The 115,343-nt window shown below is 62.2% G+C and carries 88 protein-coding genes, 1 pseudogene and 1 CRISPR repeat array; of the genes and pseudogenes, 59 read left to right on the top strand and 30 right to left on the bottom strand.

The window, feature by feature from the left end; all coding sequences use genetic code 11:
• Positions 1 to 136: 136 nt before the first annotated feature.
• Together KTAU_RS07320 and KTAU_RS07315 are read left to right on the top strand one after the other, a co-directional pair.
• Entirely contained in the window at positions 137 to 3,211 is a 3,075-nt protein-coding gene (locus KTAU_RS07320) for an ATP-binding protein (RefSeq protein ID WP_151727767.1), read from the top strand.
• Positions 3,212 to 3,233: 22 nt separating this feature from the next.
• Positions 3,234 to 3,935 (top strand): HD domain-containing protein, encoded by a 702-nt coding sequence (locus KTAU_RS07315; RefSeq protein ID WP_151727766.1) that lies wholly within the window; start codon positions 3,234 to 3,236, stop codon positions 3,933 to 3,935.
• A gap of 70 nt (positions 3,936 to 4,005) precedes the next feature.
• On the opposite strand, the gene KTAU_RS07310 is transcribed toward KTAU_RS07315, so the two are convergent.
• On the bottom strand, positions 4,006 to 5,301 hold the full coding sequence (locus KTAU_RS07310; protein WP_151727765.1) for a hypothetical protein: 1,296 nt from the start codon (positions 5,299 to 5,301) through the stop codon (positions 4,006 to 4,008).
• A 337-nt stretch (positions 5,302 to 5,638) separates the two neighbouring features.
• Between KTAU_RS07310 and KTAU_RS07305 the strand changes: the two genes are divergently transcribed.
• From KTAU_RS07305 to KTAU_RS07250, 12 genes are all read left to right on the top strand, one after another.
• Positions 5,639 to 6,076, top strand: a complete 438-nt coding sequence (locus KTAU_RS07305) for an SRPBCC family protein (RefSeq protein ID WP_151727764.1) — start codon at positions 5,639 to 5,641, stop codon at positions 6,074 to 6,076.
• Between the two features lie 587 nt (positions 6,077 to 6,663).
• Complete coding sequence (gene hemA, locus KTAU_RS07300) at positions 6,664 to 8,049, top strand: glutamyl-tRNA reductase (protein WP_151727763.1); 1,386 nt, start codon at positions 6,664 to 6,666, stop codon at positions 8,047 to 8,049.
• A complete protein-coding gene (hemC, locus tag KTAU_RS07295; protein ID WP_151727762.1) occupies positions 7,940 to 8,896 on the top strand; it encodes a hydroxymethylbilane synthase in 957 nt (318 codons plus the stop codon). Before hemA ends, hemC begins: the two co-directional genes overlap by 110 nt.
• Before the next feature lie 42 nt (positions 8,897 to 8,938).
• Positions 8,939 to 9,856 (top strand): uroporphyrinogen-III synthase, encoded by a 918-nt coding sequence (locus KTAU_RS07290; protein WP_151727761.1) that lies wholly within the window; start codon positions 8,939 to 8,941, stop codon positions 9,854 to 9,856.
• Between the two features lie 146 nt (positions 9,857 to 10,002).
• Positions 10,003 to 10,767, top strand: a complete 765-nt coding sequence (locus tag KTAU_RS07285) for a chlorite dismutase family protein (protein WP_151727760.1) — start codon at positions 10,003 to 10,005, stop codon at positions 10,765 to 10,767.
• Positions 10,768 to 10,904: 137 nt separating this feature from the next.
• The gene (gene hemL, locus KTAU_RS07280) at positions 10,905 to 12,254 is read left to right on the top strand and encodes a glutamate-1-semialdehyde 2,1-aminomutase (RefSeq protein ID WP_151727759.1); all 1,350 of its coding nucleotides are present in this window, start codon (positions 10,905 to 10,907) and stop codon (positions 12,252 to 12,254) included.
• Between the two features lie 141 nt (positions 12,255 to 12,395).
• Positions 12,396 to 13,376 (top strand): porphobilinogen synthase, encoded by a 981-nt coding sequence (gene hemB, locus KTAU_RS07275; RefSeq protein WP_151727758.1) that lies wholly within the window; start codon positions 12,396 to 12,398, stop codon positions 13,374 to 13,376.
• Between the two features lie 1,049 nt (positions 13,377 to 14,425).
• Positions 14,426 to 16,438: a glycoside hydrolase family 15 protein gene (locus tag KTAU_RS07270; RefSeq protein WP_151727757.1), complete on the top strand. Its 2,013-nt coding sequence runs from the start codon at positions 14,426 to 14,428 to the stop codon at positions 16,436 to 16,438.
• A gap of 542 nt (positions 16,439 to 16,980) precedes the next feature.
• Positions 16,981 to 18,762, top strand: coding sequence for an NADPH-dependent assimilatory sulfite reductase hemoprotein subunit (locus tag KTAU_RS07265; RefSeq protein ID WP_151727756.1), 1,782 nt, complete (start codon positions 16,981 to 16,983; stop codon positions 18,760 to 18,762).
• 158 nt (positions 18,763 to 18,920) lie between these two features.
• The gene (locus KTAU_RS07260) at positions 18,921 to 19,631 is read left to right on the top strand and encodes a precorrin-2 dehydrogenase/sirohydrochlorin ferrochelatase family protein (RefSeq protein WP_151727755.1); all 711 of its coding nucleotides are present in this window, start codon (positions 18,921 to 18,923) and stop codon (positions 19,629 to 19,631) included.
• Between the two features lie 16 nt (positions 19,632 to 19,647).
• Complete coding sequence (gene cobA, locus KTAU_RS07255) at positions 19,648 to 20,484, top strand: uroporphyrinogen-III C-methyltransferase (RefSeq protein ID WP_151727754.1); 837 nt, start codon at positions 19,648 to 19,650, stop codon at positions 20,482 to 20,484.
• 70 nt (positions 20,485 to 20,554) lie between these two features.
• Positions 20,555 to 21,790 (top strand): class I SAM-dependent rRNA methyltransferase, encoded by a 1,236-nt coding sequence (locus KTAU_RS07250; protein ID WP_170293134.1) that lies wholly within the window; start codon positions 20,555 to 20,557, stop codon positions 21,788 to 21,790.
• A gap of 390 nt (positions 21,791 to 22,180) precedes the next feature.
• On the opposite strand, the gene KTAU_RS07245 is transcribed toward KTAU_RS07250, so the two are convergent.
• The 4 genes and pseudogenes from KTAU_RS07245 to KTAU_RS07235 all read right to left on the bottom strand — a co-directional run bounded on the left by KTAU_RS07245 (position 22,181) and on the right by KTAU_RS07235 (position 27,360).
• Complete coding sequence (locus KTAU_RS07245; protein WP_228026386.1) at positions 22,181 to 23,416, bottom strand: hypothetical protein; 1,236 nt, start codon at positions 23,414 to 23,416, stop codon at positions 22,181 to 22,183.
• An 87-nt stretch (positions 23,417 to 23,503) separates the two neighbouring features.
• A pseudogene (locus tag KTAU_RS22330) lies at positions 23,504 to 23,584 on the bottom strand (zinc-ribbon domain-containing protein); the annotation flags it as partial.
• 256 nt (positions 23,585 to 23,840) lie between these two features.
• A complete protein-coding gene (locus tag KTAU_RS07240; protein WP_151727751.1) occupies positions 23,841 to 26,561 on the bottom strand; it encodes an ABC transporter permease in 2,721 nt (906 codons plus the stop codon).
• Positions 26,562 to 26,610: 49 nt separating this feature from the next.
• Positions 26,611 to 27,360: an ABC transporter ATP-binding protein gene (locus KTAU_RS07235; RefSeq protein ID WP_151727750.1), complete on the bottom strand. Its 750-nt coding sequence runs from the start codon at positions 27,358 to 27,360 to the stop codon at positions 26,611 to 26,613.
• Between the two features lie 449 nt (positions 27,361 to 27,809).
• On the opposite strand from KTAU_RS07235, the gene KTAU_RS07230 reads away from it, so the two are divergent.
• From KTAU_RS07230 to KTAU_RS07175, 12 genes are all read left to right on the top strand, one after another.
• Complete coding sequence (locus KTAU_RS07230; RefSeq protein ID WP_170293133.1) at positions 27,810 to 29,177, top strand: sensor histidine kinase; 1,368 nt, start codon at positions 27,810 to 27,812, stop codon at positions 29,175 to 29,177.
• On the top strand, positions 29,155 to 29,760 hold the full coding sequence (locus tag KTAU_RS07225) for a response regulator transcription factor (protein WP_151727748.1): 606 nt from the start codon (positions 29,155 to 29,157) through the stop codon (positions 29,758 to 29,760). The genes KTAU_RS07230 and KTAU_RS07225 overlap by 23 nt, the downstream gene beginning before the upstream one ends.
• Before the next feature lie 194 nt (positions 29,761 to 29,954).
• A complete protein-coding gene (locus KTAU_RS07220; RefSeq protein ID WP_151727747.1) occupies positions 29,955 to 31,340 on the top strand; it encodes a GAF domain-containing sensor histidine kinase in 1,386 nt (461 codons plus the stop codon).
• Positions 31,315 to 31,950 carry a response regulator gene (locus KTAU_RS07215; protein WP_151727746.1) on the top strand — a complete coding sequence of 212 codons (636 nt, stop codon included), beginning with the start codon at positions 31,315 to 31,317 and terminating at the stop codon, positions 31,948 to 31,950. The genes KTAU_RS07220 and KTAU_RS07215 overlap by 26 nt, the downstream gene beginning before the upstream one ends.
• A gap of 365 nt (positions 31,951 to 32,315) precedes the next feature.
• On the top strand, positions 32,316 to 33,194 hold the full coding sequence (locus KTAU_RS07210; RefSeq protein WP_151727745.1) for an FAD binding domain-containing protein: 879 nt from the start codon (positions 32,316 to 32,318) through the stop codon (positions 33,192 to 33,194).
• 2 nt (positions 33,195 to 33,196) lie between these two features.
• On the top strand, positions 33,197 to 33,715 hold the full coding sequence (locus KTAU_RS07205) for a (2Fe-2S)-binding protein (RefSeq protein WP_069803178.1): 519 nt from the start codon (positions 33,197 to 33,199) through the stop codon (positions 33,713 to 33,715).
• A 2-nt stretch (positions 33,716 to 33,717) separates the two neighbouring features.
• Positions 33,718 to 36,093, top strand: coding sequence for an aerobic carbon-monoxide dehydrogenase large subunit (locus KTAU_RS07200; RefSeq protein ID WP_151727744.1), 2,376 nt, complete (start codon positions 33,718 to 33,720; stop codon positions 36,091 to 36,093).
• A 148-nt stretch (positions 36,094 to 36,241) separates the two neighbouring features.
• Positions 36,242 to 37,204 (top strand): XdhC family protein, encoded by a 963-nt coding sequence (locus KTAU_RS07195; protein WP_151727743.1) that lies wholly within the window; start codon positions 36,242 to 36,244, stop codon positions 37,202 to 37,204.
• 9 nt (positions 37,205 to 37,213) lie between these two features.
• Positions 37,214 to 37,672: an SRPBCC family protein gene (locus KTAU_RS07190; protein WP_151727742.1), complete on the top strand. Its 459-nt coding sequence runs from the start codon at positions 37,214 to 37,216 to the stop codon at positions 37,670 to 37,672.
• Between the two features lie 68 nt (positions 37,673 to 37,740).
• On the top strand, positions 37,741 to 38,586 hold the full coding sequence (locus KTAU_RS07185; protein ID WP_151727741.1) for a class I SAM-dependent methyltransferase: 846 nt from the start codon (positions 37,741 to 37,743) through the stop codon (positions 38,584 to 38,586).
• 239 nt (positions 38,587 to 38,825) lie between these two features.
• Entirely contained in the window at positions 38,826 to 40,358 is a 1,533-nt protein-coding gene (locus KTAU_RS07180; protein ID WP_151727740.1) for a hypothetical protein, read from the top strand.
• Between the two features lie 88 nt (positions 40,359 to 40,446).
• The gene (locus KTAU_RS07175; RefSeq protein ID WP_151727739.1) at positions 40,447 to 40,947 is read left to right on the top strand and encodes a hypothetical protein; all 501 of its coding nucleotides are present in this window, start codon (positions 40,447 to 40,449) and stop codon (positions 40,945 to 40,947) included.
• A 94-nt stretch (positions 40,948 to 41,041) separates the two neighbouring features.
• On the opposite strand, the gene KTAU_RS07170 is transcribed toward KTAU_RS07175, so the two are convergent.
• A complete protein-coding gene (locus KTAU_RS07170; protein WP_228026353.1) occupies positions 41,042 to 41,710 on the bottom strand; it encodes a type 1 glutamine amidotransferase domain-containing protein in 669 nt (222 codons plus the stop codon).
• A 301-nt stretch (positions 41,711 to 42,011) separates the two neighbouring features.
• On the opposite strand from KTAU_RS07170, the gene KTAU_RS07165 reads away from it, so the two are divergent.
• The gene (locus KTAU_RS07165) at positions 42,012 to 42,185 is read left to right on the top strand and encodes a helix-turn-helix domain-containing protein (RefSeq protein WP_151728207.1); all 174 of its coding nucleotides are present in this window, start codon (positions 42,012 to 42,014) and stop codon (positions 42,183 to 42,185) included.
• A 294-nt stretch (positions 42,186 to 42,479) separates the two neighbouring features.
• Positions 42,480 to 43,416: a CRISPR direct-repeat array (repeat unit 37 nt; unit sequence GTCAGAATGCCTGTTTAGCCCGCTCTGGGATTGAAAC).
• 19 nt (positions 43,417 to 43,435) lie between these two features.
• Here KTAU_RS07165 and KTAU_RS07160 read toward each other — a convergent pair.
• A complete protein-coding gene (locus KTAU_RS07160; protein WP_151727738.1) occupies positions 43,436 to 45,496 on the bottom strand; it encodes a hypothetical protein in 2,061 nt (686 codons plus the stop codon).
• 563 nt (positions 45,497 to 46,059) lie between these two features.
• On the opposite strand from KTAU_RS07160, the gene KTAU_RS07155 reads away from it, so the two are divergent.
• Positions 46,060 to 46,461 (top strand): globin family protein, encoded by a 402-nt coding sequence (locus KTAU_RS07155; protein WP_069803186.1) that lies wholly within the window; start codon positions 46,060 to 46,062, stop codon positions 46,459 to 46,461.
• A gap of 87 nt (positions 46,462 to 46,548) precedes the next feature.
• Here KTAU_RS07155 and KTAU_RS07150 read toward each other — a convergent pair whose 3' ends face one another.
• Both KTAU_RS07150 and KTAU_RS07145 read right to left on the bottom strand, forming a co-directional pair.
• Positions 46,549 to 47,442, bottom strand: a complete 894-nt coding sequence (locus tag KTAU_RS07150; RefSeq protein WP_151727737.1) for a bifunctional 5,10-methylenetetrahydrofolate dehydrogenase/5,10-methenyltetrahydrofolate cyclohydrolase — start codon at positions 47,440 to 47,442, stop codon at positions 46,549 to 46,551.
• Positions 47,439 to 48,062 carry a cyclodeaminase/cyclohydrolase family protein gene (locus KTAU_RS07145; protein WP_170293132.1) on the bottom strand — a complete coding sequence of 208 codons (624 nt, stop codon included), beginning with the start codon at positions 48,060 to 48,062 and terminating at the stop codon, positions 47,439 to 47,441. The genes KTAU_RS07150 and KTAU_RS07145 overlap by 4 nt, the downstream gene beginning before the upstream one ends.
• A gap of 305 nt (positions 48,063 to 48,367) precedes the next feature.
• Between KTAU_RS07145 and KTAU_RS07140 the strand changes: the two genes are divergently transcribed.
• Both KTAU_RS07140 and KTAU_RS07135 read left to right on the top strand, forming a co-directional pair.
• Positions 48,368 to 49,564 carry a WD40 repeat domain-containing protein gene (locus KTAU_RS07140; protein ID WP_151727735.1) on the top strand — a complete coding sequence of 399 codons (1,197 nt, stop codon included), beginning with the start codon at positions 48,368 to 48,370 and terminating at the stop codon, positions 49,562 to 49,564.
• A gap of 100 nt (positions 49,565 to 49,664) precedes the next feature.
• A complete protein-coding gene (locus KTAU_RS07135) occupies positions 49,665 to 50,810 on the top strand; it encodes a WD40 repeat domain-containing protein (protein ID WP_151727734.1) in 1,146 nt (381 codons plus the stop codon).
• Between the two features lie 67 nt (positions 50,811 to 50,877).
• On the opposite strand, the gene KTAU_RS07130 is transcribed toward KTAU_RS07135, so the two are convergent.
• The 3 genes from KTAU_RS07130 to KTAU_RS07120 all read right to left on the bottom strand — a co-directional run bounded on the left by KTAU_RS07130 (position 50,878) and on the right by KTAU_RS07120 (position 55,254).
• Complete coding sequence (locus tag KTAU_RS07130) at positions 50,878 to 53,148, bottom strand: Piwi domain-containing protein (protein WP_151727733.1); 2,271 nt, start codon at positions 53,146 to 53,148, stop codon at positions 50,878 to 50,880.
• A gap of 292 nt (positions 53,149 to 53,440) precedes the next feature.
• Positions 53,441 to 54,106, bottom strand: a complete 666-nt coding sequence (locus KTAU_RS07125) for a hypothetical protein (protein ID WP_228026352.1) — start codon at positions 54,104 to 54,106, stop codon at positions 53,441 to 53,443.
• Positions 54,107 to 54,918: 812 nt separating this feature from the next.
• Positions 54,919 to 55,254: an SHOCT domain-containing protein gene (locus KTAU_RS07120; RefSeq protein WP_151727731.1), complete on the bottom strand. Its 336-nt coding sequence runs from the start codon at positions 55,252 to 55,254 to the stop codon at positions 54,919 to 54,921.
• A gap of 1,073 nt (positions 55,255 to 56,327) precedes the next feature.
• Here KTAU_RS07120 and KTAU_RS07115 point away from each other — a divergent pair.
• Positions 56,328 to 56,528: a hypothetical protein gene (locus KTAU_RS07115; RefSeq protein WP_151727730.1), complete on the top strand. Its 201-nt coding sequence runs from the start codon at positions 56,328 to 56,330 to the stop codon at positions 56,526 to 56,528.
• Between the two features lie 471 nt (positions 56,529 to 56,999).
• Here KTAU_RS07115 and KTAU_RS07110 read toward each other — a convergent pair whose 3' ends face one another.
• Positions 57,000 to 57,494: a winged helix-turn-helix transcriptional regulator gene (locus KTAU_RS07110; RefSeq protein ID WP_228026351.1), complete on the bottom strand. Its 495-nt coding sequence runs from the start codon at positions 57,492 to 57,494 to the stop codon at positions 57,000 to 57,002.
• A gap of 169 nt (positions 57,495 to 57,663) precedes the next feature.
• Between KTAU_RS07110 and KTAU_RS07105 the strand changes: the two genes are divergently transcribed.
• Together KTAU_RS07105 and KTAU_RS07100 are read left to right on the top strand one after the other, a co-directional pair.
• On the top strand, positions 57,664 to 58,182 hold the full coding sequence (locus KTAU_RS07105; RefSeq protein ID WP_151727729.1) for a DoxX family protein: 519 nt from the start codon (positions 57,664 to 57,666) through the stop codon (positions 58,180 to 58,182).
• A gap of 105 nt (positions 58,183 to 58,287) precedes the next feature.
• Positions 58,288 to 59,043 carry a DsbA family oxidoreductase gene (locus tag KTAU_RS07100; protein ID WP_151727728.1) on the top strand — a complete coding sequence of 252 codons (756 nt, stop codon included), beginning with the start codon at positions 58,288 to 58,290 and terminating at the stop codon, positions 59,041 to 59,043.
• Positions 59,044 to 59,114: 71 nt separating this feature from the next.
• Here the strand turns inward: KTAU_RS07100 and KTAU_RS07095 are convergent, their stop codons facing one another.
• Both KTAU_RS07095 and KTAU_RS07090 read right to left on the bottom strand, forming a co-directional pair.
• On the bottom strand, positions 59,115 to 59,306 hold the full coding sequence (locus KTAU_RS07095) for a hypothetical protein (protein ID WP_069803194.1): 192 nt from the start codon (positions 59,304 to 59,306) through the stop codon (positions 59,115 to 59,117).
• Positions 59,275 to 60,096 carry a hypothetical protein gene (locus tag KTAU_RS07090; protein ID WP_151727727.1) on the bottom strand — a complete coding sequence of 274 codons (822 nt, stop codon included), beginning with the start codon at positions 60,094 to 60,096 and terminating at the stop codon, positions 59,275 to 59,277. The genes KTAU_RS07095 and KTAU_RS07090 overlap by 32 nt, the downstream gene beginning before the upstream one ends.
• A gap of 257 nt (positions 60,097 to 60,353) precedes the next feature.
• On the opposite strand from KTAU_RS07090, the gene KTAU_RS07085 reads away from it, so the two are divergent.
• On the top strand, positions 60,354 to 60,962 hold the full coding sequence (locus tag KTAU_RS07085; RefSeq protein ID WP_151727726.1) for a molybdopterin-dependent oxidoreductase: 609 nt from the start codon (positions 60,354 to 60,356) through the stop codon (positions 60,960 to 60,962).
• Here KTAU_RS07085 and KTAU_RS07080 read toward each other — a convergent pair.
• Positions 60,874 to 61,386, bottom strand: a complete 513-nt coding sequence (locus KTAU_RS07080) for a hypothetical protein (RefSeq protein WP_151727725.1) — start codon at positions 61,384 to 61,386, stop codon at positions 60,874 to 60,876. The two genes, KTAU_RS07085 and KTAU_RS07080, sit on opposite strands and share 89 nt — an antisense overlap.
• Positions 61,387 to 61,741: 355 nt before the next feature.
• On the opposite strand from KTAU_RS07080, the gene KTAU_RS07075 reads away from it, so the two are divergent.
• Entirely contained in the window at positions 61,742 to 63,268 is a 1,527-nt protein-coding gene (locus KTAU_RS07075; RefSeq protein WP_170293131.1) for a ribonuclease H-like domain-containing protein, read from the top strand.
• 169 nt (positions 63,269 to 63,437) lie between these two features.
• Here the strand turns inward: KTAU_RS07075 and KTAU_RS07070 are convergent, their stop codons facing one another.
• Positions 63,438 to 64,391 (bottom strand): NAD(P)-dependent oxidoreductase, encoded by a 954-nt coding sequence (locus KTAU_RS07070; protein WP_151727723.1) that lies wholly within the window; start codon positions 64,389 to 64,391, stop codon positions 63,438 to 63,440.
• A gap of 311 nt (positions 64,392 to 64,702) precedes the next feature.
• Here KTAU_RS07070 and KTAU_RS07065 point away from each other — a divergent pair, with 311 nt between their 5' ends.
• The 12 genes from KTAU_RS07065 to KTAU_RS07010 all read left to right on the top strand — a co-directional run bounded on the left by KTAU_RS07065 (position 64,703) and on the right by KTAU_RS07010 (position 78,638).
• Entirely contained in the window at positions 64,703 to 65,401 is a 699-nt protein-coding gene (locus KTAU_RS07065) for a FadR/GntR family transcriptional regulator (protein ID WP_151727722.1), read from the top strand.
• Between the two features lie 291 nt (positions 65,402 to 65,692).
• Complete coding sequence (locus KTAU_RS07060; protein ID WP_151727721.1) at positions 65,693 to 66,718, top strand: thiamine pyrophosphate-dependent dehydrogenase E1 component subunit alpha; 1,026 nt, start codon at positions 65,693 to 65,695, stop codon at positions 66,716 to 66,718.
• Positions 66,705 to 67,739, top strand: a complete 1,035-nt coding sequence (locus tag KTAU_RS07055; protein WP_287266706.1) for an alpha-ketoacid dehydrogenase subunit beta — start codon at positions 66,705 to 66,707, stop codon at positions 67,737 to 67,739. The genes KTAU_RS07060 and KTAU_RS07055 overlap by 14 nt, the downstream gene beginning before the upstream one ends.
• Before the next feature lie 239 nt (positions 67,740 to 67,978).
• A complete protein-coding gene (locus KTAU_RS07050) occupies positions 67,979 to 69,331 on the top strand; it encodes a M24 family metallopeptidase (RefSeq protein ID WP_151727720.1) in 1,353 nt (450 codons plus the stop codon).
• Positions 69,332 to 69,499: 168 nt separating this feature from the next.
• Positions 69,500 to 71,035, top strand: coding sequence for a dihydrolipoamide acetyltransferase family protein (locus KTAU_RS07045; RefSeq protein WP_151727719.1), 1,536 nt, complete (start codon positions 69,500 to 69,502; stop codon positions 71,033 to 71,035).
• Between the two features lie 371 nt (positions 71,036 to 71,406).
• Complete coding sequence (locus KTAU_RS07040; RefSeq protein ID WP_151727718.1) at positions 71,407 to 72,642, top strand: amino acid ABC transporter substrate-binding protein; 1,236 nt, start codon at positions 71,407 to 71,409, stop codon at positions 72,640 to 72,642.
• A 100-nt stretch (positions 72,643 to 72,742) separates the two neighbouring features.
• Positions 72,743 to 73,540: an ABC transporter ATP-binding protein gene (locus KTAU_RS07035; protein WP_151727717.1), complete on the top strand. Its 798-nt coding sequence runs from the start codon at positions 72,743 to 72,745 to the stop codon at positions 73,538 to 73,540.
• On the top strand, positions 73,537 to 74,328 hold the full coding sequence (locus KTAU_RS07030) for an ABC transporter ATP-binding protein (RefSeq protein ID WP_151727716.1): 792 nt from the start codon (positions 73,537 to 73,539) through the stop codon (positions 74,326 to 74,328). The genes KTAU_RS07035 and KTAU_RS07030 overlap by 4 nt, the downstream gene beginning before the upstream one ends.
• Before the next feature lie 32 nt (positions 74,329 to 74,360).
• Positions 74,361 to 75,251 (top strand): branched-chain amino acid ABC transporter permease, encoded by an 891-nt coding sequence (locus KTAU_RS07025; RefSeq protein ID WP_151727715.1) that lies wholly within the window; start codon positions 74,361 to 74,363, stop codon positions 75,249 to 75,251.
• Between the two features lie 86 nt (positions 75,252 to 75,337).
• A complete protein-coding gene (locus KTAU_RS07020) occupies positions 75,338 to 76,351 on the top strand; it encodes a branched-chain amino acid ABC transporter permease (protein WP_170293130.1) in 1,014 nt (337 codons plus the stop codon).
• An 87-nt stretch (positions 76,352 to 76,438) separates the two neighbouring features.
• Positions 76,439 to 77,500 carry an alcohol dehydrogenase catalytic domain-containing protein gene (locus KTAU_RS07015; protein WP_151727713.1) on the top strand — a complete coding sequence of 354 codons (1,062 nt, stop codon included), beginning with the start codon at positions 76,439 to 76,441 and terminating at the stop codon, positions 77,498 to 77,500.
• 253 nt (positions 77,501 to 77,753) lie between these two features.
• Positions 77,754 to 78,638, top strand: a complete 885-nt coding sequence (locus KTAU_RS07010; protein ID WP_151727712.1) for a class I SAM-dependent methyltransferase — start codon at positions 77,754 to 77,756, stop codon at positions 78,636 to 78,638.
• A 14-nt stretch (positions 78,639 to 78,652) separates the two neighbouring features.
• Here the strand turns inward: KTAU_RS07010 and KTAU_RS07005 are convergent, their stop codons facing one another.
• Positions 78,653 to 80,152, bottom strand: coding sequence for a xylulokinase (locus tag KTAU_RS07005; RefSeq protein ID WP_151727711.1), 1,500 nt, complete (start codon positions 80,150 to 80,152; stop codon positions 78,653 to 78,655).
• A 97-nt stretch (positions 80,153 to 80,249) separates the two neighbouring features.
• Positions 80,250 to 81,125 carry a 5-deoxy-glucuronate isomerase gene (gene iolB, locus KTAU_RS07000; protein ID WP_151727710.1) on the bottom strand — a complete coding sequence of 292 codons (876 nt, stop codon included), beginning with the start codon at positions 81,123 to 81,125 and terminating at the stop codon, positions 80,250 to 80,252.
• 752 nt (positions 81,126 to 81,877) lie between these two features.
• Between iolB and KTAU_RS06995 the strand changes: the two genes are divergently transcribed.
• From KTAU_RS06995 to KTAU_RS06955, 9 genes are all read left to right on the top strand, one after another.
• The gene (locus KTAU_RS06995) at positions 81,878 to 85,213 is read left to right on the top strand and encodes a GH92 family glycosyl hydrolase (RefSeq protein ID WP_151727709.1); all 3,336 of its coding nucleotides are present in this window, start codon (positions 81,878 to 81,880) and stop codon (positions 85,211 to 85,213) included.
• Between the two features lie 245 nt (positions 85,214 to 85,458).
• Positions 85,459 to 86,895 carry an ROK family transcriptional regulator gene (locus KTAU_RS06990; protein WP_170293129.1) on the top strand — a complete coding sequence of 479 codons (1,437 nt, stop codon included), beginning with the start codon at positions 85,459 to 85,461 and terminating at the stop codon, positions 86,893 to 86,895.
• A gap of 158 nt (positions 86,896 to 87,053) precedes the next feature.
• Positions 87,054 to 88,097: an ABC transporter substrate-binding protein gene (locus tag KTAU_RS06985; RefSeq protein ID WP_170293128.1), complete on the top strand. Its 1,044-nt coding sequence runs from the start codon at positions 87,054 to 87,056 to the stop codon at positions 88,095 to 88,097.
• A 194-nt stretch (positions 88,098 to 88,291) separates the two neighbouring features.
• On the top strand, positions 88,292 to 89,389 hold the full coding sequence (locus tag KTAU_RS06980; protein WP_228026350.1) for an ABC transporter permease: 1,098 nt from the start codon (positions 88,292 to 88,294) through the stop codon (positions 89,387 to 89,389).
• Between the two features lie 96 nt (positions 89,390 to 89,485).
• Complete coding sequence (locus tag KTAU_RS06975) at positions 89,486 to 90,301, top strand: ATP-binding cassette domain-containing protein (protein ID WP_151727706.1); 816 nt, start codon at positions 89,486 to 89,488, stop codon at positions 90,299 to 90,301.
• 714 nt (positions 90,302 to 91,015) lie between these two features.
• Positions 91,016 to 92,422 carry an ABC transporter substrate-binding protein gene (locus KTAU_RS06970; RefSeq protein WP_151727705.1) on the top strand — a complete coding sequence of 469 codons (1,407 nt, stop codon included), beginning with the start codon at positions 91,016 to 91,018 and terminating at the stop codon, positions 92,420 to 92,422.
• A gap of 420 nt (positions 92,423 to 92,842) precedes the next feature.
• Positions 92,843 to 93,766 carry a carbohydrate ABC transporter permease gene (locus tag KTAU_RS06965; protein WP_228026349.1) on the top strand — a complete coding sequence of 308 codons (924 nt, stop codon included), beginning with the start codon at positions 92,843 to 92,845 and terminating at the stop codon, positions 93,764 to 93,766.
• Positions 93,763 to 94,683: a carbohydrate ABC transporter permease gene (locus KTAU_RS06960; RefSeq protein ID WP_228026348.1), complete on the top strand. Its 921-nt coding sequence runs from the start codon at positions 93,763 to 93,765 to the stop codon at positions 94,681 to 94,683. Before KTAU_RS06965 ends, KTAU_RS06960 begins: the two co-directional genes overlap by 4 nt.
• A 389-nt stretch (positions 94,684 to 95,072) precedes the next feature.
• Entirely contained in the window at positions 95,073 to 95,957 is an 885-nt protein-coding gene (locus KTAU_RS06955) for a TIGR03560 family F420-dependent LLM class oxidoreductase (RefSeq protein ID WP_151727704.1), read from the top strand.
• A gap of 201 nt (positions 95,958 to 96,158) precedes the next feature.
• On the opposite strand, the gene KTAU_RS06950 is transcribed toward KTAU_RS06955, so the two are convergent.
• From KTAU_RS06950 to KTAU_RS06910, 9 genes are all read right to left on the bottom strand, one after another.
• On the bottom strand, positions 96,159 to 97,037 hold the full coding sequence (locus tag KTAU_RS06950) for a class I SAM-dependent methyltransferase (RefSeq protein ID WP_151727703.1): 879 nt from the start codon (positions 97,035 to 97,037) through the stop codon (positions 96,159 to 96,161).
• Positions 97,038 to 97,136: 99 nt separating this feature from the next.
• Positions 97,137 to 98,033 (bottom strand): class I SAM-dependent methyltransferase, encoded by an 897-nt coding sequence (locus KTAU_RS06945; protein ID WP_170293127.1) that lies wholly within the window; start codon positions 98,031 to 98,033, stop codon positions 97,137 to 97,139.
• Positions 98,034 to 98,085: 52 nt separating this feature from the next.
• The gene (locus KTAU_RS06940; RefSeq protein WP_151727701.1) at positions 98,086 to 98,964 is read right to left on the bottom strand and encodes a class I SAM-dependent methyltransferase; all 879 of its coding nucleotides are present in this window, start codon (positions 98,962 to 98,964) and stop codon (positions 98,086 to 98,088) included.
• 47 nt (positions 98,965 to 99,011) lie between these two features.
• Positions 99,012 to 99,911: a class I SAM-dependent methyltransferase gene (locus KTAU_RS06935; protein ID WP_151727700.1), complete on the bottom strand. Its 900-nt coding sequence runs from the start codon at positions 99,909 to 99,911 to the stop codon at positions 99,012 to 99,014.
• Between the two features lie 105 nt (positions 99,912 to 100,016).
• The gene (locus KTAU_RS06930) at positions 100,017 to 100,898 is read right to left on the bottom strand and encodes a class I SAM-dependent methyltransferase (protein ID WP_151727699.1); all 882 of its coding nucleotides are present in this window, start codon (positions 100,896 to 100,898) and stop codon (positions 100,017 to 100,019) included.
• A gap of 213 nt (positions 100,899 to 101,111) precedes the next feature.
• A complete protein-coding gene (locus KTAU_RS06925; RefSeq protein ID WP_151727698.1) occupies positions 101,112 to 104,942 on the bottom strand; it encodes a helicase in 3,831 nt (1,276 codons plus the stop codon).
• Between the two features lie 67 nt (positions 104,943 to 105,009).
• Complete coding sequence (locus KTAU_RS06920) at positions 105,010 to 108,327, bottom strand: hypothetical protein (RefSeq protein ID WP_151727697.1); 3,318 nt, start codon at positions 108,325 to 108,327, stop codon at positions 105,010 to 105,012.
• Between the two features lie 389 nt (positions 108,328 to 108,716).
• On the bottom strand, positions 108,717 to 108,998 hold the full coding sequence (locus KTAU_RS06915) for a response regulator transcription factor (protein WP_151727696.1): 282 nt from the start codon (positions 108,996 to 108,998) through the stop codon (positions 108,717 to 108,719).
• Between the two features lie 88 nt (positions 108,999 to 109,086).
• A complete protein-coding gene (locus KTAU_RS06910) occupies positions 109,087 to 109,608 on the bottom strand; it encodes a response regulator (protein ID WP_151727695.1) in 522 nt (173 codons plus the stop codon).
• Between the two features lie 847 nt (positions 109,609 to 110,455).
• Here KTAU_RS06910 and KTAU_RS06905 point away from each other — a divergent pair.
• A complete protein-coding gene (locus KTAU_RS06905) occupies positions 110,456 to 112,363 on the top strand; it encodes an AfsR/SARP family transcriptional regulator (protein ID WP_170293126.1) in 1,908 nt (635 codons plus the stop codon).
• A gap of 64 nt (positions 112,364 to 112,427) precedes the next feature.
• Here KTAU_RS06905 and KTAU_RS06900 read toward each other — a convergent pair whose 3' ends face one another.
• Positions 112,428 to 112,628: a tautomerase family protein gene (locus tag KTAU_RS06900; protein ID WP_151727693.1), complete on the bottom strand. Its 201-nt coding sequence runs from the start codon at positions 112,626 to 112,628 to the stop codon at positions 112,428 to 112,430.
• 289 nt (positions 112,629 to 112,917) lie between these two features.
• Between KTAU_RS06900 and KTAU_RS06895 the strand changes: the two genes are divergently transcribed.
• On the top strand, positions 112,918 to 113,142 hold the full coding sequence (locus KTAU_RS06895) for a tautomerase family protein (RefSeq protein WP_151727692.1): 225 nt from the start codon (positions 112,918 to 112,920) through the stop codon (positions 113,140 to 113,142).
• A 72-nt stretch (positions 113,143 to 113,214) separates the two neighbouring features.
• On the opposite strand, the gene KTAU_RS06890 is transcribed toward KTAU_RS06895, so the two are convergent.
• Positions 113,215 to 113,922: an HD domain-containing protein gene (locus KTAU_RS06890; RefSeq protein ID WP_151727691.1), complete on the bottom strand. Its 708-nt coding sequence runs from the start codon at positions 113,920 to 113,922 to the stop codon at positions 113,215 to 113,217.
• Positions 113,923 to 114,389: 467 nt separating this feature from the next.
• On the opposite strand from KTAU_RS06890, the gene KTAU_RS06885 reads away from it, so the two are divergent.
• The coding region (locus KTAU_RS06885; protein WP_174844059.1) for a cellulose binding domain-containing protein at positions 114,390 to 115,343 on the top strand (954 nt) is incomplete at its 3' end.

Genomic DNA, 115,343 nt, shown 5'->3' with positions numbered 1-115,343 from the left:
TGCCTTTTTCCTCTGCTTGCTCGCCTTCCCTGCCTGCAGCCCCTGCCTGCGAGGAAGCAGAGCGGTCACTCTCTCAGCGTGACAACGGACGACCAGGTTCTGTCAGTCAGTCTGGAAATAATGCGAGGTCGTGTGCATGCCATCGCAGGAACAGCCTGCCTCTAGCCAGAACAGTGAACACCAGCGCTTGCTAAGCGCTTTACGTGAGAGCGAGATTCTCCGCGAGCTGGCTGGCCTGCTGGCCTCCTCTTTAGATCTGGACCGCGTGCTGCAGGTGCTGGTGCAGCGGACAACCGAGGTTTGCCAGGTTGGGCGCTGCGCCGTCTGGCTTCATGACGAGGAGCGCCAGCTGCTGCGCCCCGTTGTCTACCACCTGGCGCGCGAGCTTGTTGATGCCAAACGTCAGCGCATCGCTGATCAGCTCTGGTATCGCAGTACTATTCCCACAACAAACCCGCTGATGAGCCGCCTGCTCAGCGGACGTGCGATGCTGTACGTCTACGATCTGCGCGATGAGCGCTCGCTGCGGGCTTTGGCCGAGCTCTTCCTCGTCCGTTCAATCCTCTTGGTCGCCCTCGTCCGTGAAGATCGACCGGTGGGCGTGATGTCGCTGGACAACCCGGGGGAGCATGGGAGCTTCTCGGCGGAGCAACAGCAGCTGGCGCGAGCCATCGGCCAACAGGCGGCGGTGGCGATCGATAACGCGCGTCTCTACCAGCGGGCTGAGAGCGAACGTCGGCGGGCTGAGCAGCTGATTGAGCGATCTCAGGCTATCTATCAGGTAGCGATGGCCGTCAACTCCGACGAAGATCTGCCGACGATCCTGGAGATTGCCACCCAGCAGCTGCGACAGGTCTTAGGGGCTGACACAGGCAAGATTCTTCTCCTGGAGGAGGGGCGGCTCTACCTGCCCTGCACCACCGAAGAGATGGATGAGGGGCAAGCGGAAGGGCAGGGGCAGTCTCAAAAGGAGGCCTCCACAGGGGGACGTGAGGGGAGCATCGTTGAGCAGCCGCTCAAAGCCCTAACGCCGTCGCGGGGGCGTATAGCGGCCTCTCTGGACGAGCTACCTTTCTGCCGCCAGGCGGCCACGAGCGGCGTGCCGCTCTTTGTCTCGCTTGATCGCCTGGGCATCAGTGAGCTGCATTGGTTTCAGACGCAGAATCTAGGGCATACGCTGATTACGCCGCTGATGGTGGGGGTACGCTCGCCCTTGCCCACGGATGAACAGAGCCAATCGGGTCAGCGCTGTGTGGGCCTGGCTTTTGTCAGCTTCAGTGATCCCCACTTTCGGCCCTCCAAGGACCACTATACCTTTGCCCTGGACATCGCTGCCCAGTGTGCTCTGGCAGTCCAAAAGACCCAGTTGCTGGAGCAGGCGCGCCGCGCCGCCTCGCTGGCAACCGAGCGAGCTAATACGCTCAATGCCGTCTTCCATGCTATGACCGAGGGCATCTCTGTGCTCGACATGCAGGGGCGGCTCTTGATGGCCAATGCCACCGCGCGCGAGTTCGTTGGGGGGCGTCTGGAAGGGACGGTCACCCTGGAGGAGCTGCTGCGTCGTCAGCCGGTCTACACGCTGCAGGGGCAGCCGCTGCACAGCGAAGATTTTCCCCTGGCCCGCGCCCTGCGCGGCGAGCAGGTGCGAGGTGAACGTTTCATCACGCGCCGCGCCGATGGGAGGGAACGCATCCTGGAAATCAATGTCGCGCCTCTCCTGGCCCCGACCGGCCAGCAGCTTGGCGTCGTCAGTGCCTTCCGCGACATCACTTCCCAGATGCGGATCGAGCAGCATATTCATCAAGCCCTGGAGACCATGCTGCGCATGGCGGAAGCGCTCTCCGGGCTGACCGAGGTGACGGCCATTCTGCGCAGCGTGCTCAGCATGGCGCTGCAGGCTCTGGATTGCCAGCGTGGGCTGGTGGCGCTCTATGACCCAGAGCAAGGCCGACCTGGTGAGCGTCTCCACCTGGAGCGGGAGCTGTACGATAATGATCTGCTGGCCAACCTGCCAGCAGCGAGTGAGCGTCGGAGCCTTGGCCAGGTCGAGGCTCAACAGCTTGACTGGTTGCTCACAGCTCTGCTGGACTACGAAGATTATTTTCTCCAGTTGAGTGCGGGCCATGCGTTCATTCTCACGCCCAGCCAGTTTCTGCACCTGCGCCGCCTTAGCCGTGGCCACAGCCATAGCCGGGGTGGCCAGTTGCCGGCTCTGCCCCCAAACGCCAGCCGCTGGTTAACCTTAGTGGCGCCTATCACCCACGGCGGGCGCTTGCTCGGCGTTATGCTTCTGATGCGTCCCTCGGCCCTCCCGTTTGGAGAAAGCGAGGGCGGCGATGAAGAGAGCGAACCGCAGTACGAGTTTACAATCTGGGAGATGGCGGTTATCGAGGGCGTAGCGCAGCTGGCCGGCCTGGCCATCGAGCAGGCTCGCTGGCAGCAGGAAGCTATCGCGGCCCGCGCCAGCGAGGCCGCGATGCGCGAGGCCAATGCCCTCAAAGATGAGTTCCTGGCCATTACTGCCCATGAGTTCCGCTCGCCGCTCACCGTCATCCTGACCAACGCCCAGTATGCCAGACGCACCCTCAACCGCGGCAGCGGCCCACGCCAGCGCGAGCGCCTGCTCGAACAATTGGGGATGATCGAAGAGCAGACGCGTCTGTTGACCAATATCGTCAACACCTTTCTGGAGGCCACCCAGATCAACCGTGGGCAGCTCGTCATTGACCGCGAGCGGGTAGACCTGGAGGAGCTGGCGCAGCAGGTGGTAGCCCAGCATCGCACGGCCACGGCCCTCCATGATCTGGCCTGTCGTGTTGATGAAAACGGACGCCCCTATCTGGTCAGTGGCGATCGCGAGCGCCTGCTCCAGGTGCTTGTCAACCTCATTCAAAATGCGATAAAATACAGCCCGCAGGGTGGGCCGGTGCTCCTCTCGCTCTGCCGCTGTCCGCAAACGGACGGCAATCTGATCCAGGTAGAGGTAGAGGATCGCGGCATTGGTATCCCGCCAGAGGCCAAGGAACATCTCTTTGAGCGCTTCTATCGTGCCCCCAACACCGGTACCGGCCAGGCGCGAGGCCTGGGCCTGGGTCTCTACTTTGTCGCCGAGATCCTGCGCATGCACGGTGGCTCGATCCGCGTAGAGAGCAGTGGCGTACCTGGCGAGGGGAGTCGCTTTATCCTGACGCTCCCAGCCCTGCAAAGCTAAAGCCTGGAGCAGGAGTGAGCAAGTGCCAGAGGCAAAAGAAGAGCAGGCGGAGCCTGCTGAGCTGCGAGGCTGGTTGCTGGAGCTGGCGCGTGCGACCATGCTGCGTGAGGGAGGCAGCGATGTGGCGCACGATATGGATCATATTCTGCGGGTGATGAACCTGGCCGAGACGATTCAGCGGCGTGAGGGTGGCGAGCTGTCCGTGATTTGGGCGGCGGTGGCTCTGCACGATATCGGCCAGGAACGGGAGCGTCGGCAGGGCGGCGACCACGCGCTGATTGGGGCCCAGATGGCCGCCGAGCTGCTGCGCGGTACAAGCTTTCCCCAGGAGGCGATCCCGGCAGTGCAGGAGGCTATCGCCGATCATCGCCTGATTGCGGGCCGGCGACCGCGCTCTCTGGAGGGCCAGGTGCTCTACGATGCCGATAAACTGGATGCGCTGGGCGCCATTGGGATCGGACGCTTATATATGATCACTGGTCGGCGCGGACAACGAGTCTATGCCCCCCTACCAGAGGACCTGGTATTGCCTCTTCCCCCGCTGCGTGTGCGCGAGCTACGCGATTGCCCGGATTATTCCCCCTCAATAGAATTTCACCTTCTCTTTACAGATCTGCCTGAAAAGCTCTGCACGGTCACAGGACGCCAATTGGCCCGGCAGCGTTACGCCTTCATGTGCGAATTCTTCCGGCGCCTGGAGGCGGAGGCGCGCGGCGAGTGCTAACCAGAGCAGGCCGGGCCGGTCAGAACGGAAGTGGCTTCGCTGGCGTGGAGCGGGGAGCCGTGTGCGGGCGCTAACCATTGCCTGGCTGCGAGCGCTCGACGTCGCTACTGAGCGGTGCACTTTCGAGCACGACATAGTGAAAAGGCGTCTCGCGCTGGGTGGGAGCGCTCAGATGGACCGTGAACCCCCGTCCTGGCTGGAGCGACACGTATTGCACCACCACGGGCCCTGGGTCCCCTGTCAAGGTCACCAACACGACACTGGCCTCGCTGACCGCCGGGCAGTTCACAGCTACTTCGCCCTGTCCGCGTGTAAAGCAGCTTTTCCCAATCTGCCAGCGGAAAGAGGGAAGGGGAGGAGTGCTTGCCACTGCAGGAGCTGGCTGCTCTTGTCGGCCTGGGCGCGCTACGGGAGCGGATGGCGACAGAATGCGCTCCGGTGGCGGTGGTGGAGCAGATGGACCCGGGCGCAGCGCTGCGCCGGCAGGAGGATAGCCGCTACCTGGAGTGGGAAGCGGACGTGTGGTCTGGGGAGGCGCTGTCAGGCCCGGACCAGCCGGTGCAGAGGGAGAGCTAGCGAGCTTGGGGGCTGCCTCCAGGCGCACACGCGTTGTCCGTCCAGCCAGACGTTGAGAGGTGGGGCGCGTCATCTCGCGCGGCTGAGGCTGAGGCAAGGCCGCCGGCGCTCTTGCACCAGTGACTGCCCTGGCCCCGCTCTCATGAGCGCTACCGATCGGTGGAAGAGCTAGATTGGGAGAAGAGGCCTTAGGCGGCTCCTCTGTGGGGGTCTGGGGCGCGGCTCCAGGGACCGAGGGGGTGGTAGCACTGGCGTTTGCGCTGGTCGAAGACGCTCCTGCCTCGCTTCCAGCTGGCAAGGCTGGCAACACAGCCGTGACCGGAGCCGGCGAGCGCTGACCCGGCTGCCGCACCTTGCCCAAAGCGGCAAGAGACGCGGTGACGCGCCGCGCGAAAGCAGCCAGTACACGATTCGCTACCAGCTTCTCCTCTTCTTCCTTGTCGGACTCGTGGGCTGCGCTGTCCTGAGTGGCCGGAGCAGCCGCGGGCCGGAGCGACTCCCGCTCTGTCGTAGCGCCGCCCGCCGCTGATGGAATCGCCAACTCGCGCGACTGCAGGCTCAGGCGCGGCGGAATCTGCCCGGCTGGCCGAGCATCAGCTTGGCGGGCGCGGACCAGCTCTTCTTCCCCAGATTCCTCTTCCTCCAGGGGTTCATTGCTCGTACGCTCGGCGAGCACATCCTCGACGGAGGCCGACAACCGCTTGCGGCCTCGCTCGGCTCGCCTACGCCAGTGAAGCTGCTCTTGTTGCTGCTGTTGCTCGATGTTGATGTCTTCTTCTCTCCGAACCATGATGCTTCCCTTCCAGACGAACACGTACACATTGCGGCGCTGGAGAGATCTGGCCTCTCTACATACGCTGATACTCGATAGCACGTTTTCAGGCAGTATAACACAAAGAGAGACGGTGGGAAGGGGAAGATAGCACATTTAGGCCAGAGGGCTGGGGGGACTCAGTGCATAGGAATATAAGGTATCCTCAATCTTGCGGGCTTGAAAGTGCTCTGGCGAGTGGCTAGAATAAAGCCCGACGTTGCCCAGTAGTCAGGAGCTGCTTCTCAAGCAGACTGGCTGACTGAGGAACGCCGTACATACCAGTTATTTCGCTGATGCAAAAGGATGGATCTGGATGAAGTTCAACGGTACGTATAAGTTTCATGCACCTAGCCAACGTGTCTTTGAAGCTATTTTGAATCCGGCGGTGCTGAAGCAGTGTATTCCTGGTTGCGAGGCTGTCGAATACGCGGACGAGAACCATCTGAAGGTGACGCTGTCGCTGCCAGTCCCGGGGCTGAAGGGGACGTACACGGCCCTGCTTAACATTGTCCAGCGTCAGGTGCCCAATCTGCTCGTACTGCAGCTGCAGCGTCAGGGGCGTGGTGGCTCCATCGATGCCACTGCCCAGATCACCTTGGCCGATGAGCCGGATGGCGCCCTGCTCTCCTACGATGCCAATGCTGAGATGAGTGGCCCGATCGCCGTTGCGAACAATCCTGTGGGGCAGGGTGTGGCCAAGAACTCTCTCAGCACCTTCTTCAAGAACCTGGAAAAGGTGCTGGCTGCCTAGGAGGCTCTGGCCGCTTCGCCGCTGTCCCAGGTTGTCTTCCAGCCAGAGAATACCCTAAAGCGTACGTCGTTTCTCTCCTTACTTCTACTTTTTACCAGGCAGGCACCTGAGAGACCCAGAATTTTTGGCGTCGGAGGTCTCAGTTGCCCGCCTGGTTTCTTTTCTTCTACTGATCCTGCTCAGGTAGTTATTTTGAGAGGCAGCTGTGAGCGAGCGTGAGGTCTGTGAAGAAGAGGCGCGGCTTCTATGCTGCGCGGGGCCAGCCAGGGCCTGGCCAGTGAGCGGCTTCTTCCTCACTGGCGGCCAGGGCCCCCGAGTGGTACTATATTATTACAGCAGCGGAAGAGCGTGGCCCGGGCGAAGGCAGCATGGCGGCTGGTGGGCTGGCGATCTCTGCGGCGTGCGGAGCGGCCCACGCGGTCGCTCTCTTTTTTTTAGCAGATTCCACCTGAGACAAAATACGGTGATTACCTGATAAGATATCCGGGGATTCGGCCTTGACTCTTCAGAGAGAATCGCTAAAATCTCCATAGACCGCCAATGATTTGAGATTTTAGAGATTTCTTCTGTGAGCTGTTGAGGAGAGCATGCAGATTGTCCTGGTAGGCGTTGATCACACTTCGGCGCCGATTCAGTTGCGTGAGCAGCTAGCCTGTGCGCCGCGTCAGGTGGCGGCGCTCTTGCGGGCGGTGCGCCAGGTGGCACAGGAGGCGGTGCTGCTATCAACCTGCAACCGTTTCGAACTCTACGCGGTCTGCTCGGAGGAGGAGCACAGTGGGCGTGAGGCGTTGCTCGGAGTGCTCTGCGAGCAGCGTGGTGTGGAGCGGGCGTCGCTGGAGCAGCACTGCTACACGTATACCGACCTGGAGGCGGCGCGACACCTGTTCGGTGTGGCCTGCGGCTTACATTCACTGATCCCGGGGGAGCCGCAGATTCAGGGGCAGGTGGCCGATGCTCTGGAGTTAGCCCAGGGAGGGAGCTTTGCCGGGCCGGTGCTCTCGGCCCTCTTCCGCGCGGCGCTGGTCACAGGCAAGCGGGCACGTCGCGAAACAGGCATCAGTCGACGGGCGGTCTCGATCAGCCATGCGGCGGTCCAATTGGCGCGCCAGCTCTTCCCGCGTCTCAACGAAGCCTCGGTCCTACTCGTCGGCTCGGGTCAGATGAGCGAGCTGGCGGCGCGTAATTTGTGTGACAACGGAGCGCGCCGCCTCATCATTGTGAATCGCACCGCGGAGCATGCCCGGCAGCTGGTAGAGCAGCTTGGGGAGCGTGCCTCCTTCCGCCCTTTTAGCGAGCTGCCGGAGGTGCTGGTGGAGGCGGATGTCGTCATTACTTCAACCACGGCCCCCCATACGGTGGTCACTGAGGAAATGATGCGGGCGGTTCTGCCGCGGCGGCAGGGGCGCCCGCTGCTTATCATTGATATTGCCTTGCCGCGCGATGTTGATCCGGCGGTGGGAGCGCTGCCCGAGGTGCACCTCTACAATATTGATGATCTGCGCCTGGTGGTCGATGAGGGCATTCGTTTGCGTCTGCAGGAAGTGGCCCAGGTTGAGCGCATCGTCGCTGAGGAGGTCGAGGCTTTTGCGCGCTGGCTCAGCTCGCTGAGCGTGACTGCGACGATCGTCGAGCTGCGCGAGCGCGTGGAGTCCCTCCGTCAGCAGGAGCTGGCGCGTACCTTGCGCCAACTCTCGCCCTCGCTCTCGGAGCGCGAGCTGGCGGCCATCCAGGAGCTGACCACCCGCCTGATGAATAAGGTGCTCCATAAGCCGGTGACGCGCCTCAAGGAGGCCGCCGCTGCCGGGCGTGGCCATGTCTATGCCGAGGCGCTGCGCTATCTCTTTGATCTGGAAGTGGCGACGGATGAACAGACTAGTGATCGGGACACGCGCCAGCAAGCTAGCTCTGGCGCAGACGCAGACAGTGATCGCCAGGCTGCAGCAGCTGTATCGCGAGCTGGAGATCGTCATTGAACCGATTCATACACACGGGGACCGTGTGACGGAGACCCCGCTGGCGCGGATTGGTGGTGATGGGATCTTTGTGACGGAGATCGAGCGTGCCCTGCGTGCGGGCGTGGTCGATCTGGCGGTCCATAGCCTGAAAGATCTGCCAACGGCGCCGCCGGAGGGCCTCCTGGTGATGGTGCCAGGGCCACGCGAGGACGTGCGGGATGTGCTGGTGCGTCGCCGCGACTTTCTAGGCTCACCTGCCGAGCCTGGGGTGCGCATAGGGACCTGCAGTCTGCGCCGCACAGCTCAATTGCGCGCGCTCTATCCGCAGGCGCAGATCCTGCCCTTGCGGGGCAATGTCGATACGCGCCTGCGCAAGTTGGAGGCTGGCGACTACGACCTGATTGTGCTGGCTGCGGCGGGCCTGCGCCGTCTCGGTCTCTCTGAGGGGCTGGCGGACCGCCTGGAGTGCTTGCCGGTAGAGATGCTGCTCCCGGCTCCTGGCCAGGGAGCCTTAGCTTTGGAGCTGCGGGCAGATTCGGAGCTGCTGCCGCTGCTAGCCCCGCTCAACGATGTGGAGGTGCAGGCGGCTACAAGCGCTGAGCGCGCTTTTATGCGCCATTTGGGAGCCGGCTGCTACCTGCCAGTCGCGGCCCATGCCTGGCTGGCCGACGGGCGTCTGCATCTGCGGGCCCTGGTAATCAGTCTGGACGGACGCCGGGTGGTGCGGGTCCAGGGAAGCGTGGCCTGGCATGCCGAGCAGGCTCCGCGCTTGGCGGCTCAGCTGGGGGTGATGCTGGCCGAGCAGGCCCTGGCACAGGGGGCCGAGGAGATTATCGCTGAGATCCGCGCTGCCAGCACGGTATGAGCTGGGAGAGGCTCAGGCTACAACAAGCAAAGAGGAGGTGCGATGATGGGGGCCGTTGAGGATCAGGGGCAGCCGCTGCGCGGGCGGACGATCCTGGTCACGCGTGCTCAGGAGCAGGCCGAGGCGCTCAGCAGCCGTCTGCAGGCCCTTGGGGCAAAAACGCTGTGTTTCCCTGTGATCCGCCTGGTGCCGCCAGACGATTGGGCGCCGCTTGATCGGGCCTTACAGCGTCTGGCAGCTGGTCGCGAGAATGGACACGCTCCCTATGACTGGCTGGTCTTTACCAGTGTCAACGGGGTGCGTTTCTGTGTTGAGCGCCTGCGAACCCTGGGGTTGGAGCCTTCCCTGCTGGGCAGGGGGGCGGCGCGAGTGGCGGCTATTGGACCAGCCACAGCGGCAGCGCTGGCCGAGTATGGCCTGAGGGGGGTCCTGGTCCCCGAGGAGTATGTCGCTGAGCAGGTAGCCGCGGCCTTGCTGGCGGAGTGCCAGCGTCAGGGGGTGGCCCCTGCGGGGCAGCGCGTACTGCTGGCGCGCGCTGCTGAGGCCCGGCGCGTGTTGGCCGAGGCGCTGCGTCAGGCCGGCATGCTGGTTGAGGAGGTGCCAGCCTATCGCACCCTGCCGGCGACTGGCGATGATCCGCGCGGACAGCAGGTGCTGGCCTTGATTGAAGCTGGGCGCCTCTCGCTGGCGACCTTTACCAGCTCATCGACGGTACGCTCTTTTGTGCGCTGGCTGGAGCAGGCCGTGGGAGAACAAGCTGCAGGAACCACTCCAGGTACTCTCTTAGCCCGTCAGGGAGTGGCGATCGCCTGCATTGGTCCCATTACTGCCGCCACGGCGCGTGCGCTGGGCCTGCAGGTGGCTGTCGAAGCCCAGCCCTTTACCATCGAGGGGCTGGTCGCGGCCATTGTGGCCTATTATCGACGCCAGACTCAGGCTCCTCAAGAACAGGCAATTTAGAACGCTGTCTGACGAGAGGAGAATGGGCGGCGTCTCTCTGCCTTGTCCTGGAAGGAAGCCAGAGAGCGAATCAACAAGAAACGGATAGCAACATCAGACAAGGTGTGTTAGAGTAGATAGAGAGAAGCTAAGAAGAGAGAAAGGCCATGTCAGGTCAGATGGAAACAGTTGAGCAGACAGTCACAACTCTGCCTGAGCAGGAACCGGCTCGGGCCAAACCGAAGCAGCCTCGTCAGCTTGTACGCTTCGTCTTTTACAAGCTTGATCCCCAGTGGCTGCGCCTGCCTGCCGAGCAGCGGCGCGCGGGCCGCGAGGAGCTGCTGGCCATTTACGACGAATATGCCCAGTGCTCACTGATTCGCAGCTATGCTCTCTATGGCTTGCGCTCCGACTGCGATTTTATGCTCTGGCAGGCGACCTACGATCTTGGACATCTGCAGGGGTTGAGCAGCAAGATTCGCCGCAGCGCCATCGGACCTTATTTGCCCGAAGTGCGCTCCTTCCTCTCGATGACCAAGCGTTCGGTTTATGTGGGTAAAGGCCCACGTGGGGCGGCCCATGACCCGCGACTGGTCATTACGCTCGAAGACAAGCCCTATCTCTTCGTCTATCCTTTTGTCAAGACGCGTCCCTGGTATGCTCTGTCGCTGCAGGAGCGCAAGCGCATGATGGACGAGCATATTCGCATGGGAGTGGCCTATCCCAACATCAAGATCCATACCACCTACTCGTTTGGGTTGGACGATCAGGAATTTGTCGTCGCCTTTGAATCCGACAGCGTGGCTGATTTTCTTGATCTCGTACAAGAGATGCGCGAGAGCGAGGCCAGCCAGTATACCTTGCGCGACACGCCCATGTTCACCTGCGTTGCGCGCTCCTTGCCGGAGATCCTGGACGACATTGGGGCCTGAGCGCGGGGAGCTGACTGAGGGCCTGGGCGCAGCGCGTTGGGAGCGGTGGTGAAGTCCCTGGCTTGCAGGCAGCGTGAATGGAGCGATAGAGGGGCAAGATGAGTACGGGTGAGTATGGATCTAAGAAGGAGCTGGCGATGCAAACGGAGCGGCAACAGTCAGGCAAAAAGGCGGGACGAGAATGGTCGCGGGCTCTCTACCGCGAGGCTCAGAGCCTTATGCCCGGAGGGGTCAACAGTCCAGTTCGGGCCTTCCGCGCTGTAGGAGGCGAGCCGATCTTTATCGAGCGTGGTGAGGGGGCCCATCTCTATGATGTGGATGGCAACCACTATCTGGATTACGTTGGCTCCTGGGGGCCGTTGATCTTGGGTCATGCCCATCCTGCGGTAGTTGAGGCGGTGACCCGGGCGGCGCGGCGCGGCTTTAGCTTTGGGGCTCCGACCGAGGCCGAGAATGAGCTAGCTCGTCTGGTAGTGGAAAGCGTCCCATCAATTGATCTGGTGCGCTTCGTTAACTCGGGCACGGAAGCCACCATGAGCGCGCTGCGCCTGGCCCGCGCCTATACGGGGCGTTCCAAGGTCATTAAGTTTGATGGCTGCTATCATGGTCATGCCGACCTGCTGCTGGTGCAGGCCGGCTCAGGTGTGGCCACTCTGGGGCTGCCCGGCAGCGCCGGGGTGCCGGCGGAGGCGACGGCTCACACGATCAGCCTGCCCTACAATGACAGCGCTGCCGTTGAGGAAGCCTTTCAGCGCTATCCCGAGGAGATTGCGGCGGTGATCGTAGAGCCGGTGGCGGCCAATATGGGGCTGGTGCTGCCTCAGCCTGGCTTTCTGGAGACCCTGCGGCGTCTGACCACCCAGTACGGGGCTGTCTTGATCTTCGATGAAGTAATTACAGGTTTCCGCGTCGCTCTGGGTGGTATGCAGGCGCGCACTGGGGTTCTGCCTGATCTGACCTGCTTTGGCAAGATCATTGGCGGCGGTTTGCCGGTGGGAGCCTACGGGGGCAAGCGTGCCATCATGGAGCTGGTCGCTCCCCTGGGACCGGTCTACCAGGCAGGTACTCTTTCCGGCAATCCCCTGGCTATGGCCGCGGGCATCGCGACCCTCAAAGAGCTGCAAAAGCCCGGCTGCTACGAGGAGCTGGAGCGCAAGGGAGCGCTGCTGGAGGAGGGCCTGCGCGCAGCGGTGGAGGCCTCCGGGCTGCCGCTGCAGGTGGTGCGCTTTGCCTCGCTCTTCTGCCTCTTCTTCAGCGCAGAGCCGGTGCTCAACTATGCAATGGCCAGGAAAGCCGACACCAGGCGTTATGCGCGCTTCTTCTGGGCCCTCTTGGAGCGTGGCGTCTACTTCCCGCCTTCGCAGTTTGAGACCTGTTTCCTCTCGCTGGCGCACAGCGATGCCATGCTGGAGGAGACCTTGCACGCCATTGCCCAGGCGCTGCGGGTCGTGGCGGGGGGCGATCCCGACCCCAGCTTGCAGCCCTGAACGAGGGTAGCAGGGCCGTAGGACATCTGACGCTGACCTGGGGGGTGGGGGGAGGCCCAAGGAGCGAACGCAGGGGAGGGCGAGAAGAGAAGAAGGGAAGGACGAGAGCAAGAAAGGCAGGAAGGAAAGGAGCGCGATGGCATGAGTCAGTTTCCTGTCACACGCCTGCGGCGCACGCGCCGAACGGAGCGCTTACGCGGGCTAGTGCGCGAGACCCATCTCGCAGTGGAGCAGTTGATCTACCCACTCTTTATCGCCGAGGGCATCAGTGAGCCGCGTCCGATTGCTTCCATGCCAGGGGTGGTGCAGTGGCCGTTAGAGCAGGTAGCGGGCGAGGCCGAGCGGGTGGCGGCCTTGGGCATTCCAGCTGTCTTGCTCTTTGGCATTCCGGCTACCAAAGATGAGCAAGGCTCGCAGGCCTATCATCCCGAGGGGATCATCCAGCGGGCCATCCAGCGCATCAAGGCGGCAGTGCCGGAGCTGCTGGTCGTGACCGACGTTTGTCTCTGCGAATATACCAGTCACGGCCACTGCGGTGTTATTGCCAGCGGCGAGGTGCAGAACGATCCATCGCTAGAGCTGTTAGCGCGCATGGCTCTCTCGCATGTCGAGGCCGGCGCCGATATTGTGGCTCCTTCGGATATGATGGATGGGCGCGTTGGCGCCATCCGACGTCTACTCGACGAGCGGGGCTTTGCGCAGACGCCGATCATGGCCTACTCAGCCAAGTATGCCTCTGGCTTCTACGGTCCTTTCCGCGAGGCTGCGGAGTCAGCCCCCCAATTTGGTGACCGTCGCTCTTATCAAATGGACCCGGCCAACGCGCGCGAGGCTCTGCGCGAGGTCGAGCTGGATATCGCCGAGGGGGCTGATATCGTGATGGTCAAGCCGGCTCTGGCCTATCTTGACGTCATCCGGCGCGTGCGCGAGCATTATGATCTGCCGCTGGCGGCCTACAATGTCAGCGGCGAATATGCCATGATCAAGGCGGCGGCCCAGCAAGGATGGCTGGAAGAGCGTCGCATCGTCATGGAGGTCTTGACAGGCATTCGCCGAGCTGGCGCTGACATCATCATCACCTATTTTGCTCCCGATGTAGCGCGCTGGCTGCGGGAGGGTTGAGCAAGGACGGCAGGCGAGACAGGACAGGACGTTAGATAAGGCAGCAAGGACGGCCTACGGGAGCGGCGAGCGCCCTTGCTTGAATGAATACCCCCCGGAAGTCCTATCTCTGTCCGATTGCTGTTGTGGCCAGCTCCTGGGCGCCTCTTGAAGACGAGGGAGCGGGCGATAGGTGGACCGGGGGAAAGGTGGCCCAGACCATTTGACAGCAAGCTCAGATGCGATTAGAATGATGCCTGTACCGGTCAGTAATGGCGGGATGGATGAGAAACCCATCCATCCCTCCTTTCTTTATTTTGGCACGATGGCGAGAGAAGGAGTGGCTGGCTTGGGGGATAGCTGTGGAGGAGGGCAGCCGCAAGCAGGTGTAGAGTGAAGAAATAAAATGACCGGTTTTTCCTTTCTAATGAATAGGCGGCGTGGGAGACAGTGGCAGGCGGGAGTGAGAGCAGCGAAGGAAGGCAGCGCACAATCGTTTGTAGTCGTTACCTCAGCGCTTTTCTTCCGTTCTCACCACATGTAGGTATAGCCCCCAGCGCTGCCGGGGCGGCGGTCCAACGGGGGATGGAGACGGGAGGCCGGACCAGGCAACGCCAGCCTTGCTGTCTGGAGAGGACGGACCGCCGCCGGAACCGCCGGAAGGATGGAGAAGGAAGTCCGGAAGGAGAGAGGGAGTTCAGGTGGCGAGGGAAGGAAGAGAGCAGGAGCAGATAAGGTGTGGGGCTGTCAGAAAGGAGCGGGGTTAGCGGTCTTTAGAAAGAAAGGGGATAGGGAATCTTTTTTTCTCCTGGCGATCTCTCCTCGGCCAAGGCAGAGGAGGGGAAACCGGCTCTTCCCCCATTTTTAGGGTTGTTCTGATATCTTGTTACCAGAAAGGGTTCTGCTCCGTCCTCTTCACAAAAGGGGCCGGAGAAGGAGCCGGCTTCGATGGGGAAGGGCCCCACACAGGAAGGAACCTGGGAGCCCCGCAGGAGACTCGGCAAGCCCGGTTCTTTCAGAAGGAGCTGTTAAAAGCAAGAGTTTAGCTCACTAAAGGGAAGATTCGTGCTATGGTTGGGTTGAACACCAAAAATCGCTCTTATCAGCCCATCGGATCGTATGGAGTCATCGGAGACTGTCATTCAGCTGTGCTGATAGCGCCGGATGGTTCGGTAGACTGGGCCTGCCTGCCCGATTTTGACAGCCCGGCCATTTTCTGTCGGTTGCTGGATGCGAGGCGTGGCGGCTTTTTCCAGATTGCCCCGACCGATAACACGATTCCTGGAGTTCAGCGCTATCTTCGCGATAGCAATGTGCTACAGACGCGCTTTACAAGCATTGGTGGCGAGATCGTGCTCACTGACTTCATGCCGGTGGAGTCGCTGGAGGCCTGGCCCTACCGCGGCTTGAACAACAACACCTGGTCGTATGAGGACGGCTCGTGCCATAGCCTGGTGCGCATTGTGGAATGCACGCATGGAGAGCTGCCGATTACGGTGACCCTGAAGGCGACGCCCAACTATGCGGCGACGACGAGCCAGATCGAGCTGCTGCCCAACGCAACGGGGGCGGTGATCTCGGATGGCCAGCAGCACATTGGGCTGGCGATCATCGGGGCCTATCGGCTGCCGGGCTTCTCCCTGGAGATCGTACCAGACGAGGGGGAGGAGCCGGAGAAGCTCCATCCCACTCTGGTGGTGCAGGTCACGCTGCGTGAGGGCGAGCGGCTGATCTTTGCTATCGGCATGGGGCGCAGCCTGCGCGCGGCACGGAAGCTGGTGGAGCAGGAGCTGCTCCAGCGCGATTTTACCGCGGAGCTGGCCCATACGCTGCATTGTTGGCGGCGCTGGATCTCGGGGATCAACTACGATGGCCCATATGCAGAATGGGTTCGGCGCAGCGCCCTGGTCCTGAAGATGATGACCTATGCGCCTACCGGCGCCCTGGTGGCCGCGCCCACAACGTCGCTGCCAGAGGAGATCGGGGGGGTGCGCAACTGGGATTATCGCTTTACCTGGCTGCGCGACGCTTCCTTTACGCTCTATGCCCTGCTGGTCCTGGGCTTTACCGATGAAGCCCGCGCCTTTACCTACTGGCTGCGTCGCCTGTCGTATTCCAATGGCGAGGATCTGCAGGTGATGTACGGTATCCGTGGCGAGCGCGAACTGCCGGAGCAGGAGCTACCACACCTGGAGGGCTATTGTGGCTCGCGCCCGGTGCGCATTGGCAACGCCGCTGCCGATCAGAAGCAGATGGATGTCTTCGGCGAGATCCTGGATTGCATCCATCTCTACCGCCGCCGCGGTGGCTTCGAACGCTACGGCGAGAAGTTGGAAGGCCCCTTGTGGGAGATGCTGCGCTCGCTGGTCGACTACGTCTGCGCCCACTGGCATGAGCCGGACCGCGGCATCTGGGAGATGCGCGGCGAGCCTCGCCACTATGTCTATTCCAAGGTCATGTGTTGGGTCGCGCTGGACCGCGGCATCCGCGCCGCTGAGCAGCTCCATCTGGAGGCTGATCTCCTGCGCTGGTATCGCGTGCGCGATCAGATTCGGGCGGATGTGCTGGCCCACGGCTATAATACCGAGATCGGTGCGTTCACCCAATCATACGCGAGCACGGCCCTCGATGCTTCCAATCTGCTCCTGCCGCTGATCGGCTTCATCCCCGCCGACGACCCTCGGATGCGCTCGACGGTCGATCGCATCATGGAGCAGCTCACGGACGAGCATGGCTTTGTCTACCGCTACCTGTCCGAGGATGGCCTGCCCGGCCATGAGGGCACGTTTACGATCTGTACATGCTGGCTGATCGATAATCTGGCGATGCAGGGCCGCCTCGGTGAGGCGCGCTCGCTCTTCGAACGCCTGCTGACCTACGGCGGGAATCTCGGCCTCTTCTCCGAAGAGATCGATTCGCACACTCGCATGGCTTTGGGCAATTATCCCCAGGCCTTTACTCATATCGCTCTTATCAATAGCGCTTATAATCTTTATAAGGCAGAACAGCGCCTGGCTGAGCGCGATCGCTGCACGCAGCCGGTGATCGCCGCCATCCAGTTGCAGAAGAAAACCGATGAGTGAGCGCTCAGCCAGGACAGGCAGGCGCCCGACACCTGGAGGGTAGAGAGAGCTAGAGGAGGGAGCTACAGCGGTCTCCAGCCGCGTCGGTTGACTTCGTGGCTCCCTCGCTTGCTTGGCCGCTCGTTGCCGCTCCCTCGCCAGCCTGCTCGCTCTGCGATTGTATCGTCAGTATCAGTACTCAGCTAGGCAGCTGGCAAGGAGGACAAGGCTGCCTCCTTGCCGCTGCGGCAGGACGCCGTACTGGAGATGGGCTTCCTCTGCACGCGGGTCACTGGGGACCTCCCTCGGTGACCCGCGTGTTGTTTGTGTCGGGCCGTGCCAGGTCCAGCCCGGCCCTCGGGGGAGACGCCCGCCTGGTCTTGTCCGATCCAGTCCCACCTGGCTTCGCTGCCATCGCCGCCAGCTCTCCTCGGGCCGCGCTCTTCTCTGGCCCCCTGCGCCGTCGCTCTGGTGCGCCTATTGACAAACAGTGCTCTGTATCGTATGTTAATTAATAGTTGCTATAGTTGATCCATTATGTCAACTTTGTTGAGGACTGAGGTATGGCGACCGAGCAAGAGCATCAGACCCCTGCTTCCGCTGGCAACAACCTCCTGGGCCTGGGAGTCGGCGGCGGCAGTAAGGTAGAGCGCATCAAGGCTGAGAGCCGCTATCTGCGTGGGGCGATCGCCGAGGAGCTGGCTCAGGACAGCTCGCATTTCAGCGAGGCGCAGGTCCAACTCATCAAATTTCATGGGATTTACCAGCAGGAGAACCGTGACCTGCGTCAGGCACGTAAGGCTGCGGGTGAGGAAAAGGCTTATCAATTCATGGTCCGCTCGCGTATTCCGGGGGGCGCATTGACCGCCGAGCAATATCTGGTCGAAGATGATCTGGCGGGCCGCTATGCCAATGGAACCTTACGCTTCACGACGCGCCAGGGCATTCAGCTGCATGGCGTCTTGAAGCACGACCTGCGCGCGACGATCCGCGCTATCAATGAGGCGCTGCTCTCAACGCTGGCGGCCTGCGGTGATGTGAACCGCAACGTGATGGCCTGTCCGGCGCCGGCGCGCAATCGGGCCCAGGCGCAAGTCCAGGAAGTAGCGCGGCAAATCGCACGTCATCTGGCGCCGCGCAGCCGGGCCTATCATGAGATCTGGATCGATGGGCAGCATGTCCAGACGGTGGGAACGCCGGACGATGAGGTGGTAGAGCCGATCTACGGGCCGACCTATTTACCGCGCAAGTTCAAGATCGGTGTGGCTTTCCCTGGTGATAACTGCATCGATGTCTACACTCAAGACATCGGACTGGTGGCCGAGTTGGACGACGGTGGCGAGCTGGCGGGCTTTACGGTCCTGGTGGGCGGTGGCATGGGGATGACCCACGGCAAGGCCGATACCTATCCGCGTCTGGGAACGCCGCTCTGCTTTGTGCCGGCGGCTGAGGCCCTCTCGGTGGTGGAGACCATTGTGACGATCCAGCGCGACTATGGCGATCGCCAGAATCGCAAACATGCGCGCATGAAATATGTGGTCGAGGAGCGGGGTATCGCGTGGTTCCGCGCTGAGTTAGAGCAGCGCCTGGGCCATGCCGTGGCTGATCCCCATCCGCTGCATTGGGAGGGGGTTGATGATCATCTGGGCTGGCACGAGCAGGGCGATGGACGCTGGTTTTTGGGGGTCTATGTGGAGAACGGGCGCGTGCGCGATACGGATGCCTGCCAGCTGCGCACGGGTCTGCGGAAGGCGATCGAGACTTTCCGCCCGGGTATCCGTTTAACCGGACAGCAGAATATCCTGCTGACCGATCTGACTGCAGAGCAGCGCGAGCCGCTGGAGGCCTTGCTGCGTGCTCATGGCATCGAGACGGACCCCTCGAAGCTGGGAGTGAAGCGCTATGCGATGGCCTGCCCAGCCTTGCCGACCTGTGGTCTGGCGGTGGCTGAGGCCGAGCGCGTTCTGCCCGGCGTGGTGGGCGAGATCGGGCGCCAGATGGAGGAGCTGGGTCTGGCCGGTGAGCGGCTCAGTCTGCGTATGAGCGGCTGCCCCAATGGCTGTGCCCGCCCCTATATGGGGGATATCGGCTTTGTGGGCCGCTCGAAGGATCTCTACAATATCTATGTCGGCGGCGATTGGGAGAATACGCGCCTGACAACGCTCTATGCTGCCTCTGTACCTTTGCGAGAGGTACCCGCCACGATTCGCCCGCTGTTGGTGCTCTGGCGCGATGAACGCACTCCCGGTGAGACTTTCGGCGACTACTGCCATCGCGTCGGTGTGGAGTATCTGCGTCAGCGGGCGCAGACCCTCGACGAACGCCAGTTGAGTGGCTTGCATTGAGCGTGCGCGCCTGCTGCTCTTCCAGGGGAGGCAGGCGCGCTGTGTATGGGGGCTGAACCGAGCGGAGTGAGGGATGGGGGACTGGGCAACAGAGAGAACAGTGTCACTTTGAGCGTGTGAGCGAACGAGAGAGAGCGCAGGGAGGAACGGCAACCGAGATGCCGAACTATTATCCGATTATGCTCGATGTGCGCGGTCGGCGCGTGGTGGTGATCGGGGGCGATCGCATTGCGGCGGAGAAGGTCCAGGCTTTCGCCGCCTGTGGGGCGCAAGTCTGCGTGATTGCTCCTGAGTGGTGCGCGGAGCTGGAGCAGGTGGCTCAGGAGGTGGGGGGACAGCTAGAGATGCGGCGGCGCCCCTATCAATCCGGTGACCTGGAGGGGGCGTTTGTGGTGATCGCCACGACGCGCGAGCCGGAGCTGGTAGAGGCCGTCTGGAGCGAGGCCCAGCAGCGTGAGCAGTTGCTCAATATTGTTGATCTGCCCGAGCGCTGCAATTTCATCACGCCTTCAATTCTGCGCCGCGATCCCCTGACGGTGGCGGTCTCGACGGAAGGGGTCAGCCCGGGCCTGGCGAAGCTGATCCGCCAGGAGCTGGAGCAGCACTTTTCCCGGGCCTATGGGGCCTTCTTACGCCTGGCGGCGGAGGCGCGGGCTTTGCTGCGTACCCAGGGGGTCACCTATGAGCGGCGCGATGCCTTCTTTCAGGAGTTCTACCGCTCGCCGGTGCTGGCTCATCTGGAGGCCGGTGCCGAGGCCGCAGCCCGCGCTCTGACGGCGGAGCTGTTGCGCCAGTATGGCGTGGAGGTGCCTCGCTCGTTCGAGGAGGGTGGCGCCGGCGCCATTGATGAGCGCTCACTGGCTTCATAGGGGAGGAGGGAGATGGATGAGCGAGAAGTTTGAGCAGCCAGGGGCAGCGTTGGAGCGTGGCAAGGTCTATCTGGTGGGTGCTGGTCCCGGGGCGCCCGATTTGATCACTGTGAAGGGCTTGCGCTGCCTGCGCGCCGCCGATGTGGTGATTTATGATCGCCTCGTTGCCCCCGAGCTGTTAGCCGAGGTCCGCCCTGGGGCCGAGCTGATCTTTGCGGGGAAGCGACCAGGTTGCCATCAGCTACCCCAGGCGGAAATCAATCGCCTGTTGATCGAGCAGGCTCGCCGTGGGCGCCTGGTGGTACGTCTGAAGGGTGGCGATCCTTTTGTCTTTGGGCGTGGTGGTGAGGAGGCAGAAGCGCTGGCGCAGGCTGGAATCCCCTTCGAGGTGGTGCCGGGAGTAAGTGCCGCCCTGGCTGTGCCGGCCTACGCGGGGGTGCCGGTCACTCATCGTGGCCTGGCCTCGCTGGTGACCATTGTGACCGGCCACAAGGAGCGTGGCACTGAGGCGAGCGCGGTGGATTGGCGCACGCTGGCGCGTGTCGGGGGGACACTGGTGATTTTGATGGGCGTGAAGACGCTGCCGCAGATTGTGGCTGAGCTGCAGGCCGGGGGACTCGACCCTGCGACTCCGGCCCTGGTGATCGAGTGGGGGACGCTGCCCCAGCAGCGCTCGGTTGAGGACAGACTGGCCGAGATTGCTGGGCGCGCTGCTGAGGCGGGCATACGAGCGCCGGCGGTCATCGTGGTCGGTGAGGTGGTGCGCCTGCGCGAGGTGCTGGCCTGGTTCCGAGGAGAGGGGACGGCTCCCCTTGCCACCGATGATCCGTATGCTATAATGGCCGACGAGTAGGGCCGGTGGTCTGCCTGGCTGAGATGTGATGAGGCGAGGCTGCCGGCAGGCAAGGGGCTGGCCACTGTCGATGTCTACTACTACCGTCTATCCACAGGTACGTTTGAAGCCGCAACGCGAGGAGCCGCTGCTCAACGGGCATCTCTGGGTCTTCTCGGGAGCCTTGCAGCAGGTGCCGCGCGAGGTCGAACCGGGCGGGCTGGTTGAGGTGCGCTCGGCCTCGGGGCAGTTCCTCGGGCGCGGCTATTATCATCCTCACACCGATATCGCGATCCGCCTGCTGACGCGTCGTGAGGAGCCGATCGATGCTGCGTTGCTGCGCCGACGCATCCGCCGCGCTCAGGAGCTACGCCGTGTCTTCGATCCTGCTGTCACCAACATCTATCGGCTGATCCATTCAGAAGGCGACGGCCTGCCCGGTCTGATCGTCGATCGCTATGCTGAGGTTCTGGTGGCTCAGGTGCACACGCTCGGCATGGAGCGCCTTTTGCCCCTGCTGGTGGAGCCTCTGCTCGAAGAGACGGGAGCACGTGGTCTACTTCTGCGGAACGATAGCCAGGCGCGGCGTCGTGAGGGGCTGGCGCTGGAGGAGCCGCGCTTGCTGGCCGGCGAGGTGCCCCCGGAGGTGGAAGGGCGCGAAAACGGTGTGCGCTACCTGATTGATCCCTGGCGTGGTCAAAAAACTGGCTTCTTTCTTGATCAGCGGGACAAGCGAGCAGCGCTGGCCAAGTATGTGCGGGCTGTGGTCGCGGAACTGGCGCCCGAGGGCGTGGCGCGCGTGCTCAATTGCTTCTCCTATACCGGTGGCTTTTCGCTGGTCGCTGCCCTGAGCGATGGGCGGGTGCGGGTCACCAGCGTTGATAGCTCGCAGTCGGCAATGGAGGCGGCCCGGCGCCACTTCGCCCTCAATGGGCTGGATGCTGATCAGCATGCCTTTGTCGTCGCTGATGTCTTTGCCTACCTGGAGGAGGTCCGGGCGCGTGGCGAGCGCTTCGATATCGTGGTACTTGATCCGCCGGCCTTTGCGCGCAACCAGGGAGCGAGGTCGCAGGCCCTGCGGGCCTATCGCCGCTTGAACATGCTGGGCATGAGCGTGCTGCGTCCCGCCGGTATCCTGCTGAGCTGCTCCTGCTCGGGAGTGATCGGCCTGGACGATCTGTCGGGAACGCTCTCGCTGGCGGCTCGCGCCCTTGACCGCGAGGTGCAGGTGTTGGAAGTGCTGACCCACAGCTGCGATCATCCGGTCAGGCTGGCTATGCCCGAGACCCTCTATCTCAAAGCCATCTTCTGTCGTCTGCTCTGGTGAGATGGCTCTTTCCCTCTCTGACGGCCCGAACGGCTACTGTGGCCGGCTTTCAGGCTGCCTGTTCGACCAATTCTGTTCACCTGAGAGAAATACTTGTCGATGATGCCATCTCTCTCGGCTGTTGGCGCTTTTCCCTGGGCTGGTGATGGAGAACTGTCGGCGTCTCTTTCACGTGATCTGCTGCTGGGGGAGGCGGGTGAGAGAGGAAGGGAGGAAGAGAGTCCCACAGGCAAGGAGTAGGATGGGGCGGACGCATCCAGCGCAGGGATAGACAAGACATCCGTTTCAGGATCGCTGGAGCCGGGTAGTCCTGTGTCTGAAACGGATGACGTTGGTCAGAGGGATCGAGAGGCCCGCCGCTTGGGTCAGTGTCTCGCCCGGGCGCTTCAGCTAAGCTGAAGTTTTGTTAGAGCTGAGCTGGAGCGGAATCTGCGCCTCCTGGCTATTGGGAAGAAGATCGCTCTGCATCATAATCACTGTACAAGCCGTTGTTCCTTCCGGTAGAGTGAAGATAACATCGCCAGTCTGGTTAGTGGTTCCTGCCTTAACGATCATGTGGAGGGTATTCGCTGTAGGCGGGAAACGATCGCTGCCGACCTGAAGGCGCATAAAATCATCGGCGTTGAAGCCGACATCCTGGTTGGACAGGTTATCGATGCGGAAGCTTAAGGTCAGGAAGCGTTTTCCGCTATCGGCTTGCTTGCCTTGAGCGCTCCAGCTCACGCTGGTTTCCGTGACCGTCCATTTCAGGCCGGCGTAGGTGGTCTGGGCGTTGGTTGGCCTGGTGGTAGAGGGATCGTATTTCGTGAGATCGGGCTTGTTCTGGAGAGGAATGTCCATAGTCGCTTCGGTAGGGGCTCCCAGGCGCAGAAGCGTATGGCTCACATCCACATTGTTGGGAACGGGGAAATCAAGCCAGTTGGTGCGGGTCGAGCTGGGTTGCGGGGCCCCGCCATATTGTAGGGCGTTTGGGGCAACGCTCGTTTGATCGGGAAGAATCAGGCGAGCAATCTCATTATAGGAATAAGAGGCAAAGTCATTGGTCCCGTTGTTCTCCTTGAGGAGGACGCGCAAGAGAGTCGCACTATTGGTGGCATTGAGGTCGTCGGGGAAGCTGCTGGCCAGTTGAACATTTACGACGGTGATCGTGATGGAGGAGTAGGTCAAGGTGCCGTTCACAGGGAAGGTGCGGGTCGGGATGCTGGTTGGCGTGTTGGAATGGAGCGTAGTGCTCCCGCTGGTGCCGCTGCTGTAAGAAGAGGAGCTGGTGGCGCCGGTGCTCGCGAAGTTGCGCAGGAGGAGGTAACCGCCCAGGCTCAAGGCCCCACAGACAACCACGATCAGCGAGATAATCAATAGCACGCTACAACTGAGACCGGTGATGACGCCGCGACTGGCGTTCCGCTGTGGGCGAGCGTAAGGGGGGGGAACATTGCCTGGCTGAGGTGGAGGCATGGCTCCTTGCTGACCGTAGGAGGGAGTGGGGGGAGGGGGCATATAGCCCGGCTGTCGTTGGCCCAAGGCTGCTTGCTGCGGGCCGGCGTTGGGCGGCTGTTGATTGAGGGGAAGAGCAGGCGGCCAGGTGGGTGGATGGGAGGGAGGAGCTGGTGGGGGCAGCGATGACACAACGGTCCTCTCTATCGACTCGGAAGATCCGGCTGATTCCCCCGCTCCAGAAGAATGGGTAGGTTCGCCAGTTTCCGTACTGAGGACAGCACCGCACATTGAGCAGAAAGCCTGCTGTTCTTGCAATGGGACACCGCAGTTTGGGCAGAAGCGAAAGTTGGATTGCATGGTAGAAGCCTCCTGTCACAAGGAAAGATAGGCAAAGGTGTCTGCTAGCAAGAGAACGTTGGAGGGGAAGAATTCTCTAGGGTGAATGTGAGCAGTACGGAGTGAGGACGGAAGACTGGGGGAGCCTGGCCATCTCCATTGTGCTTGGCTCTTACAGCTAAAGAAGGAAACAGCTGAAAAAACGAGCAAAAGCCACTCCCGCCTTTTCTCTAAAGGGAGAGTGGCTTTTGCTCGCTTGCCCTGGTCCGGGAGGCCCTCATTCGTAGCGCAGCACGATCAACGGGCGTACGCGCACAGCCTGCCAGGCGACCAGGGCCGCCGTGCTGGCGGCCAGGAGTAGCGGCATAACGACCAAGCCAGCCATCACACCTGGCTCCATGCTAAGGATGAGGTTGCTGTTAAAGAGCACTTTGCTGAAGAGGATTACCCCGCCAGCAGCCAGGAGAGCCGCCATAGAGGAGCCAAGACCGCCAGCGACAGCGTACTCGATAGCTATCTGGCCGAGCAGACTTCTGGCCGTATAGCCTACTGCCTTGAGAATCCCTAGCTCGCGCCGCCGTTCCAGCATGGCCAGAGCTACCGCATTGGCGATGATGAGGACCCCGGCCAGCAGCGAGAGCAAAGCCAGAGCCAACAGGACTAGCGTGATCTGCTTCACCACCTGCAGAAAGGCCAGAGCGCCATCGGTCAGATTCTGCGCCGCTGCGTTGGGCGCGATCTGGTTAATGGCCTGCAGAGCAGCCACGATGCCAGTAGTGGGCACCTTCAGGTAGAAGACGGCAGTTCTGTTGGCCTGTTGTGGGCTTAAGGAGGCCACAAAGGAGGCCGGGGCCAGAACTTTCCCCAGGGTCTGGTAGCTGCTGGCGATCGAGAAGACCCCGACGATGTGGGCCGTTCTGATGCTCTGGCCATCGAGGCTAGTGAAGGTAATGGTATCCCCGGGCCGCAGATTCAGCCCGGACCAGCCGGCGCGGGTCAGAATTGTGCTGATGAGGATATTGTTGCTGTTGGCGTCACGGGCGCTGAGGTTACGGCCAGCGATCAGGGTGAGCGTCGGCTGGCTGTGGGTGAGATCGAACCCTTCGAGGCCGCCCAGTATGGCGCGATCTTGCTGGCCATAGTCGCCACCAGGCATCTGCCCTTGTGCTGGACGCCCGTTGATGGCCACGGGCAGTGTCTGGCTGAAGAGGTTCACACGGCTGGCGCTGAGGCCCGGAATACTATGCAAATGGGCGGCAAGGCGTGTACTGTCGCTGCCACTGGTGGTTACCACCAGGTTGTAGGGCTGCTGCTGGCTCAGGACGCTGCTGACGCGCTCCTGGAGATCCTGGCCCAGGCCAATATCGAGGCCGACCCCATAGACGCCGATAAAGAGCGCCAGGACAGTTGCCGTGACACGCGCGCGCCGCCGCCCGATGTTGCGCAGCGCCATCTTGAGGGAGATTTTCCAGGAGGGCGGCAGCCAGGGGAGGGCCAGCCCCAGCAATGCGAGTGCCAGTAGCAAGAAGCTGAACATGGGGAGGAGCGGAAGGATGACCAGAGCGCTCACCAGGCCAGCCAGCGCCAGCAGGATCAGCAGCGGGTGCAGCTTCTCAGGTACCGGCAGCCTGCTGATCAGCCCTAGCAGAGTGCTGAAAAGACCGCCTAGCAAGAGCAGACAGGCAAAGGTGCCGTAAGTCACGCCAACGGCGAGCACGTAGTTGTTCTCCAGGATCACGCTCGCTAGCAAACAGAAGAGCAAGGAGAGTAAAAAGAGCATTGCGAGCGTCAGACCACGACGATGGCGACCCTGCATCTCGCTTTCGCGCAGGACCTGTAGCGGGCGAATGGAGGCCGCCTGGGCGATCGGCAGCAGTCCGAAGATCAGAGCTGTCACGGTGCCAGTGAGCAGACCGGAGGCGATAATGCTATAATTGAGCAGAAATGGCAGGCTGATCCCGAGGCTCTGGAGCAGCTGATGGGTCAGGTAACTCACACCGGTAGCGGCAAGCGCTCCCAGCAGACCGCCACCGAGGCCGAGCAGGCCGGCCTCCAGGCCGAAGAGGAGGTAGAGATCGCGGCGGCGGTAGCCAACTGTCTTGAGCATGGCGATCTCGGTCCGGCGGCGTGAGAGCAGCACCTGCATCGTGTTCACGATGCCCACGCCGCCAATGAGCAGCGCCAGCAGGCCAGCGATTTTCAGGAATTGGCTGATCTGGTCAATTGACGACTGCTGGGCCTTGAAGAGATCGCTGGCTGTCTGCACACTGACCAGCGGGAAACGCCGGTTAATCGCCGCCACGGCGCGCGCCGTTTGGGCCTGTGAGCTGGTAGTGAGGTCGATCAGGGTATAGGTGGCCAGGGCTGCAGATCTGGCAGCCAGGTAGGTTTGTTGCGACAGAAGCACCAGATTGCCGGCCTGGGCGAAGCTCCCGCTGTTGGCGATTACTCCGGCGATCGTCACCGTCAGCGTCTCGCCGGCTCCACTGAGGCTCTTCACGTAGAGAGGGAAGCGCTCGTTGAGCTGCTTATGGTAGAGCGTCAGAAACTGCTCAGTGACGACAACCTGATGACCCTCAAGCGCGCTGTGCAGCGTGGCCCCGCTCGGCGCGCGGAACTGTGGAGGCGAGACCAGGGGGAAGCTTGCAGGATTAACGGCCTCCACTGGAAACGTCTGGGTTATGGCCGTCTGGTTGCTCAGGGACCCGTTGGCGCCGATAACCGCTGTATAGCTGCTGATGAGTCCCTGCTCTTTGAGCTGGTCGAAAAAGCTGAGATCGGTGGGCCTGAGTGGCGCGCCGGAGGCGTTGATGGCGATATCGCCGCCGGTGGCGTCGCGTGCGCTGTCGGCCAGCGAGTGCTGCAGCATAGAGCCGACGAGCTGCAGAGAGACAATGGCCATGACCCCCACTGCGATGCAAAGGATGGCCAGAAAACTGTGCTGACCGCTGCGTAACAGAGACCGTCCGCTATAGTGCAGGTAGAAAGAGGCTTTCATCTCTATTGCTCGCTTCTTAGCTATAGTTACAGTCGAGAGCCGTTAGCGCTTACTGGGTGACTACAGAGTGGGTCGCCTCAATGGCCGCGATCTGGCCGTCGACGATGCGTATCGTGCGGTCGGCCAGAGAAGCGACCAGCGGGTCGTGAGTCGCGATGATAAAGGTCTTACCGATTGTTGAGCGCAGCTGCAGGATCAGCTGAAGAACGTGCTCGCTATTACGAGCATCAAGGTTGCCCGTCGGCTCATCGGCGATGATCAGCGCCGGATCGCAGGCCAGGGCACGAGCCAGAGCGACACGCTGCTGCTCGCCACCAGACAGCTGGTTGGGGCGGTGGTGAAGACGCTGTTCGAGGCCAACGAGCGTGAGCAGCTCGCGGGCGCGCGTCGCTGGCGATCCCCGGTGCTTGCCGGTATAGAGCGGCAGCTCTACGTTCTCCTGAGCTGTCAGGGTGGGAATCAGGTTGAAAGCCTGAAAGACCATGCCCAGGCTGCGATTGCGTACGCTGGCCAGCTGGCTCTCGCGCAGGTGGCTAATATCCATACCGTTGAGCAAGACCCGCCCCGCGCTCGGGCTATCCAGTCCGGCGATGATGCCCAGCAGAGTGCTCTTGCCGGCCCCGGATGGCCCTACGATCGCGACAATCTCGCTCTTGTAAATCTGGAAGCTGATGCCTTTGAGAATCGCAAGCTCTTCATGGCTCAACGGCAACGTTTTGGTAATTTCCTGTACGTCGAGAATGACGGCGCGCTCCGTTGCCTGGGGGTGGGAGCGCGGGACCTCTGGCTGAATGGTCATGAGCAGTGACTCCTTTTTGTTTGGCGTTTCGCCAGTCTCTCGCTTCTTGCTCGTGTTTGCAGGCCTGAACTGCTGCTTGATGGAAGGAACCCTGGCCGGCCTGGCTGTTGTGCTGCGACTGCCTTGGGTCAGAGCGGGCAGGGCTTGCAGCGCTCATATGGGTCGAGTATAGGGAGAGCGAGGCCAGGCCGGTAGTGGAGGTAATCACCAGAATCGCCTGACAGATGTCATACCAGTCTGATGATTGTCTTCACTGGACATGGCCCGCTGGGCCAGCTATACTCACTCCAAGGGGTGGATGAACTGGGAGAATGGCCGCAAGTACCCTCTGGAGCCAGAGAGCAATTCACGCTATTCGCGCTACAATGGCCCAGTCTCAACAAAGCGAAAAGACCATCCAGTCAGTCAGTCAGCCAGCCAGCCTGTCTGCGCTAGAAACGAGCAAAAGTATGTCGCGCCGCCTGCATCTGCCCTGGCCGTTTCGTCGGAAGACGGCCCCCCTTGAGGCTGAGAAAGTGTCACAGTCTCCTCTAGAGGCGGTCCCACCGTGGCCCGTAGAGAGGTTATCGCCTTATCTCATTTGGAGCGTTTGGGTAGCCTGGGTACCTTTGTTCCTGCCCATTATCCTCCAGTTGCTATCATCGCATCCGCAGCCTGTCGATGCCTTTATTTCTCTTTCAGGAGTGATATGCTTTTTTAGCATCTATCTCTGGGCGAGCTGGTGCGATGCCCGTTATCTGGCTTCCACACCACCTATGACCGGCGCTGTTGATCGGCGTCTGTTGCGGGCCTGGCTGATCCTGGGGCTGCTGAGCCTGCTGGCGATCCCCTTGGTGCTGCTCAACGGCGGCAATAACTGGCTCAACCTCTTCTACTACATTAGTGGCTACAGTGGCGGACGTCTCCCTGTACGTCAGACCGTGCTCGCTGTTGCCGGGCTGGCGCTGCTGGCGACCCTTCTCGCTCTGCTGGCCCATAATGCGCTCAACGTGGAGGGCATGACCCTGCTCTTCATCGCAGTCATTGGCGCGCTCATCGCGGCTGTGGGCCATTTTGTCAGAACCAGCCAGCGGCTGCGCAGCGCGCGCGTGGAGATTGCCCGTCTGGCGGCCACGGCAGAGCGGCTGCGCATTGCGCGCGATCTCCACGACCTGCTTGGCCACAGCCTCTCGTTAATCGCGCTGAAGAGCGAGCTGGCTGGCCGTCTGCTTGACCAGGCTCCAGAGAGGGCGGCGCGCGAGATCCGCGACATCGAGCAAGTTGCTCGCTTCACCTTGCAAGAAGTGCGCGAGGCAGTGAGCGCCTACCGCCGGCCTGCGCTGCTTGATGAGCTACGGGCTGCGCGTGAGTTACTGGAGGTAGCCGGGGTGCGCTATCGGCTAGAGGGTGAGCGTACTCTGGAGGCCGTGGCGGTACCGGCGCTAGAGGTTGTCTGTTCCTGGATTGTGCGCGAAGGTGTGACCAACGTTATTCGACATAGTCGGGCGCGCGAGTGTTGCATTCGCTTCAGGCAGGAGGGGCGCCTGCTCTGGATCACGATCAGTAACGACGGGCTCGTGCGACCAGCTCAGGGCGGGGAGGTAGCAGCGGGCAACGGGCTGCGCGGTCTGGCCGAACGGGTGCTAGAGCTGGGTGGTCAATTCGAAGCCGGGCCAGTGGCTGACGGCTTTCGTCTGGAGGTGGCATTACCACTGACAGGGCGCCGCGGCGAAGTCTCAGCCGCTGAGCATGCTGGCCGTGAAGGAGAGCAAGAGAGTGCTGAGAAACAAACTGACGTCACAGGAGGGCGGAGCGATGATACGAGTCCTGCTGGCTGAAGATCAAGCGATGGTGCGCGGTGCTCTGGTGGCGCTACTCAGTCTGGCGGGTGACATCGAGGTCGTTGCCGAAGTTGGACGTGGCGACGAGGTGGTGCCGGCAGCATTAGAGGCCCGGCCCGATGTGGCGCTCCTGGACATCGAGATGCCGGGCGGCGATGGTCTCACGGTAGCGGCGGCGCTCCATCGCCAGCTGCCAGAGTGTCGCATCCTTATTCTGACCACTTTTGGGCGTCCTGGCTATCTCAAGCAAGCTCTGGCCAACGGCGTCGTAGGTTTCCTGCTCAAGGATGCTCCGTCGGCGCAGCTGGCCACCGCCATTCGGCGGGCGCTGGCAGGTGAGCGCATCGTTGATCCCAGCCTGGCAATGGCGGCCCTCAGCGAAGGAGACAATCCTCTGACCGAGCGCGAGCGAGAAGTCTTGCGGGCTGCCCTGCCTGGAGCAAGCATAGCCGAGATCGCGGCTCAGCTCTTTCTCTCCGAGGGAACGGTGCGTAACTATCTCTCAGTTGCCATTCAGAAGATGGGGGCGCGCAATCGCATCGAGGCAGCGCAGCTGGCCCGTCAAAAAGGCTGGCTTTAGGGGCCAGTGGCGTCAAAGGAGCCGTCAATGGCGGGCCGGGGGGCGTAGGTGGTCCCTTTTGCCCGGACCTTGCTCGTGAGCGTGCAAGGGCAGGAGCCAGAGGGAGCTGCTATAATAAATAGCAGTCAACGACGACAGGACAGACGTCTTTGCTCGGGCCCGGGTAGTTGCGCGTCACAGAGAAGAAGCCTGCTATGGTACAGACCAGCGATGACAGCCGGACGAACCTGATTGCCAGCCTGCAGGAGCGTGCCGAAGAGCTGGCCCAGCTCAACCGCATTGCCATTGCGCTCACCTCAGAGTTTGACCTCCAGCGCCTGCTCCAGATGATCACCGACGCCGCGCGCAAGGTGACCGCAGCCGAGTACGCTGCCTTTTTCCTCATTCCCGAACTCACTCATGAATCGCCGGAGCGGCGCAGCAAGAAGGGCCTCTTCCATCTAGCAGCTATCTCTGGTGAGCACGGAGTCGAAGAACACTTCCGTCATGTCGGTCCGGTCGAGGGCATTGGTGTTCTTCATCCCGTCTTCTGGAAAGGTGCCTCCGTGCTGGTGGACGACGTTCTCGCCGACCGGCGCTACGTCGGCATTCCCCGCGGCCATATCCCCGTGCGCAGTTTTCTCGGCGTCCAGCTGCGGACGCGCGAAGGGTCGATCCTGGGGGCCTTCCTCATCGGGCACACGCAACCCAGCCGCTTCAAACCGCGCCACGTCGAGCTGATCGAGGCCCTTAGCGCGCAGGCCGCTGTTGCCATTCACAATGCCCAGCTCATTGCCCGCGAGCGCCACGCCATGGAAGAGCAGGCCGCGCGGCTTGAACGCGAGGTTCGGGAACGCACTGCCGAGCTAGAGCGGCGCAACCAGGAGCTGACGCGAGTGGCCACTGATCTCCAGACCCTGCATCACGAGCTCACCGAAGCGCAGAAGCGCCAGATGCTGGCCGACGAGCGCAGCCGCATCGCTCAGGAGCTACACGACCGCGTCCAGCAGACGCTATTCACCATTGGTCTCAAGGCTGACTGGGCGTTGGAGCAGCTGCCGCCGGGGTCGCCGCTGGAGCGTCCCCTGCGCACCATCAAGCAGCTGGCCTCGTTGGGAACGGCCCAGGTGCGCGACGCCATCTTTGCCCTCTCCTCCAGCGAGCCACAGACGCAGGACGGTGGCCTGATCAGTCGCCTGCATACCCTCATCCACGACCTGCGCGAATCTGCAGCGGGCCTCGACATGGACCTGGTAGTCGCCGAGTGGGCCAGTGCGCCGCCGGTAGCAGTCGAGAACGCCCTTTTCAGCGTGGCGCGCGAGGCGCTTTCCAACGTCCTGCGTCATGCCCAGGCGACCACTGTCGTGGTCACCGTGCAGGTCACGCGCACACAGGCCGTGCTGGTCGTGCAGGATAACGGGGTTGGCCTGGCGCCGGAGATCCTGGAAAGCTACCGTCACAATCCGGCCCATCTGGGACTGCGCGGCATGCAGCAGCGGGTGAACGACTGTGGCGGCCAGCTTCTGCTGGTCAACGGTGAGGAAGGCGGCCTGATCGTGAAGGCGGTGATCCCCCTTGATTCGCTTACTGATCGTCGATGATCACGAGATGGTGCGCGAGGGCCTGAAGGCCATGCTGGTCTCGGAGCCGGATTTCGAGATCGTGGGCGAGGCGGCCAATGCCGAGCAGGCTCTGGGGCTGGTCGAGCGCCTGCATCCCGACATCATTCTGCTCGATGTGCGCCTGCCGGGAGTGAGCGGCGTCGCGCTCTGCCGCCAGGTCTGCGAGCGCTACCCCGAGATCGGGGTCATCATTGTCACCACCTATACCGATGAGAACCTGGTGGCCGAGTGCCTGCAGGCGGGCGCCCGCGGCTATATCGTCAAGGACATCGAGCGTTTCGATCTCAAGCGCTCGATCCGCGCGGTGGCGCGCGGCGAGGCGGCCATTGATCCCAAGGCGGCGGTGGCCGTACTGGCCCACTTGCGCCGGACGCCGGTGCGTCAGGAGCCGGGGCCGGAGCCGCTGAGCGCCCAGCAGCTGGTGATTCTGCGCCTGATCGCCCAGGGCCTTTCCAGCCGCGAGATTGCCGCCAAGCTCTACCTCAGCGAGAATACGGTCAAGAGCTACGTTCAGGAGATCCTGCATCGTCTGGGGGTGAAGAATCGCACCGAGGCCGTCATGGTAGCTGTCAAGCAGGGCTGGCTCTAGGCGGGCAGCGAGTCCAGTAGTTGGTCAATCAGCCAGCCAGTCAGCCGGCGTGTTGCCCGGGTGCAGCTTTTGCTGATCGACCACCCTCCAAAAGCAGGGGAGCAAGACCCTGCATTCGGAGGTAACAGGTGCTTCCCCATCCTGGCTATACTGGAAGCAGCGTAGACAATCAACCACGCCTGCCACGCTCTGCGAAATGCTGAGCTGAGACGAGACGCTCAGCGATCACACCCAAGCCAGCGCCAGACAGGAGCGAGCACGTCACAAAGGCCGACTGGAGCCAGACGCATCCGGCCTGGCCTCGGGTCATGCCCCGCCCTGCCTGCTCAGTAGGCTGCCAGTGACGAAACGGAGGTGATCTCCCCTTGATCCCTGGTCCTTTTGACTATCAGGTGGCCAGCAGCGTTGCTGAGGCCATCGCCTTACTGGACCAGCACGGCGCCGATGCCAAGGTGCTCGCGGGTGGGCACAGCCTTATTCCCCTCCTGCGCTTTCGCCTCGCCTCCCCTGCCGTTCTGGTGGACATCAACCGTCTGCGCGACCTGGAGTACATGCAAGAAGCCGACGGCACCCTGCACATTGGGGCCTTGACGCGCGAAGTCGACCTGGAGGCCTCGGACCTCATTCGCCGGCGCTATCCCATTCTGGCGGATACGGCCCGCGTCATCGCCGATCCCGTGGTGCGCAACTGGGCCACCATCGGCGGCAACCTGGCCCACGCTGATCCTGCCAACGATCACCCGGCGACCATGCTTGCCCTCGGGGCCCAGCTCGTAGCGACCGGTCCCACTGGCCAGCGCCTCATTCCGATCGAGCAGTTCTTTACCGACAGCAGCTTTGAGACGACGCTGCAGCCCAACGAGCTGCTGACCGAGATCCGCATTCCGGCCCCGGCAGAGCGCAGCGGCGGCGCCTATTTGAAGCTAGAGCGCAAGGTCGGTGACTACGCCATCGCCGGCGTGGCCGCCTACGTTGTCCTGGACGGAGCCGGGCACGTCACCTACGCTGGTATCGGGCTGACCAACGTCGGCCCGACCCCCATCAAGGCCCGCGCCGCTGAGCAGCTCCTGCGTGGCAGCACCCTTGACGACGCGGTCATCGCCCAGGCCGCCAGGCAAGCCGCTGCCGAGGCTCAGCCTGTCAGCGACCTGCGCGGTCCCGCTGACTACAAGCGTGCGATGGTTGAGACATTGACCATGCGGGCGCTGCGCCAGGCGCGCAGCCGCGCAACAGGAGGCGCCTAGCCATGAGCATCCACCACATTCGCGTCACCATCAACGGCAAGCTCTACGAAGGCGACGTTGAGGCGCGTACCCTGCTGGTTCACTGGCTGCGCGACAGCCTGCGCCTCACCGGCACTCACATTGGTTGTGACACCTCCTCCTGCGGCGCCTGTACCATCCTGGTCGATGGCAAGGCGGTCAAATCCTGCACCATGCTGGCCGTGCAGGCCGATGGGCGCGAGCTGCTGACCGTCGAGGGCCTGGAGCAAAACGGCAAGCTCCACCCGCTCCAGGAAGGCTTCCACGTCGAGCACGCCTTGCAGTGCGGCTACTGCACGCCGGGCATGATGATGGCCGCCCTGGCTCTGCTCAAGCGCAATCCCGATCCCAGCGAGCAAGAGATCCGCGAAGGCATCTCGGGCAATCTCTGTCGCTGCACGGGCTACGTCAATATTGTCAAGGCCATCCAGTACGCCGCGCAAAAGCTGCGCGAGCCGCAACCCGAGCAGGTACCCGCCGGCAGCGGCGGCGGAGGTGAATAGCCATGACCACCACCAGTGCAGGCCCACACGTCCACGGCCTGGGAGAACCCTACAAGCGCAAGGAAGATGCGCGCTTCATTCGCGGCAAGGGCAATTACGTCGACGATATCCAGCTCCCGGGCATGCTCTATGCCGACATTGTGCGCAGTCCCTACGCCCATGCCCTGATCAAGAGCATCGACATCAGCAAGGCCCTGCAGGTGCCGGGCGTTGTCGCCGTCATTACTGGCAAGGACCTGGAGGCCGCCGGCCTGGCCTGGATGCCGACGCTCTCCGGCGATAGCGAGGCCGTGCTGGCCGTCGATCGCGTCCTCTACCAGATGCAGGAAGTCGCCTTTGTTGTAGCCGAGAGCCGCTACGCCGCCGCCGATGGCGCTGCCGCGGTTGAAGTCGACTACGATCCCCTGCCCGTCGTCGTCGATCCTCACAAAGCGCTGGCGCCCGACGCTCCACTGCTGCGGCCCGACAAGAAGGATCGCCAGCCGACCAACCAGATCTACCACTGGGAGACCGGCGATCGCGCCGCCACCGATGCCGCCTTTGCCGAGGCCGAGCAGAACGGCGTTGTCGTGCGTCAGGACATGTACGTCCCGCGTATCCACCCGGCTCCCATCGAGACCTGTGGCTGTGTGGCTGATTACAACGCGGCCACCGGCAAGCTGACCGTCTGGATGACCTCGCAGGCTCCGCATGCCCATCGCACGCTCTTCGCCATCGTCTCCGGCCTGCCTGAGCACCGCATCCGTGTCATCTCGCCCGACGTCGGTGGTGGCTTCGGCAACAAGGTCCCCATCTATCCCGGCTACGTCTGCGCTGTCGTCGCAGCCCTCAAGACTGGCAGGCCGGTCAAATGGATCGAGGACCGCACCGAAAACCTGACCAGCACCGGCTTTGCGCGCGACTACCACATCCACGCGGAGATCGCCGCTGACAAAGAGGGCACCGTCAAGGCGCTGCGTGTCTACACCCTGGCCGACCACGGCGCCTTTGATGCGGCGGCCCAGCCGACCAAGTTCCCCGCTGGCCTCTTCCACATCTGCACCGGTTCCTACGACTTCAAGCATGCCCACGTTGCCGTCGACGCCGTGCACACTAACAAGGCACCTGGCGGCATCGCCTACCGCTGCTCGTTCCGCGTCACGGAAGCCTCCTATCTCATCGAGCGCATGATGGACACGCTGGCGCGTGAGGTGGGCAAAGATCCCGCGGAGATCCGCCTGCAGAACTTCATCAAGCCCGAAGCCTTTCCCTACCGCTCGGCCCTGGGCTGGACCTACGACAGCGGCAACTATGAACGTGCCCTGCGCCTGGCGATGGAGAAGATCGGCTACGAGGAGCTGCGCCGCGAACAGGCCGAGAAGCGAGCGCGCGGCGAGCTGATGGGCATTGGCATCTCCTCCTTCACCGAAATCGTCGGGGCTGGTCCCGGCAAGCACTTCGACATCGCCGGTATCCAGATGTTCGATAGCTGCGAGATCCGTGTCCATCCCACCGGCAAAGTGCTGGCCCGCATCGGAGTCCAGACCCAGGGCCAGGGCCACGAGACGACCTTTGCCCAAATCATCGCCGCCGAGCTGGGTATCTCGCCCGACGACGTCGACGTCGAGCATGGCGACACCGATACCGCCCCTTACGGCCTGGGTACCTACGCCAGTCGCAGCACTCCCGTCGGCGGGGCCGCCACCGCCGTGGCCGCGCGCAAGATCCGCGACAAGGCGCGCAAGATCGCGGCCTATCTGCTCGAAGTAGGCGAAGAAGACCTCGAATGGGAGCCGGGCCGCTTCTATGTGCGCGGCAGCCCGAGCAAAGGGAAGACCATCCAGGAGATCGCCTTTGCCGCTTACACCAACTGCCCGCCCTATCTGGAGCCGGGCCTGGAGGCCGTCAACTACTACGATCCGCCCAATCTGACCTATCCCTTTGGCAGCTACATCTGCGTTGTCGACATCGACCGTGGCACTGGCGAGGTGCACATTCGCCGCTTCCTGGCCGTCGACGACTGCGGCACGGTTATCAACCCGATGATCGTCGAAGGCCAGATCCACGGTGGCCTGACTCAGGGGCTGGCGCCGGCCCTCTACGAGCAGCTGGCCTACGATGAGGATGGCAATGTCCTGGGAAGCAACTTCCAGGATTACCTGATTCCGACGGCGATGGAAACCCCGCGCTGGGAGACGGCGCGTACAGTGACGCCCTCGCCGCACCATCCCATTGGGGCCAAGGGCGTGGGCGAGTCGCCGACGGTGGGTGCTCCCCAGGCCATCGCCAATGCGGTGGTCGATGCCCTGGCGCACGTTGGTGTACGCCACATCGACATTCCCATCACCCCGTGGAAGGTCTGGGCCATTCTCAAAGAGAAAGGGCTTGCCACAGCGTAGTGTGGCCCTCAGCAACCCAACCAGGTGGATGATGGCAGCCGCCAGACCGGAGGCCGGAGCCAGGCGCAGACAAGCAGGCAGATAGATAGATGCTGCTTGCCGCCTGGCGCAGCCGGTCGCCGGTGCTGGCTGCCCGGAGGGAAACGGTATGCCTGAGAATGTGCTCAAGCTGGCTCAGCGTCTGGAGCAGGCGCGCAAGCCCTTTGTCCTGGCGACCGTGGTCTGGTGCGAGCGGCCCACTTCGGCCAAGCCAGGGGCGCGGGCCTTGATCCAGGCCGATGGCAGCATCAGCGGCTGGATCGGCGGTAGCTGTGCCCAGCCGGTGGTCGTGCGCGAGGCCTTGCGTCTCCTCCACGAAGGGGGCGACCCCTATCTCCTGCGCCTGGGAGCGCCGGAAGCTGGTCTTACGCGCACCGGTTCTGGAGTGCGCGTCTTCCCCATGACCTGTAGCAGCGGAGGAATTCTAGACATTTATATGGAGCCACATCTACCGCCGCCGCGTCTCTTCCTGATTGGTGCCTCTCCGGTCGTAGCGGCTCTCGCGCGCCTGGCGCCCGTCCTCGACTTTGGCGTTGTCCAGATCGACGAGGGCGGCCTGGTCAGCATGCAGCCCGACGAGCGCAGCGCTGTCCTGGTGGCCACACATGGCGAATACGACGACGAGGCCGTTGCCCGCGCCCTACGCAGTCCCGCCTGGTATGTAGGCATGGTTGGCAGCCGCCGGCGGGCCGAGGCCTGTCGCCAGTACCTGCGCGAGGCCGGCCTGGAGGAACACGTCATTGCTCGCCTGCGGGCGCCCGCTGGTCTTGATCTGGGGGCGGTCACACCCGAAGAGATTGCTGCCAGTATCCTGGCCGAGCTGGTTCAGGTGCGCCGGCGCCAATCCGCCCAGGTGCCAGCCGCAGCAGCGTCGCCTACCGCTGTCGAGGCGTCGTCTGCGACCGCCATTGATCCGGTCTGTGGTATGATAGTAGAAGTAGCCGCCGCCAGGCAGCGCAGCACCTATCAAGGGCAGACCTTCTATTTCTGCTGCCCCGCTTGCAGGCGGCTCTTCGAAAGCGATCCGCAGCGCTATCTTGCGCCCAAGGCACACGCAACACACGAAAGGTGACAGGTCGCTATGGATTTCTCTGGTTCGCAGACCATCGCCGCCCCGATCGATAAGGTCTGGGCCTTCCTGCTGGATGTCAACAAAGTCGCTGAATGCGCTCCCGGCTTTCAGAGTCTCGAAGTGCTCGGAGAGGAGCACTGGAAGGCCGTGGTCAGCGTCGGCATTGGGGCCGTGAAGGCCAGGTTTACGCTGGATGTAACGCGGCCCGAGATGCATGAGCCGGATCACATGGTGGTGAAGGCGCGGGGGAAGGCGCCGGGGAGCGCCGTGGAACTCTCGGGCGATATGCACCTGACGGCGGTCGATAGCAATCAGACGCGCATGGACTGGGAGGCCAAAGTGATTGTCAGTGGAACGATCGCCAGCGTGGGGGCGCGCCTCTTGCAAGGGACCGCGGAGAAGCTGACTGGCCAATTCTTTGCCTGTTTGAAGGCAAAGCTGGAGCCAGGCGGGACTTCGCAGAGCTAGGGAGGCCCCGCGCCCCAGGGTCGCGCCTGGCTCTGGCTGGGGATGATAGTTGAGCAGAGAGGGGGGCTATGGAGAGCGCAATTGAGCGTTGGTACGCTATTCATGATGCGCGCGCACAGCAGATGGAAGCGATCTATGCCCGCCTGGGGCGCTCCAGTGCCGGTTATTGGGACCGGCGCGCGCGCTTCTTCCATCGCAGCACGCGCGAGCGTGCTGCGAGTGATCCATTTTTTCAGCGCGTGCGCCAGGAGCTGGAGCCGTCGCTGAGCGTCCTGGACGTGGGAGCCGGAACGGGCCGCTTCGCTCTGGCTGTGGCGCCGCTGGTACGGGTGGTCTACGCGGTCGAACCCAATGCCACTATGCTGAGCTATCTGCGTCAGGAGGCGGGGGAGCGCGGAGTCAATAACATCGTGCCGATTCAGTCGACCTGGGAGGCGGCTCCTGCCGATCTGCGCGCCGATCTGGTGCTCTGCAGTCATGTGCTCTATCCGATCCGCGAGGTGGTCCCCTTCGTCGAAAAGCTGCGCGCTGCGGCCCGGAGAACGTGCTATATTTACATGCGCGCTACCCACTTCGATGACTTTACGGCTCCCGTCTGGCGCCATTTTCATAACACGGAGCGGGCCCGCTCTCCGGCCTATATCCACTTGCTGGATGTCCTCTTTGAGATGGGCATCTATGCCAATGTGGAAATTGTGAAGACGCCGATCTCGCTGCGCTATTCCTCGCTTGATGATGCTGTGGAGGAGATGCTTGAGCAGCAACTTCTGCCTGACGATGAGGCGACGCGCCGCGAATTGCGCAGCTTCCTGGCAAACTGGCTGGTTCCTGACAACGATGAGCTGGTGGTCCCAGGCGGTGAGATGGTGAGCGCCGTTATCTGGTTCCCCGGGGCGGAGAGAGCAGACCCCTGAGTGGTGCTGGCCAGGAGGGCGCGCTGGCTGCCCTCTTTGGCCACGCTGCTGGCTCGCTCGTTCCGTCCGGCAAACCTGCTCGTGGGCTGGTTGGCCGGCTTCTCCTCATCCTCCTCTCGCGTTACTGCTGTAACCGTCTCCTGACCAACTGACTGGCTTCTTTGTAGTCTGACCCTTGTCGCCCTGCCCCCAATGTGCTACTATCCTGGCAGATTGTCCATGAGGAGCTGAGCGTCTGCATGCAAGAATCCGAACATTCTGAGCGCACTGCTGCCGCTCCCCAGGCCCAGGAAGGCGCTGAGGAGAAGCCTGCTGCTTCTGAGCCGGCGGAGCAACAGGCAGGCGAGACGGCTGCGACGGCCACGCCGGAAACTGCTCCCGTTGAAGGGAAGAGCCAGCCTCGGGCAAAAAGTGGACCCGACTGGCTGGCGGTGGAGGTGGTGACCGTAGTGGGCCTGCTCTTCGCTATTATCGCCCGCTTGAATGTCCAGCCCTCAACGGCGCTGGTGCCTGTAGCGGTGCTGGCTGCTCCCGGCTGTGGCCTATTGGTGACGGCCATTCGTAAGCTGCGCACCTTGCAGCGTCCCGGCCTGCTGGAGGCGGCCCTAGCCGGCGCTATTCTGGCTCTGTGTCATCTGGGGGCCGCCCTGACTTATCCCTCGGTGCTGTCGACGCTCTTGGCTCAGGCCGAGCTGCGCCTGGCCTTTTTGAGTACCTGGGGCCTGGTGGCCCTCTTTGCGCTGGTGCTGAGTGTCGTCGGGGCCGCGCTCGGCCATTTGGCCTTCGGCCCCTTACGGCCACTACCGGCCCGCTCGGAGGCTGCCGCGAAGGTGAGGCAAGACCAGGTTTTTGCTCAGGCTGAAGAAGGAGAGACCTCGGAAGAGGAAGAAGGAGGAGCAGGTTCCGGGGAGTCGGCGCTGGCGGTTTCGCTCAGAACTGAGGAGGGCGCAATAGAAGTGCCAGCCCGGGAAACGATGAGCGCTTCCTCTGAGACCGCTCAGGCAGCGGCTCGAATCGTCGACGGGCAGGATGGGGAGGACGAAGCAGAGGGAGAGCAGGCGGGAGAAGCGGAGGAGGCTGCGGATGCTGGCGAGACGATGGCGGATTCAAGGCCGACTCGCCGTCCGTTGCTGAGCTATGCGATCGCCGTTCTGTTCCTGGCGCTCCTGCCGACGGTAGTGGGCTACCTCTTCGCAGCGGCCTACGATGCCATGTTTGTCCTCTATCAGTTTGCGCCCGGTCCTTTCCCAACGCTGCGCCTGTTGTCGGCGCTCTTGCCCTGGCAGGTGCCTATTCATATCGACCTGAGCCGGCCCGACGCCGCCCTGATTATTTTCTCGCTCTTGTGGCGCATCCCGCTCTTCCTCGGCAATGGGACCATGTTCGATGTCCTGGCCCTGGAGCCAGTGGTCTTGAATGGTGCCGCTCTGGCCTTGCTCCTCCTGACCACCTATGGTCAGGAGACGACTGGAACGGCTGCTGCCTCTGGAGGAGAGCCGGCGCTGCCAGGCTGGCCATCCTACCTGCTCTTGGCGGCCTTGCTGGGCCTGGCGCTGGTGCTGGCTCCTGATCTCTGGATCTTTCAAGGTCTGGCGGGCCTGTTGCAGATTCCCCATGCCGATATCGCGCTGCCACTCCGTACGCTGCGCATTCTTGATCCGCTCACGTTCAGTCTGAATCTCGTGACGGGGCCGCTGCTCTCTCTGCTCCTGGCACTGGCCTTGCGCTGGCAGTATGAGCGTGCACATGCCAGCCGGACAGGCCGGTCGTGACGCTGGTCTTCGCCCCACCGGGCTTGCGCAATTGACCAGGCAGCGATTACTCTTACTCTCATTGAGTGATGAGTGAGTATGTATACTTATGAATGATCCACGTATTCTTGTCATCTTTGGCCTCTTCTTTGTGGCTCTGGGGGGGTATAACCTGGTGGTTGGGCGTCGCCGCTTACGCGCCCAGCCAGGGATGCGCCCCCTGCAGCAGGTCAATATTCTCACGGGCAGCGAGTACCTGCTGCTGGCGCTGGTCTTCTTCATCAGCGCTCTGGCCAGAACGACGCTGCTGCCCTCCTCGGTAACGCCCTATCTGTTCGGGGCCTCTTTTGCCTTACTCATCATCTCCCTGGTCCTGGCCGTGATGGTGGTGCGTATGGCCACGCGGGGACGGGCGGTACCCCGCCAGGGTGTGGGAGAGGCTGCTGTGGCCTCCGGTGGTGATCAGGCGAGGAGCGGCAGTCAGGCGTTGGAGACGGTGGAGAGCGATCCAGAGCTGGAAGCGGCCCGGCGCCGGGAGCGCCGTCGTCGCCGTCTGGAGCATCGGCGCAGGATGGCCGAGCAGCGCCGCCGACGGGCAGGCAAAGCCTGAGCGAGATCAGGAAGAATGACGACGAAGAAAAGGGCGCCCCGACTCGCTCGAATGAAGAGCCGGGCGCCCACTGGGTCCTGTAGCCTGGTATAGCCTAGCTCAGGGCCTCGATCACAGCACGCGCGATGCTGGCGCTCGATTGTGGGTTCTGGCCCGTGATCAGCAGCCCATCGCGCTCCACGTGGTCGGACCAATTGGGGCGGGTCACGAAATTGGCCCCCAACTCGCGCAGGCGCGTCTCCAGCAGGAAGGGCATAAACTTATCCAGCCCGGTGGCGCGCTCCTCCTCGTCGGTGAAGGCCGTGATGGTCTTACCCGCCACCAGTGGCTGGCCATCAGCACGCCGGGCCCCGACCAGGCCCGCTGGACCGTGGCAGACAGCGGCGATGACCTTGCCCTGACCCTCGAAGTCGCCAAGCAGACGGTGCAGAGTCGTATCTTCGGCCAGATCGAACATCACGCCATGCCCGCCAGGCAGGAAGATGGCGTCGTAATCGGCGGCATTCAGCCCAGCCAGGGGCCGCGTATTCTGCAGCTGGGCCCGGGCCTCGGCGTACTTCTGGGCCTCTTCCTCCTTGGGTTCGCTGCGCGGGTCAACGGGCACGCTGCCACCGCGCGGGCTGGCGACTGTGATCTGCCAGCCTTGCTCTTTGAAAGCCTGATAGGGAACCGCGAATTCCTCAAACCAGATCCCGGTCCGGTGCTCGTCGTCAATGCGATCGTGACCCGTCACTACCATCAGAATACGACGCGGTTGAGCCACAGAGAACTCACTCCTTTCTTCGGGTCTCGGCTAGTAAGGCAAGCTGTGCTCTGCACAGAGAGAGATGCATCTTACCACGATTGAGCGGCGCCCATTTGCTGGAAACGCTGCGTCTCCTCTTCGGTGCTTTGGCGTGCCGCTCCGCTGACATTCTATATCGTGGCCCGGCTATAAAGCAAATAGTCTTTCTGATGATATATATAAATAAGTTTATGATTAATCTGGAGTGGTACCGCTGCTTTGCTTTGCTGCCATCTACCGCGCCGGAGCTGTCTTCGGGGTGGCGTAGGCCCTCTTGCTGATGCAGCCTGCGGTGACCCAGCAACTGGCGGCGCTGGAGGCCACCGTGGGTGAGCCGCTCTTTCTGCGGCACCGCGGCAACAAGGAACTTTACAACCAGATTGTGCAGGCCAGGAGCGACCGCCCTTGCTACGCTGTGGAGTGCCGCGCGAATACTTTCAAGAACAGCTCCTGATGCTCCTGAACTCACTTCTGTATCGGATCTGGTTCATACTTTCTTCTTGCCATCGATAGTACTCTCACAGTAGATCAATATATAAATACCTCCTATGCATCTCACGCTGTTCGCTTCGAGGATCGCAGTGCCCGGGTTTTCATGCAGCGATCCTCGAATGGCTCCCCAGGCCGTGCCAGGGCCAGAGTGGCTGGCATCATGACCGCATAAAAGCGGTCACTGATGACCGTTTTTTTGGGATGCTCGAAAAGGCTTGACTGAGGCCGCCTGCAATGCTATTTTAGGAAGGGTACCGTCAGAATGCCTGTTTAGCCCGCTCTGGGATTGAAACCTTTATATGAAGTCTACGCCACACTTTTTTCTCGTGTGGCGTGAGTCAGAATGCCTGTTTAGCCCGCTCTGGGATTGAAACCTACCATCCGCGCGCGAATCTCCTCGCGCGTCGGTGTCAGAATGCCTGTTTAGCCCGCTCTGGGATTGAAACCACCGGTTACAATGCCGGGCGCCAAAGCATCAACATGAAGGTCAGAATGCCTGTTTAGCCCGCTCTGGGATTGAAACGGCAAGGGGTCCAACTGCATCAAGAAAGCCTGGTCAGTCAGAATGCCTGTTTAGCCCGCTCTGGGATTGAAACTCGAAGCGTCTCATGGTACTCAGGTGATTGCTCTCGAGTCAGAATGCCTGTTTAGCCCGCTCTGGGATTGAAACCTGGGTTCACCTCCTGGCCAGGCCAGGTCTTGCGTCAGAATGCCTGTTTAGCCCGCTCTGGGATTGAAACTCGACGTAAAGCCAGCGCTGAGAGAGCGAGCACCAGGCAGGTCAGAATGCCTGTTTAGCCCGCTCTGGGATTGAAACGGAAACTCCTTCTTCCAGAAGAAAAGGGATGGAGGAAACCGGGTCAGAATGCCTGTTTAGCCCGCTCTGGGATTGAAACCCTGCCTGGAATGAAAGAGGGGCTGATCCTAAGAATGGTCAGAATGCCTGTTTAGCCCGCTCTGGGATTGAAACGCCTCTGTCCAGACATTGGCTCGTCCCCCCCACCTTGCCGTCAGAATGCCTGTTTAGCCCGCTCTGGGATTGAAACCTAAGTGGTGGTTCTGTCTCTGTCAGCCGGATGACACCGGTCAGAATGCCTGTTTAGCCCGCTCTGGGATTGAAACTTGAGGAGCTGCGTCGGCGCCTGTGCCAGGTCGAGTCAGAATGCCTGTTTAGCCCGCTCTGAGATTGAAAGGGGATTGAAAATTGAAACGCTAAAGACCTTCCAGCTCAAGCTGCATCTCTGCCAGACCCTGCTGAGCGGCGTAGCGGACCGTCAGGCCGCTGATGCGACAGGTCAGATTCTGGCCGCTGCCCGTAGGTGCCAGGCTATCGATCAGCGTCACTGCATCGAAGAGCTGTAGCGCTGGATTCAGCGGCACAGTGATGCGGTGGCGACTGGCGGCGCGCTGCTCCTGAGCCAGCAAGAAGGCCGCCTTCTGAGCGCATTGGCTGGTAGTGGTCAGCTTGTGGTCAATGTGGTAGCGCAGGCGCTCGCAGCCCACCTGCTGTACATGGAGATCGTCGTAGGCCTCGGCGGTCGTCAAAGCTTGAGGCGAACCACTGGCCGGTGGCCTGCCACTGACGATGATATGGTTGGCGCGCTCGTCGCTACTGCCGATACTGAGCAGCTCGATCTCGGGCTGGTAGGACCAGACAGGGGTCTCGCCGCTACTCAGCTCGCGGAAGCGCAGGACCTCATCCTGGTCGAGGAAGTAGACCAGCCCGTATGTATTGCACAGCTCGTCGAGGGCCGCGCGGTAAGGCTGGCCTGCCTGGATGACAAAAGAGGGAATAGTCTGGCTCAGCTGGTCGGTAGCGGGAAGAGCGATGGTAAAGAGGCCAGCCCGGGCGCAGACCTCGCTAATCAGAAAGGCCAGCGTCTGGCCATTGTAGCTGTTCTGGTAGCGGGCGAGCAGATCGAGCTGGCGCGTGCGATCGTTGGCGACGAGCAAGAGGCGATGCTCCTGGGGAGAGCGCAGAAAGTGGAGCTGACTCAGGACATAGCTGCCAGTCTTGATCTGCGTCGGAGAAGGCGGCGTACCTGCGTAGTAGCCTTCGCTCAGGGTCAGCGTGGCTCCCGGGCCGAGTGGACGGTAGCTACCAGCGCTGCTGACCAGCGCGTTATAGCTGCCACCGCTGTTGTCCAGCAGCACCTCTAAGCGAGCGGGACGGCCTGGGCGCTCCAGGCGCCGATAGGCCAGCACAGCGGGCGAGAGATCGAGAGACTGCTGAGGGTTAGTGCTCTGGAAGAGGGGGGCGCTGGCGATCGTTGGCATCGTCAGGACGTAGGAGCGCGGACCTGCGTTTCCACTGGCGGGACTGGCGACGGGCAACACGACGGCCCCATAGGTACAGGACAGCATGTGCAGAATAGTCCCATTTGACCAGTGGACCAGGTCCAGCGACTGGCGCAGTCGTGGGTAGCTGTAGACTGAGCCGGTCAGGTTGCCGCTGTCGGCCTCGACGCAGCTCAGAGTGTAGAGACCATCCGCGAAGGAGAGGCGCGGAGCCAGGCGCATAATAGCGGTAGTCGTAGCCGGGGCGATCGCCACGCCAGAACTCCACTGCCCATTAGCGGCGTTGAAGGTGCAGGTGCTCAGCGAGTAATTATCTGAGTAAATCAGCGTGTAGAGGGAGCCAGAGCAGGCGCTGGCCAGTCCACCACCGGCTCCCAACGGTGGCAGCGACCAGCTCTGCAGACTGGACCAGCCAGTGCCGTTGAAAAAAGAGCAACCCAGGGCTTCGCCACCAACGACATCGTAGAGAAAAAAGACATCGTTGGTGCCAGCGCAGGCAATACCTTTGATCAGAGCGTTGCCCGGTGGAGAAAGCACAGTTGTCGGGCCGCTCCAACTCAGGCCATTGTTGGCTGAGGTCCAGACCCAGAGCTGGTTGCCGCCACTGCCACGCTGAGCGAAAGCCCGCAGCAGCCCCCCACAGTTGGCAACAGCGCAACTGCCGTCCTGATTCATAACGCCAGCCGCGCCCGGTAGCGTCACCCAGGCGCTGGTAGCCCACTGGCTGGCCTGAGCAGGATCAGTGATGCGTTGAACCTGGAATGTCCCGGTAAGAAAAGAGCTGGAGCGCGCCAGATGGACACGCACGATGCTGCCATCGCTGGCGAGACAGGCGTCATGCCAGCTCTCAGGGGTCCCCGGGGTCTGGTAAGGAGCGTAGTGGAGGACATGGTCGGCGACGTTGAGAGTCAGGACTGGGCGGCGCGTAAGGCTGTTGAGAGCGGCGCTCAGGGGATTGGGAAGAGTACGAACCATGAGGGGAAGCTCCTGCTTGGTGGGGGAGTCTCTGGCCTGGGCCTGCTACTGAGGAGAAGAAAGGAGCAGGACAACAAGCACAGGGGATAGGGGAGGAAGACGCTGCTTCACCCGGCGCGGGGGACGCGCCCCAACCTCCTTTTGTCAGTAGTAGTATAGCTGAGTGACAGCGCGAAAGCAAGATGTCCCGCTGAGAGGGCGGGACATCTTCATATAGACATTAGTCTATATAGTTGCCGTGCGCGGCTGGTGCTGATGAGGGGAGCGAGCCGGTCCAGGCGGGGCCTCCGAATATTGTGCACAATGCATAAATATTTGAAGTGAGAATTAGCTATTCTACTCATTTACGGGGGAAATAGAAAATGATACTGTATAACCAGAGAAACGGATTGGGCATAATTAACAATAGCGTCCAGCCTGGCGGCTGATGCAGGGCAGGGCAGCGAGCGGGATCGGCGAGCAAGGGCGCCAGCGATCTGGGGCTGTCTGATCCTGTTGCCGCGCGAGAGGTGAAGGAAGGACGGATAGCAAGAGAGACAAGAAAGGAAGAGAGGCGACGCGCCATGAATGCGCCCTTGCTCAAAGAAAGCTTTGGGCTGATTGCCCCTCAGAAAGAAGCTTTCGCGCGCCAGTTCTACGAACGCCTTTTCGCGACCTATCCGCAAACGCGCCCGCTCTTTGCCAACACCGACATGCGGCGCCAGGAAAGCGCTCTCATGGCCACGCTCGCCGCCGTGGTCGCTGGCGTTGAGCGTGGGGAGAACCTTGTGCCGGTGCTACACAAGCTGGGTGAACGCCATTATCGCTATGGTGTGCAACCGGAGCACTATCCCCTGGTTGGGCAAGCCCTGATTGCCACCTTTGTCGACTTTCTTGGGCCGCGTTTCACGCCGGCCATGCAAGATGCCTGGGTACAGGCTTTTGAGGTCATCAGCTCCCAGATGATTGCTGCTGGTGAACCATAGCACGTTGCGTGGGGGGGCATCGCACTGCTTATTTGCCCTCCTGGGTGCGGATGCCCCTCCCTCCCCCCACCTTGCTGGGTCTTTCCCCTAAGACTGGGGCACGGAAAGGTCCGGCTTCTCCTCCGCCAGCCCGTTGGCCAGCCAGGCGGCGCGGACGCACTGCTTGAGCAGCATCACATTCGTCAACGGGCCGACGCCGCCCGGCGTTGGGGTGATGGCTGCGGCCACCTCGCGCACCGCCTCAAAGTCCACATCGCCCACGATCCCCCCTTCTGGCAAGGCATTGATCCCGACATCGATGACCACCGCCCCCGGGCGCACCATCTCGGCGGTCACCAGGCGTGGGCGTCCGACAGCGGCGATCAGCACATCGGCCTGGCGCGTCAGCGTGGTCAGGTCGCGCGTACGCGAATGGCAGACGCTTACCGTAGCGTTGCGCTGGAGCAGCATCAAGGCCAGTGGCTTACCCACCACATTGCTGCGTCCCAGTATCACCACGCGCTTGCCTGCTAGCGGTATCCGGTAGCGATCGAGAATCTCCATGACGGCGGCGGCGGTCGATGGCAGGAAGCTAGGGAGGCCCAGGAAGAGATTGCCGGCGCTACCTGGACTGATGCCATCGATATCTTTCGCTGGTGCCACCGTATCGGCGACCATCTTCTGCGAGAGATGGGCGGGCAAGGGCATTTGCACGATGATGCCGTGGGTACGCTGGTCCTCATTGAGCTGAAGCAGCAGGGCGCGCAGCTCGTCGGCGCTTGTCAGCGCTGGCAGCTCCTCTAAACGGGCCTGCACGCCGATCTCGCCAGCCAGGCGTAGGATAGCCTTAGTGTAAACGCCGGAAGCTGCGTCGCCGCCCACGCGCACAATCACCAAACCGGGCGGGTATCCTTGCTGCTCACGGAAGCGAGCGACCTCGTCCCGCAGCTCTCCCCGAATCTCGCTGCTGAGGGCGCGCCCGTCGAGAATCGTTGCGCTCACAAGGTCCCTCCTACCAGGCGAACCACGTCGGCATGGCCCGTCTCCACTTGCAGCAGGGCCGTCTCCAGGCGCCCTTGCAGCTGCTCGACCAACTGCTGGTTTCTGAGCGAGCGCAGATTGACGCGCACCATCCAGGCCGCGCCCTGGGCCGCGCTCACCACCAGGGCGGCCCCGGCAGCGATGTCGCTGCGGACGTTCTTGTTGCCAATCTGGGCCAGGCGCACGCAGAAACGCATCAGCTCCGCCGCCCGCTCGGCGACCTCCAGGGGCACCAGGGCCGCCTCATGGAGGCGTACCTGAATGACGCGGCTGCGAGCCTCGTTCTCTTCAGCGTTCCCTTTGGGAAGCCGAAAACTCATGGCCAGTCGCTCGTAGGCGTCACTATCCTCTTGTATGAGTTGCTGGAATCGCTCGCGCAATTCCTCTGTCTTCTGTAGAATGTCTTCGATCTCATCCTGTACATCGGCGTAACCACTCTTGCCAATAGTGAGTCGGGTGACCATGCTGGCAAGGGCCGCACCCATCGCTCCACTCAGCGCCGCAGCGGAGCCGCCCCCGGGTGTTGGTTGAGAGGAAGAGAGGTCATTAAGATACTCCCGTAAGGATTGATCTAGATACATGTACATGTCCTTGCAAAGAGCAGTAGCTATTGGTTGTCTGCAGTATCCCAGAGGGACAGGCGTTTTGTGGGACATTATAGCACAGAACTATTGATGCTGCGCGTGCTCCGCTGAGGCTGCCAGGGCTGTTGCCACTCTGAGTCTGAAGTATGAGCTAAGTCACACTCGCTGTGTGAGCTAAGCTCTAGCGGGGCATGCCTGGCGGGTGCTACCGTCTTCTAGAAGCAGATGGTGGACGGGGTCTCCTTATACCCGAGTCCTCAGCCGGCCACTTTTAAACGCACGGAGAGATCAAAGGTGGCAACATGGATACACCCCTTGCTCCTCAGCCTGTCGGGCGTTTGTCCCGACGGAGTCTCTTGCGGCAAGTGTTGACACTGACGGCTCAGCCGCCGCAGGTGCGAGCTAGCGCCAGTCAGGAGTCGCTTCTGCTGTCACGGCATGTCATGGAGGCGGTTTCCCCGCCCACTCCTGGAACGCTGCTGGTACGTCATCAGATGTCTTTCGTCAAGAAGCCGGCTATACCCTACGGGCTGGAATGGGCGCCTGACAGTGGTCTGCTAGCGGCCCTGGCTGTTCCCAGTCCTGTGCGTGATCTGCCACGGGAGCGTCTGCTCTATCTATGGGAGGCCTCTGGTGCTATCCACTCGGTCTATCAGCCGTTTCCCGGTGACGCTCGCTGGGCAGCTCTGGCCTGGGGGCCGGATGGCCAGCACCTCAGCTCTCTGGAAGGGAGCAGACAGGTAAAGACGGTCTCCCTGGTAATGTGGAACGTGGCCACGGGGTGGATCGATGAGAGTCTGGTAATCGCAGGTGGAGTGGAGAATTACACCTCGTTTCCGGTCTATGCTCTGGCCTGGTCGCCAGATCGGAAGAGCATAGCTATGGCCGCTGATGGCGGCACGGTTGCCTGGGAAGCCATGAGCGGTGACCTCTCCTCGAAGGGGCTGAGTACCTCCTATCCGACAGATGTCTCCTACATAGTGGCTTGGTCGCCAGACAGCAAGACCATTGCCTCGGCGGGGCGCACGCACGCCGTGCAGTTCTGGGAGGCAGCCACCGGTCAACCCCTGCATTACTTTCCCGAACAAACCAAGGCTCTGGCTGCCGCCTGGTCGCCGGATGGCCGGGTCCTGGCCTACCTGGCGGGCACTGTCTCGCTGCAGACCTGGAACCGGCCCCAGTCGCTGACGCTCGTGGTCCGCGAGGTAGACAGTGGACGGCTCCTGCTCTCGCAGCCGGCAGTCTATCCTGCTGTGCCCCCGGGGCTGGCTGGAATCCCTCTCCTGCTACGCAGTCTGGCCTGGTCGCCAACCAGCCGCTGGCTGGCCGCGGCTGGTCAGGGGGCGACGGTGCAGGTCTGGGAAATTGCGCGCCGACGCCTGGCCCTGACCTATCGTGGTCATCGCGCGCCTGTCCTGGCCGTGGCCTGGTCTCCTCAGGGGGACTGGCTGGCTTCAGCCAGCAGCGATGGCGAAGTGCATGTCTGGAAGGCCCCTTGAAGGCGCCTTGAGGGAGACAAGCGAGTCGGAGGTTGCAATGAACCAGCCATTGAAGCTATGGCTTGCGCCTCTGAGCTGATGATAACGGGAGGGTGATTCCATGAACACAAATGATATGCACCTTTCACGGCGCGGTGTCCTCAGTGGTCTGGCAGTGCTAGGGGCGGGGGTCAGCGCCACGCTCATTGGGTGTCAGGAGCTGCCCACTGGCAGTAGCCGGGGGCGAGCAACGGCGACCGTTGCGCCGACGCCCACAGCGGTGCCTCCCGGGATGACGCTGGCGACCTTTCGCACTCCAGGGGGAACCCCCGTTCCCGATGTGGTCTGGTCGCCAGATAGCCAACGGTTGGCCTACTGCACCTGGGAGCAGCTGAGAATCTGCGATATTGCCACCCGACGGACGCTGCTCCTTTACCAGGATGACACACTCGACTGTATCAACGCCTTGAGCTGGTTCTCTACGGGCACGGGGCAACTGAGCTATCTGGGGTGGCGATATGGCCCGCTGCAGGTCTTGGAACCGGCCAGTGGCAACACGCTGGCCTTCTATGACTTTGAGGCAGGCTCGGCGTTCACCACCGTCTACATGTTTGCCTGGTCGCCAGATGGGAAGCGCGTAGCTCTGGCTAGCGATTACAGCGTGACCGTCAGAGATGCTGTGAGTGGTCAGGTGCTGGTGACCTACCCGAGAAATCCTCCACCTGGAGGACAGCCCTCCTACATAGTAGCCTGGTCGCCGGATGGCAAAACAATCGCCTCGGCGGGGCGCACGCACGCCGTGCAGTTCTGGGAAGCAGCCACTGGTCGACCCCTGCACTACTTCCCCGAGCTGGCTCAGGCGATCGCCGCCGCCTGGTCGCCAGATGGCCGCTGCCTGGCCTACATGGTAGAGCAGAACCCGATGGCCTATGAAGATCAGCTACGACCAGTGCAGATCATCGTGCGCGAGGTCAGCACTGCGCGCGAAGTGCTCTCCCTGGCCGGCAGCTTTGGGATTGGCATGGGGCAAGCCTCAACCCTGATCTTTCCCCACAGCCTGGCCTGGTCGCCAGATAGCCGCTATCTGGCAATGGTGGGCCACAATACAGAAGTGCAGGTGTGGGAGGTAGAGCGCCGCCGCCTGGTCCTCAGCTACGGTGGTCATCGCGATCTAGTGCAGGCGGTGGCCTGGTCGCCGAATGGCCGCTGCATTGCCTCGGCAGCGAGGGATGGCATGGTCCTGGTCTGGGGGGCACCGGGACACTGACTGATCACGGCGTCCCTGCCTCTCCTGCGCTCGTCAACGTGGGCGGACACCCCTGCCCGGCTCAGGTTCAAAGCCAGAAAGGCCGGGTGCCCTCGGCACTCTTCGGGCGAATGCCAACCAGCGCCAGCCCGCCCAACTCATCGCTGTAGTGAATGCTGATCGGCAGGCGCGGAGGACGGAGCGAGCCGGCGTGCAGTAAGGTCAAGGCGAGTACCGAATGCAGGGCTTCCCTGATAGAGAAAGGCGGTTCGCTACGGATATGCAGCGGCTCCGGCGTGGCCGCCGACGAGGGGGGCAGCGTTGAAACAAGCAGGGCCTCGTAGTCGCTCAGGAGCATAGCGCTGCCCTTTGGGGGCAGGGTAATGTCCTCCAGTTGCTGAGAAGAAGGCGATGGCCGATAGCTGCCGGATCGGGCCACGGCAGCCGCGACACGCTCCGCTCTCGTGGCGGCGGCTCGGCCTGAAGCCGGTTGGAAGCCATAGAGCCGCGGAGCTCCCTGCTTAATGACCTCGACCAGCAAGAACGTCGCTCCAATGCGTTGAGCCCACTCCTGAAGATCCTGTTTCTCGCGTCCGCGATAGGGACCATCGCGCTGGATCAGCACCCGCTTGCCAGCGAAGAGCGTCTGAGGAAAGAGCTGCTGCAAAACTTCAGTGGGAATGGTCTCGCCATCAATGATAGCATCGGCGATCCGGTACTGAAGCAGCTGGCCATCGCTTTGGAAAATTCTCGTCTGGGCTGTTAAGTTCACGCTGCCCGGCAGCGTCGTTTTGAGGCGTCGAGCAATATCGATGCCAACGATCACGTCGGCGTAGGGGAGCGGCTCGGCAAGCACATAGGGGATGCCACCCATCTTGCTCAAGAGACCCAAAGCGATGTTCGCCGCGGCAAAGTCCAGCCCTTTCAGGGTCGAGAAGAGGACCACCTGGCTGGGGATGTCGTTGCCAACTGTGATGGCCTTGAACTGGTGATAAAGGGTCCAGGGCTTCCGGCTGGCTTCCTCTCGCTGCAAAGGCTGTGCCTCCCGATCAGGCAAGAAAGCAAGCAGCGCATCGACAGCTCGCTCCTTCTCAAGGGTGGCAATGACCTGCTCCAGCGCCTCCCTGCTGTTATGGGGGAGCCGCTTCAGGGAGAATTGCACGGTAGCCCTAAATTTCTGGAAGGCCTCTTTCAGCGTGTGGGCCGCTGCTTTCAGATGAGCTTGCGGGAGATCACCGGCGAGGATCAGACCAATGCGCAGCGCTGCTTTACAGGCGAGTTGAGGCGTGGGGCGGTAAAAGCCATATTGCTCTAAATCTGCTATCAACCCATTTTCGCCCTCAATGATATGATTCTGGCCGACGCGGAGCCGGGGAACAAAACCCAGGTCGGCACCACGCTGGAAGAGCCTCGGCGCTCTCTGTGTGCTATAGGCCCTCGACTTAAGCAGTCTGCGCTTCTGCAGAGGTTGGGCCAGCGAGCGGACCATCGCAGCTCGCTGGGCGGGAGCCAGGTGCAGGTGGCTCTGGACCCGGCAGCCGTCCAGGCCCAGGCGCTTATAATGTCCTGGCTGCACAACGATGCGCAGCCCGCTCAGCGGATATTCGTACCCTTTGCCGCTCGCCGTTTCTACTAAGACCACGGCCTCCTCATCTTGGGCTTGCTCTAGACGCCTTCTGGAACTCTCGCGCGTTGCCAGGGCGAGCAGTCGCTGACGCTCCGTAGCGAGCTGCCCTGTCACGCGAACAATGGAGCCGCAGAGGTCTCCGTCTTTGGCCTTTACTCGCAAATCGCGAAGGTGTTCCTCTAGCTCGGCTAGTGTCTGCCAGGCAAAGCTTTGACAGAATGACCGCAGGTTCTGCTTCAGCACCGGCTGTGAACTGACCGAGAGCGAGATGGCCGGTTCCCCCTGGACCAGCCAGCCGCGCAGGTGATAGAGACGCCAGATCTCAAGCGCCGGCGGCAGTTCCTCGTGAAAGGGCTGCAGCGCCTGTTTTAACTCCTCTGCCAGTTCGTCGGCCAGACCAAGCGCTACATAGTCGGCCTGCTCGCCTGGCCCAGCCTGCCATTGCTCGTCGAGCTGGATCGTACGCAGACCACCAAAAACACCGTTCGGCGCGGACCAGAGGTCTCGACAGAGCTGCTTCAGCTGCTCCACAGTGTAGAGCTGGTCGCCTACCAGGTGCCGGCTGGGGCGACTCCAGAACCAGTGGCCTCCAGTGCGGCGGCGCAGTTCATAGGCAAGCCTCCCGCCAATCCTGGCCGGGTCGTCGTCTGTGGTCAGGTCCAGCAGGTAACCGGCAAGAGGAGGGAGAGCCTCCCTGTTAACAGGAAAGATTTCAGTGATCAATTCGCTCATAAAAATCTAAATACCTGTGATATACATTCTATTGGGTTGATGAGAGAAAGCTGCGCTTCTGCAGCGCAGCCGGAGCCTGCTTTGGGGACAGCGGATGTATCAAAGGGGCATCGCTGTCGTCCTTCCTTCTCTTTTCTCTCTTAAGGTGCTGAAGGCGGAAAAGCTTCCCACAATGATGAGGCTGCCAGGCAAGAGATAGGGGTCTAACAAGCCGACGGCTATTCGGCACGGTCTCAGGGCAAGCGTCCTGCTGGAGTTGCCAGATGGGGTGCCCTGGGACCGCGCCAGCCATTTAGCAAAGCTGCTGCATGATGGCGATATAGGCGTTCCAATCGGTGATAGTATAGATGTCCTCGGTGAGGAGAGCACAGTTATTCACGATGGCGTACTGTGGTGCCGTCCAGGCCTGACTGCTGATCAACTGATCAAGCACTGTTTTGGCATGCGCTCCCGTCTGGAAGACGGCGACGATCATCTCCGTGCCGAAGCCGGGTGCTGCGCCCGAGGTGTCGTAGAATTGATAGGAGCCATGCGCGGGATAGAACTCGCAGCAGGCCAGCCACCAGTTTGGGGAGAGCGGACGGATGCAGCCGGCGTCAGCAGAGCAGGCAATGGGGAGAGAGTTGGCAATGAAGGCGCGCAGGAGGGTGTCAGCAGTCGGTCCGCTGTAGGGCACAGTCGCCGTCGGCGAGGGGCTGATCACAATGACGGTTGACTGCGCTGACACCGTGGCTGTGGGATGAGCGCCGGCCACGACCGTGGCCGAGGGCACGGCAGTGGTAGGAGACGAAGACGTCGCCTGCCGGCTCAAACGTCGGGTGAGGGCGGTAGCTGTGGCCACGCTGGGGGCATTCAGGCGCTTGATGAGAGGGGCAAAGCCACCCGCGCTCGCGTATAAGGCGATGAGGAGGGCGGACATGGTTGAGAGGAGGAAGATGAGCGTGCCAATGATAAGCACGGTGCTCAGACGCACCGTTCTCGGTTCGCGCGCTGAAGGCGGCGGGGGCACGAATAGTGGTTCTGGATAGGGTCCGCTGACCTCGTTGAAAGAAAGGCTCTCCTCTCCACTGTAAGGGTCAGTCGCGCGGGCTGTCTGGGGCAGCCCTGATTGCTCCTCCTGCCTGTCTTGTGGACTTCGCTGTGCGCTGTCTGTTGCCGCTGAGCATTGCTGTGTTGCTGTCTCTGTCTCCTCAGACGGCTTTACCTCTGCCGCGATTGCCTCCGCTGCTTGCCTTCCCTCTGAGTGCTCTGAGGATAAAGCTGGTAAGGGGGAAGCCTGGACTGGCGGCTGAGAAGATGCGCCTGGCGTGAGAGAAGCGTCAGGTTGTGAATCTGGCTGTGGAGCTGTCTCAGGCTTCTCGGCTGCTTCTTCCATCGGGGAACCCTCCATAACGATCTCAGTGCCAATGAAAGATAAATAGTCTGGTCAGACATCAGACATATAGTGCAAGTGCATGCTGAGGTCCCTATAGTGCAAGTATCTGGACCAATCCATGAAAAAGAACGTTGCCAGACACACTTCTCTGCTGCTCTCTCTAATCTAAGGGAGACCTCGGAAGCAGAATAGTCATTGCCACAGAAAAGCGCTCCATACGAGATGGCTGCCTATTAGCGATCAGACAGGCAGCCATCTCGTATGGAGCGCCTCTACTCCCTGGTGAGGGAGAGGAGCAGGCCAGTGAGCTTACTGGCCCGGCTCTTTCTTTCCTTCTGTTCTCCCAGGAGCCTGAGAGCTGCTGGTCTCCTTGATCCGCGGAGGCAGAGGAGGCATCAGTAGCCGCTCAGAATGCGCTGCTTCTCTGCCTCAAACTCGGCTTCTGTCAGGGCGCCCGAGGCGCGCAGTCGCTCCAACAACTGGAGCTGGGCCAGGCGGGCATCCGTCGAAGCACCAGGATTCGGCGTCGGTGCCTGATAGGGTGGATAACCATAGCCCTGCTGATAGTATGGCGGGTAGCCCTGATACGGCTGATTGCGTCCCTGCCAGCGGCCAAGCATATAGCCCAGGCCGCCCGCTAGCAAGTCACCGAACAACCCTCCGCCAAAGCCAAAACCGAAGGGGAAGAAGACGGGGCCGCCCCAGCCCCAGCCATGATGATGATGATGCATACTATTCACCCTCCTCGCTGTGTAAGCGTCTCTTGCCTTTTTGTTCTACCCCGCTCTCTCGGGGTACTCGCGACGGCCATCCTTTCTGTGGCTGTCGTGCGTCTTTCCTCCGACCAGCTAGAGGACGGCAGGCAGACCAGGAGGCAATCAGCTAGCTGAAGACCCACTCGGAGCTGCTACTAGCGCCCGGTGGGCGTTCCTCTGGCTAATCCACTCCTCTCTCCGGCTCACGTAGGTCGTCTGCCTGCCGGCCTTTTTCTCTCCTCCACTCAAGAGATACGCACGAGGAGTCCACAGGTTAAATGCTATGCAGACGGTGTCTGACTCTTGCCTGCAAGCCGTCGTCACTCGCTCCTCATGCTGGCTCCGCTGTCTACCTGGTCTCTTTTCCCCTCCCCTTTTATGAAACATCGTCACCTGGCAATCTATTTCTTCACCGGGGGGAGATGCACGCTGCCCGCTGGGCTATCGCTATCTGCTGTCTGTTGACTATAGAGATGATAGAGCCGTAGAAGCGTTCCCGCTGCTGAGCTGCTCTCAGGGCCAGGTAAGGTTGCTATGCTCGGGCCAGGGGCCACAGTCTGGCTTATGAATTAGTCGTCATACTGGCTTAACCTTGATTACAGTTCGATAGATGTCTTCAATACACAATTTGACTGATAATGATATTGATAGCTTTGCTGTACTATGTTGCAGTTAACAACAGCTGCGGACCCTGACCTCGTGCGCAGCCGGGAGGGGCTGTATTCCAAGTACCTGCTATGGTTCGTGATGGAGGCTAGCGAATTGATGCTTGATCACCACCTTGAGGAGATTCCTGCTCCTGCTGTAGAGTTAGCCAGGCAGGCTGAGGTCTCTCCTCAGACCCAAGCCCGCATGAATGACGATCAGCCGGTCCAGCGCTACACTGCGGTAGCTGTGCCAAAGCGCTCAGTAAGTTTCTGGGGAGAGAAGTTTCTCTTCCTTCGAACAGGTCTGGGATGAGCGGCAGGACCGGCAAGGCCAGCTGCTCGCGGACCAGGACTTCATCGCGGAGCTAGAGCGGAGGGCACTGGCTGGCCTGGACCGCCGGCATGGTGACCTCTACCGCCATCCGCCTGGTCGCAGCCGCCTACCAGAGCGCTCGGAGCAACCGGCACCCACCACAGCGCCCCCTCCAGTTCCGGCGCAGGCGGGCGCTGTTTCTGATCGAGCCACGGGGACGCGATGCCAGTCTGCAAGCCGATGGTACCTTCTCGCTCTGGACCGTCGCCGGACGCAAGCGCCTCCCTTAGACGGTGCCAGCCGCTACCGAAAGACGGCTAGCACAGGTCAAGACCATCGACAGTCTCCACTGTGCTGGAAGGCGATGGTCAACTCATAGGGCGACTCATGGTGACCCTAGAGGTGTCTGATCCCCCAGCAGCAAGAACAACAGCCAGCCCCGTGGTGGGGATTGATCCGATGCTGGACAGCAGCGGACTCAGGAGAAGGGGCTGGGTCTTGTGGACAGCGAGGAACCCGTCGCCGACAGACTTGCATCTGTCCCCTGTGCGGGTATCAGGAGTGTGCCGACCTCAATGCTGCGCGCAGCAGTCTAACGCACCCACTCTTTACTGCCCTGCGGGAGGGTGGGCTATTGACAACCAGCTCGAAAGCCCGCGCCGACGAGGCTACGGGCAAGCCCCTGGTTTGAGCCAGGGGTCATTGATCTGAGCGGTAGATCTCTTTAGTGACTGCTCAAGAGGAGAAAGGCTCTTTCTCGTTCAGTTTTCTGCTTCTTCACTTGCCCCGGCGAAGGCATCGTTCTCGCCACAGGGAGGGGCGGTAACGGACCTGCTGATGGGGGACTGGTCAGAGGATGCCGGGGATGAGGCGGAGCACAGCGTGCCGCAGGACGAGGCTGGCAGAGGATCGGCGAGATTCTTGCGCGCGAACTCCTCAATCGCGGCAATGACCTGGCCAAACTCCTGGCCTGTGGGCGTCAGATGATACTCGACGCGCGGCGGAATCTCCAAGAAGGCGCGCCGCTCGACAAAGCCCAGTTCCTCTAGCAAGCGGAGGCGTTGAGTCAGGGTGCGCGAACTGATGTGGCCTAGCTGCTCCAGCAGCTCGCTGAAGCGCCGCGGCCCGGACAAGAGATTAATGACGATCAGCAGAATGCAGACATCGCCGACCAGGCGAATGGCTCGCCCCATTGGGGTTGTTGCGTTACAGGCCTCCGGCCTCGCCGCCGGCTGTTCTCGCTCAGCTCTCTTCATGGCTACAGTATATCATACTATAAATAAGAAAGCAACATCCTTGACGATAGGAACTTTCTATGATACCCTTACTTTCATAAAGAAAGAAAAGAGAGGCATCGCTGCCGAGGAAGAGAGAAGTCTCTTCCCGGAGCGAGTCGGCAATAGAAAGGAAAGGAGTGGTCTTCTCATGTCAACAACCCTGAGCCTGGGGCTGCTTATCCTGCGTCTCGGGGCTGGTTTAACGCTGACCGGGCATGGACTGCAGAAGCTTTTTGGCTGGTTTGGCGGAGCGGGACTGGCGCGCACGCGCGAGAACTTCGCGCGTCAGGGCCTGCAGCCGGCCTGGCTCTGGGTGACGCTCGCTGTTCTGGGGGAAGTAGGGGGTGGTCTGGCGGTGGCGCTGGGCTTCCTCACCGCTGTAGGAGCAGCTGGTATGGCGGGCGCGATGGCAATGGCGACCTTCAAGAGCCACTGGCGCAACGGCTTCTGGATGCAGCGCGGTGGCTATGAATATAGTCTACTTCTGATGCTGGTGAGCATCGTCATCGGTCTCACGGGGCCGGGCAACTATGCGCTCGATGCCCTGCTTGGCATCGGCCAGCGAGAGACAGTGCTCTTTATTGGGCTGGCCCTGGCTGCACTCATCGTGGTAGCAATTGGGATTGTCATTAGTCGTAGGCCGCAGACAGCCTCGCAGGATGCCTGAGCCTGTCTGCTTAAAAGCTGGCTGGCTCGCGGCGCCCTGTCGGACAGTTCGGTCTGGGACTGGAGCCGGGGGGCCAGCCGGCCAGCGCGGAGCGAGGCGAGTGTCATGGAGATTGAGATCTGGTCGGACCTTGTTTGTCCCTGGTGCTATATCGGCAAGCGGCGTCTGGAGAAGGCGCTGGCGGGCTTTCCCCAGCGCGAGCGCATCAGGCTGGCCTGGCGTAGCTTTCAGCTTGATCCGCAGGCGCCGCATGAGGCGCGTGAGAGCGTCAGTGCGATGCTGGCGCGTAAGTATGGTGTCTCCCTGGCCGAGGCCGAGGCCATGAATGCGCGCGTCAGTGCCCTGGCCGCCCAGGAGGGGCTGACTTTCCATCTGGAGCAGGCGCGCTATGGCAATACTTTCGATGCCCATCGCTTGCTCCATCTGGCCGCCGCCCATGATCTGACTCAGGCGCTGGCGGAACGCTTCTTTCGCGCCTACTTCAGCGAGGGGGCGGCCTTAAGTGAGCCGGAGACGCTCCGGCGCCTGGCTGGCGAGGTGGGCCTGCCGGCGGAAGAGATAGAGCTTGTGCTGCACAGCTCGGCCTACGCTGAGGCGGTGCATGAGGATGAGCGACGCGCCCAGGAGCTGGGCGTGCAGGGTGTGCCTTTCTTCCTCTTCGCAGGTCGCTATGCGGTCTCGGGGGCACAGCCAGTCTCGCTACTGCGTCAGGTATTGGAACGGGCCTGGCGCGAGACCGCTCGCGAGGCAACGCCACAGGTGATGACCGCTGTCAGCTCAGGAAGCGAGCAGGATCAGAACCAGGACGAGGCTTGCACCGATGGGAGCTGTGCCTTGCCAGGCAGCGAGCGCGCTGGCTGAGGCACTGGGGGGACTGGGCCAGTCCATCCACAGTCGCCAGCGCGGCCCAGCTCCTGCCCGGCGCGCAGCGCCTAGCGCAGAATCAGATAACAGGCAAGCACAATCAGGATGAGCAAGATCAGGAGCACCAGGATCAGCAGCGCTATCAAGAGGCGCTGCTGCCTGCTCTCCTCGAAACCGGGCAGAGCACCAGAAAGGCGCCCAAGCTGGCGGCTGATCCTGCCGGCGATCTCAGTCCCCCATGTCGTTGTTGTGCTGGCCACGAAAAGATTCCTCCGGTGGCCACTCGATGATCTCCTTCCCCTTGTGAAAGACCTCCTCGTACCAGCTTGCGTCTGCATCCAATTGCTTGAGCTGCTCTTCGCTGATCTCAGAAGTATCGCGCAGGCCTCGCACTTCGAGCGCGGCCAGAACGGCCAGGGCGTGCCTCATAGAAGCTGAGAGAGGCCCATAGCGCTGGCGATCCGCTCGGGCCTTGGCGGCCAGTTGTTGATCGGCCTCAGTGGCCAGTATGCGGTAGTTGAGGGCCTTCTCTGTGAGTGCCTGCTCCAGCTCTTTAGATGAGTAGGCCAGGCCAGACTCAACGATCTCGTCGACAGCTTTTCTAGTAGGGATGGGCAGGTTGAGCGTGTTGAGTTGGTTTTTAATAAATCGACGCAGTATCCTGTTGAGCCTTTCTTGATGAATGGTGATGAGATCACCTGACCCGGCCATTTCTTGAATCTCGTCAGTAAGAGTGGAGAGCTTGATGTTGAGCTGGCTTCTCAGCGCTGAGGGGATTTCATGGCTCTCGCTGGTTGAAAGCGGGTGCTGCCCAAAGGCCGAGAAGAGCGTCACATTATCAGGCTCGGGATAAAGATCGTTGCCGACCATGATGACGATGATCCTTTCTGTGAGTTGCCAGACACGCACGTTCGCCAGTTGCTGTGACTTGACTGCTGGTAGGGCCGGGCTGGCCTCCCTGGCTGGCGTCGGCGGCGGAGGCCGCCAGTAGCGACGCTGCCAGCGACGTAACCAGGCTCGGGGACCATGCCGCCCGTAGTGGTGCATCATTATTTTTACACTAAAAAATTGACTCGTCCTGACACACTGGAAATCGATGTTTTTCTATAGAAGAGTGTACAATTATCGATGCTTATTGTCAAGAGATATCAACTGGTATCAATGTTTCACTCCATTGAAAAATAATGCCTGGTTGCTAGCTGCCCCAGCCTACTTCTGGCCGGAAGACGAGGATAACCTTGCCCTGCTATCCTGCCGCATGCTATAACTCGTAAGAGCACAGCTCTCCACTGTTCAGGAGCAGAACGATGCCACAAAAAAAAGAGGAACCGCGACAGCTTTCCGCCCTGCCGTCTCACCCGCTGGATGGGGCAGCCAAAGAAATCAAGGGACGGTTGCGCATCTGCGGCTGCGTTGCCTATACCCTGGAACTAGAGGCAGCGGACCTGGCCCATCTCCCCCGCCAGACCTGGCAAGCCCCTTTCTCGTGTGAGGAGGGCTGGACCGTGCCCGCCCTGACCTGGGAAGGCTGGCGTTTGTACAGCCTGCTCGATCTGGCCCGGCCCTTGCCCACGGCGCGCGCAGTGGCCGTCTGCGCCGGCAGCTATGCGGTCTGGCTGACCCTCGAAGAGGCCGGGCGGGCCCTGCTCTGTGATCACCTGAACGGTGTTCCCCTCTCACGCGAGCATGGGGCCCCGTGGCGGCTGCTCGTACCCGGCGGCAAGTGCTATACAAGTGTGAAGTGGGTCGATACCCTGCTTGTCAGCGAGGCGATGGGTGTATCCACTGCCGAGGAGATCGCTCGTCAGCGTTTGGAGGCTCGCAGAGCTAGCTCCCTGGTCCGCGCTGTTGGCCGTCTGCTGTACTGGGGTCTGGCGTGGTCGTCGCCGTTCGCAGGGGAGAGGCTCTCTCAATGAGCAGGATAATACAAATAATGGCCGGTAAAATGAGCATGGTGAGAGACATAGTGGTTTCAAAGCTCATTGCTGCCTGATACCTCAGTAGAAAATTAATTATAATAGCTATAAGAGCAATACAGGTAATGAGAAACAACCGTTGAGCGAAGAAGCGCCAAAGCAGTCGTTCGTTATAGCGGTCTGTAGCCAGGAAGCGGACCTGCCGGCCATAGAGAAGGCGCCAGCTAGTGATCAACCGGCGCAGCATCATAACCATGACCAGCACTAGAGCGAGGCCATAGGTCAGCAGAGCGGTCGTGAGGAAGAGAAGAAAGAGGAAGAAGAGACTCAGTGACCGCTCCGGATTAAAGAGCGAAAGGCCGCCGGCGAGCAGATTCAAGATCAGCCCTGGCACGAGAGCAATAAGGGTGATTCTCCTCAGCATGGCGTCGCATCCTGTTAAACTCTCTACAGGGATTCCCGGCCAGGACGAGGCGACCCTCATCCTTCATGAAGGACCGGCACTGACCGGGACTCACCGCTAGAAGCCTGGTTCTTCCGTGCTGCTAACTATAGCACCTTTCTCTCAGAAAGCCAACGCTCAATGACATCCGGTCCTGCTTGAACGTCCCTCGGCTGGAGGAACACCTCATCATCAAAAATCTGCAGGCTCTTGCGTCTGCTTATGCAGAATGTCCAGTTTGCCAGGGTCGCTCTGCAAGCGGAACAGGGATGGCTCGGATCGCGGGCAGCTGGGCAGAAGCCTATCACCCGGAGAAAGCAGAGCGGAGTTGCATGCTATGCGCATCTTCTTCTTTTCTGATTGGCGTATCCAACGACTGGAGCTGGCCGAGCAACTGCTGCGCTCGGTGGCACCCGTTGATGTGATCGTCTATGGCGGCGATGATGTGCGGCGTTTCCTCGTCTCTTCTGAGCGCAATTACTTCAGTCAGCTGGCCAGCTATGCCCGCTACGGCCTACTTGGCGTCATCGGCAACGATTGCTGGCCGGAAGATCGCCTCGTGCTGCGCGCACCCGGCGTGCATGATCTCCACGCAGAGCCGCTCCTCATTGAAGACGTTGGCTTTATCGGTATCGAAGGAGCCATTTGTGACGGAGAACGCAACAGCATCGGCAGGATACTCCATCCCGAGAGCGAGGTGCGTGCTCATCTGGATCAGGCGCGCCGGCACCTGGGCGAAGCGGCGAGACGCCTGGTTGTAGTCTCGCACACCCCTCCGGCGGGCTGCCGTCTTGACATCGGCATTCGCTTCGGCTTCAGCCGTCTCGGCTCGGAGGCCCTCAAGGACTTTGTCTTCACTCAGCAGCCGGCTCTTGTTCTCTGTGGACATTGCCACTCACGAGGCGGCAAGACGGCCCTGCTCGGCAAGACGCTCGTCGTCAATGGAGCCTCAGACGATGTCAAACCCGAGCTGGCGCGTGCCGCTCTGATCGAGCTAGATGGGACTGAGGCCCTCCCACGTGTTAGTTGGCTGGAACCGCCGGCCCGCCTGCGAGGACCGCAGATCGGTCCCCGGCGCGCCGAGCGGTTAGCGGCTTACGGCATCACGCGCCTGGACGAGCTGCGCACGGCCCCGCCCGCAGTGCTCAAGGCCATCCAGTTTGGCCCCCGGCGTCGCCTCCTCCTGGAAAGCTACCTGCGCGCCTGTGAGGAGAATCGGCCCGTCTGGCTGGGATCGCTGCAGCTCCCCCCATCCCTGCTCTTCTACGATGTTGAGACGGGGCTAGCCTCTGCCGATCCCCTCCAGGGGGGAGAAGCGCCCGAGCCGTGGCTGATCGGCGTCTTCGATGGGCAGGAGCTACGTCAGTGGGCTGTCCCTGAAGAGGACAGGGGCCGCCGCCGCGCTATGTACGAAGAGTTTCTCGCCTATATCGCTGCCCATCCAGGCGCTACGCTCTGCTCCTGGAGCGGTCACCGCTTCGACGAACGCTCCGTTGAAGAGGGGATCGTCCGCTGGGCGCCATCTCTTCTGGCGCGCTGGTGGCCCCTGCCAAAGCTCGACCTGTTGCAGGCGCTCAGAAAGATCCTGGTGCTACCGCTAACGAGCTGGTCGCTCAAAGAGGTCGCGACCTGGTGCGGCTTCCATTTCAGCGGCGACCTCGATGGCTTTGAGGCCGGCCTGCTCTATGAGGAATATCGGGTCTACGGCGAGCCTCTACCAGTTGAGACGCTCATGGGTTACAATGCCGAGGACGTCCTGGCCCTGGCTCATGTCATGCAGTACTTGCTCGGCACTGTGCCGACGACCTCTGGCTCGTCGATCTCGTCACCGTATCCTGGTCGAGGCCAGCCAGCTCCCAGCTAGAGCTGCCCTTCTTCCTCACCTTCGTGACCTTGTAAGCAAGTAACTTGCTATTATGCTGGCAGCTGGTGCAAGCTCTGGCCCAGGTCACGGCGCTTCTTGTCCCGCGCGGGCAGGAGAGCTGGCTATGCCCGTCCTGATTTAGCTGCTCTCGTCCGTGGCTTCAGGCCGTTCAGCCTTGTTCTGGTCTTGTCGCCCCGGCCTCGTCTTGTCCACCCGACGACGGCTGTTGGTCCGCACTGGGAGAGCCAGGTACGCCCGCCATATGGGCCAGCACATCGAAGAGGACTGCAAAATCCTCCCGGCCCAGACCCAATGCCCGCGCCGCTGTCAGCAGCTCATTGGTCAGGGCGACCGACGGCAGAGGCACATCGACCTCGCGCCCCAGCTCCTGAGCCAGCAGCAGGTCTTTCTGCATCATAGTGACCGAAAAGAGTGCCTCCGCTGGACGCTCAAGCACGAACGGACCGCGGTATTGCATGGCCGGCGAGGCCACGACGCTTTCCATCCAGACCCGAAAAGCTGTCTCGCGAGGGATACCCCCCTTCTCGGCCAGCAGCAAGCCCTCGCTGAAGGCCAGGAACTGCACCGGCAGGCTGAGATTGATGGCGATTTTCATTAGCACTGCCTGGCCGTTGGGACCAACATAGTTGACTTTCGGACCGATGTCGAGCAGTACCGGTCGAACCTGTTCGAAAACGGCCTGATCGCCGCCGACCATGATCGCCAGCCGGCCCTGTTCGACCGTCACCGTGCTCCCCGAAACGGGAGCGTCGAGCATGTGGGCACCACGCTCAGCAACGCGAGCCGCCAGAGCGCGGCTGACCGAAGGGCTGACTGTGCTCATATCAACGTAGATCTTGCCAGGACCCAGGCCAGCCAACAGGCCCTGTGGCCCCTCGGTGATGGCCTGCAAGGCCGCTGTGTCTGCCACCATGCTGAAAGTAATGTCGGCGGCCTGCGCGACCGCTGCCGGACTCTCTCCCCAGCGCATGCCGGCCTCCAGCAACCAGCGCGCCTTCTCGCGCGTGCGATTGTAGCCAGTGAGTGTATGCCCGGCTTGCAGCAAACGGTAGGCAATGCGCCCACCCATCGCCCCAAGGCCAACGAAGCCCAGATTCGCCATCGCTGTCAATACCCTCCTCTACGGTAGAGTTGATAGAGCGCGCTCCGCGCCCTGCTGCTAGATAGTTCTACTCCAACTCGGCAACCCGGCGCTACCCTCTGTCGACCAGCCAGCCAGCCAGCCCTCCCTTGCGCGACTTTCGCCAGGCTGTCTCGCCTGCCTTGGTGCGCCGGGGAGTGGCGAACAGGAACGCCGCGCCAAAGAAAGGGTTGTCAAAGGCAGCCGGCCTGATTATACTATAATCATTGGTATGATAAACATACCATCTGGTCTCTGACCAGGTAAAGATCCTGGCAGCAGCGGAGAAGGGATTGTATACACCTATTCAATCCAGCAAGCTGTTCGAACAGATTGCGGAACAGATCGAGGAGCGTATTCTGCGAGGCGAACTGCGCAGCGGCGATCGTCTACCGAGCGAGCGCGAATTAAGCGAGCAATTTGGGGCGAGCCGGACGGCGGTCCGGGAAGCCATGAAGACACTGGCTCAACGGGGGCTGGTCGACATGCGACCGGGACGCGGCACCATCGTCATCAATGCCACCTCGCGCGCCATGCAGCAGACCTTAGAGCTAATGGTGCGTGTTGGGCGCGAGGACGGCTATGCCAACCTTGTCGAGCTACGGGAGCTGCTTGAGCCGGGCATTGCCGCCCTGGCGGCGGCGCGGGCAAGTGAAGAGCATCTTGCGCGCCTGCGCACGGTTGTTGAGCAGATGGATGCCAGTCTCCACGATGTCGAGGCCTACATTGCCGCCGACAACGACTTCCATCGCACGCTCGCCACAGCCTCGGGCAATCGCCTGATCCTGACCTTTGTCGACTCGATCGTCGATCTGCTCAGCGAGCAGCGCAAACATATCTCGCGCATCGGTGGAGCAATGGAGCGGGCCCAATACCATCACAAGCGCATCCTGGAAGCGGTGAGCCGCCGCGACGCCGAAGCTGCCCGCCTTGCTATGCAGGAGCACCTGCACCAGGTCCGTCAGGATCTGGAGACGGCCAACCGCGGCTAGGCGAAGCGATGGATGAGCGCATCTGCTGGGGTGACCCCTTTGGCAGTTTAGCGGGCCAAACGGCTTAGCCTGGCTGTTGAGGAGGGCGGGCCGTTGCTCCTCCGTGCGCTGAGACTGCTTGTCGGCGCTGGAGAGATATACTCATCCTGTCGTCCTCTCATCAGGCTACAATGGCTGGCCGGGCGACAATGCCTGGGGGCAGCGTCGCCGAGCCGAGGAGGCCCACGGACCAGGACCAGCCGAGCCCTGAGTGGGAACGCCGCATCAGTCAGGAGCGGGAGAAACACAACGATGGTCTCAGAGCACATCACCTCATCCGAAGAGCGTCCGCTGACGCGTGACGAAGCCAGCCGGGCGCGGGAGCGCCAATTTTGGCTGAGCCTCTACGAGCAGATGCTCACCATACGCCTCTTTGAAGAGCAAGTGAACGAGCTGTATATGAGCGCCAAAATGCCGGGCCTGGCCCACCTGTACAGCGGCGAAGAGGCGGTAGCTGTCGGGGTCTGCGCGGCCCTGCGCCGCGACGACTACATCACCAGCACCCATCGTGGTCATGGGCACTGTCTCGCCAAGGGCGCCGCCGTCGACCGAATGTTTGCCGAGCTGCTCGGTAAGCAGCCCGGCTACTGTCGAGGCAAGGGTGGCTCGATGCATATCGCCGATCAAGAAAGTGGCAACCTGGGAGCCAATGCCATCGTCGGCGGCAGTGCTGGTATCGCCACCGGGGCCGCCCTCTCCTGCAAGCGGCGGGGCAGCGGTCAGGTTGTGGTCTGCTTCTTCGGCGATGGGGCCTTGGGGCAGGGCCTGCTCTACGAAGCTATGAATATGGCTGCGCTCTGGCAGCTACCAGTCATCTACGTCTGCGAGAACAATCTCTACAACGAGTATACGCCCAACAGCGAGACGACCGCCGGCGACATGCTGGCCCGACCCCGAGCTTTCGGCATCCACACCGAGGAAGTTGATGGACAGGACGTACGCGCTGTCTATGCGGCTGCTGTGCGCCTCGTTGAGCGCGCGCGGCGCGGTGAAGGACCGGCCTATCTCCATTGCAATACCTACCGCTTCTACGGCCATCATGTCGGAGACATCCAGCGCAGCTACTACCGTTCTCGCGAAGAAGAAGAGTGGTGGAAGGCGCAGCGCGATCCCCTGAAGCTCCTCGGCTCCTGGCTGCGCGAGCAGGGGCTGGCCGAGGACAGCCACTTTGCCGAGATCGAGCGCCGCGTGCGCGCCCTGATCGAGGCGGGAGTGCGCTTTGCTCTGGAGGCTCCCTATCCTGATCCGCAAGAGGTGGCCCAGCATGTCTATGCCTAGTGCCTCAAGTACAGCAAGTGCGCCACAAGCGCCAGCGGGCTGGCGCGAGATCACGCTCGGGCAGGCTATTCGTGAGGCGCTCGCAGAGGAGATGCGCCGTGATTCGCGTGTGCTCCTCTTGGGAGAAGATGTCGCCGAGGCTGGCACGCCCTTCAAAGTGCTCAGCGGCCTGGTCGAGGAGTTTGGCGCGGAGCGCGTCATCGATACTCCGATCTCGGAGGCAGGCTTTACGGGCATCGGCGTGGGTCTGGCTATGACAGGCATGCGGCCCGTCGTCGACATCATGTTCGGGGACTTCCTGACGCTGGCGATGGACCAGATCGTCAATCAGGCGGCCAAGGTGCACTATATGTCCGGCGGCAAGCTCAAGGTGCCGCTGGTAGTGCGCACAACGCTCGGAGCCACGCGTCGCTCGGCGGCCCAGCATAGCCAGAGTCTGCACGCCTGGTTTAGCCATATCCCGGGGCTGAAGGTTGTGCTGCCTTCGACGCCCTACGACGCCAAAGGACTGCTGAAGACGGCCATTCGCGACGATAACCCGGTCCTCTTCTTTGAAGACAAAATGATGTACCAGCTCAGGGGGCTGGTACCTGAAGGGGAGTACACTATTCCCTTTGGCGTGGCCGATATCAAGCGTGAGGGAAGCGACCTGACCATTGTGGCCACAAGCAGCATGGTCCAGGTGGCTCTGGCTGCAGCTACTGAGCTGGAGCAGCTCGGCATCAGCGCTGAGGTCATTGATCCGCGCACGACCTCGCCCCTGGATAAGCAGACGCTGATCGAGTCAGCTAAGAAGACCAGCCGCGTGATCGTCGTCGATGAGGGCTATCAGAGCTACGGGGTGACCGCCGAGATCGCCGCGGTCATTAGCGAAGGTGCCTTCTATTATCTTGATGCCCCAGTCAAACGTCTCGGGGCCCTCGATGTGCCAGTACCCTTCTCGCCCGTTCTGGAGGATCTGACCGTGCCGACGCCAGCTGCCGTCGTGGAGATGGCGAAAACCCTCTGCGGAAGAGTCTGAGACTCTGCCAGCCCTCGCTCGTTCGCTCGCTCGCTCCTGCCTGCTCAGTGGGAATAGGCTGGCAGCAGGGTCCGTGGTCAACGACAGGGAAGCGACCAGTCAAAGATGTTCTTCGTCTCGGCATGACCGTTGTCGTTACGGCTTCTTGTCAGCGCGATCGACGTTGATCCGTAGGCGTGCGGCGCCAGCTGGGTAGTACCTGGCGCGACGCTGCGACTCTGAGGGAGGAGAAACTCACTATGGCGATCAAGACGTATGGACCAATGGCCGTTGACTGGGAGGTGCGCGTCGACTACGAGCGGCTGCGCCGCGAGCGACTGGCGCGGGTGCAAAAATTGCTCAAGGAGTCCGAGCTAGGGGCCTTGCTCTGCTTCGACATGAGCAATATTCGCTATATTACCTCGACCCACATCGGCACCTGGGCCATGGACAAGCTCTTCCGCTTTACGCTGCTGCCGCGCGATGACGAGCCGATTCTGTGGACCTTCGGCTCGGCGGCGCGTCATGATCAGCTCTATGCGCCCTGGATGGGGGAGCGCGCGCGAGCGGGCATCTCGACGATGCGCGGGGCGATGGCGCCCGGCTCTGGACGCGCCGAGGATGTGGCGCGCAAGATCCGCAGCGAGCTGGAGGAGCGTGGCCTCCTGCATGAGCCGCTGGGGGTCGATGTCATTGAGCCGCAGGTCCTCTTTGCCCTCCAGAAAGAAGGGATTACCATCGCCGACGGGCAGAATCTCATGCAGACGGCGCGCATGATCAAGACCCAGGATGAGATTACTCTCTTGACCACGGCCTGCATGATGGTCGATGCGGCCTACGAGGAGCTGTATCGCTGGATGCGCCCGGGTGTGCGCGAGAATGAGTGCGTGGCCCTGGTCAGCAAGGTTCTCTACGATCTCGGCTCGGAGCACGTCGAAGGAGTTAACGCCATTTCAGGCGAGCGCTGCAGTCCTCACCCGCATGTCTTTAGCGACCGCGTGCTGCGTCCGGGAGATCCCGCCTATTTTGACATTCTGCACAGCTTCAATGGCTACCGCACCTGTTATTACCGCACCTTTGCTGTTGGCAGTGCCTCGCCAGCGATGGTGGACGCCTACAAGCGTTGCCGCGAGATCCTCGACGTGGCCATCAACGCCATTAAGCCGGGCGTGACCACTGCCGATGTCGTCAAGCTCTGGCCGCGCGCTGAGGAGTTTGGTTTCCCCAATGAAGAGGCAGCTTTCGCGCTGCAGTTCGGCCACGGCGTGGGCCTGACGATCTGGGAGAAGCCGGTTTTCAGCCGCCTGGTCTCCTTTGATCACCCCGAGGTCATCGAGGAGGGCATGGTCTTTGCGCTCGAGACCTTCTGGCCCGCCAGCGACGGCTGGACAGCGGCCCGCATTGAAGAGCAGCTGGTGGTGACGAAGGACGGCTGTGAAGTGATTACGCGCTTCCCCGCCGAAGAGCTGCTCGTGGCTGGTACGCGCTACTACACCGTCAACGGACCGCTCTCTCCCATTCGTGAGGTGCAATCGCATCTGAACACGGCTGCTGGCCGGGGCGGAGCGCAGCTACCGGCCCCAGCGGCGACCTCCGCAGGTCATACACTCTAACTCTGGCCCGCTGGTCCGTTCCGGTCTGGTCTGCCCGCCTGTTCTGCCGGCTCTGGCTGGCTCTGCCAGGTTCCCGGAAGCAGGGCAGGCCAGACCCTGGATCATGGCGTGGAGCCTGAGCTGAATGCCGACTACCAGAGTAAAAAAGAAGAGCAGAGGAGTGCACTGATGGCGATCAGGGTCATCATGCCCGCGTTAGGAATGGCCCAGGAGACAGGGAAGATTCTGCGCTGGCTGAAGCGCGAAGGCGAGCCAGTGAACCAGGGCGAGCCGCTGGCTGAGATTGAGACAGATAAAGCGACCGTCGAACTGGAGGCACCGGCTTCGGGTCTGCTGAGTGCGATCACGGCCAGAGAGGGGGAGGACATTCCTGTGGGGCAGCAGATTGCCCTGATTCTGGCTCCCGGCGAGCAGCCCGTGGCTGGGCCTGCCCCAGCGGCAGCGGCAGCCGCACCGCGACAGCCAGCTGAGCATGAGCAACAGCCTCGGGAGGAGAGGGGCGCCGGCGAGGCTGACAGGCCAGCAGCAGCTTCAAGCTCGACCAGTACTAGCTCGCTTACAGTGGAACCCCCTTCCCCTGCGCTCATGGACGAGCATACACGCGGCCTGGGGAGGCTGGTTTCTCCCCTGGCTGCGCGCATCGCCGCCGAGCATCAGGTTGATCTGCGTCAGCTCCAACCCCAGGGGCGGCGTATTCAAAAGGCGGACGTCCTGGCCTATCTGGCCAGCCGTCGTATGCAGGAGCCGGGCGAGAGCGAGAGGCTGGCTGTCAGCGCTGGCCAGAAGCCGATGGTACACGGGTCCGTTGCTCGCTCCTCCAGACAAAGGCGCCTGTTGGCGGCCTCGCCCAAGGCCAGGCGTCTGGCGGCTGAGCTGGGGCAGGATCTGGCGGCCCTTGCCCGCACTGGTCTCGGCAGTGGTCCCGAGGGGGCGATCCTGGCCGCTGACGTCCTGGCTGCCGCCTCCGTCCAGGCGGAGCGGAGAGCGACCAGCGCCGGCTGGGGGGCGGCGGAAGCAAGCGGAGAGAGAGCGGAGGCGCCGACGCTGAGCCAGGTCTGGCGCCTCATGGCCGAGCGCACTGCCCAGAGTTGGCAGCAGGTGCCGCATTTCTCCCTGCTGCGTGAGGTCCAGGCAGAGCGGCTGCTCGCCTGGCATCAAGCCATGCAGCGGCGCTGCTCACCCGAGATCACTTATACTGATCTGCTCGTGCGTGTAGTGGCCGCGGCTCTGCGGGTCCATCCCCAGATCAACGCCTCCTGGCAAGATGGGCGCCTGGTTCGTCATGGAGAAATCAATATCGGCCTGGCTGTCGCCACCGATGAAGGGCTGGTGGTGCCAGTCATCCACGAGGCTGATCGCTTGAGCCTGTCGGCCCTGGTCGAGGTGCGCAAGGATCTCGTCGAACGGGCGCGCAGCCGGCGCCTGCGTCCCCAGGATCTGCAGGGAGGGACCTTTACCATCAGCAACCTGGGAATGTATGGCGTCGACGCCTTCAATGCCATCATCAATGCTCCCCAGGCCGCCATTCTGGCTGTAGGGCGCATCAGCGAGCGCGTCATCGCCGTCGCCGGTCAGCCGGTGGTCGCGCCCACCATGCTGCTGAGCCTCTCCTGCGACCATCGTGTCATCGATGGTGCCCGCGGGGCTCAGTTCCTGGCTACCCTGGCCGAGCTGCTGGAGGAGCCGCTGGGGCTGCTGGCCTGAAGCTGGTACCTCGTCGGGAGACCGCTCGCTTGGGCCGGGCGATCTCGTTCACACGCGACAACTGCTAAGGGCGGAGGTCGACAGAAAGAAGAACAAACTAAATATCGAGCAGCAGCTGTTTTTGCCTTCACTGGTGCCTTACTGAAGCAGAGCATGGCAGAGCAGCGATAAGAACAGCGTTGTTCTGTGGCAGACCCTCAGTCGGGCAGAGCAGGATCGGGCGATCTATGGCGCGCAATCTATTTCGGGCCGTCCACGCGGACAGACACTATGGAGCGGAGGCGCCCACCTGCCCGGGAGGACGGTGACTTTCCGCCGGAGACAGGCGAGCCCGCCGGTTCTGTCACGAGGCGTCGCGTAAGGAGGACGACATGAAGTCTTTTCGTCTCTTCATCACGACAACCGTGCTACTGGTTCTGATATTGACCGGTTGCAGCGCCGCCCAGAACGCTGGCAGCAGCACCAGCTCATCGAATGGGCTGCCGCCAGCGGGTCAGCCGATCGTCATCGGTGGCACCCTTGGCCTGACCGGGGCCTATGCCGGCCCCTCGGCTGACTACAAGGCCACTTATGATTACTGGCTCCAGCAAGTCAACAGCCACGGCGGCCTGCTGGGCCATCCCGTCAAAATGATTATTTACGACGACGAGAGCAATCCGGCCACCGCTCAGAGCCTCTACCAGCGGCTCATTCACCAGGACAAGGTCAACCTTCTGCTCTCACCCTATACGACGGCCATTGGTGGGGCCGTGCTGCCGATTGCCGCCGCCAACCACATGATCCTCTGGAACGGCGGTTTTGTGGGTATCAAGCTCTTCAAGAGTACCCAGTGGATGATTGGCTCTTATACCTACCAGGAGCCTGACTACAGTCGCGGCGTCTTCGAGATGATCGACTCCCTGCCGGCCAGCGAGCGACCCACGCGCGTGGGTATCGTCACTGAACAGAATCCCTTTACGCTGGTCGTGCGCGATGGCTACCAGGGCCAGGGTGGGGTCATCAACTTCGCCAGGCAGCGCGGGATGCAGATCGTCCTCAATGAGGAGTATCCGCCCACGGCCACCGACGTCAGCGGCCTCATCCAGCGGGCCAAAGCGGCCAAGGTCGATCTCTTCTTCGCCCTCTCGCTGCCCAACCCGGCGGCTCTCATCGCGCGTACCGCCTACTCGCTCGGCTTCAAGCCGAAGATCTACTGCGCCTGCGGCTCGCTGGTGACCTCGCTGCCCTATTGGGCCCAGTTGGGGCCTGCAGGTGAGGGCATTTTCTCCACGGCGATGGCTGTGCCCAGCGACAACTACGACGGCATCAAGGATCTCTTCGCCATGCTGCAGCAGGTGCGGCACGAGACCGTCTTCAGCCAGTACGCCGCCGTGGCCATGACCATTCTACAGGTCATGCAGCAAGCGGTCGAGGGAGCGCGCACACTTGATCAGCAGCAGCTGCGGGCCTATGTCCTGAGCCATCGTTTCAACACCGTCAATGGTCCGCTGACCTTCGATCAGTACGGCATGCCCCACTACAATGCTGTGCTAGTACAGTATCTCAACGGCAAGAACGAGGTAGTCTGGCCGCCCAGTCGGGCTACCGCCAAGCCACAACTGCAGTAGCAACGCCTATGGCGGGAGGGCCTGTCTCCTGGTCTGGCACTAACACCAGGAGGCCGACCCTCCCTCTGGCACGTTGTCGAGTCGAAACGGGAGAGCAACAATGGAACCTGTCCTGCAGGTCGACTCCCTCTCGAAACGCTTCGGGAGCATTGTGGCGCTGGAACGCGTCTCATTTGCGCTGGAGGCTGGCACTATTCTGGGGCTGATTGGACCAAATGGCTCCGGCAAGACCACCTTGCTCAATACGCTGAATGGCCTCTATCGACCCGATAGCGGCGAGATCCGCTATCTGGGCCGTCCAACGCGCAACCTGCGTCCCCATCAACTAGCCTTATTAGGGATCAGCCGCACCTTTCAGAATGCGCGCGTCTTCCACACGCTGACCGTCTCTCAAAATATGCTGGTGCCGCTGGTGCATGCCCGCGTACACGGTGCCGAGGCCCAAGAGCGAGCGCGCCAGCTGCTAACCTTTGTCGGCCTGGAGCGCTATCAGGCTCTGCCGGCCAGCGAGCTGTCGGGCGGTCAGCAGAAGCTGTTAGAGTTCGCGCGGGCCTTGATGACAGAGCCGCGGCTCGTGCTGATGGACGAGCCGTTTGGTGGCGTCCATCCTGAGATCAAGGCTCTGCTGCTGGAGCGCATCCGCGAGGCGCAGCAAGAGCGCCAGGTCTCCTTTATTATTGTCAGCCACGAGATCCCCGACCTGCTGAGCCTGGCCCGGACCATCATCTGCATGAGCTATGGGCGAATCATCGCCCGCGGTAGCCCGCAGGAGGTCAGCGAGCACCCCGATGTGATCGCGGCCTATCTAGGCCATGCCGGGGGACAGGCCCAGACCTCGCCCTCATCGTCAGTTTCGTCTTCTTCCTATTTTGAACAGGCAGGAGGGCATCCGTCATGATGAGGCACGCCGCCGACGTGCCGGCAGGGTCAGGCTCACCGTCGCCCAATGGCTTAACGTCGAGCGCCAACGCTGGCTTGAGCATGCGCGGAGTCACTGCCGGCTACTATAGCCACGACCTGGTCTTAAACAACGTCAGCCTTATTGCGCGTCCAGGGAAAGTGACCGTGCTCCTGGGGCCAAATGGCTCAGGCAAGTCGACGGCTTTGCGCGTTCTCTATGGCCTGCTCAGGCCGCGCAGCGGGCAAATCCTGCTCGACGGACGTGAAATCACTACAGTGCCGCCTCAGCGACGCCTGGCTCTGGGCATGGCCCTGCTGCCGCAGGGGCGCTCGGTCTTTCCTGAGCTGACGGTGCAGGAGAACCTGGAGATCGGCGGCTGGCTCCTGGGGCGCGATCGCCGCCGCCTGGCCGCTGCGCTGGAGGCGGTCTACGCGCGCTATCCTTTGCTCAAGGAGTGGCGCCAGAAGCAGGCTGGCGGCCTGAGTGGTGGCCAGCAACGCCTGGTTGAGATTGGGCGCATGATGGTAGCCGATCCGCGTGTCATCCTGATCGATGAGCCTTCGGTGGGCCTCGCTCCTGTCATCGTCGATCAGGTCTATGAGGAGATTGCCCGCCTCAAGGAAGAGCAGCGCACCATTCTCCTGGTCGATCAGAATGTGCGCGCCGCTGTGGCTCTGGCCGATTATGTCTACACGCTGGAGTATGGTCGCAACAATCTGGAGGGCGAGCGCGGTGCCTTTGAGGACCGACTGGAGGCCCTGATCAAGAGCTGGCTGCGCTTTTAGTGCGGGAAGAGCAGAAGAGAAGGAGAAGCGCTATGCTGACAACGATCAGCCTGTCGCTGCTGGTGCAGGCGCTGGTCAATGGCCTGCTGCTCGGTCTGGTCTATACTCTGATTTCGCTCGGCCTGAGTCTGACGCTGGGCATTATGGGCGTGGTCAATGTCGCTCACAGCACCCTCATCATGCTCGGCTCCTATCTGGCCTTAGAGCTGCTGCAGCGCCTGGGCCTCGACCCCATCATCAGCGCCGTCATTGCTGTGCCAGTCTTTTTCCTGATCGGGGTTCTCTTAGAGCGGCTGCTAATCAGCCATGTGGCGCGCGCCTCGCAGACGACGGGCTTGCTGGTGCTCTTTGGGGTTCTGGTGGTTATCGAGGGGGCGGCGATCCTGCGTTGGACGACCGATACACAGGTGCTCTCGGTGAGCTATATCAATGCCTCCCTGACCCTCGCTGGCATTGCCATCGCCGTGCCACGACTGATTGCCGCCGCCATTGCTCTGGTCCTCGTCTTGCTCCTCGATACCTTTCTGCGCTCAACGCTCTACGGCAAGGCCATCCGCGCCATGGCCCAGAATCGCGATGCGGCTCGCATCTCGGGTATTGATACCGATCGCCTCTCCTTGCTGGTCTTTGGTCTGGCTACGGCGACCGCCGGCGTTGGAGGCGTGGTACTGGCCATGATCTTCCCTTTTGATCCGCAGGATCACTATCGCTGGCTGGCCTGGGCCTTTCTGGTGGTGGTCATCGGCGGGCTGGGTAGCATCCGCAATACGCTGCTGGCTGGCCTGCTGATCGGTCTGATCGAGACGGTGAGCAGTGTCCTCTTCCCTTTCCAGTATGTCTACTTCATTGTCTACCTGCTGCTGGTGGTTACGCTGCTAGTGCGTGGCCAGGGCCTGGCTGGGAGCCAGAGCCGCGCGCTGTGAGGCGGACAGACAGGCAGAGGTGAGGCGTCAGAAAGCGCCCTCTCAGGAGAGAGGATAAAACGAGAGCGAGCGGGAGGATGATTACTATGAGTAGTGTGCTGCTTGAACGGGGGAGAGCGAGGACACGCTGGCGGCGCTGGCTCTATGGCGGGCTGGGTGCCGCGGCGGCAGTGGGTCTGCTGGCGGTGCTGGGCGTCTTGATCCCTTTGGACTGGGTGACGACCCTCTCTGCGGTCTTTATGTATATCTTGCTGGCGGAGGGCTGGAATATTCTGGGAGGCTACGCTGGCTATCTCAATTTCGGGATGGTGACCTTCTTTGGCGTTGGAGCCTATACCGCCGGGGTTCTCTGCACGCAGTACAATGTCCATCCTTTGCTGACCATTCCTTTGGCAGGAATAATGGCGACGGTGGTGGCGCTGCTGGTGGGTGTGCCGGCGCTGCGCTTGCGTGGGGTCTACTTTGCGATCCTGACCCTCATTATCAGCTTCCTGACCCAGGTGCTGGTCACGAACCTGGATATTACGGGCGGCGCCAGCGGGATCTATATGCCATCTTTGCCTTTCGACCCCTTTACCAACGAACAGATTTTCTACTACGCCTTTCTGGGCCTGATGCTGCTGGCGGTGCTGCTGGCCTTCATCATCGAACATTCGCGCTTTGGCTACGCCCTGGTGGCCATCCGTGAAGATGAGGACCCGGCGGAGATCCTGGGAGTGCGTACGACCTGGCTGAAGACGCAGGCCCTGCTGCTGGGGGCCTTTCTGGCCGGCGTGGCCGGGGCAATCTATGCCTTCCATACGAGCTACATTGAGCCGCAAGGGACCTTTAGTCTGGACATTTCCATCGATGTGGTGCTGATGAGTCTGGTCGGAGGTCTGGGCACCTGGCAGGGGCCGGTGATTGGGGTGCCGCTGATGCTGGTGACGGCTCAGGTACTGCGCATTCTGGCCGGGGAACTGCCATTTTTCGGGTCCACCATCCCACCGGAGTTTGACCGTGTGGTCTTTGGAATCATCCTGATTCTGGTGGCCCTCCTGGCCCCCTATGGCGTCATGGGCCTGGTGCGTCGCGTGCGGGGACGCCGCTTGACAGTCTAGGCCTCTCTGCGGGGTTGGTGCTATGAGGTGATAAAAGCAGGAATAAGGATAGGAATAGATAAAGAGCGGGAGAGGAGGTCGGCAGCCATGAAGGCAGCACGCTATTATGGTCGTGGTGATGTGCGCATTGAAGAGGTCCCCGAACCGGGAGCGCCGGGCGAGGGCGAGGTCTTATTGCAGGTGCTGCGTGCAGGAATCTGTGGCACCGATGTGGCAGAGTTCTTACATGGACCACATTTTGCCCCTCTGCAGGAGCGCCATCCCTTCAGCGGCCATCAGGGGCCGCTGATTCTGGGCCATGAGTTCATGGGGCGCGTTGTGGCCCTCGGTCCTGGGGTGGTAGAGCTGGCTGTTGGTCAGCGGGTAGCGGTCGGCGCGGGAATGTGGTGCGGCGTCTGTCGCTGGTGCCAGGCGGGGCGCACCAACCTGTGTGCGCGCTACTATACACTGGGACTGCAGGCCGATGGTGGGCTGGCGGAGCTGGCGCGCGTGCCGGCGCGTATGTGCTATCCGGTGCCGGAGGGCTGTAGCGATGAGGCGGCGGCTCTGGCCCAGCCCCTGGCTATTGCCTTGCATGCCCTGCGGCGCAGCCGCGCTCAGCGTGGTCAGACGATTGCCCTGATCGGCGTGGGAGGCATCGGGGCCTTTCTCCTGGCGGCGGCTCGCGCCCTGGAACCAGCCCTGCTGATCGCTGTCGATGTTGATGCCCGACGACTGGAGCGGGCGGCTGTACTTGGGGCCAGCCATCTGGTCCAGGCCAGTTCTGAGGATGTGCTGCAGGCGCTGAGACAGTTGACCGACGGCGAAGGCCCGGAGCTGGTGATCGAAGCCTCGGGAGCTGCCTCGGCCCCAGCGCTGGCCCTGGCTGCAGCCCAGCGCGGTGGGCGCGTCTTGCTCGTGGGCCTTCAGGCCGAGCCACGGGCCCTGGATCTGCATGCAGCGGTCGTGCGCGAGATAGAGCTGCTCACGACCAACGCCCATGTCTGCCCCGTCGATCTGCCCGAAGCCCTGGTCCTTCTAAGTCGGGGGGAGCTGGCAAAGCAGGTCATCGATCGTGTGATTCCGCTGGAGCGCCTTGTTCCTGATGGCTTGTTGGCTCTGGCGGAAGGGCAGGCCCACGGCAAGATTTTGCTCGATCCCCAGAGCTGAGTGGCAGGCCCGCCGCTTCTGCTTCCCAGCATAAGATCCAGGCCCAGGCCAGACGGGGCTGAGACTTGCCAGACGCGACCTTGCTCTGCTATCCTCAAACAAAGAGGCAAAACAGGCGGGACCGCCCAGCAGGCAGGCTCTGAAGAGATCTTGTGCAGCATAGCACGAAATTGGTGGCGCTGCTACCTCTGCAGAGGGCGGTCTCATCATCTGAGCGAAATGCTGTCATTGCAGCGAAGAGGAGAGCAAAGTCATGGCTTCCCCTGATGAGCATGACGTGGCCGGACAAGAGGCCGGCGCAGGCTCAACCTATCATATTGATACCGAGCAGGCCGCCGAGCTGGCGCGCCTCATGCAGCAGAATCGTCTGGCGATCGAGGCAATGGGGGGCATCTTCCCCGAGGAGCTGGCTCTCCCGCAGGGGGGGCGTGTCCTTGACCTGGCCTGTGGACCTGGGGGCTGGGTCCTGGAGGGGGCCTTTCTCTATCCCCAGGCTGATTTCATCGGCGTCGATATCAGCGCGAGCATGATCGAATACGCGCGCGCCCAGGCTCAATCGCGGCGTCTGGAGAACGCCAGCTTCCTGGTTATGGATGTCATGAAGCCGATGTCTTTCCCCGACGCCTCCTTTGATGTCATCAACGGTCGCCTGCTAAGCAGCTTCATGCTGCCAGCTGCCTGGCCTGAGCTGCTCAAAGAGTGCTGGCGCCTGCTCAAGCCTGGCGGCGTTCTCTGTCTCACAGACACTGAGGGGCCGCTGACCAACAGCGAGGCGACCGAGCGCTTTTTCGCGCTAGGCTTTCAGGCCCTCAAACGTGCCGGCCAGAGCTTTTCCCCGGACGGGCGCCATATTGGCATCACCCCACAACTGGCGCCTTTCCTGCGCCAGGCTGGCTTCGAGCAGGTGCGTCTGCGGGCCAGTGCCCTGGACTGGTCCAGCGAATCGCCGGCTCACTACAGCTTCTTCAAGGACGTCATGATTTTGCTCGAGGTCTCGCGCCCCTTCCTGGTTCAGATGGGCCTGGCTACCGCAGAAGAGCTAGAGCGTCTGGCCCAGCAGGCCCTGGCCGAGATGCAGGCCGACGATTTCCGCGGCCTGGTGGTGGCCGTGGTGGCCTGGGGGCGCAAGCCGGCCTGACCAGACCGGGCCAGTCACGGCCCCACGGGTGTACCCGTCTCACGCCCGCGCGCCAGCAGCTCCAGATAGCGTGCATAGAGCGCAGCACAGCGGGCCTGTTGCTCGCCTGGTGTCGTGACCACACTGCGGGCCGGCGCCAGCCGGGCCAGTTCCTGGCCCTCGCTCCAGACGCCGGCGGCCAGGCCACCCAGGAGAGCCGCCCCCCGAGCGGTAGTCTCTGCCGCCTCTAGCGAGAGCAGAGGGCGACCCAGAAGATCGGCGAGCAGCTGGCGCCAGGCTGGGTGCAGGCTGCCGCCACCAGCAACCAGGAGGCTGCCGACCTCGCCGGCTCCGGGGAGACGCTCCAGGGCCAGACGGATACCGCAGGCTACGCCCTCCAGAGCGGCGCGCAGCAGGTGAGCCCGACTGTGCTCCAGGCGTAGCCCCACAAAGGCCCCTGTCTGCGGCCCGTTGTAGTGGGGGCGCTCGGGGGTCAGCGTGGGCAGAAAGGTCAGGCCCTCGGCCCCTGGTGGAACCTGCTCCAGGCTGGCATAGACCTCCGACCACTCGGCGTGCAGTTGACGCCGTAGCCAGTCGAGGACCAGCCCGGCATTCTGGACTGCCGCCATCCGGTACCAGTGACGTCCGTCGGCAGCGCGATAGAGGTGGGTACGCAGGGTAGGATCGGGCTGCGGCTCCTCGCAGAGCAGCACTAGCTGCGCTCCCGTTCCCAGGCTGAGCAAGAGCGTGCCCGGCGCCAGGACTCCCGCACCCAGCAGCGCGGCGGCCACATCGGCGGCTCCGGTGGCGACCGGGAGGCCGCTGGGCAGCTCCAAAGCCGCTGCCGCCTCTGAAGAGAGGGTACCGGCCTGGGCCGCCGAAGAAAGCAGCGGGGGCAACAGGTCGAAGCGCAAGCCCAGAGCGGCAATGACCTCCTCGGCCCAGCGATCAGCTGGCAGGTCGTAGAGCAGCGTCGCTGAGGCATCGCTGGCCTCCGTTACTAGGCTGCTTGTCACCTCTGTCGTCGAGCGGCGCGCCGTCAGACGCAGGCGCAGCCAGTCTTTAGGTAAGAGCGCCCGCGCAGAACGGGCGTAGCAGGCTGGCTCATGCTCAGCAAGCCAGCAGAGTAGAGGGCCGGCCATGCCCGGCACGAGCGGGTTGGCCAGGCGCTGCCGCAGGGCGCCGGGCAGGGCGCGAAACCGGGCGAGGACCTTCTCGGCGCGACGGTCGGGCCAGAGCATGGCGGCACGCGTTGGCTGCCCATCGGCTGCTACCATGACAACGCCGTGCATCTGGCCGGCCAGGCCCACACCTGCGATCTGGCACTGCGGCGCTCGCTCGCGCGCCTCGCGCACGGCCAGCCGGGTCGCGCGCCACCAGTCGGCGGGGATGCTCTCGGCCCAGCCTGGCCGCCGCGTCAACAGGGCGTACTCAGCCCGACCCTCGCCCAGCAGGCGCCCCTCCAGGTCGAGAATGACCGCTTTGACGGCACTCGTGCCCAGGTCGATCCCAAGTAATGCGGTCGTTGCTCCCATCGTGGCATCCTTTCCTGTCGCTTACTCTTCCGTTCCTACTTTCCAAGCTGGCCCCAGCCTGGCACCTGGTCGCCAGACCCTCTGGACCGACCTCAGCTCAGCTGCTTCGAAGCGAAGCCCCCGAACCCGGGCGCAGCACGGTGCCCATAATCGAGCCAGAGGGAGGCAGCAGACGCCGAAAAGCCTCATCGACCTGGTACTGCCAGGCGCGACGCGGCCCGGCCATGACGTTGAGATAGTACAGGTCACAGCCCGGCACCGCTGCCACTGTATGGTAGCCGCGCGGCACCAGCACCAGCTCGCCATCGTGTACCGTCATGGTCTCGTCCAGCCCGTCGTAGGTGTAGACACGCTGAATGGCGAAGCCGTCCGCCGGCTGGATATGGTGATAGTAGGTCTCCTCAAGATAGGACTCGTGCGGCGGATTCTCGCTATCGTGCTTGTGGGGTGGAAACGATGACCAGTTGCCGCCCGGGGTAATCACCTCGACGGCGATCAGCCGCTCAGCCTCCTGGTCGGTGTCCAGGATATGACGAATGCGGCGCTCGGTCTGACCGGAGCCGCGAATCTCCAGGCTGATATCGGCAGGCCCGATCAGCCGTGCCGGCAGATGCTGCTCGGTTGCAGGCGCCGCGGCAACGGCGATCTCCATCTCCTCGGAGCGACAGATGATCTCGTAATGCCCATCGACAGAGAGATACAGGGCGTAAGGAGAGCGGTCGTCAAAGACGCTCAGGCGCTCGCCTACTTCCCCCAGCGCCTGGCCGTTCAGCCAGGCTTCGCCTACGCCCGTCAGAATCATCACCAGGGTCTCCTGACCCTCTGCTGTCCCACTGAGGCGCTGGCCCGCACGCAGGTGGTAAACCGTAAACGATACATACTGCCAGCCAGCCGAGGCAGGGGTAACGGCTAACCGGGCCTGCGGCTCCTCTGCCTGGGCCAGCCTTGATGTTGGACGAATAAGCAAACCCATACCAGACTCCCTCGTAACTGTTGCCCTGACAGACCTGCAATGCTGCAATGCTGAGAGCGCTTCCCGATCGGCCAGTCTGCCTTTACCGGCCTGCCGGTCGCCGCTCTCTACTGCCCATCCTCCTAACATGATAATCGAGGGCCGTGGCTCTTGAGTAGGGGCAAGATGAGTAGGCAGGAAGCGCTCTCGCCCCGGCTTGGGCTGGAGCTGATACTGCCGACGTGCAAGCAGAGGGGGAGTCAGACGACAACTCCTTGCGCTTGCGCTTCTCTGTACGGCAGCTGTCTGTGCTGCGCCGCAAGCGCTGCAGTTGGTTGGTACACTTGACTATCTTAAAGGGGCGGTGTATCATTACTCCTGTGGGAGTAAGATAGTCAAATGTACCAATTAACTTGGGAAGCGCTAGCCGGGGAAAAAGCGGCCTCAGCGACAAACCTGGCTGGCGGGGTGCCCTTCCCGCAGACAACCGCTGCCATGTCGTCAGGGCCAGCTGGGGGAGCGTGGCCCGGAGACAGCCTTTCACCACCGTTGACCAGGTTCGAAGCATTGCCTGAGCAATTGCTGCTCCGTTGTTGTAGCAGCGTGCGGCTCACGATGCCCGCTCTGTGCTGTTGGGTCATAGCGCTGTAAGCCTGCTTGCTCACAAGGGCAGCGCAGCGCAGCCAGTCAGCCGAAGCCTTGTCTTCTGGTCGGCGGTCTGTCGCAGAATGACATGGCTGCCGCTCGATGAAAGAGATGAGGAGAACGCCACGATGAGGTACGTCACGAGCGAGAGATTCTGGCTCTTTCCTATCGTCATCTTGACCATACTACTCATCGTCCCGTTGACCGGTTTAGCGAGGCCAGCGCTGGCAGCGCAGCGGCTGGCGGCCCCAACGCAGGCGACAGACCTGGCAAGCCTGGTTGATCCCTTCACGGGGACCGGTATCCAGCAAGGGGCGCCTTTCGGCGGCGGTGACACCTTTCCCGGGGCTGATCTCCCCTTCGGCATGGTGCAGTGGAGTCCCGACACCGTCAGCTACGTCCCGGGCGGCTATTGGTACAACGACAACCGCTTGCGCGGCTTCAGCCTGACTCATCTCAGCGGGGCTGGCTGTAGCGCCTATGGCGATATTCCGTTCATGCCCTACCTTGGCACGGTCAGCGACTCGCCAGCGGCTGACCCCATGCGTTACATCGCTACCTTCTCCCACAGCAACGAGCAAGCCAGCGCTGGCTACTATGTCGTCACCCTCGACAGCGGCGTCAATGTAGAGCTGAGCGTTACCCAACGCAGCGGCATTGGCCGCTTCACCTATCCGCGCGGGCAGACAGCGACCATGCTGGTCAACGTCTCCGGCTCGGCCAACGGGGCCTTGGATGCCGAGGCTACCATCGATCCAGTGAGCCGCACCATCTCAGGCTGGGTCAGCAGCGGTCACTTCTGTGGCGCCAGCGACGTCTACCGCCTCTACTTCTGGGCCAACTTCAGCCAGCCCTTCGCCAGCATTGGAACCTGGCATAACAATGCCGTCAGCACAGGTAGCCGCAGCGTGCGCGGTGGCAGTCAGGTGTCTTCCCAGGTTAGCAAGGTTCAAGCAGCTCAAGCCCAGCTGGCGCGTGGGGCCCGACCCACACCCGCCCTTGTCCAGGCGGCTCATCAACACCCGGACGTCACCGTCTCCGGCCCCGGCTCCGGCGCCTTTGTCACCTTTGACACGGCACGCGACAACGTGGTCACTGTGCGTGTCGGCCTCTCCTTCGTCAGCAGTGACAATGCTCGCCTCAATGTCGACAGCGAGGACCCCGATGGCAACTTCGACCAGGTGCGCCAGCAGGCTCAGGCAACCTGGAATCGCTGGCTAGGCGAGGTTCAGGTCAGCGGCGGTACCTCTACCCAGCTCACCACCTTCTACACTGCTCTCTACCATGTCCTGCTGCAGCCCAACGTCTTTTCGGATATCAACGGGCAGTACATCGGCTTCGACGGCCAGGTTCACACGCTGCCGCGCGGTCATGCTTTCTATGCGAACTACTCAGGCTGGGACATCTACCGTTCGGAGATCCAGCTGCTGGCCTTGCTGGCCCCCCAGGAGACCAGCGACATCATTCAGTCGATGGTGCTGGCTTATCAGCAAAGCGGCCAGTTGCCCAAGTGGAGCCTGGCCAATGGCGAGACCTATGTGATGGTTGGTGATCCCGCCGATCCGATCATCGCAGGCGCCTACGCCTTCGGGGCTCACGACTTCGACACGCAGGCCGCCCTGGAGGCCATGATGCAGGAGGCGACGCAGCCGAACGATATTCGGCCTGGCCTGCGCTACCTGGAGGAGCTGGGCTACTTGCCCGAGGACGGCGGCTACGGTTGCTGCAACTTCTACGGGCCGGCGGCCACGCAGCTCGAATATGACAGTGCCGATTTCGCCATTGGGGCTTTTGCCCAGGCCCTGGGCGATCAGACTGATGGGCAGAAGTTCATAGCCCGTGCCCAGGACTGGGAGAACCTGCTCAATCCTGCCGATGGCTACCTGGAGCCGCGCAACGCCGATGGCTCCTTCCCCACAGCCTACAATCCGGCCAGCCAGACGGGCTGGGTCGAAGGCAACGGGGCGCAGTATAACTGGATGGTACCTTTCAACCTGCGTGGTCTCTTCGACGCCCTTGGCGGCAACGCCAAAGTGCTGCCACGGCTAGACACCTTTTTCACCCAGCTCAACGCTGGACCGGACCAGCCCTACGCCTTCCTGGGCAATGAGCCGACGCTTGAAACGCCTTGGGAGTATGACTACGCCGGCGCGCCCTACAAGACGCAGCAGGTGGTGCGCCAGGTGGTCAACACGCTCTACGCGCCCGGACCGGGCGGCCTGGCCGGCAATGACGATCTTGGAGAAATGTCCTCCTGGTACGTCTTTGCGGCTCTGGGTTTCTTCCCCATCGTCCCCGGGACCGCTGATCTGGTGCTGGCCAGCCCCCTCTTCCCCGGCATCAAAGTGACGCGCCCCAGTGGCCAGGTGATTCAGATCAATGCCCCGCAAGCTGCTGCGGACGCCCCCTACGTCCAGAGTTTGCGTGTCAACGGTCAGACCACGACACGGCCCTGGCTGCCGCCCTCCTTCATAGCCCAGGGGGGCACCCTCGACTTTGTGCTGGATACAGCGCCCAATGCCGCCTGGGGCAGCGATCCTGCCGATGCCCCGCCTTCCTATGCCGCCGGTCAGATGGAGGCCCGCATCAGCCTCTCGCCTGCACGGGCCAGCCTCGCTCCCGGGGCCAGCACGCAAGTCAGCCTGGTCGCTCGTGACCTGCTCGGGAAAACGCAGAGCGTCAGCTGGAGCGCCCACCCCTCAGCCGGTCTGAGCGTCTCGCCAACCACAGGCAGTTTCAACGTACCGACCTATGGCTCTGCCAGCCAGACGCTCACCATCAGTGCGGCCTCCGGGCAGCCGGAGGGCTATGCCACCATCACGTTCAGCGTGCAGACCGCCGGCGGCTCGACGCTCCCCACCGTCACCTTGCCGGTGCTGGTCGCTCCTGCGGGCAGCCTGTTGCCACTTGTCAATAACATTGGCATCTCGAACGATAATACGCCAACTATTGCCGACTTCGATGGCTCGCACTTCAGCTACTCGGCTCAGCTCCTGGCCAGTCTGGGCTACAAGCCCGGCGCCACGGTCACCATCGACGGCGTCAGTTACACCTGGCCCAACGTCCCGGTTGAAACGCAGGATAATGTCCAGTGCTCCGGCCAGACTATCCAGGTCGCGCCCAAACCCGGTGCAACCCAGCTGACCTTCCTGGGCAGCGCTACCAATGGTCCATCGGTCGGCACGGTGACCATCACCTATACCGATGGGAGCACACAGACAGCCCAGCTTGGCTTCAGCGATTGGACACTCAATGCCGGCGTCAGCTCGCCCGCCTATGGCAATGTGGTGGCCGCCCAGATGCCCTATCGCAATAGCGGCTCGGGAACGCCGCAAGAAGTCGAGACCTACCTCTTCGCCAGCGCTCCGATTGCTCTGGAGGCTGGTAAGACCGTGGCCAGCATTACTCTGCCTGCGACGGTCAGCCAGGGCCACTTGCATCTCTTTGCCTATGCGCTGAGCTAAGGCGCCCTCTCTGTCGGCTCAGCTTGTGGGGAGACCCTGGCCCACAGGTGCCAGGATCTCCCTGCCTCTCCTGTGCTCCGGTCTGGCTTAGTTGCGACGCTTGACAAACTAAGATGGTGGGTGCTACAATCCTCACCATCATAGCATGGAAGATTCCCTGCTTGCCTGTGGCTGCCACTAGTGGCAGTGGGCGAGTGGGGGAGGGGAGCAAGGGCCAGGAAGGCGCCGACAAGAAGGACGTATCTGTGGAGCGAGCTATTCATTCACTGTTGGCAGACATGCGCGCCCGCGAGGGTCGCCTGGAAGAGGGAGCTGGTACGCCGGCGCTGCGCGGAGCTGATCTGCATCGCATTCGTCAATTCAATCGCCTGCTGGTGCTCAACTATATTCGTGAGCATGGGCCGCTGGCGCGCGTCATGTTGGCGCAGCGTCTTGGGCTGTCGCGCACGACCGTGAGCAGCATTGTCGATGCTCTGCTGCGGGAGGGACTGGTGCGCGAGGGGCATCTGCTCGACGCTACGCCGCGCGGAGGCCGGCGTGCCATTCTGGTGCATTTTAATACGGACGCGGGCCGCATTCTTGGTCTTGACGTGGGCCGTACTCATGTGAAGATGATCCTGACCAACCTGGCCCCCGAGGTGCTGGCCCAGCGCTCGCTGCCTTTCGATACCGAGCGTGGGCCAGAGGAGTGCCTGGCGCTTCTGGTGGCCGAGGTGCGGCGTTTTCTCGAAGAGCAGGGGGTTGGCTGGCAGTCGCTGCTTGGCATTGGACTGGGCATTCCGGGGCCGCTCTCGCCGGACCTGCGTCGCCTCAGCTCGCCGCCCCATATGCCTGGCTGGGATAATCTCGATCTCTGGCAGCGGCTGCAGGCTGAGTTTCCCTGTCCCCTGTATATCGATAATGATGCGAACATGGGGGCGCTCGGCGAGAGCCGCTGCGGGGCCGGGCGCAGCGTTGGCCAGATGGCCTACATCAAGGTTGGCACAGGCATTGGCGGTGGTCTGATCATCGATGGGCGCATCTATCGCGGTCATACGGGTAGTGCTGGAGAGCTAGGCCATCTGAGTATTGATGAGAACGGCCCGCCCTGCGTGTGCGGCAATCGCGGCTGCCTGGAGACATTGGCGGGGGCGCGCGCCATCGTCGCTGATGCCTGTCGTGGGGAGTCGCTGCGGCGCAAGCTGGCGATGGAAGGTCAGGAGATGGCTCTGCCCGAGCCAGCGCTGGCGGCCCGCGCGGCAACTGGGGCCGTCGATATTGCCGATGTGATCGAGGCGGCCCGCCAGGGGGACGCCGCCAGCATCGCCGCCATTGAGCGGGCGGGCGAGCGTCTCGGTTTGGCCCTGGCCGGCCTCGTGAACCTGCTCAATCCCGCAGTCATTGTGCTGGATGGTGGAGTGGCGCGTGCCGGTGAGCTGTTGCTGACGCCGCTGCGTCGGGTGGCCGCGACGGTCAGTCTGCCTGCCGCCTGGAAAGGCACGCAGATTCTGCCGAGCGCGCTCGAGGGCAATGCCATTGCTCTCGGCGCCGTTCTTACTGTGCTGGATGCCGCTTTCTCTCTGCCTGCCTCGGCCTTCTTTGCCTCGCCTGCTGTCGCGCTGCCGGGGCCAGGAGGAAGGGCTGGGGGAGAGGAGGCGCTTCCGTCCTATCCGGCCCAGCCGTCAGACGCAAGCCGGGGATAAGATCTTGCGGTGCCCTCCGCTGAGGGAGCGGGGCGGGCCGGGCTGGGAACTCTGCAAATCGGGCTCGTTCGTTGGACTGTCATCTCCCCTCGCAGTCTTTGAGGGGATAAGGCAACGGAAGCATGCTGACAGTCAGGCCAGCAAAGGAGCGAAACGCTATGCGTATGCGCGACTTCACGGCAGAGCAGTATCGTCTGAGCCGGCGAGCATTCTTGAGCGCTAGCCTGGCCGCGGCTGGCGGGCTGATGCTGGCGGCCTGTGGCGGTAGCGCTGCGACCAGCGGAGGTGCTGGGGGCAGCAGTTATACGCTGGCCCTCATTGTGGGCGTCAAAGGTGACCCCTTCTACATCACCATGCAGAAAGGGGCCGAGGCCAAAGCCAGGGAGCTAGGTGTGACCCTGCTCGTTGATGGCCCTTCGCAATGGAGCGCTACCCTCCAGACTCCTATCGTCAACGCCTACGTGGCGCGCAAAGTTGATGCCATCATTATTGCCCCTTGTGATAAGCAGGCCATGATTGCCCCGCTGCAGCAGGCCAGCAATGCAGGCATCAAGGTCATCACCGTCGACACCTATATCGGTGATGGCGATTATGTGCATGGGCCGGTGACCTTCCCGCTCTCGTACATTGGCTCCGATAACGTCCAGGGTGGCAAGATCGCCGGCGAAGCGCTCATCAAAGCCATCGGCGGCCACGGCAAAGTCTACATCCAGAATACGGTTCCCGGGACAAGCACCACCGACCAGCGTGAGCAGGGCTGCAAGGAGGCCATTGATGCCACCCACGGCGCCGTCACCCTGGTCGGCGTCGATTTCAACGGCGACAGCGCGGCCAAGGCCGCCGAGCAGACAACGGCTATACTGCAGCGCGTGCCCGATCTGGCTGGCATCTTCGGTACCAATATTTATGGCTCGGAGGGCGCAGCCCAGGCGGTCAAAAATGCCCATAAGCAGGGCCAGGTCAAAATCGCCAATTTCGATGCGCCCGAGCAGGCCATCGTCGATCTGAAAAACAACGTTGTCGACATCGTCATTGCCCAAAAGCCTGCCGACATGGGCAGCATCGGCGTCCAGTACGCCGTTGATGCCCTCAAAGGGAACATGGGTGCCATTCAGAAACGTGTCCCCACCGGCTATGTGATCATTACCCGCGATAACGTCGATACGCCCGAGGCCCAGGCAGCTATCTATAAGAGTAGCTAGGCAGCTGAGGGAAAGGCGCGAGGTAGGCGCCGGCCAGGCCTGCAGGTCGACCTGCCAGACCGACCTGCAGGCCCGGGCCAAGCCCTCTCTCGGCGGGCCGGACCTGTCTGGCTTGTGGAGGGAGGCTGAGGCTGAGGCTGAGACCCCTCTGCCCGCTTGCTCAGCCGCACAGTACCGAAAGGAGGGGAACCCTCATGGCGAAGATGGTCCAGCAGCTGGCTCTGCCTGCCGCCAGGGTCAAGAGCCGTCCGTTGGAGATTATCAGCCGCTTCTGGTCCTGGCTGTTTCTGCTGCTGCTCCTCCTCTTTTTCTCGCTGACCGGTCCTGGCTTCTTTAGCTTTCTCAATCTGCAGTCCATTGTCAACGATATGGCGCTGGCGCTGCTGATGTCGCTGGGGCAGACCTTTGTCATCATTGCGGCGGGGATCGATCTCTCGACCGGCTTTACGATGGGCTTTGCGGCAGTCATTGAGGCGGTAGTGCTCAACGCGCTTGTAGGCCGGTTGCCACTGGGTCTGGCGCTGGCGCTGCCACTGAGCATCCTGATCGCTCTCGGCGTTGGGACCCTGCCCGGGCTGGTCAATGGCATTCTGATCGGGCGCCTGCGCGTGCCGCCTTTTATCGCCACCCTGGGCATGTATGGCATCGCGCGTGGCCTGGGCTTCATCTTCTCAGGCGGCGGGCAGCCAGTGAGCGTGCAGATCCCCGGCGTGGGCGATATTGGCAATGGCTACCTGCTCTACTATCATCCGGCGGTGGGCTTCTCCTGGCTCCATACGCCGGTGCTGCCGCCGGGAGCCAGGCCGCGTGATCTCGTCTCTATCCTGCCTTTTCCCTTGATCGTGGCCATTGTGGCCTTTCTTCTCTGCCACTGGCTGCTGAGCCGCACGCGCTTTGGTCGCCATACCTATGCTCTGGGAGGCGCACCGGAGGCCGCGCGCCGCGCTGGTATCCCAGTGGCCCGGCAGACGCTCAAGCTCTATATGCTCTCGGCTTTCCTGGCCTCGGTGGCTGGGGTGCTCTACGTGCTGCGCTTCACCAACGGTGATGCCAACGCCGGCGATCCTCTCCTGCTCGATTCGATCGCGGCGGTCGTTATCGGCGGCGCCTCGCTCTTTGGGGGCGAGGGCACAATGGTAGGGACGCTGATCGGCACGCTGATCATCTATGTGATTCAGAACGGGCTGGTGATCATTGGCATCGATCCCTACTGGCAATTCGTGGCCATTGGCGCCGTCATCATCCTGGCGGTCCTCATGGATCAGGCCAAGGCGCGCGTTCTCAGTCGCTAGGCTGGCCCGGGGCGTCTCGTTTCTGTCTACCCAGGCGATGCTGTTCCGCCTGGCTCTCCCTGTGTTGGTTGCTTCAGAGCGTGAGGAGTGAGTGCCATGCTTGAAGAGAAAGCGCAGCGTCCCAAGGCTGAAAGCGGGCAAGCTGGACTGGGGAGTGCTGCCGACGCGCGGCCCGTGCTGGAGGTACGCGATCTGGTCAAGCGCTTTGGGGGCCTGGTGGCTGTCGATCATGTCAGCCTGGCAGTCTGGCCCGGCGAGGTCGTGGGCCTGCTCGGCGACAATGGCGCGGGAAAGTCAACGCTGATCAAGGTCATTTCCGGCGTCTATCGTCCAGATGGCGGCCAGTTGCTCTTTGAGGGGCAAGAGGTCAGCTTTGCCTCGCCAATGGAGGCGCGTCGACGTGGGATTGAGACCATCTATCAGGATCTGGCTCTCTGTGAGAATCTCGATGCGCCAGCCAATATCTTCCTGGGGCGCGAGCCAGCGCGGCGCCGCTGGGGTTTGCTGAAGGAGCTAGATGAGCGCTATATGCTACAGGAAACGCAGCACGTGCTGGAACAGCTCGACATTCATATTCCCGATCTGCGTCAGCCCATTCGCCAGCTCTCGGGTGGCCAGCGGCAGTCGGTGGCCATTGCGCGGGCCATCTATTGGAATGCGCGCCTGATGATCATGGACGAGCCGACTGCGGCCCTGGGGGTAGCGGAGCAGCAGAAGGTACTGGAGCTGGTGCGCACGCTGCGAGCCCGCGGGGTACCGGTCATCTTGATTAGTCACAACCTGCAGGATGTCTTTGCCGTGGCCGATCGGGTGGTGGTCATGCGCCGCGGCCAGAAGGTGGGTGAGCGCCGTGTGGCCGAGACCACGACCAACGAGCTGGTTGGTCTGATGGTGGGGGCCGAGCGTGTCTGAAATCGGGCGCCAGGGGCTGGCTGATCTTGCGGCTGATCTGGACGGCAAGCAGATAGAGAACGATCGACAGATACGCTGATCTCTCGAAGAAGATGCATCGTCTTAAAAAAGTATAAGTTGTCTGAGACTGGCTCAGTAGATGTGACGGGCAAATCCTCTGGACAACTGGAGCCGGGTATGGTATCCTCATTCTCGTGAAGAGAGGAAAACAAGGGGAGAAGCAGGGCATATCCTGGTTTTAAAGCTATCAGTGGGAGGGGAAGACAGGGCCACGCTCCTGTTTCACGAGATGTGGCCAAGGAGAAGTAAGCGCCCTTCGCAGCTGGTCATCAGTGTCTTGTCTGTCTGACTGTCAGGAAAGACAGCGCCCTGAAACGGAACCCTATCTGCAGGCTGTACCTCCCCTGCTGTTCCTTCACCTCCGGCCAGTTGCTGCACGAGAACTGATCTTTGCACGGCTGTAGGACGGCGAGGGGGGAGCTTTGCGGCTATGGTTCGGGGTGGTCGAGTCAGTTGATCTCTTCTTGCCCGCCATTCGTTGGAGAGTGTACCCTTTGTGGACAGACTGGCGAGCGAGGAGAAACGGCGGGGTCGATGGAAGACCAGCTAGCGGGTGGGTGCAGGGACCTGTCAGACAGCCGACGCCGACAGAGTAGCGGCGGAGCTTCTCTGTGGTTGCGCTATACTCCTGCAGCACGAGGAGGTCGGTGAGTGATGAACATCTATGATCGGCGTGCACGAAAGGAGTTAGACCAGCTCGTCGAGGAGTACCTGACCACCAGCAACATCAATCGGCGCCAGTTTCTGCAGCGGGCGACAGCAGCGGGGCTGAGCCTGAGCGCGGCGACGGCGCTTCTGGCGGCCTGTGGCGGCACGAACACGGGCACTTTGAACACGAGCAGTGGCAGTGTGCCCAAGGTCAGCTCGATCGATGTGCTCACCCAGCTCAGTGGCGCAGAGCTGGCGGCCTTCAATGCCATCAACACGGCCTTCACCCAAAAGACGGGCATCAAGGTCAATGTGGAGCCGACCAGCGATCTGCGGGCCGTGCTCAGCACGCGCGTGCGTGGCAACAATCCCCCCGATGTAGCTGGTATGTCGAGCGTGCCCGAGTTCCAGCAGTACGCCGCTCAGGGCAAGCTGCTCCAGCTTGACAGATTTTTCAACATGAGCCAGATAGAGCAGCAATACGCGCGCATCTGGATCGATACGGCCTCGTACAATGGGCACCTCTACGCAGTCATTCCACGTGTCAACACCAAGAGCACGGTCTGGTACAGTCCCAAGCAATTCAAGGCCAATGGCTACACGCCGCCTAAGACCTGGGATGAAATGATCGCCCTCTCGAACAAGATCGCCAGCAGCGGCAAGTATCCCTGGTCGTTAGGGGTTGAAGGTGGCTCCTCCACTGGCTGGCCGGCGGCGGACTGGGTAGACCAGATCTATCTGAGCCTCAACGGTCCCGAGCTATCGCAGCAGTGGGTCAATCATAAGATCCCCTGGACTCATCCGAGTGTCAAGCAAGCGTTCCAGCTCTTTGGCGAGATCGTCAATGGCAAGCACTATATCAGTGGGGCGCCGCAATCAGTGCTGGCTACCAATTTCCAGGATGCCGCCTATCTGCCCTTTGAAAATCCGCCGAAGGCCTATATGTACTTTCTTGGCGACTTCACGGCGAGCTTCCTCAAGACGCAGTTCCCCGGCATCCAGCCGGGCGTTGACTTCGACTTTTTCCCGTTCCCGACAATTACTCCGCAGTATGCGAACGCAGTGACCGGAATTGTCAATATCTTGTCTGCTTTCCGCGACAACGACGGGACGCGCCAGTATATGGAGTTTCTGGCCTCGCCCGAGGGCCAGAGCATCTGGCCGAAGCAGGGTGGTGCTGTCTCTGTGAACAATCAGGTGCCACTCAGTGTCTACCCTGATCCGGTCTCGCGTCGCACCGCTGAGCTGCTGCTCAACGCGAAGTACTTCAGCGTGGGCCAGGATGACCTGCTGCCCTCGTCGATGGAACAGGAGTATTGGAAGGGGCTGCTAGCCTATATTCAGAATCCCTCGCAGCTCGATAGCATCCTTCGCTCGCTAGAGGATGCTGCAACGCGCCTCTATCCCTCCTGATCGAGTAAGGGGAGGAGGGTGGGGTGTGGTGTGGGGGGCCAGGTGAAGAATGCCGGACGTGGCTGGTTGACTGGCCCTCGTCTTCAGGTAGGGCAGGCAGAGGCCGCTGGAAGGAAAGCGTGCGGCGCTGAAGTCGAGGCAGCAGAGAAGGAGAGGGATCGCTCCCTATGCCGCCACTGCAGGGGATCGGTCCCTCTCGCCGTTGCTGACTGCCTCGTTCGTCTTGCCTGGCGGCTTTGCTCGCGCTGACTCGCTCCGACCCGCTCGGGCGTCACCTTCTCTGAGAGGGAGCAAGAGGGCTGATTGCGCGGGGAAGCCGGGCCCACGCCCCACCTGCCTGGGTTGAGTGACTGTGCTGGGTTGGTTCTCTTGTCGTCTGGTTTTGTTAGCAGCATGGGACGAAGGGAGTGAGCGACTGCTATGGATCTCTCCATTGAGAAAGCTGTTCCGCTGACAATGCGCCCGCGCCGGCGCCGGCTGCGACTGCCGCTGGAGGCGTGGGCCTGGATTGCCCCGGCAGTCTTGCTGTTGCTACTTTTTTTCATCTACCCCTTCATCAACACCGTACAGCTCAGCTTCGAGAACGCCGATTCGACCCGCTTCGTTGGCCTCAAAAACTATCAGGCTATCTTTACCGATCCCGATATGTTGAGTGTGCTCAAGAACAACCTGCTCTGGTTGCTTTTTGGCACCCTCCTGACGGTGGGGCTGGGCCTGGTCATTGCGGTCCTGGTGGATCGGGTCAAGGTCGAGGGGCTGGTCAAATCGGCGCTCTTTATTCCGATGGCCATCTCGATGGTGAGCGCCAGTATCATCTGGCGCCTGGTCTACCTCTATCGTCCCCCCGATCAGACGCAAATTGGCCTGCTGAACGCCATTCTGGTGCTCTTCAAGCTGCCCCCGCAGCCGTGGCTGGTCAATACCAGCGTCAACACCTTTGCCTTGATCGCTGTCTATGTGTGGATGTGGACCGGCTTCTGCGTGGTGGTCTTTTCGGCGGCGCTCAAGGGGCTGCCTGATGAGATCATCGAGGCGGCGCTTATCGATGGGGCCAATCGCTGGGTCCTCTTCTGGCGGGTGATTGTACCGATGATTAGTCCAACCATCGGCGTGGTGACGACCACCATGATCATCAACATTTTAAAGACGTTCGATATTGTCTACGTGATGACGGGTGGCAATTACAACACCGATGTGGTGGCGGTCGAGTTCTATCGCCAGCTCTTTACCTTTGGCGACTATGGGCTGGCCAGTGCCCTGGCGGTTTTGCTGACGCTGGCAATTCTGCCAGTGATGTACCTCAATATTCGCCGTATCCGGCTGGAGGAAGGAGGCCAGGCGTGATCGGAGAGCAGGTACAGCAGCCGTTGATCCCAGCTCTGGCGACAGCCCGGCGTCGCCCGCTGTCCAGGCGCCGGGGCTGGCTGCGCCGCCTGAGCGAGCAGGTCATTACGGTAATCGCCCTGCTGATCGCTGTCGTTTGGTCGCTGCCAACTCTGGGCTTGCTGATTAGCTCGTTCCGCCCTCCCAGCTTGATCTCGACGACGGGCTGGTGGACGGCGCTTCTGCCGCCGTGGCAATTTACACTGCAGAACTATGTCCAGGTGATCACAGCCCAGGGCCTGGGCCGCGCCTTTATCAACAGCGTGATTATCGCGGTGCCGAGTACTATCCTGCCGGCGCTGATTGGCTCCTTGGCCGCCTTCGCTTTCGCCTGGATGCGTTTTCCGGCGCGCAATACCATCTTTTTCTTGATCATCAGTTTGCAGATTATTCCTCTGCAGATTGCTCTGGTGCCGCTGTTACAGATCTTTACCAATATTGGGCTGACGGGGCAATATGCAGCGGTCTGGCTGGCTCATACGGCCTTTGGGCTGCCTTTTGCCATTTTCTTGCTGCGCAATTTCTTCGCTGCTTTGCCGCGGGATCTGTTGGAGGCGGCCTATGTCGACGGAGCCTCGAATTTCCGCCTCTTCTGGACCATTGTCTTACCGCTCTCGCTGCCGGCGCTGGCCTCGCTGGTGATCTTTCAATTCCTGTGGGTCTGGAACGACCTGTTGGTGGCCTTGATTTTCCTGGGAGGCAATCCGCAGAATGCGCCGATGACCCTGACCATAGCCAGCCTGGTTGGCTCCTATGGCGAGAACGACCAGGTGCTAACGGCGGCGGCTTTCCTGTCGATGGCGCTGCCACTGGTGATCTTCTTCGCGCTGCAGCGCTACTTTATCCGTGGCATTCTGGCCGGCTCGGTCAAGGGCTAGTCTGGCCGCCCTGTCTTCCGAAGATCCGAGGAGAGGAAGGGAGCAGGCGAGAGCAGTGGCGGTGGCAGCTCTTGGCCTGCTCCCCTCTCCTGGGTTCTTTCTGGCTGGATGGCTATGCCCGGGTGCATGCTCGCTCTGGCTGGAGGATAGGGCTTTGTCGCCGGGAGCTCCTCTGCTGACGTTGCGGGAAACGCTGGAGAATCCGCCAACAAATGGCCACGATTGGCCTGGCACCTGTGGCCTGGACGGGTGTATAGTGAGAGGCCGGCGGCGGCCAGGATGGCTTGCTTGAGTACAGTGGTGGCTTTCTTGGCCGGTGAGGCGAGGCTGCCTGCGCTGCATCGTGGACTGTTCTCTTGCTAAAGAGAGTAGCTCTGAGGAGGTTTTTTATGTACGTTGGACTGCAGATTCCTTCGTTCAAGTGTCCTGGTGGGACGGCTGCGATCCGACCTCTGTTGAAGGAGGTGGTGACGAGGGCGGAGGAGGCGGGTTTCTATAGCTTCTGGGTCATGGATCATTTCTACCAGATTCAGGGTTTGTTCGGTGAAACGTATACCGATCCCATGATGGAGTGCTATACCACGCTCGGTTATTTAGCCGGGCTGACCGAGCGGGCCTATCTTGGGGTGTTGGTCACGGGGGTAATTTATCGCTATCCCTCGATTTTGCTCAAGACGGTTAATACGCTTGATATTCTCTCTGGTGGACGGGCCTATTTCGGCATCGGGGCGGCCTGGTACGAGCAGGAGGCCCGCGGCTTTGGTGTGCCCTTCCCCGCGCTGGCGGAGCGTTTTGAGTTGCTGGAGGAGACGCTGAAGCTGGCGAAGGCGCTGTGGGCGAGCGATCAGACCGCCTTTGAGGGGAAGCATGTTGTGGCGCCCGCCGTTACAAATAATCCTCGCCCGCTTTCTCAGCCGCATCCGCGCGTGATGGTCGGCGGTTCGGGTCCCAAGAAGACGATGCGTCTGGTGGCTCAGTATGCCGATGCCTGTAATATTAGTGAGCGCTTCGGTCGGGAGAGGATGCAGCAGACTCTCGATGCGCTTAAGGGGCATTGCGAGAGCGTGGGCCGCGACTATGCTACGGTCGAGAAGACGTCTCTGTCGACCGTCCATCTTTCGGGCGGCGATACGGCGGCGAGCGTGCGCGCGCGTTTGAAGGATCTGGCTGCGATGGGGTTCACTCATGCCATTGTCAATCTGCCGGATCTGTACGAGTTGAGGCCGCTGGAAGTCTTTGCGAAGGAGATTATTCCGGCAGTGGCTGAGTTCTAGGCAGGAAGCTGGTGCAGGAGGGCTGGTTCAAGGTCAGGGGGAAGGCAGGGGAGAAGGAGGCCGCCGCGGCTCATTCATGGTATGCCTGCTGGGGACTCCTTCCCCTTCTGTTCGCGGTGCTGTTCCTGGCTGGGGCTGGGTCTGGCTGGGCCCTGACCCGCGCTCTGGCCCGGCTAGTTGTGAACAGCGCTGGCAGCATGCTTAAGCGCTAGCGTTAGGCTTCTGCCCCCAGACGGTGAGCCAGGTCCAGACGGCGCAGAAGTCGTCGGCCTGGGCCTCGGCGATGGCTTGCTGATAGAGCTGGTCAAGCTCCTCGCGGCTGATGACGCCGGTCTTGAGGAGGAACGGCTTGATCAGTTCGAAGCCGACAAACATATCTTTGAAGGAAGCATAGTGCAGTGGGGCATCGCTGGACCAGTCGACGGCGTTGCCGCGCAGGCGTACGTCGCTGAAGCCGGCGCGGCGCAGCAGGCGCGGCAAGACGGGGGTGATGCCGATGTGGCGCCCGTCGGGCGAGAAGCTCTGACCGGCCCGTTTGAGAGCGGCGGCCATCAGGGAGAAATAGCGCTCAACGGCCGGGCTGGTGGTTAATCCCCACTCGCTTTCAGTGAGGCGGATGACGCCCCCGGGCTTGAGGAGGCGGCGGCACTCGGCCAGCAGGCGGGGCCAGGCGTCGGGCGACATGAAGCTGAAGAGCAGTCGCGCGTTGATCAGGTCGAAGGAGGCGTCGGGGAAGGCCAGCGGTTGGCGGACGTCCATGACCAGGAACTGGACGTTGGAGAGGCCGCGGGAGCGAGCAGAGGTGGTAGCGTACTCGACAATGCTGGGGTTGATGTCGACGCCGATGACTTCGACGTGAGGGAACTGGAAGGCGACTTCGCAGGTCCAACCGCCGGGGCCGCAGGCCAGATCGAGCAGGCGCCCGCCCTCGGGAAGGGTCTGGCCTTCGGGGAAGAGGCCGCCCATCGCCTCGGTGAGCAGGCGGTCTTGCTGCACGAGACGAGCCAACTCCTCGACTTGCTCGGGATCAACGGGGTAGGTGCTGGCCTGGGGCTGAGGCTCTGCTTCAGAGTGGGTCATGCGCTGGTGCTCCTTTCTAGACTGATGTGATGGGACGTCTTCGCTACCAGGGGGACTCGGGACAGCCGTGGCTGGCTACCGGACAAGCTGCCAGCATGCTTAAGCGCTAGCGTTAGGCTTCTGCCCCCAGACGGTGAGCCAGGTCCAGACGGCGCAGAAATCGTCGGCTTGCATCTCGGCGATGGCCTGCTGATAGAGCTGGTCTACTTCCTCGGCACTGGCGACTCCTGTTCTGATGGCGAAGGGTTTGCCTAGTTGGAAAGCCACGAGCATGTCTTTGAAGAAGACGTAGTGCATGGGGGCGTCGCTGGACCACTCGGCAGCACTGGCCCGCAGGCGGACGTCCTGGAAACCGGCCTGGCGCAGCAGGCGGGGCAGGACGGGGGTGATGCCGATGTGGCGCCCGTCGGGCGAGAAGCTCAGGCCGGCTCGTTTGAAGGCGGCTGCGGCCAGGGCAAAGCAGCGCTCTGCCGCGGCGCTCGTTGTCAGGCCGCATTCGGTTTCGGTGAGGCGGAGGACGCCGCCGGGCTTGAGGAGGCGGCGGCATTCGGCCAGCAGGCGGGGCCAGGCGTCGGGCGGCATGAAGCTGGAGAGGAAGCGCCCATTGATGAGATCGAAGGAGGCGTCGGGGAAGGCCAGCGGTTGTCGGATGTCCATGACCAGGAACTGGACGTTGGGGAGGCCGCGAGAGCGGGCAGAGGTGTTGGCGTATTCGACGATGCTGGGGCTGATGTCGACGCCGATGACTTCGGCAGAAGGATGCTGGAAGGCGACTTCGCAGGTCCAACCGCCGGGGCCGCAGGCCAGGTCAAGCAGATGCCCGCCCTCGGGAAGGGTCTGGCCTTCGGGGAAGAGACCGCCCATCGCCTCGGTGACCAGGCGATCTTGTTGGACGAGGCGAGCCAATTCCTCGACTTGCTCGGAGTCAAGGGGGTAGGTGCTGCCCTGTGGAAACTGGGAGGACTGGGCTTGAGGCTCCGGCTCGGAATGAGTCATAGCTGGTTCTCCTTTCTTCTCTCCAACTGAGCTGTAGATCTGCAGTACTGGGCTAACTGTCCGCTTTATGTCCCCAGACGGTGAGCCAGGTCCAGATGGCGCAGAAGTCATCAGCCTGGGCCTCGGCGATGGCCTGCTGATAGAGCGGCTCCAGCTCCTCGCGACTGATGACGCCGGTCTTGAGCAGGAAGGGCTGGATCAGTTGGAAGAGGACGAAGAGATCTTTAAAAAAGGCGTAGTGCATGGGGGCCTCACTGGACCACTCGACGGCGCCGGCGCGCAGGTGGACGTCCTGGAAACCGGCCTGGCGCAGCAGACGCGGCAGGACGGGGGTGATGCCGACGTGGCGCCCGTCGGGCGAGAAGCTCTGACCGGCCCGTTTGAGGGCGGCGGCGATCAGGGCGAAATAGCGCTCGGTGGCCGGACTGCTGGTCAGGCCGAATTCGGTTTCGGTGAGGCGGATGATGCCACCGGGTTTGAGGAGACGACGACATTCGGCTAGCAGGTGCCGCCAGTCCTGGGGCCGCATGAAGCTGAAGAGCGAGCGTCCGTTGATGAGGTCGAAGAAGGCGTCTGGAAAGGCCAGGGGCTGGGTGATATCCATGATCTCAAAGGAGATGTTCGGGAGGCCACGGGCCTGGGCCTGGGTGCTGGCGTATTCGACGGTGCTGGGGTTGATGTCGACGCCGATGACTTCGATGTGAGGGTACTGAAAGGCGACTGAGCAGGCCCAGCCGCCGGGTCCACAGGCCAGATCAAGCAGGCGCCCGCCTTCGGGGAGGGTCTGGCCTTCGGGGAAGAGGCCGCCCATCGCTTCGGTGATGAGGCGGTCCTGTTGCAAGAGGCGGGCCAGCTCTTCGGCCTGGCCTGCGTCGATGGGGTAAGCGCTGGCCTGGGGCTGGGGGTGAGGCTCTGGCTCAAACGCTGTCATGGGCCTGGTGCTCCTTTCCTTTCTCCTGACTTGCTGGCTGAGCTTCTTTAAGCGCTGGCGTGGGGCTGCTGGCCCCAGACGGTGAGACCGGTGGCAATGGCGTAGAAGTCGTCAGCTTGCATCTCGGCGATGGTCTGTTGATAGAGCGGCTCCAGCTCCTCGCGACTGATGACGCCGGTCTTGAGCAGGAAGGGCTGGATCAGTTGGAAGAGGACGAAGAGATCTTTAAAAAAGGCGTAGTGCATGGGGGTATGGCTGGACCACTCGACGGCGCCGGCGCGCAGGCGGACATCCTGGAAGCCGGCCTGGCGCAGCAGACGCGGCAGGACGGGGGTGATGCCAACGTGACGCCCGTCGGGTGAGAAGCTCTGACCGGCCCGTTTGAGGGCGGCGGCCATCAGGGCGAAATAGCGCTCGGTGGCCGGGCTGCTCGTTAGAGGGAACTCGCTTTCGGTGAGGCGGATGATGCCACCGGGTTTGAGGAGACGGCGACATTCAGCCAGCAGGTGCCGCCAGTCCTGGGGCTGCATGAAGCTGAAGAGCGCGCGCCCGTTGATGAGGTCGAAGGAGGCGTCGGGGAAGGCCAGCGGCTCCATGACGTTCATCACCTGGAATTGGACGTTGGAGAGGCCGCGCGAGCGGGCGTAAGTGTTGGCGTACTCGACGGTGCTGGGGCTGATGTCGACGCCGATCACTTCGACGGAAGGATGCTGAAAGGCGACTTCGCAGGCCCAGCCGCCAGGACCGCAGGCCAGGTCAAGCAGGCGCCCGCCCTCGGGCAGGGTCTGGCCTTCGGGGAAGAGGCCGCCCATCGCTTCGTTCACAAGACGGTCTTGCTGGATCAGGCGAGCTAATTCGTCAACCTGCTCGGTATCAATAGGATAGGTGAGATCGGTCTGAGACGCTCCGGCTTGCGCAAGCCCCTCGTTTTCTCGTGTGTCGGTCATGGTTTGGTTTCTCCCTCTATTCCTTTCCGCTCTTGTCTTGCTGTCAGACAGGCAAGAAGAAGCACCTGTTGATTGGGGCTGATGACAGGCGCTCGGCCTGATTCTTCATGGCTGACGTCCCCAGGCGGTCACCCAAAACCAGACCGCAAAGAAGTTGTCGGCCTGCATTTCTGCCACCGCCTGCTGATAGAGCGTGTCCACTTCCTGGGCCTGAGCCACGCCCGTCTTCACGAGGAACGGCTTCAGTAGATCGAACATGACAAATATATTTTTGAAGGTGCTGTAGTGGTAGGGGGTCCCGCTGGACCACTCCAGCACGCCGCCACGCAGGCGCACGTCGTGGAAGCCGGCCTGGCGCAGCAGGGGGGCCAGGACGGGGGTGATTCCCAAGAGGTGCCCGTCGGGGGAGAAGCTTTGTCCGGCCCGCTTAAGGGCCGCGGAGCAGAGCGCATAGTAGCGTTGGGTGGCCGGGCTGGTGGTCAGGCCCCACTCGCTTTCGGTGAGGCGGAGGAGGCCGCCGGGCCTGAGGAGGCGACGGCACTCGGTCAGCAGGCGTGGCCAGTCCTGGGGTCGCATGAAGCCAGCCAGGAAGCGGGCGTTGATCAGGTCGAAGGAGGCGTCAGAGAAAGCGAGGGGCTGGGTGATGTTCATCACAGCGAAGTGGGCGTTACTGAGGCCGCGCGAGCGGGCCTGCGCATTGGCGTATTCGACGACGCTCGGGCTGAGATCGACGCCGATGATCTCGGCCTCGGGATAGTGAAAGGCCAGCTCCAAGGCCCAGCCGCCGGGGCCGCAGGCCAGGTCAAGCACCTGGGCGCTGGCTGGTAGCGTCTCCACTTCGGGCAGGAGGCCCCCCATTGCTTCGGTGACCAGGCGATCCTGTTGCATCAGGCGGGCTAGCTCTGCCGCCTCTTCGGCATCGATGAAATAGGTCCCCCCCTCGCTGGCGGGCTGGCTGGGGGTCGCAGGTTCTTCAGCAGCAGACATATGCTAGCAGATCTCCTCTTCTTCTGTTCAACTCATGTGGTGGTGCTTGGGAGAGAAGAGAGCAAGCCAGGGCATGCTCATCCTTCCGTGCCTGCGGCGTCCGCTGCAGTCGTCATCGGCCCGCGGGGGAAGGTGTTGCCTAACTTGCCCTTTCCTGCAAAAAGCATACCAGCCTGTGTCACACTTGGCAAGCGTGTTTCTTTCTTTCTTCGTTTAGGGTTGCTCCTCCTGATCACTCCTGGCCAGCAGCATATTGATGATATTGAGTTCGTGGGACATGAACAGGTAGTGATCCAGGAAGATCTTGCGCCGCGCCTCGGGCAGGTTGTAGCTGCGGAAGATCACAAAGGGAAAATGCTCGTAATGGCGGCCTAGGGGAAGAGTGCTATCGATGGGATAGAGGGCGCGCAGGTAGCTTTCGAGCAGCCGACGAAAGCTGGCTGTCGGCTTGCTTTCCTCCTCGGCCCCGCTCTGAAAGTGGCTGTGAAAGACTTCGCTGACCAGCAGCGTGTGTAATGGAACGGCATAGTGCTGGTCGGCGTGCTGCGTTTCCTGGCTGAAGTGAGGAATGATGGTGTTCTCGCGAGCGATGTGGCGCAGCTCCTTGATCAGAGCGATACCGTCCTTGAGCAGCAGGCGAATCTCGTCGTTGCAGTGCGGATGACGCCGGAGCGCCTCCATACGCTTGAGTAGTTCCTCCCCGTGCCGGTCGGTTTCCAGGAGCTTGAGCAGGCTGATCCAGTATTCTTCCCGCAGGCGCCGCTCACCTAACGGTACAATCAGCAAGCTACCTGCGATGTAGGCCCGCTCCAGGGGAGGCAGCGTCAGCAGATGGTCGAAGCCCTGCATGACGGCCTGCTCAAACTCCTGCGCCAACTGATCCAGGACAGTCAGATAGGGGCGTGGCTGGCCCTTGCTCTTAGCTCGCGAGGAGGCTCCTCTCTGCGGCGCGCGGTGGCGCAGACTCGTTCGGGGGGGCGTCAGCTCGATGTGGACTTGGCTGAGGACGTTGATCAGGTAGGTAGCCACTTCGCGAAAGGCCGGATTCTCTGGATGCTGATAGCGTAGATCATCGAGTTGGTCGACCAGGCGTCCCAGGCGTGAGGTCAGGCTCTCGCCGGCGGAGAGCACGGCCTTGCCGCCTATGGGAATCATCAGGAAGCGCTGATAACCAATCTGGCCCTCGCCCTTGATGCGCGTGAGGAGAGCCGTTTTGAGGATCAGCAGGATATTGAACAGGGCCAGCAGGCTTTCGCGCAGGGCCGAGGCCCGCTCTTCGCTCCGCTCGTAGAAGAAGCGGTCAGAGAGATAGAAGGTAATGCTTTTCTCGGTGTGATCGAAATCGCCGCCGCGCCCGCGGTAGATGACCTGGAGAATCTCCATCAGGTTCTGCTCAATGGCGAAGCGCGGCACGTCAACCAGGATCTCGCGAGCGCGCTCAAAGGAGAGGCCGCGACTGGCTGAGGCGGTCATGAAGATGGCACGCACCCGGTTCTGATAGTCTTTGACTTTCTGTTTCTCTTCCTCGGAGGTGTTGGCGTGGATGGCCAGGTAGTCTTCGTAGAGCTGGAAGCGCCCCAGGCGGCGCTGAAGCTCAGCGATCAGCTCGGCCAGGCGCTGCTTGTCCTGGATGTAGATCAGGACCTGCGGAGCCTCGGGCTGCTGGAGGATAGTGAGCAGGTCCTCTAGCAGGCGCTGCTGCAGGCTGCTTTTCAACTGCTGGCTGCTGGCTCGCAGGGCGGTCTTGTCTTCGTAGGGCTGGATCTCCAGGCCAACGCGGTAGCGCAGGCGCAGGGCGCTGGCCGGGTAGCCGTTGGCGTTGATGCCGACGGCCCGCTGCCGCTTGAAGGAGAATTCGCTGCGGCTGAGGGGTTGCGGTGGCTGTGTGGCGCGCCGGAAATAGATTTTGTCCGGCTCGTAGGCGCTGTCTTCCAGGTGGCGCTGAATGAGCTGGGGGTCGACGATCGAGGCGTCGGCCACAATGACCTTGCAGTGGATGGTCGTCTGGTGGAAGAGCTGGTACTGACTGAGCAGGCTGTGTACGCCCTCAACGAAGGCCGCGCCGCTTTCGTCGCCTGTGACTTCGTCAATCATGAAGAAGATGTATTTGATCCGCTGGCTGAGGTGCTCCAGGGCGGCTTGTTGCAGGCTCCCCTGCTTGAGCAGGCTCTGAAACATGCGCTTGAGGTGCTTCAGGGTGGTCGCCTGCTCGTGGCTGGTGCGCCGGAGCGATTGGACGGCCACGGTGGCGACGATGGTCGGGGAGAGTTGTTCTGTCAGGGCGACGTCGATGGCTGAGCAGAGGCTGTCAAGGACGCCGCTGATGCTCTGGCCGCGGTCGATGAGTAGGCCCTCTTCGACTTCCTCTAGTCGGCGCTCGCGCGGGCGCTGCTGCTGGGCTTCGGGGCCTTCGGCGGGCAGGAAGTCGACGCCGCCCACTGAGAAACGCTCGTGGCGCTGGAACGAGTAGTAGTGCACGGTATGTTTGCCGCCGTTGGCCTGAATGTAGGCGGAGTTGGTCGTCAGGGCCAGCAGCGTTTCGCAACGCGGGTGCTCTGGGTGGTCCTGCTGGAACTTGTGGATGATGTCGATGTTGACCTGCTTGCGGGGGCTGACGTAGATGAAGAGGAAGCCTTCGCCCTGCCTGGCGCGCGCTTTGAGAAAGTTGACGATGGCGGTGGTTTTGCCGATGCCGGGCGTGCCGGTCAGGAAGAGGTAAGGGGTCGGTTGGGCCAGTTCGCGCAGGACAAGGTCGGCGTGGAGGTCGCGCAGGTTGCGCCCGACGCAGGGCGTGTCGGGGAAGAGGGCCTGTAATTCGGGAGTCACCTGCTCGGCGCTGAGGGGGGCATTCATGGCCACGAAGTCGGTGAGCCATTCCTCATGACAGATCCAGTGCAGGCCGTCGTCCCGCCTGGGCTGCTCCAGGAGCTGCCGAATGAAGCGCCCGCCGTCCTGGAAGGCGCGCCGGACGTAGTTGCTGATGACGGTCAGCAGTTGCTCGCGGCTGGCCTCGATCTCCTGGCGCTTGTCGTGCTCGCGGTAGATCTCGGCGCAGGCTGCCAGGACGGCGAGCTGATCGCGGCGCAGGGTCATGCTGTTGCTGCCGCGGTCGGTGTAGCCGATGATGTGAAAGGTGAGGCTTTCCTCGGGGGGGAGAATCTGGTAGGAAGACAGGAACTCATAGAAGCTATGGGCATAGCTGGCCGCCTGGATGAGTTTGTAGCTCTCTTTGTCGCGGCGGCTGAAGGCCTGGAAGTAGTGTTTGAGGCCGCTGGCTAGCAGTCCCTGGCCGCTGAGCAGGGTGGCATCGGTGTCGATGCTCAGGTTAGAGAAAACGCTGCGGGTGCGCATGTAGCCCAGCTCGCGTAGCAGCAATTCGCCGATCTCGTCGGCTGAGGTGAGGCTGCGGGCGTCGCCAAGACTGCGGACGGTGAAGACCGACAGGTCGATGCTGAGCAGGCGCCAGTGTCGGCCCTGTCGCAGGAGGAGCAGGAGGTCGGCCTGGGGAAAGTGGCCGCGCCCACAGTAGCCTTTGTAGATCTGCTCGCTGGGGGGGAGTGTGTAGCCACGCCGGCGCAGCTGTTCTAGCAGTTCGGCGAAGGCCAGGCTTTCTTTTTTATCGTAGGTGCCCAGGCTGTTGGGACCGTGAAAGCGGCATTGCAGGTAGAGGATGTCTGGCGGTGCGCTGCGGAGGGCCGCCAGGGCTTCCAGGAATTCCTGGCAGAAGGTCAGTCCGCCCAGGTAGCCGCGCAGCAGGATGAAGAGCGCCCAGTAGCGGAGCTGCTCGCGGTCCCAGGTGCTGACGACGTGGCTACGCTTGCTGAGCCGGCTGTAGAGCGGCTCAAAGTGAAGCTGGGCCAGCTCCTGGCGGTAGTATTCGTAGGTCGGTTGCTGGAGGCAGCCCTGTTGGCTGAGGGCGGCGAGCAGGCCGCTGGCGAAGCCGATTTCGAAGAGCCGGCCCATGTCTTCGGCGAAGTGCTGGTCGCTGCTCGCTGGCTCAAGGCCCTCAGCGCCCTGGGTAGCGGCTTGTTCTGAGACTGACATGCTGCTTGTGCTCCTCCTTTCTGCCTTTCTGCTTTGCCCGGCTCGGCGTCCTTGTCGCGATGGCTCCTCAATGGGCAGGCGGGTTCTGGTCGGCTGCTGGCTGTTGGCGCTTGGTGTGGCGGGCCTGTTCCAGCTCGCGCGAGCGCAGGACTGAGCGGACGTGCGTCAGAAAGGCCAGCATGTTAAAGCGGCACTGGCCTTTCATGTGGGGAATGATGGCCTGGGCGCCGATGCTGCGGTCGCCGATGATGCGCTTGTAGGGGTCGAGCTTCATCATCGGGTTGGACGGCCTTTCGAAGCGCATGAAGTGCAAGAGGGTAATGGCTTCGATCAGGCTGTGCTTGGTAGTGCCTGGCTGGTCGGGGGCCAGCAGGTCGGACCAGATGTACTGCTCGTAGGTGGGGTCCTGGTCGTAGACGTGGGTGACCGTGGAGTAGGCCATGACGCCGTTGTAGACTCGCTCCTGCGCCTCGGGGGCGCCGGCGGGAATGGAGTAGCCGGTGTAGAGGTTGAGGAACATGACGGTGCGCTTGCTGGGATCGTTGACGACGTCGGCCAGCTCGCGCAGTTCGTCGATGTAGAGCGACTCTTGATCTTGCTTGGCTGAGCTGCGCTCAAGGTCGAGGACGTAGTAGAGGTCGCAGAAGATGGGGTAGACGCGAAAGTCGGCGCCGACTTCGCGCATGGCCTGGATGATGTCCTGGCTCATGAAGAACAGCTCACGGGCGCCGCCTTTGGTGAGGCCCAGGGTACGGCTGTAGGGGGCGTGGGCCACGTAGAGCAGGTGACGGTAGCCCTGTTGGGCGCAGTAGCGGGCCTGTTCGATGATGATGTCGGGCCGCGTGTGCATGCTCTCGGAGGGGTGATTGTCGGCAAAGGTCCTGAGCCGGCGCAGTACGAGGTCGTTTCCCTGCCGCTCCAGGCCCAGCACTTCGCCGTAGATGGTGGCCAGGTAGTCATCGCGCGCCTGCGTGTTGTAGTCACATTTGCGGCTGGAGACGACCAGGATGGCCACTTTGTCCAGGCGCCCCTGTTGGGCCGGGTCGGCGTTGGAGGCGGTGGTCGCGCTCGCCGCTTGCGGCTTGAAGCGGTGCGGCAGGGCCGCGTAGAGCGAACACAGGGCGCTTCTGAGCATGTGGTAGCTGGTCTGGTCGCTGGCCTCCAGGGTCTTCCTATGCAGGCCTTGCGAGCTGGTCAGGTAGTCGGCCCCTAGCAGGTGCTCCAGGACCTTGGTGATGCCGTGCAGGACGCTTTCGTCGTTGTAGTGCTCCTGGCCGGCCTCTTCTTTCTCGACGTGGATGCAGATCAGGGGGATGAAGCGCTGGTCTGGCTCAATGGCAGTGGCGCTGTCGACGACCAGTTTGATGAAGAGGTAGGCGAGCAGGAGGTAGGTGAAGCGGTAGACGAAGGCCGCCTCTGAGTGCACGGCTTGCCCTTTGTAGTGGTAGCCGTAGCCAAGCGCGATATGGCGCAGGTCGCCAAAGCGTCGCCGGATGAGTCCCCTCATGAGGACTGTTTCCTGCTTATCCGCCACGGCGGGGACCAGGATGACGGGGAGAGCCTGCAGTTGGCCAAGGTCGTGGCTCATCTGGTAGCTGCCGATGGTCTCCTCGCTGGCCTCCTCCCCTTTGAGGAAGTAGAGCGGTTCGATCTGCAGGCTGACATCGAGTTTGCAGAGCACATTGCTGCTGAGGCTGGCCCCTTCGATAGTGATGTACTTGAGTAGCTCGCGTCGCCGCTCTTCCTGGAAGGAGAGTTCTGGGCTGAAAAAGTGATGGTGGCAAAAGATCTTTTCGGGATCTCTGGCCAGCACGCCGGTGCTCAGGGAGACGACCAGGTCGGTCCGGTAGGTGCGGGCCTGGTGGGAGGGCTTGGTGAGGGAGGCGATCAGGACGGTGCGCAGTTGCTGCAGGAGGGCCAAGGTGCTCTTGTTGGACCCCTGGTCCTGGGCCTCCGGCGGCTCCAGTTCGGCGGCCAGCCGCTGCAGGGCGGCCTCTTTCTCTTCCTGGCTGCCGGCCCGCAGGATGGGTAATAGCTCTTGTTCAAAGTCGTGCTCGGGCTGGTAGGTCGGGTCTTCCCAGCGCTTGAAGGCGAAGAAGTAGAGGACGGCTACGCGGATGATGCGCGTGTAGAAGGCTTCAAGGGTGCCGTTGCTTTCGGCTTCCTGGCGGCGCCTTGCAAAGGCGGGGTTGCCTGGTTGCAGAAGGGCCAGGTGGAAGGAAAAGGATGGCTCTCCCTCACCGCCGTGGACGTGTACTTTGCCGTTGAGTTTGAGGCGCAAGCCGTGGATGAAGCGTTTGAGGCCCTGCTGCTCGTAGATGATTTCGCCGAGCTGACCGGCGACTTCGCCGAAGATGGGCAGGGGATCGAAGGCGTCGGCCCGTGAGAAGAGGTCGCGCAGGTTAAGGCGCTGCTGGGTTGGTAATGCTCCGTAGGAGACGAGGTAGTGGCTGTCGGGGTGGCGCTGGAGGTAGCTTTCAAGCTGGCGCAGGCGCTCGATCAGGGTCTGGAGCAGACGCGCGGCCTGGAGTTCTTCCTGGCTGGCCTTGGGGTCGCTGATGAGGCTCTCTCTGATGTAGGCCAGGTAGTGAAGGCGCGCGGTGCGCTGGATGCGGGCCAGGACCTCATTGGTGATGGTCTCGCACAGGGTGTTAATCTGGTCGGCGACCGGTCCCTCGGTCTGGCGAAGGATGGCCGCGGCCTCTTTCAGTTCATCTTCTTCGGCTTGCTTGTTCTCGCGGTAGGTTTCAAGGTGGGCCTGGATGCCCGCGATGATGTTCTCTCTGAGGGCGTCGATCCGCTGTACATCGATGGTCAGTTTGTGCCCTTTCAGCCTGGTCCGCTCCTTGGTGCCGGGCTGCTTCTGAAAGTGCAGGCGACGCCGCCGTACCAGGGACGGCTGCCCCAGGGGATAGCGAAGGTTGTTGATGGTCTCCAGCGGTTTCCGCGGATCGAACTTCTCGAAGCGCTTGATGCTAAAGCGGCTGAGGGCTTGAAAGAGGCTGCTGGCGCACTGCTCGGGGGTCTGCCTGTGCAGGCGGCAGAGGTCGTTAAAGGCCTGGCGCAGTGGCTGCAGGATGTATTGCTCCAGATCGCTGCTGAACTTGCTGCGGGCCTTGTCTTCGGCAAAGTAGACGCTGGCGTAGCTGGTGCCGTAGCTGTTCTCGAAGGGATGGGCCAGCTCTTTCACCTGGCTGGCTACTGCCTGGGCGATGTGGTCAATGTTGAAGCTGAGCCGATGCTTTCCAAGCTGCAGGATCGCGCCCTCAGTGCCAACCAGGCGCTTTTCTTGCTGTAGCCGCTGTAACTGCTTGCCGATGGTCGCGAGGAGCTGGCTGTAGTTGACAGAGGCTAGCTGGTGCTGTCGTTCTCTGAGTGTGCTCATGGGTGGTGGTCATCCTCCACTGTGCGGCTCCTGGTTGTCTGTACGGGTCAGAGGGCAATGGCGCCGGGCGCCTTGGGCGGCACAGCGCTGCGCTGGGGTCTGCCCTTTTTCTAGTGAAACGCTGGCTGTATCTCTTTTTTGTAGGGCAGAATGCCGGACAGGTGAATCACTGCGGTGGAAGGTGCCCACCGTGCCGGCTCGGATGCTGCCCCAGGATTCTTCTTTGAGGTGACAGAAGAAGCGGTTACTGCGAGGGAGGTGTCTGCATATGGAGAGGCAGGCCCTGGCGCGCGGGTAGATGAGGCGGTGAGGGCGAGAGGGCCGCGACGCACAACGGGCGGGGTGGGCGCGACATCGCCCGCCCCTCTGTGCGCGTCTATCATCTCTGGCTAGAGGTGGCCCTGGTCCCCGGCCTCGGGAGGCTGTAGCCCGGGCGGACATTGCTCCCAGGGAATACGTCGCAGCAGCTCGGCGCGTGTGTTGGCCCCAAGTCGATCGCGCAGCCGGTAGATGTGACCGCGCACGGTGCTGGCGGTGATCCCCAGGCGTCTGGCGATCTCTTCGTCTTCCAGTCCCTGGCGTAGCAGGAGCAGGACCTCCCATTCGCGGGGCCGCGGCGGCCCTGGCTCGCGCGGCCCCCATTGGCGATGATAGCCTCGGCGCTGGCCCATGTTCTGGCTATGTCCTCCTCTTCTTCTTTCTGGCCTCTGCACTAATGCGACCTGACGGGTCGCGTTCGGCTTGAGGCTTCTCTGCCCGCTAGCTGTATGGCCGGTGACCGCCGTCGGGCATGGGCACAGGGGTGGGTAGGGTCTGACTGCCAACGGTGAAAGGAGCGTGCAGGAGAGGCGAAACCAGCGGCGCTGGTGAGGGCATGGGGGGCGCTGCGGAGCCGCCCGGCGGGGCGCTGGCGGTGGTGAGGCGGCGCACGAGGGCGACCAGGTGCCCAACGTCGAAGGGCTTGGCCAGGAAGGCGCTGGCTCCCACTAGCCGCGCACGCAGGCGCTCGCGCAGGCCGTGGCGCGCGCTCATGAGGACGATGGGGATGGTCGAGAGCCGCGGCTGCTTGCGGATGAGAAGGGTCAGTTCGTAGCCGTCAAGCTTGGGAAGCATGAGGTCGATGAGGAGGAGGGCCGGCGGCTCTTCGGCGCGCGCGATGGCTTGAATGGCGGCCAGGCTGTCGCTGTGGCAGCGTACTTGAAAGCCAGCTCGCCGCAGGGCCAGGGCAATGATGAGACGACAGACGGCTGAGTCATCAATAATGTCTACTGTTCCTGACATGGCAATGCTCCTTTCCAGGCTGTTTCTCTGCTAGCGGGTCCCCTGTCGCGCTGATCGCGTGACCGCCCGATTGCCCGCTTGACCGGCAGCCCGCTCGCTATGGGGCGCGGCCTACCCCCTGGGGTCCGGGTCAGTCAGGCGCTCGGTCGTTCGGTCTGTCAGGTACGGATGGCGCCCGCCAGGCAGCTAATCACCCGGGGAGAGGCGAGGAGCCTGCGGGCCTCCTGCGGGCGAGCGCCTGACCGCTGCTTATTGCTATAGCAGGACGAGCTTGCAGCAAAAGTAGAGGTGGCACTCCTGACGTCGATAGCAGACGATGATGTTCCTTCTTGTCCGACTAAAGCCGCCCGCTCGCTTCTCTTTTGCTCTTGTGTAATTTAGACGACTGATGACGGAAACTACTTTTCGATGTGCAGATGTATCTGCTATAATCAAAGCGCACGGTGTTGAACCTGGCACGTTATGGACTCTACGGCGAAGGTGTCGCGCGATGTGGCGCGTGATGCTTGCCGCGATCTGGCCCTGGGGCGCGCTGGGTTGCCTGCCGCTAACCGTGGGCTGGGGCGTCGGCTGGGACTGAGAAGGCGGTGAGATGACTATGGCCGGAAAAGAGCTGCTTGTGAAGATGGGTGACTCCTTGCCGCTGGTGCGAGTGTGGATGTTGGGGCCGTTTGTGGTGGAGCTGAGGGGGGCCGATGGGGCGTGGCGGGCGCTGCCGGGGAGTGTGTGGCGAACGTATTTTTATGCACGCCCGCTGTTGCAGCGCTTGCTGTGCGCGCATGGGCGAAGGGTGGAGCGGCAGCAGTTGCTGGCGGATTTGTGGCCAAGGGAGGAGCCGAGTGAGGCGATGGAGCGCTATCCGTTGACGGGGGCCGGGCAGGTGCGGAAGCTGTTGGGGCGAAGGGAGTTGTTGCAGACGTGTGGCCAGGGGTATCAGTTGGCCGATCAGGGCTGGATCTGGACGGATGTGGATGAGGCTCTGAGGCTGGTGAGGGAGGCGAGGGGGAGGGGACTGGAGAGCCTGGAGGCCTTGCCGTGCTTGCAGGAGGCGGAGAGGCTGTTTCGGCGGGGTCGGCTGTTGGAGGGGCAGGGGGCGCTGTGGGCGGTGGCGTATCGGGAGTGGGTGGCGGGTGAGCGCTGGAGAGCAGGGCTGGCCCTGGGCAGGCTCTATGAGAGGGTGGGGATGGAGAGCGAGGCGGGGGAGCAGTATCGGCAGTTGTATGAGGAGGAGCCGTATAAGGAGGAGGCGCTGTTAGAGGTGTATGGCTGGTGGATGAGACAGGGAGAGAGGGAGAGGGCGGAGAGAGTATTAGAGGCGGGGCTGAAGAGATTGGAGCAGGAGGGGGTGCCGCTGACGGCAGAGGGGAAGGAGCAGGTGAGAAGGCTGAGGGAGCAGGGCGAGGGAAGGACCTTGGTGGTGGTGCAGGGGGAGGCTGTGGTATACTGGGAGGGAAGTAAGGGAGCGAGCGCGGAGGAGCGGCGAGAGGAGAGATGCAGGAAGGAGGTTCCGCAGGGGGAGCCTGAGCTGCAGGGGAGGCTGCTGCCGTTGGGTAGGGGGCAGGAGGAGGGGGAGTGTGGGGTGAGAGTGCTGGTCTGGCCGCTGGTGTGGGGGAGGGAGCGGCGAGGGAGCCTGCAGGAACTGGAGAGAGAGATCCAGGAGGAGCTGAAGATGAGCGAGCGCAGGGAGCACGAGGCAGAGACGAGGGCTGCGCAGGGGCAGCGGCTGCCGAGGAGGCAAGCGCTGTTGCTGCTGGCGGGGATGCCGCAGGTGCTGTTGGGACTGGGGAGCGTAGGAGGAGGCTGGGGCTGGGAGTGGGAGGGGATGAAGGAGGGGAGGCTGAGAGAGGAGGTGCTGCCGGTAGTGGCGGGGAGCATCACAGCCTGCTGGCATCTGCTCAATGAGGGGGAGTTAGAGGCGGTCGAGCGGACGGTGGGGAGCTATCTGCCGCTGCTGAGGAGGTGGGCGTATGAGCCATCGGGGGTGCAGCAGGAAGCGGCGAACCTGGCGGCGCAGGGGCATTTACTCCTTGGTTTTATTGCCTATCATCGTCTCCAGTTTCAGCAAGACCTGAGCTATGACCAGGAAGGAGTAGCACTTAGCAGAGTGTCTGGTGTGCCGGCCTTACTGGTCAAGGCCCTGACCTGCCTGGGTCTGGATTACTATCATCTGGGAGCGCCGTTGCAGATGCAGCGGGTGCTAGAAGAAGCTAACAGGCTGCTTGGCCATGTTCCCCCGGTACTACATTGGGCTGTATATACAGGTCTGGCGTTAGCCTATGCCAAGCAGGGAAGGGCTGAGGAAGCTGTGGGGTACTTGAGCCAGGCTAGAGAGTGGGGGGATATTTCTAGGCTGGGTGGGGACCAGCTTCCAGTTTACCTGCAAGCAGATGAAGGGCCGTGGAAGCTGATTGTAAGAGAGAGTTTGGTACATATCGAGCTGAGCCGGCACGGGGAGGAGAGGGAGCATGCGCTGGAGGCGGAGCGAGCGCTGGCGCAGATCGAGGGCTGGCGGGGGCGGATAGCGGTGCCGGAGCGGATTCGGTTAGAGATCGTGAACAGGAGGGGGGAAGCGGCGATAGGGAGGGGGGAGCTAGAGGAGTACGTGAGCTACACGGTAGAGGGAGCGGAAGGGGCGAGGAGGCTGGAGAGCGGCAAGAGGAGGCAGGAGCTGGTGAGCAACTGGAGGAGGGCGCTAGAGCGCTGGCCGGGGGAGAAGCGAGTGAGGGAGCTGGGGGAGCTGGTGCTGGAGATGTAGAGGCCGAGGAGAGAGGAGGAGAGGAACGATGAAGGAGGGAGAGCGGGGAGGCAGTCGTGACGCCTCAGCCTCCCCCTTCCTCGCGACTGGCCGCCGAGCGCCCGCCAATGCCCCAATTTCGCTTAGGCACCTCGTAGATAATCACACGCACCTCTTCCACCGGATACCCCAATTCGCGTCCTGCTGCTTCCGATAGCAGACGAATCAAGCGCTCCTTCTGCTCCTCACTACGGCCTTCCATGATGGTCACTTTGAGAACAAGCATTGCCTACTCCTTTCTGCGCTTCACCCATACACGCAGAGGTATAGCATCCAGCTCCCTTCCTTCTCGTCACTTTCGTCGACGCCCATCTTCTCTTAGCCTACCACAGAGCCGGCTCCCTGATCCACAGTCGGCCAGACGTCGTAGCCGGGCTGGCTCCCTCCTTAGTGTCTCTGGCCATCCCTGGCTTGCCAGAGCCATGAGCGGCGGCATACAATAGAGCTACCACCTGGTCGCTGACCTACCCCAGCAGCCAGTGCGCCAGACCAGACAGAAAGGAGCCAGGACACCGATGCCCATGCTCGAAGTACTGCGTGCCGCCGACAGGCCGCTCACCGCAGCCCAGAAGCGCGCCTTTGCCCGCGAAGCCACTCGCATCTTTCACGAGGTCCTTGGCACCCCGCCCGGGCGCCTGCGCCTCTTCTTCCTCGACACCTCGCCCGAGGGCCTGGAGGGCCTGCATGAGCTGCCGCCCCTCGGCGAGAGCGACGAACACAATGCTGGAAGCACCGCCTGATAGTCAGGCGCTTCCCGTCCCTCCCTTCCCTGGCTGAGGTCCGTCCTGACCAGCCAGACCTGTCTCACTCCACTAGCCTGGCAGACCCTCCAGCCGCAACTCACGCCGGAACTCCTCAAGATAGCGCCGCATAAAAGCCAGGCGCTCCTGAGCCAGCGCTCGCCCCGTGGCCGTCCCCATCATCTCCCCTATCCGCAGCAGCTTCGTATAGAAATGATCCAGCAGATAACGCCGGTCGTCGGGCACGTGCTGCTCAGCAAACGGATCAGTCGGATGATATGGGCGTGTCTCTGCCACTGCCCGCAGCGCCCCCGTGATCGCCCAACGCATCACCCCAATCGCTCCCAGACCATCCAGGCGATCCGCATCGCGCACCACCCGCGCCTCCAGCGTCTGCGGCTCAATTCCGCGACTGAAGCTATGGGCCAGCACCGCATGCAGAATCGCCTCCCGCTCCTCAGCAGGCACCCCGTGAGCGGCCAGCACTTCAGCAGCCAGATCGTGCGACAAATCGGCGTGGTGCCGCTCCTGAGCTGTAGACAGCCTTTCCTCTCCCTCGTCCTCCGTAGCTACCCGCCCCAGATCGTGCAGCAGCGCTGCCATGCCCACCACAAACTGATCAGCTCCCTCGCGCTGCGCGATCGCCAGCGCCAGCCGATAAACCCGCTCTATATGGTCCCAGCCGTGGGCCAGGTCTGCCCTTCCCACACTCGCGAAACGCCCCTCTACCTCGCGGTAGACCTGGGCTAGCACGGCATCTCTATCGAAAGTAAAAGCCATCTTCTCGCTGCATCATCCTTTCTCTGTTGTCTGCCAGGCTCGCTACGCAGGCCGCCTGGCCATCTCTCAGGCGCGCCCCAGCAAGACGGTCCGCTCACCTCTCGTCCACCCTGGCCCGGCTCAGCTCGCCCCCTCATGTCCCCTGTGGCGCAAGCAGATCCATTCTACACCATCGCTGGCCCCTCCTGCCTCGCCCTCCTCCCGGGGCCGTGGCATAGCGCTTCTCAAGAGGCTCCGCCGCGCTTCCCCTGAAAAATTTCACAGGGGCCTTGACAAAGACCCCAACCCCCGACTATATTCTATTTGAAAACGCTTACGTAAGCGTTTTCGGTACCGATTTCACCACAAGCAGGAATGCAAGGAAGCTTCCGCTCCCTCCCCCAGCCTGCAGAACCTGCTAGTCGGGTTCTGCAGGACGAGGAGCGGCAGCAGCGAGACTCGTGCAAGGAAAGGAAGCACGACAGAGCATGACACCGCACACCATTCGACGACAGAGCTTGTGGGGACGCAAGCAACTGCTGGCGATCCTGGCGCTGCCCGTCCTGCTGCTGACGGGCTTCTTTGGCGGTCAGGCGCGGGTGCAGGCCGCCAGCTACTGCCAGGTCAGCTACAGCGTCGTCAGCCAGTGGCCAGGGGGCTTCAGCGTCAACCTGGTCCTGCAGAACACCGGCAGCAGCAGCTGGAATGGCTGGACCCTCACCTTCACCTTCCCAGCCAGCGGTCAGGCCGTCACTCAGGGCTGGAACGGCACCTTCAGCCAGTCGGGGCAGAACGTGACCGTCACCAACGCCAGCTGGAATGGCACCGTGGCGGTCAACAGCTCGGTCAGCCTGGGCTTCAACGGCACCTGGACGAGCAGCAACCCGACGCCGACGAACTTCGCCGTCAACGGCAACGCCTGCGGTAGCAGCAGCGGCAGTGGCACGCCGACGCCGACGCCGACCCCCTCGCCCACTCCAGGCAGCACACCGACGGCGACCCCGACCGCGACTCCCTCCCCCACGCCCACCCCGGGCAGCACGCCGACCCCAACAGCCACCGCCACGCCGACGAGCACGCCCACCCCAGGGGTGCACGTGCAGAATCCCTATGAGGGGGCGCAGGGTTTCATCAACCCCTACTGGGCGGCAGAGGTCAAGGCGGGCGCGGCCAGTGTTGGGGGGACGCTGGGGCAGAAGGAAGCCGAGGTGGCCAACTACTCGACCGCCGTCTGGCTGGATAGCATTGCGGCGGTGACCGGCGGGACCGGCTACCCGACCAACCTGTCGGGCTATCTGGATGCCGCCGAGCAGCAGGCCGCTGCCAGCAGCCAGCCGATCGTGATCACCTTCGTGATCTACGATCTGCCGGATCGCGATTGTGCGGCCCTGGCCTCCAACGGAGAGCTGAGCGTCTCCAACAACGGGCTGGCCATCTACGAG

This window comes from Thermogemmatispora aurantia (assembly GCF_008974285.1).
Classification (GTDB): Bacteria; Chloroflexota; Ktedonobacteria; order Ktedonobacterales; family Ktedonobacteraceae; genus Thermogemmatispora; species Thermogemmatispora aurantia.
The sequence above is the reverse complement of the archived record's forward strand: the minus strand, read 5'-3'. Positions and strand labels throughout refer to the sequence as shown.

What these genes read in the sequence shown, in the direction of transcription:
- KTAU_RS07115 (WP_151727730.1), top strand. Translation starts at nt 56,328, where the DNA reads ATGGTGACCTCTACCGCCATCCGCCTGGTCGCAGCCGCCTACCAGAGC.
- KTAU_RS07090 (WP_151727727.1), bottom strand. Translation starts at nt 60,096, where the DNA reads ATGATGCACCACTACGGGCGGCATGGTCCCCGAGCCTGGTTACGTCGC.
- KTAU_RS07160 (WP_151727738.1), bottom strand. Translation starts at nt 45,496, where the DNA reads ATGGTTCGTACTCTTCCCAATCCCCTGAGCGCCGCTCTCAACAGCCTT.
- KTAU_RS07250 (WP_170293134.1), top strand. Translation starts at nt 20,555, where the DNA reads ATGTCTACTACTACCGTCTATCCACAGGTACGTTTGAAGCCGCAACGC.
- KTAU_RS07195 (WP_151727743.1), top strand. Translation starts at nt 36,242, where the DNA reads ATGCCTGAGAATGTGCTCAAGCTGGCTCAGCGTCTGGAGCAGGCGCGC.
- KTAU_RS07075 (WP_170293131.1), top strand. Translation starts at nt 61,742, where the DNA reads ATGCGCATCTTCTTCTTTTCTGATTGGCGTATCCAACGACTGGAGCTG.
- KTAU_RS07200 (WP_151727744.1), top strand. Translation starts at nt 33,718, where the DNA reads ATGACCACCACCAGTGCAGGCCCACACGTCCACGGCCTGGGAGAACCC.
- KTAU_RS07080 (WP_151727725.1), bottom strand. Translation starts at nt 61,386, where the DNA reads ATGCTGAGGAGAATCACCCTTATTGCTCTCGTGCCAGGGCTGATCTTG.
- KTAU_RS07120 (WP_151727731.1), bottom strand. Translation starts at nt 55,254, where the DNA reads ATGCATCATCATCATCATGGCTGGGGCTGGGGCGGCCCCGTCTTCTTC.
- KTAU_RS07135 (WP_151727734.1), top strand. Translation starts at nt 49,665, where the DNA reads ATGAACACAAATGATATGCACCTTTCACGGCGCGGTGTCCTCAGTGGT.
- KTAU_RS06925 (WP_151727698.1), bottom strand. Translation starts at nt 104,942, where the DNA reads ATGTCAGTCTCAGAACAAGCCGCTACCCAGGGCGCTGAGGGCCTTGAG.
- KTAU_RS07235 (WP_151727750.1), bottom strand. Translation starts at nt 27,360, where the DNA reads ATGACCATTCAGCCAGAGGTCCCGCGCTCCCACCCCCAGGCAACGGAG.
- KTAU_RS07130 (WP_151727733.1), bottom strand. Translation starts at nt 53,148, where the DNA reads ATGAGCGAATTGATCACTGAAATCTTTCCTGTTAACAGGGAGGCTCTC.
- KTAU_RS07145 (WP_170293132.1), bottom strand. Translation starts at nt 48,062, where the DNA reads ATGTATCTAGATCAATCCTTACGGGAGTATCTTAATGACCTCTCTTCC.
- KTAU_RS06970 (WP_151727705.1), top strand. Translation starts at nt 91,016, where the DNA reads ATGAACATCTATGATCGGCGTGCACGAAAGGAGTTAGACCAGCTCGTC.
- KTAU_RS07230 (WP_170293133.1), top strand. Translation starts at nt 27,810, where the DNA reads ATGTCGCGCCGCCTGCATCTGCCCTGGCCGTTTCGTCGGAAGACGGCC.
- KTAU_RS07155 (WP_069803186.1), top strand. Translation starts at nt 46,060, where the DNA reads ATGAATGCGCCCTTGCTCAAAGAAAGCTTTGGGCTGATTGCCCCTCAG.
- hemB (WP_151727758.1), top strand. Translation starts at nt 12,396, where the DNA reads ATGAGTCAGTTTCCTGTCACACGCCTGCGGCGCACGCGCCGAACGGAG.
- KTAU_RS06945 (WP_170293127.1), bottom strand. Translation starts at nt 98,033, where the DNA reads ATGACTCATTCCGAGCCGGAGCCTCAAGCCCAGTCCTCCCAGTTTCCA.
- KTAU_RS07005 (WP_151727711.1), bottom strand. Translation starts at nt 80,152, where the DNA reads ATGGGAGCAACGACCGCATTACTTGGGATCGACCTGGGCACGAGTGCC.
- KTAU_RS07045 (WP_151727719.1), top strand. Translation starts at nt 69,500, where the DNA reads ATGGCGATCAGGGTCATCATGCCCGCGTTAGGAATGGCCCAGGAGACA.
- KTAU_RS07190 (WP_151727742.1), top strand. Translation starts at nt 37,214, where the DNA reads ATGGATTTCTCTGGTTCGCAGACCATCGCCGCCCCGATCGATAAGGTC.
- KTAU_RS07030 (WP_151727716.1), top strand. Translation starts at nt 73,537, where the DNA reads ATGATGAGGCACGCCGCCGACGTGCCGGCAGGGTCAGGCTCACCGTCG.
- KTAU_RS06915 (WP_151727696.1), bottom strand. Translation starts at nt 108,998, where the DNA reads ATGGGCCAGCGCCGAGGCTATCATCGCCAATGGGGGCCGCGCGAGCCA.
- KTAU_RS07290 (WP_151727761.1), top strand. Translation starts at nt 8,939, where the DNA reads ATGATGGGGGCCGTTGAGGATCAGGGGCAGCCGCTGCGCGGGCGGACG.
- KTAU_RS07040 (WP_151727718.1), top strand. Translation starts at nt 71,407, where the DNA reads ATGAAGTCTTTTCGTCTCTTCATCACGACAACCGTGCTACTGGTTCTG.
- KTAU_RS07165 (WP_151728207.1), top strand. Translation starts at nt 42,012, where the DNA reads ATGCAGCCTGCGGTGACCCAGCAACTGGCGGCGCTGGAGGCCACCGTG.
- KTAU_RS07305 (WP_151727764.1), top strand. Translation starts at nt 5,639, where the DNA reads ATGAAGTTCAACGGTACGTATAAGTTTCATGCACCTAGCCAACGTGTC.
- KTAU_RS07060 (WP_151727721.1), top strand. Translation starts at nt 65,693, where the DNA reads ATGGTCTCAGAGCACATCACCTCATCCGAAGAGCGTCCGCTGACGCGT.
- KTAU_RS06890 (WP_151727691.1), bottom strand. Translation starts at nt 113,922, where the DNA reads ATGGCTTTTACTTTCGATAGAGATGCCGTGCTAGCCCAGGTCTACCGC.
- KTAU_RS07140 (WP_151727735.1), top strand. Translation starts at nt 48,368, where the DNA reads ATGGATACACCCCTTGCTCCTCAGCCTGTCGGGCGTTTGTCCCGACGG.
- KTAU_RS06895 (WP_151727692.1), top strand. Translation starts at nt 112,918, where the DNA reads ATGCCCATGCTCGAAGTACTGCGTGCCGCCGACAGGCCGCTCACCGCA.
- KTAU_RS06920 (WP_151727697.1), bottom strand. Translation starts at nt 108,327, where the DNA reads ATGAGCACACTCAGAGAACGACAGCACCAGCTAGCCTCTGTCAACTAC.
- iolB (WP_151727710.1), bottom strand. Translation starts at nt 81,125, where the DNA reads ATGGGTTTGCTTATTCGTCCAACATCAAGGCTGGCCCAGGCAGAGGAG.
- KTAU_RS06995 (WP_151727709.1), top strand. Translation starts at nt 81,878, where the DNA reads ATGAGGTACGTCACGAGCGAGAGATTCTGGCTCTTTCCTATCGTCATC.
- KTAU_RS06965 (WP_228026349.1), top strand. Translation starts at nt 92,843, where the DNA reads ATGGATCTCTCCATTGAGAAAGCTGTTCCGCTGACAATGCGCCCGCGC.
- KTAU_RS06975 (WP_151727706.1), top strand. Translation starts at nt 89,486, where the DNA reads ATGCTTGAAGAGAAAGCGCAGCGTCCCAAGGCTGAAAGCGGGCAAGCT.
- KTAU_RS07225 (WP_151727748.1), top strand. Translation starts at nt 29,155, where the DNA reads ATGATACGAGTCCTGCTGGCTGAAGATCAAGCGATGGTGCGCGGTGCT.
- KTAU_RS07100 (WP_151727728.1), top strand. Translation starts at nt 58,288, where the DNA reads ATGGAGATTGAGATCTGGTCGGACCTTGTTTGTCCCTGGTGCTATATC.
- hemA (WP_151727763.1), top strand. Translation starts at nt 6,664, where the DNA reads ATGCAGATTGTCCTGGTAGGCGTTGATCACACTTCGGCGCCGATTCAG.
- KTAU_RS07105 (WP_151727729.1), top strand. Translation starts at nt 57,664, where the DNA reads ATGTCAACAACCCTGAGCCTGGGGCTGCTTATCCTGCGTCTCGGGGCT.
- KTAU_RS07035 (WP_151727717.1), top strand. Translation starts at nt 72,743, where the DNA reads ATGGAACCTGTCCTGCAGGTCGACTCCCTCTCGAAACGCTTCGGGAGC.
- KTAU_RS07015 (WP_151727713.1), top strand. Translation starts at nt 76,439, where the DNA reads ATGAAGGCAGCACGCTATTATGGTCGTGGTGATGTGCGCATTGAAGAG.
- KTAU_RS07020 (WP_170293130.1), top strand. Translation starts at nt 75,338, where the DNA reads ATGAGTAGTGTGCTGCTTGAACGGGGGAGAGCGAGGACACGCTGGCGG.
- cobA (WP_151727754.1), top strand. Translation starts at nt 19,648, where the DNA reads ATGAGCGAGAAGTTTGAGCAGCCAGGGGCAGCGTTGGAGCGTGGCAAG.
- KTAU_RS06910 (WP_151727695.1), bottom strand. Translation starts at nt 109,608, where the DNA reads ATGTCAGGAACAGTAGACATTATTGATGACTCAGCCGTCTGTCGTCTC.
- KTAU_RS07205 (WP_069803178.1), top strand. Translation starts at nt 33,197, where the DNA reads ATGAGCATCCACCACATTCGCGTCACCATCAACGGCAAGCTCTACGAA.
- KTAU_RS07260 (WP_151727755.1), top strand. Translation starts at nt 18,921, where the DNA reads ATGCCGAACTATTATCCGATTATGCTCGATGTGCGCGGTCGGCGCGTG.
- KTAU_RS06930 (WP_151727699.1), bottom strand. Translation starts at nt 100,898, where the DNA reads ATGTCTGCTGCTGAAGAACCTGCGACCCCCAGCCAGCCCGCCAGCGAG.
- KTAU_RS06940 (WP_151727701.1), bottom strand. Translation starts at nt 98,964, where the DNA reads ATGACAGCGTTTGAGCCAGAGCCTCACCCCCAGCCCCAGGCCAGCGCT.
- KTAU_RS06900 (WP_151727693.1), bottom strand. Translation starts at nt 112,628, where the DNA reads ATGCTTGTTCTCAAAGTGACCATCATGGAAGGCCGTAGTGAGGAGCAG.
- KTAU_RS06980 (WP_228026350.1), top strand. Translation starts at nt 88,292, where the DNA reads ATGGCGAAGATGGTCCAGCAGCTGGCTCTGCCTGCCGCCAGGGTCAAG.
- KTAU_RS07185 (WP_151727741.1), top strand. Translation starts at nt 37,741, where the DNA reads ATGGAGAGCGCAATTGAGCGTTGGTACGCTATTCATGATGCGCGCGCA.
- KTAU_RS07085 (WP_151727726.1), top strand. Translation starts at nt 60,354, where the DNA reads ATGCCACAAAAAAAAGAGGAACCGCGACAGCTTTCCGCCCTGCCGTCT.
- hemL (WP_151727759.1), top strand. Translation starts at nt 10,905, where the DNA reads ATGCAAACGGAGCGGCAACAGTCAGGCAAAAAGGCGGGACGAGAATGG.
- KTAU_RS07180 (WP_151727740.1), top strand. Translation starts at nt 38,826, where the DNA reads ATGCAAGAATCCGAACATTCTGAGCGCACTGCTGCCGCTCCCCAGGCC.
- KTAU_RS06905 (WP_170293126.1), top strand. Translation starts at nt 110,456, where the DNA reads ATGGAGCGCTATCCGTTGACGGGGGCCGGGCAGGTGCGGAAGCTGTTG.
- KTAU_RS06950 (WP_151727703.1), bottom strand. Translation starts at nt 97,037, where the DNA reads ATGACCCACTCTGAAGCAGAGCCTCAGCCCCAGGCCAGCACCTACCCC.
- KTAU_RS07025 (WP_151727715.1), top strand. Translation starts at nt 74,361, where the DNA reads ATGCTGACAACGATCAGCCTGTCGCTGCTGGTGCAGGCGCTGGTCAAT.
- KTAU_RS07240 (WP_151727751.1), bottom strand. Translation starts at nt 26,561, where the DNA reads ATGAAAGCCTCTTTCTACCTGCACTATAGCGGACGGTCTCTGTTACGC.
- KTAU_RS07010 (WP_151727712.1), top strand. Translation starts at nt 77,754, where the DNA reads ATGGCTTCCCCTGATGAGCATGACGTGGCCGGACAAGAGGCCGGCGCA.
- KTAU_RS07220 (WP_151727747.1), top strand. Translation starts at nt 29,955, where the DNA reads ATGGTACAGACCAGCGATGACAGCCGGACGAACCTGATTGCCAGCCTG.
- KTAU_RS07050 (WP_151727720.1), top strand. Translation starts at nt 67,979, where the DNA reads ATGGCGATCAAGACGTATGGACCAATGGCCGTTGACTGGGAGGTGCGC.
- KTAU_RS07265 (WP_151727756.1), top strand. Translation starts at nt 16,981, where the DNA reads ATGGCGACCGAGCAAGAGCATCAGACCCCTGCTTCCGCTGGCAACAAC.
- KTAU_RS07175 (WP_151727739.1), top strand. Translation starts at nt 40,447, where the DNA reads ATGAATGATCCACGTATTCTTGTCATCTTTGGCCTCTTCTTTGTGGCT.
- KTAU_RS07310 (WP_151727765.1), bottom strand. Translation starts at nt 5,301, where the DNA reads ATGGTTCGGAGAGAAGAAGACATCAACATCGAGCAACAGCAGCAACAA.
- KTAU_RS07270 (WP_151727757.1), top strand. Translation starts at nt 14,426, where the DNA reads ATGGTTGGGTTGAACACCAAAAATCGCTCTTATCAGCCCATCGGATCG.
- KTAU_RS07055 (WP_287266706.1), top strand. Translation starts at nt 66,705, where the DNA reads ATGTCTATGCCTAGTGCCTCAAGTACAGCAAGTGCGCCACAAGCGCCA.
- hemC (WP_151727762.1), top strand. Translation starts at nt 7,940, where the DNA reads ATGAACAGACTAGTGATCGGGACACGCGCCAGCAAGCTAGCTCTGGCG.
- KTAU_RS06955 (WP_151727704.1), top strand. Translation starts at nt 95,073, where the DNA reads ATGTACGTTGGACTGCAGATTCCTTCGTTCAAGTGTCCTGGTGGGACG.
- KTAU_RS06935 (WP_151727700.1), bottom strand. Translation starts at nt 99,911, where the DNA reads ATGACCGACACACGAGAAAACGAGGGGCTTGCGCAAGCCGGAGCGTCT.
- KTAU_RS07285 (WP_151727760.1), top strand. Translation starts at nt 10,003, where the DNA reads ATGTCAGGTCAGATGGAAACAGTTGAGCAGACAGTCACAACTCTGCCT.
- KTAU_RS07110 (WP_228026351.1), bottom strand. Translation starts at nt 57,494, where the DNA reads ATGAAGAGAGCTGAGCGAGAACAGCCGGCGGCGAGGCCGGAGGCCTGT.
- KTAU_RS07070 (WP_151727723.1), bottom strand. Translation starts at nt 64,391, where the DNA reads ATGGCGAATCTGGGCTTCGTTGGCCTTGGGGCGATGGGTGGGCGCATT.
- KTAU_RS07320 (WP_151727767.1), top strand. Translation starts at nt 137, where the DNA reads ATGCCATCGCAGGAACAGCCTGCCTCTAGCCAGAACAGTGAACACCAG.
- KTAU_RS06985 (WP_170293128.1), top strand. Translation starts at nt 87,054, where the DNA reads ATGCGTATGCGCGACTTCACGGCAGAGCAGTATCGTCTGAGCCGGCGA.